111 protein-coding genes and 4 tRNA genes (1 of these 115 running past the window's edge) are annotated in these 110,951 nt (G+C 68.2%); 67 read left to right on the top strand and 48 right to left on the bottom strand.

What is annotated here, in order from left to right; genetic code table 11:
• Positions 1-862 carry the 5' portion of an Hsp33 family molecular chaperone HslO gene (gene hslO, locus F804_RS0100570; RefSeq protein ID WP_022705793.1) on the bottom strand. 167 nt of this gene lie to the left of the window's left edge, so 862 of the gene's 1,029 nt are visible here — the first part of the coding sequence; its start codon is at positions 860-862; its stop codon lies off the left edge, out of view.
• Between the two features lie 150 nt (positions 863-1,012).
• Between hslO and F804_RS0100565 the strand changes: the two genes are divergently transcribed.
• Complete coding sequence (locus F804_RS0100565) at positions 1,013-1,450, top strand: NUDIX domain-containing protein (RefSeq protein WP_022705792.1); 438 nt, start codon at positions 1,013-1,015, stop codon at positions 1,448-1,450.
• Here F804_RS0100565 and F804_RS15165 read toward each other — a convergent pair.
• From F804_RS15165 to F804_RS0100550, 3 genes are all read right to left on the bottom strand, one after another.
• Complete coding sequence (locus tag F804_RS15165; RefSeq protein WP_084686350.1) at positions 1,431-2,729, bottom strand: PP2C family protein-serine/threonine phosphatase; 1,299 nt, start codon at positions 2,727-2,729, stop codon at positions 1,431-1,433. The genes F804_RS0100565 and F804_RS15165 overlap by 20 nt on opposite strands.
• Before the next feature lie 107 nt (positions 2,730-2,836).
• A complete protein-coding gene (ilvA, locus tag F804_RS0100555; RefSeq protein WP_022705790.1) occupies positions 2,837-4,078 on the bottom strand; it encodes a threonine ammonia-lyase IlvA in 1,242 nt (413 codons plus the stop codon).
• A gap of 40 nt (positions 4,079-4,118) precedes the next feature.
• The gene (locus F804_RS0100550) at positions 4,119-4,889 is read right to left on the bottom strand and encodes a hypothetical protein (protein WP_022705789.1); all 771 of its coding nucleotides are present in this window, start codon (positions 4,887-4,889) and stop codon (positions 4,119-4,121) included.
• A 106-nt stretch (positions 4,890-4,995) separates the two neighbouring features.
• On the opposite strand from F804_RS0100550, the gene F804_RS0100545 reads away from it, so the two are divergent.
• Both F804_RS0100545 and mog read left to right on the top strand, forming a co-directional pair.
• A complete protein-coding gene (locus tag F804_RS0100545) occupies positions 4,996-6,222 on the top strand; it encodes an argininosuccinate synthase (protein WP_022705788.1) in 1,227 nt (408 codons plus the stop codon).
• Positions 6,223-6,328: 106 nt separating this feature from the next.
• Positions 6,329-6,868: a molybdopterin adenylyltransferase gene (gene mog / locus F804_RS0100540; RefSeq protein ID WP_022705787.1), complete on the top strand. Its 540-nt coding sequence runs from the start codon at positions 6,329-6,331 to the stop codon at positions 6,866-6,868.
• Here the strand turns inward: mog and F804_RS0100535 are convergent.
• From F804_RS0100535 to F804_RS0100525, 3 genes are all read right to left on the bottom strand, one after another.
• Positions 6,849-7,904 (bottom strand): glycosyltransferase 61 family protein, encoded by a 1,056-nt coding sequence (locus tag F804_RS0100535; RefSeq protein WP_169447668.1) that lies wholly within the window; start codon positions 7,902-7,904, stop codon positions 6,849-6,851. The two genes, mog and F804_RS0100535, sit on opposite strands and share 20 nt — an antisense overlap.
• A 123-nt stretch (positions 7,905-8,027) precedes the next feature.
• Positions 8,028-8,729 carry an LrgB family protein gene (locus F804_RS0100530; protein ID WP_040595485.1) on the bottom strand — a complete coding sequence of 234 codons (702 nt, stop codon included), beginning with the start codon at positions 8,727-8,729 and terminating at the stop codon, positions 8,028-8,030.
• Complete coding sequence (locus F804_RS0100525) at positions 8,726-9,109, bottom strand: CidA/LrgA family protein (RefSeq protein ID WP_022705784.1); 384 nt, start codon at positions 9,107-9,109, stop codon at positions 8,726-8,728. Before F804_RS0100525 ends, F804_RS0100530 begins: the two co-directional genes overlap by 4 nt.
• 148 nt (positions 9,110-9,257) lie before the next feature.
• Between F804_RS0100525 and F804_RS0100520 the strand changes: the two genes are divergently transcribed.
• The 4 genes from F804_RS0100520 (at position 9,258) to F804_RS0100505 (ending at position 15,172) form a co-directional block, all read left to right on the top strand.
• Positions 9,258-12,707, top strand: a complete 3,450-nt coding sequence (locus F804_RS0100520; RefSeq protein ID WP_022705783.1) for a chromosome segregation SMC family protein — start codon at positions 9,258-9,260, stop codon at positions 12,705-12,707.
• 47 nt (positions 12,708-12,754) lie between these two features.
• Positions 12,755-13,210: a RidA family protein gene (locus F804_RS0100515; protein ID WP_022705782.1), complete on the top strand. Its 456-nt coding sequence runs from the start codon at positions 12,755-12,757 to the stop codon at positions 13,208-13,210.
• Positions 13,210-13,956 carry a glycerophosphodiester phosphodiesterase family protein gene (locus tag F804_RS0100510; protein ID WP_022705781.1) on the top strand — a complete coding sequence of 249 codons (747 nt, stop codon included), beginning with the start codon at positions 13,210-13,212 and terminating at the stop codon, positions 13,954-13,956. Before F804_RS0100515 ends, F804_RS0100510 begins: the two co-directional genes overlap by 1 nt.
• Before the next feature lie 82 nt (positions 13,957-14,038).
• Positions 14,039-15,172 carry a GNAT family N-acetyltransferase gene (locus F804_RS0100505; RefSeq protein WP_028725446.1) on the top strand — a complete coding sequence of 378 codons (1,134 nt, stop codon included), beginning with the start codon at positions 14,039-14,041 and terminating at the stop codon, positions 15,170-15,172.
• Between the two features lie 31 nt (positions 15,173-15,203).
• Here the strand turns inward: F804_RS0100505 and F804_RS0100500 are convergent, their stop codons facing one another.
• On the bottom strand, positions 15,204-15,689 hold the full coding sequence (locus F804_RS0100500) for a peroxiredoxin (protein WP_022705779.1): 486 nt from the start codon (positions 15,687-15,689) through the stop codon (positions 15,204-15,206).
• A 76-nt stretch (positions 15,690-15,765) separates the two neighbouring features.
• Between F804_RS0100500 and F804_RS0100495 the strand changes: the two genes are divergently transcribed.
• Positions 15,766-16,965, top strand: a complete 1,200-nt coding sequence (locus F804_RS0100495) for an NAD(P)/FAD-dependent oxidoreductase (protein ID WP_022705778.1) — start codon at positions 15,766-15,768, stop codon at positions 16,963-16,965.
• On the top strand, positions 16,962-17,528 hold the full coding sequence (rsmD, locus tag F804_RS0100490; protein ID WP_022705777.1) for a 16S rRNA (guanine(966)-N(2))-methyltransferase RsmD: 567 nt from the start codon (positions 16,962-16,964) through the stop codon (positions 17,526-17,528). Before F804_RS0100495 ends, rsmD begins: the two co-directional genes overlap by 4 nt.
• On the opposite strand, the gene F804_RS0100485 is transcribed toward rsmD, so the two are convergent.
• Complete coding sequence (locus F804_RS0100485) at positions 17,520-18,692, bottom strand: pyridoxal-phosphate-dependent aminotransferase family protein (protein ID WP_022705776.1); 1,173 nt, start codon at positions 18,690-18,692, stop codon at positions 17,520-17,522. The two genes, rsmD and F804_RS0100485, sit on opposite strands and share 9 nt — an antisense overlap.
• A gap of 181 nt (positions 18,693-18,873) precedes the next feature.
• Between F804_RS0100485 and F804_RS0100480 the strand changes: the two genes are divergently transcribed.
• Genes F804_RS0100480 through dinB form a run of 3 tightly spaced genes read left to right on the top strand, consistent with a single transcriptional unit; the run spans position 18,874 to position 22,444 of the window.
• Complete coding sequence (locus F804_RS0100480; protein WP_022705775.1) at positions 18,874-20,643, top strand: ABC transporter ATP-binding protein; 1,770 nt, start codon at positions 18,874-18,876, stop codon at positions 20,641-20,643.
• Positions 20,640-21,359 (top strand): CAF17-like 4Fe-4S cluster assembly/insertion protein YgfZ, encoded by a 720-nt coding sequence (gene ygfZ, locus F804_RS0100475; protein ID WP_022705774.1) that lies wholly within the window; start codon positions 20,640-20,642, stop codon positions 21,357-21,359. Before F804_RS0100480 ends, ygfZ begins: the two co-directional genes overlap by 4 nt.
• Positions 21,356-22,444 (top strand): DNA polymerase IV, encoded by a 1,089-nt coding sequence (gene dinB / locus F804_RS0100470; protein WP_022705773.1) that lies wholly within the window; start codon positions 21,356-21,358, stop codon positions 22,442-22,444. Before ygfZ ends, dinB begins: the two co-directional genes overlap by 4 nt.
• Here the strand turns inward: dinB and F804_RS0100465 are convergent.
• The gene (locus F804_RS0100465) at positions 22,441-22,791 is read right to left on the bottom strand and encodes a DoxX family protein (RefSeq protein WP_022705772.1); all 351 of its coding nucleotides are present in this window, start codon (positions 22,789-22,791) and stop codon (positions 22,441-22,443) included. The two genes, dinB and F804_RS0100465, sit on opposite strands and share 4 nt — an antisense overlap.
• 79 nt (positions 22,792-22,870) lie before the next feature.
• On the opposite strand from F804_RS0100465, the gene pdxY reads away from it, so the two are divergent.
• Both pdxY and F804_RS0100455 read left to right on the top strand, forming a co-directional pair.
• Positions 22,871-23,722: a pyridoxal kinase PdxY gene (gene pdxY, locus F804_RS0100460; RefSeq protein WP_022705771.1), complete on the top strand. Its 852-nt coding sequence runs from the start codon at positions 22,871-22,873 to the stop codon at positions 23,720-23,722.
• Positions 23,719-24,720, top strand: coding sequence for an SGNH/GDSL hydrolase family protein (locus F804_RS0100455; protein WP_028725444.1), 1,002 nt, complete (start codon positions 23,719-23,721; stop codon positions 24,718-24,720). Before pdxY ends, F804_RS0100455 begins: the two co-directional genes overlap by 4 nt.
• A gap of 58 nt (positions 24,721-24,778) precedes the next feature.
• Here the strand turns inward: F804_RS0100455 and efp are convergent, their stop codons facing one another.
• On the bottom strand, positions 24,779-25,342 hold the full coding sequence (efp, locus tag F804_RS0100450) for an elongation factor P (RefSeq protein ID WP_022705769.1): 564 nt from the start codon (positions 25,340-25,342) through the stop codon (positions 24,779-24,781).
• Between the two features lie 359 nt (positions 25,343-25,701).
• On the opposite strand from efp, the gene F804_RS0100445 reads away from it, so the two are divergent.
• Positions 25,702-26,028, top strand: a complete 327-nt coding sequence (locus F804_RS0100445) for a DUF6280 family protein (protein WP_022705768.1) — start codon at positions 25,702-25,704, stop codon at positions 26,026-26,028.
• Between the two features lie 76 nt (positions 26,029-26,104).
• On the opposite strand, the gene F804_RS0100440 is transcribed toward F804_RS0100445, so the two are convergent.
• Together F804_RS0100440 and F804_RS0100435 are read right to left on the bottom strand one after the other, a co-directional pair.
• A complete protein-coding gene (locus F804_RS0100440) occupies positions 26,105-27,061 on the bottom strand; it encodes a 1-phosphofructokinase family hexose kinase (RefSeq protein ID WP_022705767.1) in 957 nt (318 codons plus the stop codon).
• 4 nt (positions 27,062-27,065) lie between these two features.
• Entirely contained in the window at positions 27,066-27,473 is a 408-nt protein-coding gene (locus tag F804_RS0100435) for a metallopeptidase family protein (RefSeq protein ID WP_022705766.1), read from the bottom strand.
• An 84-nt stretch (positions 27,474-27,557) separates the two neighbouring features.
• Between F804_RS0100435 and gltX the strand changes: the two genes are divergently transcribed.
• The 3 genes from gltX (at position 27,558) to F804_RS0100420 (ending at position 31,007) form a co-directional block, all read left to right on the top strand.
• Positions 27,558-28,880 carry a glutamate--tRNA ligase gene (gene gltX / locus F804_RS0100430; RefSeq protein ID WP_022705765.1) on the top strand — a complete coding sequence of 441 codons (1,323 nt, stop codon included), beginning with the start codon at positions 27,558-27,560 and terminating at the stop codon, positions 28,878-28,880.
• Between the two features lie 185 nt (positions 28,881-29,065).
• Positions 29,066-29,142: transfer RNA gene (locus F804_RS0100425), tRNA-Met, on the top strand.
• 377 nt (positions 29,143-29,519) lie between these two features.
• On the top strand, positions 29,520-31,007 hold the full coding sequence (locus tag F804_RS0100420) for a phospholipase D-like domain-containing protein (RefSeq protein ID WP_022705764.1): 1,488 nt from the start codon (positions 29,520-29,522) through the stop codon (positions 31,005-31,007).
• On the opposite strand, the gene F804_RS15160 is transcribed toward F804_RS0100420, so the two are convergent.
• Positions 30,984-31,646: a helix-turn-helix transcriptional regulator gene (locus F804_RS15160; RefSeq protein WP_022705763.1), complete on the bottom strand. Its 663-nt coding sequence runs from the start codon at positions 31,644-31,646 to the stop codon at positions 30,984-30,986. The genes F804_RS0100420 and F804_RS15160 overlap by 24 nt on opposite strands.
• Before the next feature lie 356 nt (positions 31,647-32,002).
• Between F804_RS15160 and F804_RS0100410 the strand changes: the two genes are divergently transcribed.
• Positions 32,003-33,061, top strand: a complete 1,059-nt coding sequence (locus F804_RS0100410) for an aldo/keto reductase (protein ID WP_022705762.1) — start codon at positions 32,003-32,005, stop codon at positions 33,059-33,061.
• A gap of 62 nt (positions 33,062-33,123) precedes the next feature.
• Positions 33,124-34,020 (top strand): DnaJ C-terminal domain-containing protein, encoded by an 897-nt coding sequence (locus F804_RS0100405; RefSeq protein WP_022705761.1) that lies wholly within the window; start codon positions 33,124-33,126, stop codon positions 34,018-34,020.
• Here F804_RS0100405 and F804_RS0100400 read toward each other — a convergent pair.
• From F804_RS0100400 to ccmI, 3 genes are read right to left on the bottom strand one after another with little or no spacing between them, the layout of a single operon-like run.
• Entirely contained in the window at positions 34,002-34,178 is a 177-nt protein-coding gene (locus F804_RS0100400) for a DUF1289 domain-containing protein (protein WP_022705760.1), read from the bottom strand. The genes F804_RS0100405 and F804_RS0100400 overlap by 19 nt on opposite strands.
• Positions 34,175-34,645 (bottom strand): Holliday junction resolvase RuvX, encoded by a 471-nt coding sequence (gene ruvX, locus F804_RS0100395; protein ID WP_022705759.1) that lies wholly within the window; start codon positions 34,643-34,645, stop codon positions 34,175-34,177. Before ruvX ends, F804_RS0100400 begins: the two co-directional genes overlap by 4 nt.
• A complete protein-coding gene (gene ccmI, locus F804_RS15155; RefSeq protein ID WP_022705758.1) occupies positions 34,635-35,858 on the bottom strand; it encodes a c-type cytochrome biogenesis protein CcmI in 1,224 nt (407 codons plus the stop codon). Before ccmI ends, ruvX begins: the two co-directional genes overlap by 11 nt.
• A gap of 172 nt (positions 35,859-36,030) precedes the next feature.
• On the opposite strand from ccmI, the gene F804_RS0100385 reads away from it, so the two are divergent.
• From F804_RS0100385 to der, 9 genes are all read left to right on the top strand, one after another.
• On the top strand, positions 36,031-37,296 hold the full coding sequence (locus F804_RS0100385; protein ID WP_022705757.1) for a sarcosine oxidase subunit beta family protein: 1,266 nt from the start codon (positions 36,031-36,033) through the stop codon (positions 37,294-37,296).
• A 91-nt stretch (positions 37,297-37,387) separates the two neighbouring features.
• Positions 37,388-37,603, top strand: a complete 216-nt coding sequence (locus F804_RS0100380) for a hypothetical protein (protein WP_022705756.1) — start codon at positions 37,388-37,390, stop codon at positions 37,601-37,603.
• Between the two features lie 96 nt (positions 37,604-37,699).
• The gene (locus F804_RS0100375; RefSeq protein ID WP_022705755.1) at positions 37,700-38,038 is read left to right on the top strand and encodes a sarcosine oxidase subunit delta; all 339 of its coding nucleotides are present in this window, start codon (positions 37,700-37,702) and stop codon (positions 38,036-38,038) included.
• Complete coding sequence (locus tag F804_RS0100370) at positions 38,035-40,965, top strand: sarcosine oxidase subunit alpha family protein (RefSeq protein ID WP_022705754.1); 2,931 nt, start codon at positions 38,035-38,037, stop codon at positions 40,963-40,965. The genes F804_RS0100375 and F804_RS0100370 overlap by 4 nt, the downstream gene beginning before the upstream one ends.
• On the top strand, positions 40,958-41,464 hold the full coding sequence (locus tag F804_RS0100365) for a sarcosine oxidase subunit gamma (RefSeq protein WP_022705753.1): 507 nt from the start codon (positions 40,958-40,960) through the stop codon (positions 41,462-41,464). Before F804_RS0100370 ends, F804_RS0100365 begins: the two co-directional genes overlap by 8 nt.
• Before the next feature lie 106 nt (positions 41,465-41,570).
• Positions 41,571-42,170 (top strand): superoxide dismutase, encoded by a 600-nt coding sequence (locus tag F804_RS0100360; RefSeq protein WP_022705752.1) that lies wholly within the window; start codon positions 41,571-41,573, stop codon positions 42,168-42,170.
• Positions 42,171-42,331: 161 nt separating this feature from the next.
• Positions 42,332-43,000, top strand: a complete 669-nt coding sequence (locus F804_RS15150; RefSeq protein WP_022705751.1) for a hypothetical protein — start codon at positions 42,332-42,334, stop codon at positions 42,998-43,000.
• A 43-nt stretch (positions 43,001-43,043) separates the two neighbouring features.
• Positions 43,044-44,366 (top strand): outer membrane protein assembly factor BamB family protein, encoded by a 1,323-nt coding sequence (locus tag F804_RS0100350; protein ID WP_022705750.1) that lies wholly within the window; start codon positions 43,044-43,046, stop codon positions 44,364-44,366.
• Complete coding sequence (gene der, locus F804_RS0100345) at positions 44,363-45,847, top strand: ribosome biogenesis GTPase Der (RefSeq protein WP_022705749.1); 1,485 nt, start codon at positions 44,363-44,365, stop codon at positions 45,845-45,847. Before F804_RS0100350 ends, der begins: the two co-directional genes overlap by 4 nt.
• Here the strand turns inward: der and F804_RS0100340 are convergent, their stop codons facing one another.
• The 4 genes from F804_RS0100340 to F804_RS15145 form a co-directional block, all read right to left on the bottom strand.
• A complete protein-coding gene (locus F804_RS0100340) occupies positions 45,848-46,633 on the bottom strand; it encodes a hypothetical protein (RefSeq protein ID WP_022705748.1) in 786 nt (261 codons plus the stop codon).
• A 52-nt stretch (positions 46,634-46,685) separates the two neighbouring features.
• Positions 46,686-47,978: a serine--tRNA ligase gene (gene serS / locus F804_RS0100335; RefSeq protein WP_022705747.1), complete on the bottom strand. Its 1,293-nt coding sequence runs from the start codon at positions 47,976-47,978 to the stop codon at positions 46,686-46,688.
• A gap of 66 nt (positions 47,979-48,044) precedes the next feature.
• Positions 48,045-48,407 (bottom strand): metalloregulator ArsR/SmtB family transcription factor, encoded by a 363-nt coding sequence (locus tag F804_RS0100330; protein ID WP_022705746.1) that lies wholly within the window; start codon positions 48,405-48,407, stop codon positions 48,045-48,047.
• Positions 48,408-48,421: 14 nt separating this feature from the next.
• Entirely contained in the window at positions 48,422-48,796 is a 375-nt protein-coding gene (locus F804_RS15145; RefSeq protein WP_022705745.1) for a SoxS, read from the bottom strand.
• 73 nt (positions 48,797-48,869) lie between these two features.
• Between F804_RS15145 and meaB the strand changes: the two genes are divergently transcribed.
• The 5 genes from meaB (at position 48,870) to F804_RS0100300 (ending at position 52,435) form a co-directional block, all read left to right on the top strand.
• Entirely contained in the window at positions 48,870-49,907 is a 1,038-nt protein-coding gene (meaB, locus tag F804_RS0100320) for a methylmalonyl Co-A mutase-associated GTPase MeaB (protein ID WP_281166802.1), read from the top strand.
• A 73-nt stretch (positions 49,908-49,980) separates the two neighbouring features.
• Positions 49,981-51,060 (top strand): bifunctional transcriptional activator/DNA repair enzyme AdaA, encoded by a 1,080-nt coding sequence (locus tag F804_RS15140; RefSeq protein WP_022705743.1) that lies wholly within the window; start codon positions 49,981-49,983, stop codon positions 51,058-51,060.
• 104 nt (positions 51,061-51,164) lie between these two features.
• Positions 51,165-51,467: a 50S ribosomal protein L28 gene (gene rpmB, locus F804_RS0100310; protein WP_022705742.1), complete on the top strand. Its 303-nt coding sequence runs from the start codon at positions 51,165-51,167 to the stop codon at positions 51,465-51,467.
• A gap of 130 nt (positions 51,468-51,597) precedes the next feature.
• Positions 51,598-51,933, top strand: a complete 336-nt coding sequence (locus F804_RS15135) for a hypothetical protein (protein WP_040595439.1) — start codon at positions 51,598-51,600, stop codon at positions 51,931-51,933.
• 34 nt (positions 51,934-51,967) lie between these two features.
• Positions 51,968-52,435, top strand: a complete 468-nt coding sequence (locus F804_RS0100300; RefSeq protein ID WP_022705740.1) for a copper chaperone PCu(A)C — start codon at positions 51,968-51,970, stop codon at positions 52,433-52,435.
• Here F804_RS0100300 and F804_RS0100295 read toward each other — a convergent pair whose 3' ends face one another.
• A complete protein-coding gene (locus F804_RS0100295; protein ID WP_022705739.1) occupies positions 52,436-53,089 on the bottom strand; it encodes an arylesterase in 654 nt (217 codons plus the stop codon).
• Positions 53,086-55,461 (bottom strand): heavy metal translocating P-type ATPase, encoded by a 2,376-nt coding sequence (locus tag F804_RS0100290; protein ID WP_022705738.1) that lies wholly within the window; start codon positions 55,459-55,461, stop codon positions 53,086-53,088. The genes F804_RS0100295 and F804_RS0100290 overlap by 4 nt, the downstream gene beginning before the upstream one ends.
• Positions 55,462-55,838: 377 nt before the next feature.
• Here F804_RS0100290 and F804_RS17295 point away from each other — a divergent pair, with 377 nt between their 5' ends.
• Complete coding sequence (locus F804_RS17295) at positions 55,839-56,390, top strand: L,D-transpeptidase (protein WP_022705737.1); 552 nt, start codon at positions 55,839-55,841, stop codon at positions 56,388-56,390.
• Between the two features lie 2 nt (positions 56,391-56,392).
• Complete coding sequence (gene mnmH, locus F804_RS0100280) at positions 56,393-57,442, top strand: tRNA 2-selenouridine(34) synthase MnmH (protein WP_022705736.1); 1,050 nt, start codon at positions 56,393-56,395, stop codon at positions 57,440-57,442.
• Here mnmH and F804_RS0100275 read toward each other — a convergent pair whose 3' ends face one another.
• From F804_RS0100275 to F804_RS0100235, 9 genes are all read right to left on the bottom strand, one after another.
• Positions 57,443-58,246, bottom strand: a complete 804-nt coding sequence (locus F804_RS0100275; RefSeq protein WP_022705735.1) for a purine-nucleoside phosphorylase — start codon at positions 58,244-58,246, stop codon at positions 57,443-57,445. It lies immediately after the preceding gene.
• A complete protein-coding gene (locus F804_RS0100270) occupies positions 58,230-59,264 on the bottom strand; it encodes an ABC transporter permease (RefSeq protein ID WP_022705734.1) in 1,035 nt (344 codons plus the stop codon). The genes F804_RS0100275 and F804_RS0100270 overlap by 17 nt, the downstream gene beginning before the upstream one ends.
• Complete coding sequence (locus F804_RS0100265) at positions 59,261-60,361, bottom strand: ABC transporter permease (protein WP_022705733.1); 1,101 nt, start codon at positions 60,359-60,361, stop codon at positions 59,261-59,263. Before F804_RS0100265 ends, F804_RS0100270 begins: the two co-directional genes overlap by 4 nt.
• Positions 60,361-61,992, bottom strand: coding sequence for an ABC transporter ATP-binding protein (locus tag F804_RS15130; RefSeq protein ID WP_051142260.1), 1,632 nt, complete (start codon positions 61,990-61,992; stop codon positions 60,361-60,363). The genes F804_RS0100265 and F804_RS15130 overlap by 1 nt, the downstream gene beginning before the upstream one ends.
• 17 nt (positions 61,993-62,009) lie before the next feature.
• The gene (locus F804_RS0100255) at positions 62,010-62,999 is read right to left on the bottom strand and encodes a BMP family lipoprotein (protein WP_022705731.1); all 990 of its coding nucleotides are present in this window, start codon (positions 62,997-62,999) and stop codon (positions 62,010-62,012) included.
• Between the two features lie 81 nt (positions 63,000-63,080).
• Entirely contained in the window at positions 63,081-63,503 is a 423-nt protein-coding gene (locus F804_RS0100250) for a GNAT family N-acetyltransferase (RefSeq protein ID WP_022705730.1), read from the bottom strand.
• Positions 63,500-64,117 (bottom strand): tRNA (adenosine(37)-N6)-threonylcarbamoyltransferase complex dimerization subunit type 1 TsaB, encoded by a 618-nt coding sequence (gene tsaB / locus F804_RS0100245; RefSeq protein WP_022705729.1) that lies wholly within the window; start codon positions 64,115-64,117, stop codon positions 63,500-63,502. The genes F804_RS0100250 and tsaB overlap by 4 nt, the downstream gene beginning before the upstream one ends.
• Positions 64,110-64,667, bottom strand: a complete 558-nt coding sequence (locus tag F804_RS0100240; RefSeq protein ID WP_022705728.1) for a NifU family protein — start codon at positions 64,665-64,667, stop codon at positions 64,110-64,112. Before F804_RS0100240 ends, tsaB begins: the two co-directional genes overlap by 8 nt.
• A gap of 62 nt (positions 64,668-64,729) precedes the next feature.
• Positions 64,730-65,185 carry a universal stress protein gene (locus F804_RS0100235; protein ID WP_022705727.1) on the bottom strand — a complete coding sequence of 152 codons (456 nt, stop codon included), beginning with the start codon at positions 65,183-65,185 and terminating at the stop codon, positions 64,730-64,732.
• Positions 65,186-65,350: 165 nt separating this feature from the next.
• Between F804_RS0100235 and F804_RS15125 the strand changes: the two genes are divergently transcribed.
• A complete protein-coding gene (locus tag F804_RS15125; protein WP_022705726.1) occupies positions 65,351-66,166 on the top strand; it encodes a sugar transferase in 816 nt (271 codons plus the stop codon).
• Here the strand turns inward: F804_RS15125 and truA are convergent.
• From truA to tsaD, 9 genes are all read right to left on the bottom strand, one after another.
• A complete protein-coding gene (gene truA, locus F804_RS0100225) occupies positions 66,142-66,918 on the bottom strand; it encodes a tRNA pseudouridine(38-40) synthase TruA (protein ID WP_022705725.1) in 777 nt (258 codons plus the stop codon). The genes F804_RS15125 and truA overlap by 25 nt on opposite strands.
• Positions 66,918-67,922 (bottom strand): 5-bromo-4-chloroindolyl phosphate hydrolysis family protein, encoded by a 1,005-nt coding sequence (locus tag F804_RS15120; RefSeq protein WP_084686380.1) that lies wholly within the window; start codon positions 67,920-67,922, stop codon positions 66,918-66,920. Before F804_RS15120 ends, truA begins: the two co-directional genes overlap by 1 nt.
• Positions 67,923-68,074: 152 nt before the next feature.
• Positions 68,075-69,061 (bottom strand): tetraacyldisaccharide 4'-kinase, encoded by a 987-nt coding sequence (lpxK, locus tag F804_RS0100215; RefSeq protein WP_022705723.1) that lies wholly within the window; start codon positions 69,059-69,061, stop codon positions 68,075-68,077.
• A complete protein-coding gene (locus tag F804_RS15115) occupies positions 69,061-70,290 on the bottom strand; it encodes a 3-deoxy-D-manno-octulosonic acid transferase (protein WP_022705722.1) in 1,230 nt (409 codons plus the stop codon). The genes lpxK and F804_RS15115 overlap by 1 nt, the downstream gene beginning before the upstream one ends.
• Complete coding sequence (locus F804_RS0100205) at positions 70,290-70,535, bottom strand: DUF4170 domain-containing protein (RefSeq protein ID WP_022705721.1); 246 nt, start codon at positions 70,533-70,535, stop codon at positions 70,290-70,292. Before F804_RS0100205 ends, F804_RS15115 begins: the two co-directional genes overlap by 1 nt.
• A gap of 73 nt (positions 70,536-70,608) precedes the next feature.
• Complete coding sequence (locus F804_RS0100200; protein WP_022705720.1) at positions 70,609-71,031, bottom strand: EVE domain-containing protein; 423 nt, start codon at positions 71,029-71,031, stop codon at positions 70,609-70,611.
• Positions 71,031-71,306: a YciI family protein gene (locus F804_RS0100195; protein WP_425413858.1), complete on the bottom strand. Its 276-nt coding sequence runs from the start codon at positions 71,304-71,306 to the stop codon at positions 71,031-71,033. Before F804_RS0100195 ends, F804_RS0100200 begins: the two co-directional genes overlap by 1 nt.
• Positions 71,303-72,241 (bottom strand): NAD(P)H-dependent glycerol-3-phosphate dehydrogenase, encoded by a 939-nt coding sequence (locus F804_RS0100190; RefSeq protein WP_022705718.1) that lies wholly within the window; start codon positions 72,239-72,241, stop codon positions 71,303-71,305. The genes F804_RS0100195 and F804_RS0100190 overlap by 4 nt, the downstream gene beginning before the upstream one ends.
• Positions 72,238-73,308 carry a tRNA (adenosine(37)-N6)-threonylcarbamoyltransferase complex transferase subunit TsaD gene (gene tsaD, locus F804_RS0100185; RefSeq protein ID WP_022705717.1) on the bottom strand — a complete coding sequence of 357 codons (1,071 nt, stop codon included), beginning with the start codon at positions 73,306-73,308 and terminating at the stop codon, positions 72,238-72,240. The genes F804_RS0100190 and tsaD overlap by 4 nt, the downstream gene beginning before the upstream one ends.
• 54 nt (positions 73,309-73,362) lie before the next feature.
• Here tsaD and F804_RS0100180 point away from each other — a divergent pair, with 54 nt between their 5' ends.
• From F804_RS0100180 to F804_RS0100165, 4 genes are all read left to right on the top strand, one after another.
• Positions 73,363-74,028: a uroporphyrinogen-III synthase gene (locus F804_RS0100180; RefSeq protein WP_022705716.1), complete on the top strand. Its 666-nt coding sequence runs from the start codon at positions 73,363-73,365 to the stop codon at positions 74,026-74,028.
• A 95-nt stretch (positions 74,029-74,123) separates the two neighbouring features.
• Entirely contained in the window at positions 74,124-75,374 is a 1,251-nt protein-coding gene (locus tag F804_RS0100175; protein ID WP_022705715.1) for a COG4223 family protein, read from the top strand.
• Positions 75,375-75,384: 10 nt separating this feature from the next.
• Positions 75,385-77,112, top strand: a complete 1,728-nt coding sequence (locus F804_RS0100170) for a heme biosynthesis protein HemY (RefSeq protein WP_022705714.1) — start codon at positions 75,385-75,387, stop codon at positions 77,110-77,112.
• A gap of 99 nt (positions 77,113-77,211) precedes the next feature.
• Positions 77,212-77,287, top strand: a tRNA-Thr gene (locus F804_RS0100165).
• A 41-nt stretch (positions 77,288-77,328) separates the two neighbouring features.
• On the opposite strand, the gene F804_RS0100160 is transcribed toward F804_RS0100165, so the two are convergent.
• From F804_RS0100160 to secG, 3 genes are all read right to left on the bottom strand, one after another.
• On the bottom strand, positions 77,329-77,862 hold the full coding sequence (locus F804_RS0100160; RefSeq protein ID WP_022705713.1) for an MrcB family domain-containing protein: 534 nt from the start codon (positions 77,860-77,862) through the stop codon (positions 77,329-77,331).
• Between the two features lie 41 nt (positions 77,863-77,903).
• A complete protein-coding gene (locus F804_RS0100155) occupies positions 77,904-79,547 on the bottom strand; it encodes a CTP synthase (protein WP_022705712.1) in 1,644 nt (547 codons plus the stop codon).
• A 153-nt stretch (positions 79,548-79,700) separates the two neighbouring features.
• Positions 79,701-80,240, bottom strand: a complete 540-nt coding sequence (gene secG / locus F804_RS15110; RefSeq protein ID WP_022705711.1) for a preprotein translocase subunit SecG — start codon at positions 80,238-80,240, stop codon at positions 79,701-79,703.
• Positions 80,241-80,312: 72 nt separating this feature from the next.
• On the opposite strand from secG, the gene F804_RS0100145 reads away from it, so the two are divergent.
• From F804_RS0100145 to F804_RS0100130, 4 genes are all read left to right on the top strand, one after another.
• Positions 80,313-81,743: a cobyric acid synthase gene (locus F804_RS0100145; RefSeq protein WP_022705710.1), complete on the top strand. Its 1,431-nt coding sequence runs from the start codon at positions 80,313-80,315 to the stop codon at positions 81,741-81,743.
• Positions 81,744-81,843: 100 nt separating this feature from the next.
• The gene (locus tag F804_RS0100140) at positions 81,844-82,449 is read left to right on the top strand and encodes a glutathione S-transferase family protein (RefSeq protein ID WP_022705709.1); all 606 of its coding nucleotides are present in this window, start codon (positions 81,844-81,846) and stop codon (positions 82,447-82,449) included.
• On the top strand, positions 82,442-82,891 hold the full coding sequence (gene rnhA, locus F804_RS0100135; RefSeq protein WP_028725435.1) for a ribonuclease HI: 450 nt from the start codon (positions 82,442-82,444) through the stop codon (positions 82,889-82,891). Before F804_RS0100140 ends, rnhA begins: the two co-directional genes overlap by 8 nt.
• Positions 82,888-83,538, top strand: coding sequence for a trimeric intracellular cation channel family protein (locus F804_RS0100130; protein WP_022705708.1), 651 nt, complete (start codon positions 82,888-82,890; stop codon positions 83,536-83,538). Before rnhA ends, F804_RS0100130 begins: the two co-directional genes overlap by 4 nt.
• On the opposite strand, the gene F804_RS0100125 is transcribed toward F804_RS0100130, so the two are convergent.
• Positions 83,535-83,945, bottom strand: coding sequence for a group III truncated hemoglobin (locus tag F804_RS0100125; RefSeq protein ID WP_022705707.1), 411 nt, complete (start codon positions 83,943-83,945; stop codon positions 83,535-83,537). The two genes, F804_RS0100130 and F804_RS0100125, sit on opposite strands and share 4 nt — an antisense overlap.
• Before the next feature lie 115 nt (positions 83,946-84,060).
• On the opposite strand from F804_RS0100125, the gene queF reads away from it, so the two are divergent.
• Complete coding sequence (queF, locus tag F804_RS0100120) at positions 84,061-84,522, top strand: preQ(1) synthase (protein WP_022705706.1); 462 nt, start codon at positions 84,061-84,063, stop codon at positions 84,520-84,522.
• Here queF and F804_RS0100115 read toward each other — a convergent pair.
• Entirely contained in the window at positions 84,519-85,349 is an 831-nt protein-coding gene (locus F804_RS0100115) for a DUF6635 family protein (RefSeq protein ID WP_022705705.1), read from the bottom strand. The genes queF and F804_RS0100115 overlap by 4 nt on opposite strands.
• Before the next feature lie 191 nt (positions 85,350-85,540).
• Here F804_RS0100115 and ileS point away from each other — a divergent pair, with 191 nt between their 5' ends.
• Genes ileS through mgrA form a run of 3 tightly spaced genes read left to right on the top strand, consistent with a single transcriptional unit; the run spans position 85,541 to position 89,740 of the window.
• Positions 85,541-88,453, top strand: a complete 2,913-nt coding sequence (gene ileS / locus F804_RS0100110) for an isoleucine--tRNA ligase (RefSeq protein WP_022705704.1) — start codon at positions 85,541-85,543, stop codon at positions 88,451-88,453.
• Positions 88,450-88,713: a DUF3253 domain-containing protein gene (locus F804_RS0100105; RefSeq protein ID WP_022705703.1), complete on the top strand. Its 264-nt coding sequence runs from the start codon at positions 88,450-88,452 to the stop codon at positions 88,711-88,713. The genes ileS and F804_RS0100105 overlap by 4 nt, the downstream gene beginning before the upstream one ends.
• Entirely contained in the window at positions 88,706-89,740 is a 1,035-nt protein-coding gene (mgrA, locus tag F804_RS0100100; protein ID WP_022705702.1) for an L-glyceraldehyde 3-phosphate reductase, read from the top strand. The genes F804_RS0100105 and mgrA overlap by 8 nt, the downstream gene beginning before the upstream one ends.
• A 4-nt stretch (positions 89,741-89,744) precedes the next feature.
• On the opposite strand, the gene F804_RS0100095 is transcribed toward mgrA, so the two are convergent.
• Together F804_RS0100095 and F804_RS17290 are read right to left on the bottom strand one after the other, a co-directional pair.
• Positions 89,745-90,749 carry a hypothetical protein gene (locus F804_RS0100095; protein ID WP_022705701.1) on the bottom strand — a complete coding sequence of 335 codons (1,005 nt, stop codon included), beginning with the start codon at positions 90,747-90,749 and terminating at the stop codon, positions 89,745-89,747.
• 97 nt (positions 90,750-90,846) lie between these two features.
• Positions 90,847-90,930, bottom strand: a tRNA-Tyr gene (locus tag F804_RS17290).
• Positions 90,931-91,052: 122 nt separating this feature from the next.
• Between F804_RS17290 and rlmB the strand changes: the two genes are divergently transcribed.
• From rlmB to F804_RS0100005, 18 genes are all read left to right on the top strand, one after another.
• A complete protein-coding gene (gene rlmB / locus F804_RS0100090; RefSeq protein ID WP_022705700.1) occupies positions 91,053-91,859 on the top strand; it encodes a 23S rRNA (guanosine(2251)-2'-O)-methyltransferase RlmB in 807 nt (268 codons plus the stop codon).
• A gap of 69 nt (positions 91,860-91,928) precedes the next feature.
• Positions 91,929-92,363 carry a YHS domain-containing (seleno)protein gene (locus F804_RS0100085; protein WP_156845172.1) on the top strand — a complete coding sequence of 145 codons (435 nt, stop codon included), beginning with the start codon at positions 91,929-91,931 and terminating at the stop codon, positions 92,361-92,363.
• A 203-nt stretch (positions 92,364-92,566) separates the two neighbouring features.
• Positions 92,567-92,998 carry a CoA-binding protein gene (locus F804_RS0100080; protein ID WP_022705698.1) on the top strand — a complete coding sequence of 144 codons (432 nt, stop codon included), beginning with the start codon at positions 92,567-92,569 and terminating at the stop codon, positions 92,996-92,998.
• Between the two features lie 62 nt (positions 92,999-93,060).
• Positions 93,061-93,136: transfer RNA gene (locus F804_RS0100075), tRNA-Trp, on the top strand.
• A gap of 97 nt (positions 93,137-93,233) precedes the next feature.
• Entirely contained in the window at positions 93,234-93,428 is a 195-nt protein-coding gene (secE, locus tag F804_RS0100070; protein ID WP_022705697.1) for a preprotein translocase subunit SecE, read from the top strand.
• Positions 93,429-93,601: 173 nt separating this feature from the next.
• On the top strand, positions 93,602-94,138 hold the full coding sequence (nusG, locus tag F804_RS0100065) for a transcription termination/antitermination protein NusG (RefSeq protein ID WP_022705696.1): 537 nt from the start codon (positions 93,602-93,604) through the stop codon (positions 94,136-94,138).
• 87 nt (positions 94,139-94,225) lie between these two features.
• Positions 94,226-94,678, top strand: a complete 453-nt coding sequence (gene rplK / locus F804_RS0100060; RefSeq protein ID WP_022705695.1) for a 50S ribosomal protein L11 — start codon at positions 94,226-94,228, stop codon at positions 94,676-94,678.
• Between the two features lie 3 nt (positions 94,679-94,681).
• Positions 94,682-95,377 carry a 50S ribosomal protein L1 gene (gene rplA / locus F804_RS0100055; RefSeq protein WP_022705694.1) on the top strand — a complete coding sequence of 232 codons (696 nt, stop codon included), beginning with the start codon at positions 94,682-94,684 and terminating at the stop codon, positions 95,375-95,377.
• Between the two features lie 245 nt (positions 95,378-95,622).
• The gene (gene rplJ, locus F804_RS0100050) at positions 95,623-96,138 is read left to right on the top strand and encodes a 50S ribosomal protein L10 (protein WP_022705693.1); all 516 of its coding nucleotides are present in this window, start codon (positions 95,623-95,625) and stop codon (positions 96,136-96,138) included.
• A gap of 65 nt (positions 96,139-96,203) precedes the next feature.
• Positions 96,204-96,575, top strand: a complete 372-nt coding sequence (rplL, locus tag F804_RS0100045; protein ID WP_022705692.1) for a 50S ribosomal protein L7/L12 — start codon at positions 96,204-96,206, stop codon at positions 96,573-96,575.
• A gap of 228 nt (positions 96,576-96,803) precedes the next feature.
• Positions 96,804-100,949, top strand: a complete 4,146-nt coding sequence (rpoB, locus tag F804_RS0100040) for a DNA-directed RNA polymerase subunit beta (RefSeq protein ID WP_022705691.1) — start codon at positions 96,804-96,806, stop codon at positions 100,947-100,949.
• A gap of 52 nt (positions 100,950-101,001) precedes the next feature.
• Positions 101,002-105,240: a DNA-directed RNA polymerase subunit beta' gene (rpoC, locus tag F804_RS0100035; protein ID WP_022705690.1), complete on the top strand. Its 4,239-nt coding sequence runs from the start codon at positions 101,002-101,004 to the stop codon at positions 105,238-105,240.
• 136 nt (positions 105,241-105,376) lie between these two features.
• The gene (locus F804_RS0100030; protein ID WP_051142252.1) at positions 105,377-106,315 is read left to right on the top strand and encodes a DMT family transporter; all 939 of its coding nucleotides are present in this window, start codon (positions 105,377-105,379) and stop codon (positions 106,313-106,315) included.
• Positions 106,315-107,130 carry a glycosyltransferase gene (locus F804_RS0100025; protein ID WP_022705688.1) on the top strand — a complete coding sequence of 272 codons (816 nt, stop codon included), beginning with the start codon at positions 106,315-106,317 and terminating at the stop codon, positions 107,128-107,130. The genes F804_RS0100030 and F804_RS0100025 overlap by 1 nt, the downstream gene beginning before the upstream one ends.
• Positions 107,131-107,387: 257 nt before the next feature.
• A complete protein-coding gene (rpsL, locus tag F804_RS0100020; RefSeq protein WP_022705687.1) occupies positions 107,388-107,759 on the top strand; it encodes a 30S ribosomal protein S12 in 372 nt (123 codons plus the stop codon).
• A gap of 12 nt (positions 107,760-107,771) precedes the next feature.
• The gene (rpsG, locus tag F804_RS0100015) at positions 107,772-108,242 is read left to right on the top strand and encodes a 30S ribosomal protein S7 (protein ID WP_022705686.1); all 471 of its coding nucleotides are present in this window, start codon (positions 107,772-107,774) and stop codon (positions 108,240-108,242) included.
• 18 nt (positions 108,243-108,260) lie between these two features.
• Positions 108,261-110,384 (top strand): elongation factor G, encoded by a 2,124-nt coding sequence (gene fusA, locus F804_RS0100010; protein ID WP_022705685.1) that lies wholly within the window; start codon positions 108,261-108,263, stop codon positions 110,382-110,384.
• 64 nt (positions 110,385-110,448) lie between these two features.
• On the top strand, positions 110,449-110,951 hold a 503-nt coding region (locus tag F804_RS0100005; protein WP_022705684.1), incomplete at its 3' end, for a GTP-binding protein.

The raw sequence follows: 110,951 nt of genomic DNA, 5'->3' as shown, positions 1-110,951 counted from the left end.
CGGAATAGATCGACAGCGTGCCGCGCACCCGGTCCGAGCTGCACGAGCAGCCGAACTCGACCGGCTGGGGGTCGTAGACGCGCGGGGCCTCTTCGTGGAACAGGCGCACCAGCAGGTCGGTCGGCCCGACCGAGGGGCCGATCAGCTCCAGCGTCTCGACGGTGTCCAGCAGCATGTTGGCGCGGTTCCAGTCCTCGGATTCGCCGCCCTGCAGGATGTCGGCGGCCTCGATCAGGCCGTCCTTGCCGCTGCCGCCCTCGGGGCCGACCTGCGGCTGGGCGGGCAGGGTCTGCAGCATCACGCCGCCCGCGCGCCACTGCGCGTCGCTGCCCGGCAGGTGCGAATGGCCCGAGGCCAGGCTGAAGCGCGTCGGAAGCTGTTCAGACTGCGCGAAATAGGTCTGTGCACAGGCTGACAGCGACCCGCCCGCCAGGGGCGTGATCCCCTGATAGGGCGTGCTGCCCTGGCCCTGGTCGATCAGGATCGCGAAATACCCGTCGCCGATCTGCTCGAAGGGCTGCGAGGCGTCGAGCCGATCCTCGTCGAAGCTGGCCCAGGCGCGGATGCGCGCGGGCTTGCCGTCGGATTCCGGGGCATAGTAATCCGCCGCCAGCGTGCGGATCGCGCCGGTGCCGCGGACCTGCAGGCTCAGCTTCCAGCGCAGCTTCATGGTGGGGCCGATCAGCGCGGTCAGCAGCGCGATCTCGGCCACCAGCGCGGCGACGGGCGCGGGATAGTCGTGGCGGGTGAGGATGTGGTCCAGAACGCCGTCCAGCCGGGCCACGCGGCCGCGGATGTCCGAGCGGTCCAGCTGAAACGGCAGGACCGTATCGTCCCAGGCTATCTGGTTGATCTTGTTCATCAGGCTTCCTTGAAATTCTTGTCCGGGGGGCGAAGCGCCGGGTCGGGGCCCAATATAGGCGATTTTGCGGCGATCCCAAGGGCCCGGCTTTCGCCCGCAGGACATGCGCGGTATCACCGGGGCGCATATCGCCGCCAGGGGGAACAAGCCATGATTCCGCGTTTCGGACCGCCGCCGCTTGCCACGCGCCGCTATCGCAGGCGGGCGGGGGCCTATGCGATCCTGTGGCGCGAGGGGCGGATCCTGCTGACCTTCCAGCGGCAGCCCGAACATGAATTCCAGCTGCCCGGCGGGGGGATCGATCCGGGCGAATCCCCAATCCGCGCGCTGCATCGCGAGGTCTTCGAGGAAACCGGCTGGCGGATCGGGCACGCGCAGCGGATCGGTGCCTATCGCCGGTTCTGCCACATGCCCGAACTTGGCTTCCACGCCGAGAAGCGCTGCGAGATCTGGGCCGCGCGCCCGACGCTGCGCATCGGACCGCCGACCGAACCGGGCCACAGCGCGCATTGGGTCACCCCCCACGAGGCGCTGGACCTGCTGGAGGATGCGGGTTCGCTGGCCGCGCTCAGGGCCTGGCTGGCCTGACGGGCATGGGGGTGACGCGGCTGTCGCCCCGCATCTCGATCAGGACGGCGGACACGTCGTCCAGCCTTTCGCCGCGGCTGTATTCCGACACCGACCAGGCCATCGATTCCAGGAACCCGTGACCCGATAGGAAGGCGTTGGTGCGCAGGATCGCCTCCAGCCCCTCGTCGCCCAGCTGCACGCCGTTCGGGGACGCGGCCTCGGTCACCCCGTCCGAGGTGATCAGAAGGCGGTCCCCCGGTTCCAGCCGCAGCTCCATCTCGTCGAAGATCGGGCGTTCGAAGACGCCGATGGGCATGCCGCCTTGGCCCAGATGCTCGACCCGGCCGTCGGCGCGTTGCAGCACGGGATGGGGGTGGCCCGCCTGCACCATGCGCAGTTGCCCCGTGACGTGGTTCAGTTCGGCATAGATCATCGTGAAGTAGCTGTCGGTGTTCATCTCCTCGAGCATCATGCCGTTGAAGAAATGCGCCAGCGCGCCGGGGCCGCGCGGATCGACCCCGCCCTGCGCGGCGCGCAGCGCGACGTTCAGGTCCGACGATCCCGACAGGTGCACCGACAGCTGCGCGGTCAGCAGCGCGGCCGTGACGCCATGCCCCGACACGTCCAGCGCATAGACCCCGATCCAGTCCCCCGCGATCGGAAAGAACCCGACGAGGTCGCCGCCGATATGGCCCGCCGGACGCAGAAGCAGGCTGATGTCGATCTGGCCGAAGCGGCCCGACCGTTCGCGCACCAGGCCCTGCTGCAGCTTGCGTGCCTCGCGCAGGTCGCGTTCCATCGCGGCCTGGGTTTCCGACAGCTGGGCCATCGCGCTGCGCAGACGGGAGTTGGTGGCGCGCAGGTCGTCCTCGATCCGGCGCATGCGTTCGGCGGCGGCAAGACGCGCGAGCAGTTCGGGGCGCGCGACGGGAAGCGACAGGAAATCGTCCACCCCGGCGGCAAGCCCCGCAGCCATCCCGTCATCGCTGCGGTCGGGCGTCAGCAGCAGGAAATAGCCGTAATGCGGCCCCGGCCGAGAGCGGAAGTCGCGGCACAGGTCCAGCCCCGTCATGTCGGGCAGGGCCGCCGCGGACAGAAGGATGTCGGGCTGGCGGGCATCGACGGATCGCAGGGCATCGGCGCCGGTATCGACCAGCGTGCAATCGACCCCCGCCGCGTCCAGCAGGTCGGCCAGCGCCTTGCGGCAGACCCCGTTCGGCCCCGCAAGCAATGCCTGCCGTCGCAGCGGGGCTGGCGCGGTCGCCTTGGTGCGTGATGAGGGATTCGCGGCTTTCATGGCATCGTCTCTAGCGCGTTCGGCGTAAAGAAGCCGTAAAGCGCGCAACAGACGACCGCTAAACTTGCGCGGATTTCGGCGGCGCGGGTCGCGCCGCCGAGGACGCGTCAGACCAGAAGCTCGGACAGGATGCCGTCATTGGTGATGTCGCGGAAGTTGAACCCGCCCTCGGTCAGGCGCTCCATCAGCGATGTCAGGTTCGCGGGGGCCGTCGTCTCGATCCCGATCAGGACCGAGCCGAAGTTCCGCGCGGATTTCTTTAGGTATTCGAAGCGGGCGATGTCGTCGTCGGGGCCCAGAAGCTGCAACAGGTCGCGCAGCGCACCCGGACGCTGCGGCATGCGCAGGACGAAATATTTCTTCAGCCCCGAGAAGCGCTGCGCGCGTTCCTTGACCTCGGGCAGGCGCTCGAAGTCGAAATTCCCGCCCGAGCAGACTACGACCACGGTCTTGTCGGTCAGATCGCCCATGTCGGCCAGCACGTCCAGCGCCAGCGCGCCCGCGGGTTCCAGCACGATGCCCTCGGCGTTCAGCATCTCCAGCATGGTGCCGCAGATGCGGTCCTCGGGTGCCAGGAAGACCTGATCGGACGAGAAATGCGACAGGTGCTCGTAGGGCAAGGCGCCCAGCTTGGCCACGGCGGCCCCGTCGACGAAGCTGTCGACCGCGTTCAGCGCGACCGGCTTGCCGGTCTGCAGGGCGGCCTGCAGGCTGGCGCCGCCTTCGGGTTCGGCGAATGCGAACTGCGTTTCAGGGCACAGCCCGCGAAGATAGCGGGTGACGCCCGATGCAAGGCCGCCGCCGCCCACGGGCAGCACCACCAGGTCGGGCGCGCAGCCCAGCTGGTCCAGCATCTCCATCCCGACGGTCGCCTGACCCTCGATCACGTCTGGCGCGTCGAAGGGTGACAGGAAGGCCGCGCCCTGTTCGGCGCAGAAGGCCTGGGCCGCCGCCAGCGTCTGGTCGAAATAGTCGCCGGTCAGCACGATCTCGATGGCGTCGCCGCCGAAGACGCGCGTCTTCTGGATCTTCTGCTGGGGGGTGGTGACGGGCATGAAGATCGTGCCCTTGGCGCCGAAATGGCGGCAGGCATAGGCCACGCCCTGCGCGTGGTTGCCCGCGCTGGCGCAGACGAAATGGCCGGGTGCGCCGGGGCGGACCAGCTTGCGCATGGCGTTGAACGCGCCGCGCAGCTTGTAGCTGCGCACCGGTGTCAGATCCTCGCGCTTCAGCCAGATGTCGGCACCGAACTTGGCAGACAGGTGGTCGTTGCGCTGCAGGGGCGTGGGCTCGAACAGGTCGCGAAGCGCGGCCTCGGCTTTCTGGACGGAGGCGACAAAATTTTCCATGGCCAAGGCCATGCCGCGAAAGAGGGCGCTTGGCAAGGGCTCAGCGCAGATCGCGACCTTCGACGAAATGACCCCAGAGCGTGGTCAGCACCGAAAGCGACAGCATGAAGGTGGCCCATGACATCACGCCGAATGCCAGCACGCCCCCGACATTCGGCTGAGTCGGGGACATCACCCGTGCGGAAAGCAGCGCAAGGCCCCCCTGCGCCATCACGTAGACAAGGCCGAGCGCCAGGAAGCTGCGCATGTGACCGCGGGTGGCCCGCCATGCCGTCTTGATCGCCGGGATCTGGCCAAGCGCCGCACCGGGAAAGGCGGTGGCCAACCGAAGGGCGAAGGCGGCGGCCAGCGTGAGGCCCAGCAACATGAACGCCAGCAGGGGGATGCCGGCGGAGAGACTGATGGTGACATCTCCGAACAGCGCGAAAAGCTGCGAGGCCGCAAGCACGCCCATCACCACCGTCATGACCAACAGCAGGCTGAACAGAAGGCCCGTCAGGGCATAGGAAAGCACCTGCCGCCAACGCCCGCGCGCAATCAACCGGGGCGGTTCGCCCAGCAGGACATGCCGGTGCCAGGACACGGCGGTCGGCAGCAGGACCAGCCAGATCAGCAGATCGGCAAACGTCTTTGCGTCCCTCCACTGCGATGCCTCCAGAAGACCGAACTGCGCCTCGACGGCCTGCGTCTTGGCCGTGATGATCTGCGTGGCCGCCACGACGACCAGGTAGGGCAGCCCAATCCGCAGGGTGGCGCGCGGGTCGCGGAACAGCATCGGCACCGAATGGCGCAGAAGGCGGAAGGCCAGCATGAAAATGCCCTTATTGAATGCCGTCCGACCGTAATCCGTGTCGAACCCTTGTGACAACGCGCGGAACGCCGTATTCCCTGCGAAAATTCGATGAAGGGTTAACCGCATGACCGACGCGCCGAAAAAAGTCGTCCTAGCCTATTCGGGCGGATTGGACACCTCGATCATCCTGAAATGGCTGCAGACCGAATACGGCTGCGAGGTCATCACCTTCACTGCCGATCTGGGGCAGGGCGAGGAACTGGAGCCGGCCCGCGCCAAGGCCGAGATGCTGGGCATCGCCCCCGAGAACATCCATATCGAGGATCTGCGCGAGGAATTCGTGCGCGATTTCGTCTTCCCGATGTTCCGCGCCAATGCGCTGTACGAGGGGCTGTACCTGCTGGGCACCTCGATCGCGCGGCCGCTGATCTCGCAGCGCCTGGTCGAGCTGGCGAAGAAGCATGGTGCCGATGCCGTGGCCCATGGCGCGACCGGCAAGGGCAACGATCAGGTCCGGTTCGAGCTGTCGGCCTATGCGCTGGACCCGTCGATCAAGGTCATTGCGCCCTGGCGTGAATGGGACCTGACCAGCCGCACCAAGCTGATCGAGTTCGCCGAACAGAACCAGATCCCGATCGCCAAGGACAAGCGCGGCGAGGCGCCCTTCAGCGTGGACGCGAACCTGCTGCACACCAGCAGCGAGGGCAAGGCGCTGGAGAACCCCGCCGATGCCGCGCCCGAATATGTCTATCAGCGCACCGTCGCCCCCGAGGATGCCCCCGAGACGCCCGAGTTCATCGAGGTGACCTTCGAGAAGGGCGATGCGGTCGCCATCGACGGCGAGGCGATGTCGCCCGCCACGATCCTGACCAAGCTGAACGAGCTGGGCGGCAAGCACGGCATCGGTCGCCTGGACTTCGTGGAAAACCGCTTTGTCGGCATGAAGTCGCGCGGCATCTACGAGACGCCCGGCGGCACCGTCCTGCTGGAGGCCCATCGCGGGATCGAGCAGATCACGCTGGACAGCGGCGCAGGCCACCTCAAGGACAGCCTGATGCCCCGCTATGCCGAGCTGATTTATAACGGTTTCTGGTTCAGCCCCGAGCGCGAGATGCTGCAGGCCGCCATCGACAAGTCGCAGGAACATGTCAGCGGCACCGTCCGCCTGAAACTGTACAAGGGCAGCGCGACCTGCGTGGGCCGCTGGTCGGATCATTCGCTCTATTCCGAGGCGCATGTCACCTTCGAGGATGACGCCGGCGCCTACGACCAGAAGGACGCGGCGGGCTTCATCAAGCTGAACGCCCTGCGCCTGAAGCTGGTCGCGAACCGCAACGCCCGCTTCAAATAAGCGCCGCGAAACGCGTTTGCACGGCCCCGTCGGACCTTCGTCCGGCGGGGTTTCCTTTTGCGCCGCGCCTCGTCAGATTGGCCGCGCATCATCGAAAGGCCGCCCCATGACCCGTCCCGCCCGCATCGCCATCCTGACCGTCAGCGACCGCGCCGCCAGCGGCGAATACGAGGACAAGGGCGGTCCCGGGGCCGAGGCCTGGCTGCGCGGGGTTATCACCTCGGACATGGCAATCGACCGGCATGTCGTCCCCGACGGCCGAGAGATCGTGGCCGCGAAGCTGCGCGAACTTGCGGACGGGGAAGGCGGCGCGGACCTGATCCTTGTGACCGGCGGGACCGGCCCCGCGCCGCGCGACCTGACCCCCGAGGCCGTGTCCGAAGTGGCCGAGCGCGAATATCCGGGCTTTGGCGAGGAAATGCGCCGTGCATCGCTGCGCGAGGTGCCGACCGCGATCCTGTCGCGCCAGACCGCCGTCAGTCGCGGCCGGACGCTGATCATCACCATCCCCGGCAAGCCCTCGGCCATCGCGACCTGTCTGGACGCGGTCTTCGCCGCCGTCCCCTATTGCCTGGACCTGCTGGGCGCTGCCCGTATCGAGACCGACCCCGCCCGGATCGAGGCGTTCAGGCCCAGGGCGAAGTGACCGGCCTCAGGTCGAGGGTCCGGAGGATGTCGTCGCAATCGACGGTGAAATCCTCTCCTTGGCCCTCGGCCACGACGAAGCCGTAATGCATTCCCATCAGGTCGGTGAAATCCTTCCACAGGTTGTTGAACCTGCTGGGGGGCTGGATCGTCAGAAGCATCATGTCGTCTGCGCCCAGCAGCAGCGCATGGGCAAGCGCGCTGCCCTCGACCCCGACAACGGTGGAAGCGTTGGACAGCTTCTGGCGGATGGCGCCCAGGTTGTCGCGTTGCGGGTCGACCACTTCGAATCCCTTTGCGCTAAGCATGTCGACCATTTCGCCTTCGTTGCGCAATCGCCTCGCTTGGCCCGACGATCCGCGCGTGATCACGACGCCTTGGCCGCCGCCCGTATCCAACCGCAGACTGTCCCGCAGCCGCTTCATCCGCTGGCGGCGGTGATCGGTCATACCGTGGTCCTGAAAGACCCAAGCCTCGGCAAGATCGACATCGCCGATCTCGTGGCAGGTCGCGCCCAGGGCCTGCCCATAGGCGCGGACATGAGGCCAGTCCGGTCGCTGGACAGCCTTGGGGCGGCAGACCAGACCGAATTCCGCGGCCATCAGCGCCGTCACATTGTCGTCGACGACGCGGTGCCCGAAATAGAGGTCGCTGACGGGCGTGCCGACAAGCGCGACCGTATCCTCGATCCGTTGCTGGGTGCGGCCCCGGATGCGCGGAGAGTGTCGCCCGACCATCTGGTGCATCGTCCCGGCGGCGAACAGCGTTCCGCCCAGAAGCTGTGCATCGACAAGACGAAAGGCCAGTGTCGGATCGTGAACGACCTCCGAGCAATCGATGCGCAGCAATTCATAGGCAATCGATGTGTCGGCCTGCGCGGCGACAATCCTGTCCAGCTGGCCGGGAAGGTATAACGCCCTGCTGCGCCGCGAAACCTCGGACGGGGCAAGGACCACGACCTCGGCTGCGGCCTCGGCAAGCCCGCGTGATCTTCCGGCGATGCGCTTGACGCGGTGGGTCAGTGGAACAAAAGACATCATGACAGGGAACCGGGAACCGTACCTGCGAACTATACCCCAATTCCCTTGCATGTCACGCATCTTGAGCCGGGTGCGGAAAGGTCGGGGCTGTCTCGGCGTCAAATCGCCGCCGGGGCAAACTCAGCCGAAGACGGCCAGCGCCAGGGGGGCGATGATCGCCGTCAGCACGGCGTTCAGCCCCATCCCGATGCCCGAGAACGCGCCGGCGGTCTGGTTCACCTGGAATGCGCGGGCGGTCCCGATCCCGTGGGCCGCGACGCCGATGGCGAAGCCGCGCGCACGCCAGTCGCGGATGCGCAGCAGGTCCAGAAGCGGCGTGACTACCACCGCGCCGAAGATGCCGGTCAGCAGGACCATCACGGCGGTCAGCGTGGGCTCCCCTCCCAACCGCTCGGCGATGCCGATGGCAACGGGGGCGGTCGTGGATTTCGGCGCAAGCGATGCCAGCACGGTGCCCTCGACGCCCATGGCGCGGGCGATGGCCAGTGCGCTGATCACCGCCGTTCCCGACCCCGCCAGCAGCGCCGCGATCATCGGCAGGGCCGCGCGGCGCAGGCGGTGCAGGTTGTCCAGCAGCGGCAGGCCCAGGGCGACCGTCGCGGGGCCCAGCATGAAATGCACGAACTGCGCGCCCTCGAAATAGGTCGCGTAATCCGTGCCCGTCAGGGACAGCAGCGCCCCCAGCAGGATCACCGCGATCATCACCGGGTTCGCCCAGCTCTGGCCGCCGGTCGCGCGCGAACAGGCGGTCCCGGCAAGATAGGCCAGAAGCGTGGCGGTCAGCCAGATCAGGGGTTCCTGCGTCAGGTAGGACCAGATCATCGCGCCCCCCACCCGGATTTCACGGCGTTCGGGTCGGTCGTGCCGGTCAGTCGCGACACCCATTGAAAGACCAGCGCCCCGATCGCGATGGCCAGCACGGTCGAAACCGCGATCGCCACGGCCAGCGCGACGCCCTGTTCGCGGATCAGCGCCAGATGCGCCACCACCCCCACGCCCGCGGGCACGAAGAACAGCGACAGGTTTGCCAGCAGGCCTTCGGCGACGGGGCGGATGCGGGCGGTCAGCCGTGGCCGCATCGCGCAGGCGGCCACCATCAGGATCATGCCCAGCACGGGGCCGGGCACGGGAAGGCCAAGGGCGCGGGTCGCGATCTCGCCCGCAAGCTGGAAGCAGAGGATGATGGCAAGGCCGGGGATCATGCCGCAGGATACTGCGCCACATTGCCCTGCGCCAGCCCCGTTCATCTTGTGGAGGGGCCGGCGAAACCCCGCCAGATATGGGGTTGCGGTTGACTTGCCGATGCGGGATTGGGACAATTCCCGACCGACCCCGACCAAGGTGGACCCATTGCGCTTCGACAGGCTGCGGCTCAACGGCTTCAAGAGCTTCGTCGACCCCACGGATCTTGTCATCCGCGAGGGGCTGACCGGCGTGGTCGGTCCGAACGGCTGCGGCAAGTCTAACCTGCTTGAGGCCCTGCGCTGGGTCATGGGCGAGAACCGCCCCACCGCCATGCGCGGCGACGGGATGGAGGACGTGATCTTCGCGGGCACCGCGCGCCGCCCCGCCCGCGCCCATGCCGAGGTGTCGCTGTCGGTGGACAACCGCGACCGGCTGGCGCCCGCGGGCTTCAACGAGGATGACGGCTTCGACATCACCCGCCGCATCACCCGCGACGCGGGCAGCGCCTACAAGATCGCGGGCAAGGACGTGCGGGCCCGCGACGTGCAGATGCTGTTCGCAGATGCCTCGACCGGGGCGCACAGCCCGGCGCTGGTGCGGCAGGGCCAGATCAGCGAACTGATCAACGCCAAGCCCAAAAGCCGCCGCCGCATCCTCGAGGAGGCTGCCGGGATCTCGGGGCTCTATGCCCGCCGCCACGAGGCCGAGCTGAAGCTGAACGGGGCCGAGACGAACCTGTCGCGGCTGGATGACACGCTGGACCAGCTGTCCTCGCAGGCGGCGACGCTGGCGCGGCAGGCCCGCGCCGCCGCGAAATACCGAGAGATCGGCGCCGCCCTGCGCCAGGCCGAGGGCGTGCTGCTGTTCCGCCGCTGGTCCGAGGCCGAGGCCGCCCGCCTTGCCGCTTCCGAAGCGCTGTCCGCCGCCATCCGCGCCGCGACCGAGGCCGGCCATGCCGCGACCGAGGCCGAGGAACGCCGCGCCCTGGCCGAGGAATCGCTGCCCCCCCTGCGCGAGGAAGAGCAGATCGCCGCCGCGATCCTGTCGCGCCTGACCGTCGAACGCGACGCGCTGCTGGATGCCGAGACCCGCGCCACCGAGGCCATCGCCGCGCTGGAATCGCGTATCGCCCAGCTGGAGCGCGATATCGACCGCGAGGAATCGCTGAACCGCGACGCGGGCGAGGTGGTCGAGAGGCTGGCCTGGGAACAGGCCGAGCTGGAAAAGGCCGCCGAGGGCCATGACGACCGGCTGGACGCCGCAGCCGAGGCCGCCGAACAGGCCTCGGAGGCGCTGCGCGAGGTCGAGCAGCGGCTGGCCGAGCTGACCGACGAATCCGCCCGTCTTGCCGCGCGCCACCAATCCGCCGAACGCCTGGTCGCGGATCTGCGCGCCATGTCCGACCGCGCGACCCACGCCGCGTCCGAGGCCGAGGAGGCCGTCGCCCGCGCCACCGCGTCCGGCACGGATGCGCAGCAGGCGCTGGAACGGGCCGATGCCGCGCAGGGCCAGGCCCGCGACCGCGTCGAGGCCGCCGAAGAGGCGCTGGCCGCCGCCGAGGAATCCCGCGCCGACCGCGAGGGCATCGAGAGCGCCGCGCGTTCCGCCCGCGCCGAGGCCGAGGGCGAGGCAAGCGCCCTTGCCGCCGAGATGGCCGCCCTGAAGCGGCTGGTCGAGCGGGGCAGCCAGGGGGGAGGCACGCTGCTGGACCGGGTCGAGGTCGCCCGCGGCTACGAGACCGCCTTCGGGGCGGCGCTTGGCGACGATCTGCGCGCGGGCGTCACGGATGACGGCTCGGGGTGGCACATGCTGCCCTTCTGGGATGCCCCGCAGCCCCTGCCCGAAGGGGCTCAGCCCCTGTCGCCGCATGTGCAGGGACCGCGCGAACTGGCCCGCCGCCTGTCGCAGACGGGGCTGGCCGTCGACGCCGACCGCGCCGCGTCGCTGCAGCCTTCGCTGCTGCCGGGCCAGCGCCTGGTGACCCCTGCGGGCGATCTGTTCCGGTGGGACGGGATGCGCGTCATGGCGGGCGAGGCGTCCTCATCCGCCGCGCTGCACCTGCAGAAGGTCAACGAGCTGGCCGAGATCACGCGCCAGTCCGAGACCGCGCAGGCCCGCGCCGAGGCCGCGACCGAGGCGCATGAGGATGCGCGCGGCGCGCTGGCGGCGGCCTCCGAGGCCGAGAAATCCGCCCGCGATGCCCGCCGGGAGGCCGAGCGCCTGCTGTCCGAGGCCGCCCGCGCCGCGACCCGCGCCGAATCCGACCTGGCGATGGCCAGCAGCCGTGCCGAAAGCGCGCGAGGCGAACTGGCCCGTCACCGCGCCGATGCCGCCGACGCCACCGCGCGCCTGTCCGAGGCCGAGGGCCAGCTGGCCGCGCTGCCCGATCGCGGGGCCGCCGCCGATGCCGTCGAACATGCCCGCACGGGCGTCGAGGCCGCGCGCATCGCCACCATGACCCGCCGCGCCGCGCTGGACGAGCTGCGCCGAGAGGCGAATGCCCGCCTGAAGCGCCTGCAGGAGATCGCCAAGGAAGAATCCGGCTGGCGTCTGCGCCTGCAGCAGGCCGGCACCCGCGCCGCCGAACTGATCCAGCGCCGCGACGAGGCCCGCGATCAGCTGGTCGGCGCCCGTGGCCAGCCCGCCATCCTGGCCGAACGCCGCCGTGCCATGGCCGAACGCGAGGCCGAGGCCGAGACCCGCCTGTCCCGCGCCCGCGACGCGCTGGCCGCCGCCGACGATGCCGCCCGCAGCGCCGCCCTTGCCGCCCGCGAGGCCGAGCGCCTTGCCTCGGATGCACGCGAGACCCGCGCCGCCCGCGAGGCCCGCGCCGAGGCCGCCCGCGACCTGGAAGAAGCCGCCCGCCTGCGCATCCACGAGGAGACCGAGAAGACCCCCGCCGAGCTGCGCGACGCGCTTGGCGACATCCCGGACGACGTGGCCGCGGACACGCTCGAGGCGCAGATCGCGAGGCTGCGGTCCAGCCGCGACGCGCTCGGGGCCGTGAACCTGCGCGCCGACGAGGACAAGCAGGAGCTGGAGACCGAGCGCGACCGCCTTGCCGCCGAGAAAACCGACCTGGAAGAGGCCATCCGCAAGCTTCGTGCGGGCATCGGCAGCCTGAACCGCGAGGGTCGCGAACGCCTGCTTGCGGCCTTCGAGACGGTGAACGCCAATTTCGGCACGCTGTTCACCACGCTGTTCGGCGGGGGCGAGGCACGCCTGGTCATGGTCGAATCCGACGATCCGCTGGAGGCGGGGCTGGAGATCATGTGCCAGCCGCCGGGCAAGCGCCTGTCGACGCTGTCGCTTCTGTCGGGGGGCGAGCAGACGCTGACCGCGATGGCGCTGATCTTCGCGGTCTTCCTGGCGAACCCCGCCCCGATCTGCGTTCTGGACGAGGTCGACGCGCCCTTGGACGACGCCAATGTCAGCCGCTTCTGCGATCTGCTGGACGAGATGACACGCCGGACCGAGACGCGATTCCTGATCATCACCCACCATGCGGTGACGATGGCGCGGATGGACCGGCTGTTCGGCGTCACGATGGTCGAACAGGGCGTCAGCCAGCTGGTCAGCGTGGACCTCAAGCGCGCCGAGGCTCTGGTCGCCTGAGGCCGCCCGCGCTAGGGTCGCCCGCGAATCCCAACCGCGAGGACATCATGAGCGTCGAACAGACCCTGGCCGACAAGGGCATCACCCTTCCCGAAGCACCCATGCCCGCCGCGAATTACGTGCCCTTCGTGCAGACCGGCAACCTTGTCTTCATCTCGGGGCAGATCAGCGCCGACGAGAACGGCCTGATCACCGGCAAGGTGGGCGACGGCACCAGCGTCGAGGATGGTGCCGCCGCCGCGCGCCGCTGCGGGCTGGCCCTGATCGCGCAGCTGAAGGCCGCCATCGGCGATCTGGACCGCGTGACACGCGTGGTCAAGCTGACCGGCTTCGTGAACTCGACCCCCGACTTCACGGACCAGCCCAAGGTGATCAACGGCTGTTCGGACCTGATGGTCGAGGTGTTCGGCGATGCCGGGCGCCATTCGCGTGCCGCCGTCTCGGCCCCCTCGCTGCCCTTCGGCGTCGCGGTCGAGATCGAGGCCATCTTCGAGATCGCCTGATGACCCTGCCGCAGGTCTTCCTGACCACGCCCATCGCGCATCGGGGCTTCCATGCCCCGGGCGTCCCGGAAAACAGCCTTGCCGCCGCGCGTGCCGCGATCGAGGCCGGATACGGGATCGAATGCGACATCCAGCCGGCGGCCGACGGCACGCCGATGGTCTTTCACGACTATGACATGGCGCGGCTGACGGGGCAGGCGGGCTTCATCGCCAGGACCTCGCCCGCCGATCTGGCGGCCCTGCCCCTGACCGGCAGCGACGAGAAGATCCCGACCCTGGCCGAGTTCCTGGACCTGGTGGCGGGCCGCGTGCCCCTGCTGATTGAGATCAAAGACCAGGACGGCAGGCTGGGCCCGGATGTGGGCGATCTGCCCGCGCGCGTGGCGCAGGCGCTCGAGGGCTATGACGGGCCGGTCGCGCTGATGTCCTTCAGCCCGGACACGGTCGCGGCCTTCCATGCGGCGGCACCCGCCGTGCCCGTGGGGCTGACGACCTGCGACTATGCCGAGGCCGACTGGCCGCAGGTGCCCGCCGAGCGCCGCGAGGCGCTGTCGCTGATCGTCGATTACGACCGCGTGGGCGCCTGCTTCATCTCGCATGCGCGGGGCGATCTGGGCAATCCGCGCGTCGATGCGCTGCGTGCCGATGGCGCGGCGGTCCTGACATGGACCATCCGGTCCCCGGAACAGGAGGCCGAGGCCCGCAAGGTCGCGCAGAACATCACCTTCGAAGGCTATGCCGCGTAAGTGAACAGGGGCAGGGTGCATGTGGCACCCTGTCCGCCCCGGCCCCCCTGACATCGGCGGCATCGCCCCCTATCTTCGGGCCATGACCGATGCGCTGACGCTGTCCACCCATGATTCGATCCACAAGGTCGCGCCCGAGATCTGGGACGGCCTTGGCGACGGCAACCCCTTCACGACCCACCGCTTTCTGGCCGCGCTGGAGGATTCGCGCTCCGTCGGCACCGGCACGGGCTGGCAGCCGCTGCACCTTACGCTGGAGCGTGGGGGCGAGGTCGTGGCGGCCATGCCGCTCTATGCGAAATCGCACAGCCAGGGCGAATACATCTTCGACCATGCCTGGGCCGACGCATACATGCGCGCGGGCGGGCGGTATTACCCCAAGCTGCAGGCCACCGTGCCCTTCACCCCCGCCACGGGCCAGCGGCTTCTGGCGCGCGACAACCGCGACCGCGCGGCGCTGCTGCAGGCGCTGATGCAGCTGACCGACCGCGCCGAATGTTCGGGCGCGCATGTCACCTTCTGCACCGCGTCCGAGGCCGCTTTGGGTGCCGATGCGGGCTTTCTGCCGCGGGTCACGCAGCAGTATCACTGGCTGAACCGCGGATATGGCAGCTATGACGATTTCCTGGCCGCGCTGTCCTCGCGCAAGCGCAAGGACCTGCGCAAGGAACGCGCGAAGGCGCAGGGCTTCGGCGGCACCATCAGGCACCTGACGGGCGACGATCTGCGGCCCGAACATTGGGACGCGTTCTGGGAATTCTACCAGGATACCGGCGCGCGCAAATGGGGCCAGCCCTACCTGACGCGGGCCTTTTTCGACCGCGTGCAGGAGACGATGCGCGACGACATGCTGCTGGTCATGGCCGAGGATGACGGACGCCCCATCGCCGGGGCGCTGAACTTCCTCGGGCCGGATGCGGTCTATGGCCGATACTGGGGCTGCGTGCAGGACCACGCCTTCCTGCATTTCGAGCTGTGCTATCATCAGGCCATCGACCATGCGATCGCCCACGGGCTGAGCCGGGTCGAGGCCGGGGCGCAGGGCGAACACAAGCTGGCGCGCGGATACGAGGCCGTCCCCATCCATTCGCTGCACTGGGTGCGCGATCCGGGTTTCCTGCGGGCGCTGGAGAACTACCTGGACGAGGAACGCGACGCGATGGGCCGCGAAATTGCGGCGCTGGCGGATTTCACGCCCTTCCGCAAGGGCGGCTGACGGTCGGGGGCTGCCCCCCGACCGGACCGGATCAGGCCTTTTCCAGCAGGCTCTCGCCCGCGCTGACGCTGCAGGTGCCCGGGCTGTCCTCGACCTCGATCGTCTCGACCGTGCCATCCTTGACCAGCGACGCGAAACGCTTGCAGCGGCCGAAGAAGCCGACCGGGGGCGCGTCGAAATCGAGGCCCATCGCCTTGGTCACGCTGCCGTCGGCATCGGCCAGGACCTCGATCCCCGCAGCGGTCGCGCCGGTGGATTCGGCCCATGCGGCGGCCACGAAGGGGTCGTTCACGGTCACGCAGACGATGCGGTCGATGCCCTTGTCGCGGAAGGCGTCGGCGGTGCGCACGAAGCTGGGCATATGCGCGTTGGTGCAGGTGCCGGTATAGGCGCCCGGCAGGCCGAACAGGGCGACGCGGCCCGTGCTCAGCTCGGTCGTGGAAACGGCTTCGGGCCCTTCCGCGCCGATGCGCAGCAGGTTGCCCTCGGGCAGTTTGTCTCCGGCGGCGATGGTCATGTAACGCTCCTGAATTGCAACGGATTCGCAGGGAATATAGGGTGCGTGCCTGACACAGACCAGAAGGCGGGAAGAAATGCGCATCGTCATCTTGGGGGCGGGGCAGGCGGCGGCCTCGATGGCGGCACGTCTGCGGGCGAAGGGCCATGACGGCCCGTTGACCGTGATCGGCGACGAGGCCGCCGCCCCCTATCAGCGGCCACCGCTGTCCAAGGCCTATCTGCTGGGCGAGATGGCGCTGGACCGCCTGACGCTGCGCGGGCCCGAATGGTGGACCGACCAGCGGATCGACCTGCGGACCGGCGAACGCGCGCTGTCCATCGACCGTGCGGCCCGGACCGTCACGACCGATGCGGGGGTGCATGAATACGATGCGCTGGCCTTGGCACTGGGCGCCGCGCCGCGCAGGCTGCCCGCCGCGATGGGGGGCGATCTGCCCGGCACCCATGTCATCCGCAACCTGGCCGACGTGGACGCGCTGGCGCCCGCGATGCAGGCCGGGCGCAACCTCGTGGTGATCGGCGGCGGCTATATCGGGCTGGAGGCTGCGGCGGTGGCGCGCAAGCTGGGCCTGAACGTCACCCTGATCGAGGCCGCGCCCCGCATCCTGGGCCGCGTCGCCGCCCCCGAGACGGCGGACATGATCCGCGACCTGCACCGCGCCCACGGGGTCGAGATCCTGGAGGGCACGGGCATCGCCGCCATCGAGGGGGCCGACCGCGCGACCGGCGTGCACCTGACCGACGGGCGCGGCATCCCCGCCGACATCGTGATCCAGGGCATCGGCGTCCTGCCCGAGACCGCGCTGGCGGGCGCGGCGGGTCTGGCGCTGGATGACGGCATCGCGACCGATGCGCAGGGGCGCACGTCCGATCCGGCCATCTGGGCCGCGGGCGATTGCGCAAGCTTCGCCACCCCCGCGGGCCGGATGCGGCTGGAAAGCGTCGGCAACGCCATCGACATGGCCGAATGCGTGGCCGAGAACATGCTGGGCGCGGATCGCGACTATGCCCCCAAGCCGTGGTTCTGGTCCGACCAGTTCGACGCCAAGCTGCAGATCGCGGGCATCGGCGCGGGCCACGACCGGATCGTGACGCGGGCGGGGCAGGGCGATCACGCGGGCTCGGTCTGGTATTTCCGCGACGGCCGCCTGATCGCGGTCGATGCGCTGAACGACGCCCGCGCCTACATGATCGGCAAGCGCCTGATCGAGGCCGGTCGCAGCCCCGACCCCGACGCGATCCCGTCCGCGCCCGACCTGAAGGTGCTGCTGTGAGGATCGTCGGCGGCAGCCTGCGCGGCCTCAAGCTGGCCGATCTGGGCGAGGGGGACATGGCCGCCCATCTGCGCCCGACGACCGACCGCGTGCGGGAATCGATCTTCAACCTGCTGATCAACGGCACCCACGGAAACCCGCTGCCCGGCGCGCGGGTGCTGGACCTGTTCGCGGGGACGGGGGCACTGGGCCTCGAGGCGCTGTCGCGGGGGGCGTCCCATGTCACCTTCGTCGATGACGGGGTGAAGTCGCGCGCGCTGATCCGGCAGAACGTGGAGAAGGCCCGCGCGCAGGGCACGACCGACCTGTGGCGGCGCGATGCGACCAAGCTGGGAGAGATCCGGGGCAAGCCCTTCGGGATGGTCTTTCTCGATCCGCCCTATGGGCAGGGCAAGGGTGAACTGGCGATCGCATCCGCGCTGGAGGGCGGCTGGCTGGCACCCGGCGCGACCGTCCTGTGGGAAGAGGCCCGCCCGCCGCTGCTGCCCGCCGCGCTGACCCTGCTGGACCAGCGCAGCTATGGCGATACCGTGGTGACGCTGGCGCGGCTGCCCCTAGGCTGAGGCGGCGATGCTGGCGGCCGCGGCCTCCAGCGCGCCCGGCCCGTGGGGGATGTCCAGCGCTATCAGCCCCGCCTGCATCGCGCCCAGCACGCCCATGATCGTTCCCGCGCCGGTATGGCCCATATGGGCGATGCGCAGCGCGTCCTCGGGCGTGTCCGACCCGATGCCCACGCCCAGGGTCACGCCGCATTCCCGCGTCACCCATTCGCGCAGCCGTGCCGCGCCGGGCAGCGTCACCGCCGTGACCGATGCCGCGCGGCGTTCGGGATCCGCGACCGTCAGGCGGATGCCGCTGCCATTCGCGCCCCAGGCATCGACCGCCGCCCAGACGGCGCGGGCCAGCCGCGCATGGCGGTGCCAGACGGCCTCCAGCCCTTCCTCGTCCAGGATCATGGTCAGGGCCTCGGACAGGGCGAAGATGGACTGCACGGGCGGGGTGCCGCCCCAGAACTGCCACAGCGCCCCCGCATTCGCGCGGCCGTGCCAGTCCCACCAGGGCGTCGTCAGGCCCGTCCGCCCCCGCGCCGCCGCCCTGTCCGAGAACCAGACGAAGGACAGGCCCGGCGGCGACATCAGACCCTTCTGGCTGGCCGAGATCAGCACGTCCACGCCCCAGTCGTCCATCCGCATCGGCGCGCATCCGAGGGACGCGATCGCATCGACGACCAGCAGCGCGGGGTGCTCCCCCATCGCCGCGCGGAAGGCCGGGATGTCGGCCATGGTGCCGGTGGCCGTGTCGGTCTGGCAGATCATCACGGCGCGGATGGCGCCGTCCGCATCCTGCGCCAGCCGGTCGCGCAGGCGGTCAGGCTCGGGGGGCAGGTTGCCGGAATCCAGCCGCTCGACCGCGATGCCCGTGCGTTCCAGCATGTCGGCCCAGGACCGGCCGAAATGCCCCGAGGTCACGACCAGCACCGGGTCGCCGCGCTCCAGCAGGTTCGCGGCGACGGCCTCCCATCCCGCATGGCCGTTGCCGATATAGGTCGCAAGGTTCGCCCGCGTCCCCGCCAGCCGCTTCAGCTGCGCCATCAGCGCCAGGTTCACCTGCGCCAGCGGCTCGCCATAGATGTCGGGGGATGCGCGGTGGGCGGCGTTCATGACCCTTGCGGGCAGGGGCGAGGGGCCGGGAATGGCGATCAGCTCGTGGCCGTGGGCAAGGGTCATCTTCGGATCTCGGGCGCGGTGGTTTCTGACCCGCAATCGGTAGGCAGCTTGCCCGCGCCGGTCAACCGCAAGGGGCCGCACTTGTGGCACCCCCGCCAAGGGGGGTAAGCCTGTGGGCGGAAACATCCACCACCGAAGGCACGATCATCACGTGGACCCCAAGACCCAAAGCCCGACCCGCATGATCGCCGAGGCGGGGGCCGCCCAGTCCCGCCCCACCCCCAGGAAGGTGCAGGGCCTGCTTGCGCGATTGTGGCAGGACTATCTGCGTCCGCATCGCGGCGGGATGGCGCTGGCCTTTGCGCTGATGACGGTCGAGGGGTCGACCCTGGCCCTGATCAGCTGGATGCTGAAGCCGCTGTTCGATCTTGTCTTCGTGGGCAAGCAGCAGGGCGCGATCTGGTGGGTCGGCATGGCGATCTTCGGGGTGTTCCTGCTGCGCGCGGTGACGCTGATCGCCAGCCGCGCGCTGCTGACGCGCATCTCGCTGTCGGTGTCCACGCTGATGCAGACGCGGCTTCTGGCGCATATCCTGACGCTGGACCAGCGCTTCTTCCGCGACAATTCCCCCGGTGCCATGATCGAGCGCATCCAGGGCGACACCATCGCGGTGCAGGGCGTGTGGGCCACGCTGATCACCAGCTCGACCCGCGACGTGATCTCGCTGGTGATGCTGTTCGCGGTGGCGCTGACCATCGATCCGGTCTGGACCTTCGGCGCGCTGATCGGTGCGCCGATCCTGATCATGCCCGCCGCGCTGGTGCAGAAATACATCCGCCGCAAGATGCGCCAGAACCGCGCAAATGCCAGCCTGCGCGCCACGCGCCTGGACGAGGTGCTGCACGGCATCCAGGCCATCCGGCTCAACCGCGCCGAGGATGCGCAGACCGCGCGCTTCGCATCCATCGTGGGCCGCATCCGCAAGGCCGAGACCAAGGTCGCGGCCACGGCCAGCGTCATTCCCGCGCTGACCGACATCGTCACGGGCATCGGCTTCGTCGCCGTGCTGGCGCTTGGCGGGAACGAGGTGATGGAGGGGAACCGCAGCGTCGGCGACTTCATGGCCTTCTTCACCGCGCTGGCGCTGGCCTTCCAGCCGATGCGCCGGCTGGGCGGGCTTGCGGGCACGTGGCAGACGGCGGCGGCCAGCCTGGAACGGATCTACCAGGTGTTCGACACCGAACCCTCGGTCCGGTCGGGGCCGCGCAAGGATGCGCCCGACGATGCGGGCATCCGGCTGGACGACGTGTGGCTGTCCTATGACGGGCAGACCGTCCTGCACGGCCTGACCTTCGAGGCCGAGGCGGGCCGCACCACCGCGCTGGTCGGCCCGTCGGGCGCGGGCAAGTCCACCGTCTTCAACCTGCTGACCCGCATGGTCGATCCCGATCGCGGGCAGGTCCTTCTGGGCGGCGTGCCGGTCACGGATTACGATCTGGGCACGCTGCGCGACCAGTTCTCGACCGTGTCGCAGGATGCGGCGCTGTTCGACGAGAGCCTGCGCGACAACATCCTGATGGGCCGCCCCGACGCCCCCGAGGCCGATCTGCAGCAGGCGCTGGACGCCGCGCATGTGCGCAACTTCCTGGACGGACAGCGCGATCTGGACAGCCCGGCGGGCCCGCGCGGATCGTCCCTGTCGGGCGGTCAGCGCCAGCGCGTGGCCATCGCCCGCGCCGTCCTGCGCGACGCCCCGATCCTGCTGCTGGACGAGGCCACCAGCGCGCTGGACACCGCAAGCGAGCGGCTGGTCCAGGACGCGCTGGACCGGCTGTCCAGGGACCGCACCACGCTGGTGATCGCGCATCGCCTGTCCACCATCCGCAATGCCGACAAGATCGTCGTGCTGGAATCCGGGCGGGTTGTGGAACAGGGCACGCATGACCAGTTGATGCAGAAGGGCGGGGCCTATGCCCGCCTTGTCGCATTGCAATTCGGAGAGACTGAATGAGCCGCCAGATCATCCGCGTGACCGGCGAGGACCGGGTCGAGTTCCTGCAGGGGCTGGTCACGAACGACATCCGGCGCGCGCCCTGCTGGACCGCGCTGCTGACGCCGCAGGGCAAGTACCTGGCCGATTTCTTCGTGATCCCCGATGGCGACGCGCTGCTGATCGACGTCGATGCGCGGCTGGCCGAGGACGTGACCCGCCGCCTGTCCATGTACAAGCTGCGATCCAAGGTGGCGCTGGAACCCGTGGAGATGGACGTCGCGCGCGGCACCGGTCCCGCCCCCGAAGGCGCCGTGACCGATCCGCGCGATCCGGCGATGGGCTGGCGCCATTACGGCGCCTCGGGCGATGACGGCAGCGACTGGGACGCGATCCGCGTGGCCCATTGCATCCCCGAGACCCTGGTCGAGCTGGTCCCGAACGAGACCTTCATCCTCGAGGTCGGGTTCGAGCGTCTGAACGGCGTCGATTTCCGCAAGGGCTGCTATGTCGGGCAGGAGGTCACCGCCCGGATGAAGCACAAGACCGAGCTGCGCAAGGGACTACGCACCGTCGCCATCGACGGTCCCGTCGACCCCGGCACGCCCATCACCCGCGACGGCCGAGAGGTCGGGCGCGTCCTCACGCAATCGGGCGGGCGGGCCATCGCCTATCTGCGCTTCGACCGCATGGGCGAGGGGATGGAGGCGGATGGCGTGGCGGTCGCCGCGGAATGACCCCCGGACCGGATGATCCGCCCCCGCGCCGGATCATCCACGTGGACATGGATGCGTTCTTTGCCTCGGTCGAACAGCGCGACAACCCCGAACTGCGCGGCAAGCCGGTGGCGGTCGGCGGCTCCAGCCAGCGGGGCGTCGTGGCCGCCGCCAGCTACGAGGCGCGGGTCTTCGGCGTGCGCTCGGCCATGCCGTCGGTCACGGCGGCGCGGCTGTGCCCCGACCTGATCTTCGTGCGTCACCGCTTCGAGGTCTATCGCGCCGTCAGCCAGCAGATCCGCGAGATCTTCGCCGATTATACCCCCCTGATCGAGCCGCTGTCCCTGGACGAGGCCTATCTGGACGTGACCGACCATCTGCCCGAGGGCGTGACGGCCACCGCCATCGCCAAGCAGATCCGCGCGCGCATCCGGCAGGCGACCGGGCTGACCGCCAGCGCGGGCGTAAGCTACAACAAGTTCCTGGCCAAGCTGGCATCGGACCAGAACAAGCCCGACGGGCTGTGCGTCATCACCCCCGAGCGCGGTCCCGAATTCGTGCTGGGCCTGCCGGTGGGCAAGTTCCACGGCATCGGTCCCGCCACCGCCGCCAAGATGCAGGCGATGGGCATCCATACCGGCGCGGACCTGCGCGCGCAGACGCTGGATTTCCTGACGCGGCGCTTCGGCAAGGCGGGGCGGTATTACTGGAACATCTCTCGCGGGGTGGATCATCGGCGCGTCAGCAACGAACGCGTGCGCAAGTCGGTGGGCGCCGAGAACACCTTTGCCGCCGACCTGATGACGCTGGATCAGGCGGATGAGGCGCTGGTGCCGCTGGCGGCCAAGGTCTGGACCTCGGTCGGGCGGCACGACCTGCACGGGCGGACGGTGACGCTCAAGGTCAAGTTCTCGGACTTCCGGCAGATCACGCGGGCGCGCAGCCTGTCCCATCCCGTCGCGTCCGAGGGCGAACTGCTGTCCATCGCGCGCGAGCTGGCGCGGGGCGTGCTGCCCGATCCGCGCGGGGCGCGGCTTCTGGGCATCACCCTGTCGGGCTTCGACGCGCCGGACAGCGGCCCCGAGCAGCTGGACCTGTTCCCCTAGCGCCCCTTCGGCTGCGAGGCCAGGATCAGCAGCCCGCCGGCAATGGCCCAGTTCTTGACCATGATGCTGACCTGCCAGGGATCGACCCGCAGCTGCCAGTGGAACCAGCTGGTCCCGATGCAATAGATCGCCAGCAGCAGCGCCCATGCCCGCACATAGGGCCCGAAGACCAGGCAGACCGCTGCCAGCGCGTTGAACGCGGCGACCGTCCAGACCAGCCCGCCCGGCAGCCCGATCCCCGCGATCATCCGCGCGACGGGGGCGGGGTCCGCGATCTTCTGCAGGGCGCCGCCCGCGAACAGGATCGCGATCAGCACGCGTCCCGCGATGTTCAGGTATCGGTTCATGCAACCTCTCCGTTCGTGCTTTTCAAAACTTCGCGCGCGCCCTATCGAAGGGCAAGCCGATCATCCGAAGGGGGCCGCCATGAACATCCTGTCGATCCAGTCGCACGTGGCCTACGGCCATGCCGGAAACGCCGCGGCGGTCTTTCCGATGCAGCGCCTGGGCGTCGAGGTCTGGCCCGTCCACACGGTGCAGTTCTCCAACCATACCGGATATGGCGACTGGAAGGGCCGCGTCTTCGACGGTCCCGCCGTCGAGGAGATCGTCGAGGGCATCGCCGATCGCGGCGTGCTGGCGGGCTGCGACGGGGTGATCTCGGGCTATATGGGGTCGTCCGACATCGGCAACGCGGTGATCCACGCGGCCGAGGCCGTGCGCGCGGCGAACCCCAGGGCCATGTGGTGCTGCGATCCGGTGATCGGCGATGTGGGGCGCGGCATCTTCGTGCGTCCCGGCATCCCCGAATTCATGCGCGACATCGCCGTTCCCGCCGCCGACATCGTGACCCCCAACCATTTCGAGCTGGAGTTCCTGACCGGCACCCCCGTCCGCGACCTGGCCGCGCTGCGTCGCGCGCTCGGGGCGCTGCACGCGATGGGGCCGAGCGTCGTTCTGGCGACCTCGGTCCTGCTGGAGGATACGCCCGCCGATGCCATCGACATGGTGGCCAGCACCGCCCAAGGCCAGTGGCGCGTCCGCACCCCCCGGCTGGAGCTGAACGCCAACGGCACGGGCGACATGGTCGCGGCCCTATTCTTCGTCCACCACCTGCGCAGCGGCAACCCGTCCGAGGCCCTGTCCCGCGCCGCGGCCTCGGTCCATGGCGTGCTGTCCGAAACCGCCCGCGCCGGCACCCGAGAGATCCGCCTGATCGCCGCGCAGGAGGAATTCGTGACCCCCACCCGAACCTTCGCCGCCGAGACGCTGGCATGAGCAGGCCCGACACGGTTTATGTCGTGGGCGGCTCGAACTGCCTGATGACCAACGGCTGGGTCGCGCAATGGTCCGAGATCGCGCCCGAACTTGCCGTGACAAACCTCGCGGTCGGGGGATCGACCAGCCTGATGGCGACCTATCGCCTGCTGTCGGGCGAGATCCCCGACGGCGCGACCGTCATCTGGGAATATTCGCTGAACGAGCAGACGCACTGGGCGGTGGGGCAGTCCCTTGAAAGCCTGATGGACAACCTTGCGTGGTTCCTCGAACTGGCCGCCCGGCGCGACATCCGGGTTCTGCCGCTCATCTTCTGGAACCAGCCCGAATTGCGGGCCGATGCAAGGCGGGGTTACCGCGATGCGATGTTCGCCCTCATCGAGGCGCGGGGGCTTCACGCCGTGGACATGCGTCCTGTCCTAGACGAATTCGCCTCGAAACGCGGACGAATGCCGGGTTTCTTCTACTCGGACCCGCAGCATTACAAGCTGGGGACCGGCTTTCCCCGCCGCATCGCGACAGCCGTGAACAACCGCCTTGGACAGGCGCGCGTGCCGGTGTCGGACCCGTGCTTCGACGGATCGACGCTGCACCTTCTCAGGCCCGACCGTGCCCCCGACGAGCGTTTCGAGAACCGCGTCATCAAGGCGGACCTCTATGCCGTCGACGAGGAAACCACGATCCGTGCCGATGGCAAGGTGATCTGCGCCTATGTGATCGCCTCCGAGGGCGGGCAGCCGATGACCATGAGGACGGATGGTCGCAAGGCGGGCCATTTCTCCATGCAGTTCCCCGCCGAGGGGCGTGCGCTGAAGCGGCTCATGAAGCATGTCGTCCTGCTTGGCGGGCGTCGAGAGGATGCCGCGGCTGCGCAGGAATTCTCGGTTCGTCGCAAGCGCGGCTGGGGGCGTGTCGTCGCCCAGACCAGCTTTGCCAGGCACGATGCAGGCAAGACCGGCGAACGCGAGGCGCTGATCGGCATCCTGGTCGAGAGATAGGATGCAAAAAGGGCCGCGCTGGACGCGCGGCCATTTCATCGTCCTGCGGTGCGCGAACTCAGGCGCGTTCGCTGTATTCGAACAGTTCGGTGTTCACGATGATCGCCTCGCCTTCGCCGACGAAGGGGGGGACCATGATGCGCACGCCGTTGTCGAGGATCGCGGGCTTGTAGCTGTTGGCAGCCGTCTGGCCCTTCACAACCGGCTCGGTCTCGGCGATGGTGCAGGTGACCTTCTGGGGCAGGGCGACCGACAGCGGCTCCTCGCCGTAATATTCGATGGTCGCGGTCATGCCGTCCTGCAGGAAGGGGCGACGCTCGCCCAGCAGGTCGGAATCAAGCTCGGTCTGCTCGAAGGTCTCGCTGTCCATGAAGACCAGCTTGCCGTCGGTCTCGTACAGGAACTGCTGGTCCTTCTGGTCCAGGCGCACGCGCTCGACCTTGTCCTCGCTGCGGAAACGCTCGTTCAGCTTGCGGCCGTCGCGCAGGTTCTTCATCTCGACCTGGGCGAAGGCGCCGCCCTTGCCGGGCTTGACGTGGTTGACCTTGACGGCAGCCCACAGGCCCCCGTCATGTTCCAGCACGTTGCCGGGGCGGATTTCGTTGCCGTTGATCTTGGGCATCAGGATTCTCACGATTCTGAGGGGGTGCCGCCGGTTGCATCATTGAACGGCGGGATGGCGCCCCTATATCGGGCTGGAACCCCTCAGGCAACCAAAAGGCAGTTGTGGCGTTGTCAAGTCGACGCTTGTCGGCAACCGCGTTTGACATTTGCGTGATCGGGACGGGATTACCCCACCTTTTGCGTGTCATGCACGGCACGAATGGCTGCCATGCGGTGCAGGGCATATCGAATCGGGGTGCCGGCGGCGTAAGCAGTGCGGCACCGTCGGAGAAACGGAAGTAAGAAACAAGGGAAAGCGTCCAGTTTTCCCGATGGTCCTGCTTTTCGGGCAGTGACCGCAAGTGATGGACAAATAATATGCGCGATTTTGTTGACGGCTCCGCTTTCAATTTCGAACAAGGCCAACGTGCCCGCAAGCTGTTCGCGGCCGTGGTTCTTGCCGCGCTGGATGACGCGATTGCGGATGACAAGAAATACGGCAACGGCCCCGAGCAGATCGCCCGTTGGGCGCGGTCGCGCGACGGTCGCGAGGTGCTGTCCTGCGCCGGGATCGACCCGAACGAGCGCGTGGTGAAAGGCCTCATGGAATTCGTGGCGAAGGGTGTGCGCACCTCGGTCGCGCTGTCGCGCGAAGAGAGCGAGCGCCGCATGGCCGCAGAGGCCGACGAGGCCGAGGCCGCCTGATACCGGTTCATCACGCCGGTTGCCCTAGGGCCGTCCTTCGGGGCGGCCTCTTTTGTTGCGATCGGCAGTGCTGCGATCAGGCGAGGCGGGTGACGACGCGCTGCGAATAGAAGTGGCGCACGTCGTCCGCGCGGCAAAGCTCGGTCGCGGGTGTCATCACGGCAGCCGAGGCCGCGGCGGCGCCAAGGGCCAGCGCCTCTTCGGCGGGCCATCCGCGGGCCATCGCAAGGACGAAGCCCGCCACGAAGCTGTCGCCCGCGCCGACCGCGCTGACGACCTGCACGGGGGCTGCCTCGGCGTGCCATGCGCCGCGTTCGTCGGCGATGACCGATCCGTCGGCGCCACGCGCCACGATCACGGCCCGCGCGGCCCCGTTGCGGACCAGCCCTGCCGCAAATTCCGCGCTGTCTGCGCGGGCAGGCAGGGGGCGGCCCGCAAGGGTCTCGGCCTCGTGGCTGTCCATGCGCAGCACGTCGACCGGGATCGACGACCCCGCCATCGCCATAAGCGCATCGCCCGAGGTGTCGACCATCAGCTTGGCGCGTCCGTCCTTCAGGCGAACCGTCAGCATCTGCTCGAACCCGGGGGCGATGCCGGGCGGGTTCGATCCGGACACGACGACCCAGCCCCCCGCCAGCGCGGCCTCGGCGATCGAGGCCATCGCGGTGCCGACCTGCGCCATGTGCCATTCGGGGCCGGGCATGACGAAGCGGTACTGCCCGCCGGTCGCGCGGTCGGTGACGGCCAGGGACTGGCGGGTCTCGCCGGGGGCGGTCAGGCGCAACACGTCGAGGCCCGCGGCCTTCAGCATCTCGCCCATGCGGATGCCGGTCGCCCCGCCAAGCGCGACCATCGCGCGGGACTGCCCGCCGATCAGCTTGATCGCGCGGCTGACATTGATGCCGCCGCCACCCGGATCGAAGACCGGCTTGTCGCAGCGCAGCTTGAGGTCGGGACGCACCTCGTCCGCGGCGGTGCTGACATCCAGCGCGGGGTTCAGCGTGACGGTCAGGATCGGGGTCTGGCCGCTCATGGCGTCATTCCCACCAGCGGTCGATGGCGGCGATGTCGTCGTCGGACCAGCCGAAATGATGCGCCATCTCGTGGATGACGACATGGTGCACCAGCTCGGCCAGGCCCACATCCCCGCGCGCGGCCCATTCGTCGATGATGGGACGGCGGAACAGCCAGATCGTGTCCGGCAGCGCCATCTGGTCCGACACCGATTTCTGCGTCATCGGGATCCCGTCATAGAGACCCGTCAGTTCGAACGCGTCGTCGATCTGCAATTCGTCCAGCATGTCCTCGTCGGCGAATTCCGCCACGCGGATCGCCACATCCGCCGCCGGCCCCGCGAAGGCCACGGGAAGGTTGGCGATCGCCTTTCGGGCAATGGCCTCGATCTCGGAGACCGCGGGGGCCTCGCATCCGGTCCAGTCGTTCATCGCGTCCGCCCTGCCATGTGATCCGTCCTCGATATGGACAAAAAACGCCCGTTGTGAAAGAGCAAGCCCCGACAGGAGACCGCAATGACCATCACCCGCTTCGCGCCGTCGCCCACCGGCCATATCCATGTGGGCAACCTGCGCACCGCGCTGTTCAACCATCTGATCGCCCGCAAGCATGGCGGCACGTTCATCCTGCGGCTGGACGATACCGATCAGGAACGCAGCAAGCAGGAATACGTGGACGGCATCAAGCGCGACCTCGAATGGCTGGGGCTGACCTGGGACCGCGAGGAACGCCAGTCGCTGCGGCTGGAACGCTATCGCGCCGAGGCCGAGGCGCTGAAGGCGTCGGGCCGGCTCTACGAGGTGTTCGAGACCCCGACCGAGCTGGACCTGAAGCGCAAGAAGCAGCTGAACATGGGCAAGCCGCCGGTCTATGACCGCACCGGCCTGAACCTGAGCGATGCCGACAAGGAACGCCTGCGCGCCGAGGGCCGCCAGGGTTACTGGCGCTTCCGGCTGGACCTGGAACGGATCGAGTGGAACGACGGCATCCTGGGCGACATCTCGATCGACGCGGCGTCGGTCAGCGACCCGGTGCTGATCCGCGCGGACGGGCAGGTGCTGTACACCTTCGCCAGCAGCGTGGACGATACCGACATGGGCGTGACCCATATCGTTCGCGGATCGGACCATGTCACGAACACGGCGACCCAGATCCAGATCATCCAGGCGCTTGGCGGGACGCCGCCGTCCTTCGCGCATCATTCGCTGCTGACCGGCGCCAAGGGCGAGGAGCTGTCCAAGCGCATCGGCGCGCTGTCGCTGAAGGATCTGCGCGAGGCGGGCGTGGCCCCCGAGGCGCTGATCTCGCTGATGGCGCGGCTGGGCTCGGGGCAGCCGGTCGAGCTGTCCTCGCTGGACGAGCTGGCCCAGGCGTTCGACCTGTCGCAGTTCGGCGCATCGCCCACCAAGTTCGATGCCGAGGATCTTTGGCCGCTGACGCGCGAACGCAACCAGGCGCTGCCGCTGGACGCGGTGCGCGACCGGATCGTGGCGCTTGGCGTGCCTGCCGACAAGGTCGAGCGCTTCTGGCGCGTGGCTTCGCAGAACATCACGGTGCTGGACGATCTGGGCCCCTGGTGGGAGATCTTCAGCAAGGGCGCCGAGCCCGATATCGCCCCCGAGGATGCCGATTTCATCGCCCAGGCGATGACCCTGCTGCCGCCGCCGCCCTATGACGAGGCGACCTGGTCCGAATTCACCGCCAAGGTGAAGGAGGCGACCGGCCGCAAGGGCAAGGGGCTGTTCATGCCGCTGCGCAAGGCGCTGACGGGCCAGGCGCACGGTCCCGACATGTCGGATGTCATGCCGCTTCTGGAAGTGGTCAAGGCACGCGGCTGAGCCAGGAAGAACGGTCGCGATTTCTTGCGTCCCGCGGGGGGTGCGGGGGGCTGCCTGCCCCCCGCACCCCCCGGCCGTTTCAAGCCCCGCAGGGGGCGCGCCGGAAAAATGCACCGGGGGCGCAGATTTCGTGCCGAATGCGCTTGACCTTGTTCGCGGCACGCCGTACATCGCCCGCACTCCGTGGCGGAGTAGCTCAGTTGGTTAGAGCAGCGGAATCATAATCCGCGTGTCGGGGGTTCAAGTCCCTCCTCCGCTACCATTTCCCCCAGCATCGTTGATACGCGCCACACGGCTGGTGGCATGCCGCCTGCCGAATATCGTGATCGGGCTATGTGCCATGTCGGTGGGGCAGAACAGCCCGTCGCCCCCCCCCCCCGATCGCGCAGGCAATCGCATTGCGCGCCTTGCGCCGATGCGCTGCGGGGGTTGCTGAACCATCGCCTCGTTCGGTCGCGTTTCCTGTCCGCAAGGCGGCGCGCAGGCCATCATCGCGGATTGCGCCGCGATACCCGCCCAACATCGCGGCTGACGGTCGCGGGAACGACCCTTGCGCGGCAGACGTTGTCACGCCGCGCGGGACGCGGCATCCTGCGCGCGAATTGCACGCACACGGACGAGGGGGCGCAAGACAGCTGCATGGAAGGTTCGACGACCCGCCTTACGCGTCCCGGTCACAATTGCTGGCGGATCGAGCAGTCGAACCGCTTTGCCTTCATCGTCGATGCCGACACCTATTTCACCGCCGTGCGGCAGGCGATGCTGCAGGCGCGCCGCAGCATCCTGATGATAGGCTGGGATTTCGACGCGCGGATCGAACTGGGCAACCCCGAGGATGGCGGCCCCGCGAAGCTGGGCGATTTCGTGCGCTGGCTGGCGGATCGGAACGACGGGTTGCAGATCCGGCTGCTGCGGTGGGACACGGGCGCGCTCAAGGCGATGTTCCGGGGCAACACGCTGCTGACCATCCTGCGCTGGAAGGCGCATCCGCGCATCACGCTGCGGCTGGACGGCAAGCATCCGATCGCCAGTTCGCATCACCACAAGATCGTGGTGATCGACGATTGCCTGGCCTTCTGCGGCGGGATCGACATGACCGAGGGGCGGTGGGACACGCGCGAGCACCGCGACGACGATCCGCGCCGCGTGGCGCCCTCGGGGGCGGCGCTGAAGCCCTGGCACGACGCGACCTCGGCCTTCGACGGACCTGCGGCGCGGGCGCTTGGGGATCTGGCGCGGGACCGTTGGCGGATCGCGACGGGGCAGGACCTTGCGCCCGTGACGGATGCGCAGGGCTGCTGGCCGCAGATCCTGACCCCCGAGTTCCGCGACATGCCGCTTGCCATCGCGCGAACGCGGCCCGACATGCCCGACGTGCATCCCAGCTTCGAGATCGAGCAGATGTACCTGGACCTGATCGCGCGCGCGCGGCGCACGATCTATGCCGAGAGCCAGTATTTCGCGTCCCGCCGCGTGGCGCAGGCCATCGCGCGCCGCCTGATCGAGGACGATCCGCCCGAGATCGTGATCGTGAACCCGGTCTCGGCCCAGGGCTGGTTGGAGCCCATCGCGATGGACAGCGCCCGCGCCAAGTTGTTCGAGGCGCTGAAGCGGCTGGATCACCGCGACCGGCTGCGGCTGTACCATCCGGTGACGGACGGGGGCGAGGACATCTATGTCCATGCCAAGGTGACGGTCGTGGACGATCTGTACCTGCGGGTCGGGTCGTCGAACTTCAACAACCGCTCGATGCGGCTGGATACGGAATGCGACGTCGTGCTGGCGGCGGATCGACCCGGGGCCGAGGGTATCGGCCCGCGCATCACCGCGCTGCGCGACGACCTGCTTGCCGAACATCTGGGCCTGTCCACGGATGAAATGACTGCGGCCATTCGGGATCATGGCGGCCTGATCCCCGCGATCGAGGCGCAGCTGCGTCCGCGCGGGCAGGGGCGCACGCTGGTGCCTTACCAGATCCCGGACCTGAACGGCTTCGTCGAGTGGCTGGCCGATAACGAGATCCTGGACCCCGATGGCCCCGACCAGATATTCGAGGCCCCCGCCAGGCGCGGTCTCAGGCTGGGCTGGTTCCGCAGGCTGCGGTCACTTCGCCGGTCCCGTCGGTAGGCCATGCGCGATGCCGGCGGGGCTGTCGCTGGACAGCAGGCCGGATTCGATTGCCTTCTGGATCGCCTGGCGATTGTCCTGCGCGTCCAGCGCCTCTCGGGCGGCGTTCAGCCGGTATCGCAGGGCGGTGCGCGAGATGCCTAGATGGGCGCAGGCCTGTTCGTGGGTCATGCCGCAGGCGATGGCCTCCAGCGCCTCGATCAGGATGGGGCGCAGATGCAGGTCGCGGCCCACGATCTCGTGGCCCCGACGGACCAGGTCCAGCAGTTCCTCGACCTCGGCGTCGGTGAATTCGCGGCTGCCATGCGCGACGCCGCAGACCGTCCGGGACTGCGGATCGCCCACCCCGATCGATAGGCCGTAGGCGACGCCGAAGCTGCGCGCCATCGCCATGACACCCATCGGATCGTCGCAATGCCGTTCAAGCGTGCTCCAGCGCAGGGCACCGTCGTTCATCATCCCCCAAATCACCGAGGGGTCGGCCACGATCATGTTCCGCCGGGTATATTCCTGCGTCCATTCCGTGGCATAGGTCGTGACCCTGCGCACCGGCCGCGAGAAGCGGATATGGTATCCGCACATGAAGCCGCGCGGGGCCAGCGTGCTGATCCTGTCTTCGATATCCTGAATTTCGTTCATTGAATAAGCGCCTGGAATACACGCGTTTGTTGTAATTGAATGGATCGCCTCCCGCCGCAGGGAAGCCAGAATATACTTTGGAATAGAGCTATCATTCGGTGGGCCCGTGTCCAACAGGCAACATAGCCCCAATGCGCTATGGAAACGACCGTTTTGTCTATTTAATTGACCTGTGCGTCACCGGCGCGGGCGTTGATTGGTTTTGCCGTTTAGGCAGTTTTTGTTGGTTCAGGCATCCCCATCGCGGGGTGCCGGCGTCCGCCCGGTGCCGCCTGCGATCTGCTTGCGCTCCGCGCCGCGATCGCTAGCTTGCCCCCCGAAACGTCGTTCCGACACGGATTTGCGGAGAGAGCAGCATGAAACGCGTGAAACTTGGCGGCAGCGATGTCGAGGTCAGCGAGATCTGCCTGGGCACCATGACCTTCGGCAACCAGACCCCCGAGGCTGAGGCCCATCGCCAGATGGACATCGCGCTGGATGCCGGCATGACCTTCATGGACGTGGCCGAGATGTATCCCGTGAACCCCGTCCGCCGAGAGACGATCGGCGTGTCTGAACAGATCATCGGCAACTGGCTGGCCCGCACCGGCAATCGCGACCGGGTCGAGATCGCGACCAAGATCACCGGCCCCAGCCAGATCCTGCGCGACGGCAGGCCCTATGACGGGGCGACGGTGCGCGAATGCATCGATGCGTCGCTGGCGCGGCTGCAGACGGACCGCATCGACCTGTACCAGCTGCACTGGCCGGTGCGCGGATCCTGGGCGTTCCGCCAGAACTGGCGCTACGATCCCTCGGGGCAGGACAAGGCCCGCACGCTGGACCACATGGCCGATGTGCTGGAGGCCCTGCACGAGGCCGTCCGCGCGGGCAAGCTGCGCGCCATCGGCCTCTCGAACGAGAGCGCCTGGGGCACCGCCCGCTGGTGCGACGTGGCCGACCGCACGGGTGCGCCGCGCATGGCCGCGATCCAGAACGAGTATTCGCCGCTCTATCGTCTGTTCGACACCGATCTGGCCGAGACGGTCGTGAACGAGGACCTGACGCTGCTGTCCTATTCCACGCTGGCGGCGGGGCTGCTGACGGGGAAATATGCCGGCGGCGCCATGCCCGAGGGCAGCCGCGCCTCGGTGGACAAGGCAAGCGGCGGGCAAGGCAACCTGGGCGGTCGCAAGACCGCCGCGGGCATGGCCGCCGCGCAGGATTACGTCGATCTGGCCGCCGAGCATGGCTGGGACGTGGTCCACATGGCGACCGCGTGGCAGCTGACGCGCCCCTTCAAGGTCGTGCCGATCATCGGCGCGACCACGGTGCCGCAGCTGACGCACCTGATCGAGGGTCTGGGCCGCGAGCTGCCCGAGGATCTGGTCCGCGGCATCGACAGGCTTCACCGCGCGCATCCGTTGCCCTATTGATACCCGCCGGGCTGCATCTATCTTGGGTGCAGCCCGGTTGATTGCACAAATGGGGACCATGCATGGCAAGCGATCCATATGCGGCGCTTGGTCTGTCGCGCGGTGCCGGCACCAGCGACATCAAGAGCGCCTATCGCCGTATCGTCAAGACCGACCATCCGGACGTGAATCCGGACCCGGAGGCGACCGCGCGCTTCAAGGCGGCGACCGCCGCCTATGACCTGCTGAAGGACGAGGACCGCCGCCGACGCTTCGACGCCGGAGAGATCGACGCCGACGGCAACGAGAAGATGGCGGGCTGGGGCCGTGGCGGCGGCAACCCCTTCGGCCAGGGGCCGTCGCATGGCGATCCCGACCTGTCGGACATCTTCGCGGACCTGTTCGGGCAGGCGCAGTCGCAGCAGGGGCGTCGTGGCGGCTTCGGGGGCTTCGGCGGTTTCGGGGGCGGCACCCGGCGCGGAGAGGACCTGCGCATGGCCATGCGGGTCGATTTCATGACCGCCGCCACCGGCGGGCGCAAGCGCATCACGCTGCCCGATGGCGGCACGCTGGAGGTGACGATCCCCAAGGGCGTGCGCGACGGTCAGTCCATCCGCCTGCGCGGCAAGGGAGAGCCGGGCATGGGCCGCGGCCCGGCGGGCGACCTGTACCTCGAGGTGTCGGTCGATCCGCATCCGCAGTTCCGCCGCGAGGGCGACGACGTGCACGTGATCCTGCCCATCACCATCGACGAGGCCGTGCTGGGGGCGAAGGTCGCCGCGCCCACCATCGACGGTCCGGTGCGGCTGTCCATTCCGGCGGGCGCGACCTCGGGTCAGAAGATGCGCCTGCGCGGACGCGGCATCAACGGCGGCGACCAGCATGTCGAGCTGCGCGTCGCGATGCCCGAACCCGACGAGGAACTGGCGGCCTTCCTGACCGAATGGCGCAAGACCCGCGGCTACGATCCGCGGGGCTGATCCTTCCGCCGCGCGGGCAGGTCGTCCATCACCGCGCGGCGTTCCGCATCCGACATCCCCGCCCATGACGCGATCTCGGACAGGGTGCGCAGGCATCCCGCGCACAGCTGGCTGTCCGGTTCTATCCGGCAGGTACCGATGCAGGGGCTGCGTGTCATCCGCGCAGATGGCGCAGCCGGTCCAGCGCGCCCTGCAGGATGTACCCCGCCGCGACCTGGTCGATCACCTCGGCGCGCTTCCTGCGCGAGGTGTCGGCCTCGAGCAGGGCGCGTTCGGCGGCGACGGTGGACAGGCGTTCGTCCCAGAACCCGATGGGCAGGTCGGTCAGCCGCGACAGGTTGCGCGCGAAGGCGCGGGTGGACTGGCAGCGCGGGCCTTCGGACCCGTCCATGTTGCGCGGCAGGCCCAGGATCAGGCCCTTGAGGTCGCGGTCGGCCACGATCTCCAGCAGCGCCTGCGCGTCCAGGCCGAACTTCTTGCGGCGGACCACCGTGATCGGCGTCGCGACCGAGCGCAGCCCGTCGCTGACCGCGACCCCGATGGTCTTGGTGCCAAGGTCGAGCCCCGCGATCGCGCCCATCGGCGGCAGGGCGGTCATGAAATCGGCGATGTCGTCATGGACCATCCGGGGTCCCTTTCGTGTCGGGGGCGTCAAGGCCCGCGCGGCTGGCTGCCGCGTTGATGCTGTCCAGCGCGGATGCGCTGTCCTCGAATATCGTGCGGGCCTCGGACAGGACCGCGTTGGCGTCCGCCGTCCGGCCCTGCACGGCCAGCGCGCCGATCAGCCGCGCCCATTCGGCGGGGCTGCCGCCTTCGCGGGCCAGGCGGTCGCGCAGGCCCTCGACCATGCCGTCGATCATCTGCGCGCGTTCCTCGTCGCTCAGATCGCCTGCGGCGGCGATGTCGTCGGCGGTGGGGCCGGGACGGGCGGGCAGCTCGTAATCGGGCTGGCCCGCAAGCCAGGCCAGTTCCGGCAGGGTCGCGCGCAGGAAATCGTTCCAGGGCGCGTCCTCGGGGCCGGTCTCCAGCAGGTCGCGCCAGATCGGAAAGGCGCGGTCGGGACGCCCGTTCTGAACCATCAGCACGCCCTGCAGGTATCGCGCCTGCGGCTGGCCGGGATCGGCGCGCAGGCTGCGGGCCAGCTCGGCCTCGGCCTCGGGGGTGACGATGCCGCCCGCCGCCTCGACCATGACCGAGGCAAGCCGCGCGTGGCTCAAGGCCGAGGGCTGCAGATCGGTCAGCCGCTGCTGCGCCTCGCGCGCGGCGGCGAGGTTGCCCAGGTTCGCCTCGCTCTCGGCCAGAAGGGCAAGGCCCTGCGGGTCGTCGGGACGTTCGGCCACGCGGTCGCGCAACCGGTCGACCAGGTCGCGGTAATCCTGGTCCGCCTGAACCTGCGGGGCGGGGGCCAGCCTTTCGGCCTGCGCCTGCGTCGGGCGGTTGCGATAGGCGTCCTCGGCGGCCTCGAACCGCGCCTGCAGGGGCAGGTCGCGCGCGCCGGGCACGCCCTGCCACAGATACAGCCCGACCCCTGCCGCCATCAGCACGGCCAGCACCGCCACCGCGACGCGCCCGCCCGCCGCGCCGCCCGAGGGCGCGGCCCCCGTCATGCGGCGGTCGGCATCCAGCACCTTGCGGCCGATCTCGCGGCGCAGGCGCTCGGCATCCTCGGGGGCCAGCACGCCGCGTTCCAGGTCGCGCTCCACCTCTCGCAGCTGGTCGCGATAGACGCGCAGGTCATAGGCCGCCGCCGGTTCGGCATGCGCATCCGCACGGCGCAGCGGCATCGCGATTGCGGCTGCGGTCGCGGCGATCATGGCTGTCCCGACGATCCAGAACATGAGGGTCCCCCTTGGCTTCGCTGCCCTGACTATCGCCATTCCCGCCCGATCGAAAGCGGCGGCGTGACGCGCCCATCGGCGGGATGTCGCATTTTGCCGCGATCTGCCGTTCGCCGCCTTGCCCGTGGGGCTGCGCGCCGCCATGCTGCCCCGAAACACCGATGAGGCCCCCATGCCCGATACCGCCCGTTCCGGCCGCTACTCCGTCTTCGCCATCGCCCGCGAGGCGCTGCGCCAGCACAAGGGCTGGAACCGCGCATGGGCCAGCCCCGAACCGCGCGACCGCTACAAGGTGATCGTCGTGGGGGCGGGCGGACACGGGCTGGCCACCGCATACTACCTGGGCAAGAACTTCGGCATCACCGATGTGGCGGTGCTGGACAAGGGCTGGCTGGGCGGCGGCAACACGGGCCGCAACACGACGATCATCCGGTCGAACTATCTGCAGGATCCGTCGGCGGCGATCTATGACAAGGCCCTTAAGCTGTATGAAGGCCTGAGCCAGGACCTGAACTACAACGTCATGTTCAGCCCGCGCGGGTTGATCATGCTGGCCCAGACCGAACACGAGGTGCGCGGCTACAAGCGCACCGTCTATGCCAACAACCTGCAGGGCGTCAGCACCGAATGGATCGACGCGCAGCGCCTGAAGGAGCTGGTGCCGATCATCAATATCGACGGGCCGCGTTATCCCGTGCTGGGCGGGCTGTACCAGGAACGCGGCGGCACCGCGCGGCACGACGCGGTCGCCTGGGGCTATGCCCGCGCCTGTTCCGACATGGGCATGCACATCATCCAGAACTGCGAGGTGACGGGGGTCGAGACCGAGGGCGGGCAGGTCCGCGCCGTCAACACCAGCAAGGGCCGCATCGGCTGCGAGAAGCTGGCGATGGTCGTGGCCGGTCATTCCAGCCAGCTTGCGGAAATGGCGGGCTTCCGCCTGCCCATCGAGAGCGTCGCCCTGCAGGCCCTGGTCAGCGAACCGATCAAGCCCTGCATGGATGTCGTCGTGATGGCCAACACCGTCCACGGATACCTGTCGCAATCCGACAAGGGGGAAATGGTCATCGGCGGCGGCACCGACCATTTCAACAACTTCACCCAACGCGGCAGCTGGCACCATGTCGAGGAAACCGTCCGCGCCCTGGTCGAGACCTTCCCCATGATCGGGCGCCTGAAGATGCTGCGCCAATGGGGCGGGATCGTGGACATGACGGGCGACCGATCACCCATCCTGTCGACGACGCCCGTGGGCGGGGTCTTCGTCAATTGCGGCTGGGGCACGGGGGGCTTCAAGGCCATCCCCGGATCGGGCTGGGCCATGGCCGAACTGGTCGCCAAGGGCCGCCCCGGACCGCTGGCCGCCGATTTCGGGCTGGACCGCTTCCGCGAGGGGCGCTTCATCGACGAATCCGTCGCGGCAGGAGTGGCACATTGAGCACGGTTTCGCCACGTGTCGCGCCCCCGGAAACCCGAGGCGGGGTTTCCGCATTAGCTTTTCGCAACTCCGAACGGAGAAAGGAAAGCCAATGTCCGATCGCAACAACAACGGTCTTTACTTCATCGTCGGCGGCCTCGTGGTCGTCGTGGCACTGCTGTTCTTCTTCCTGGCGGGCGGCGATGCCGAGATGCCCGCAGCCGGTGGCGGCGACAACACCGAGGTCAACGTGGATGCCGGCGGCGGTGAGCCTGCCGAGGCGCCCGACGTCTCGGTCGAGGCCGAATCGCCCGAACCGGCGAACTGATACCGCGCGACCGCGCGTGATTTCGAACGGCACCGCCGGGGTCCCCCCGCGCGGTGCCGTTTCGCGTTCCGACACCCTGCCTGCAAGGACCGCCCCATGCTGATCCTGACCTGCCCGCATTGCGGCATCCAAGCCGAGGAAACCGAACTGCACAACGGCGGCGAGGCGCATCTGAAGCGCGTCGGCCCGGATGGCAGCGACGAGGAATTCGAGGGCTACATGTTCGCCCGCAGGAACCCGCGCGGGGTCCACCTGGAACGCTGGCGTCACGCCTATGGCTGCGGCAAGTGGTTCATCGCCGCCCGCTGCACGGTGACGCTGCAGGTCTTCGGGACCTATGCCGCGCAGACGACGACGCCCCCCGACCATATCGTGCAGGCCGTCCGCGCCGCGCGTCCCGACTGGAACCCGACCGAAGAAGGCGCCTCCGAATGACCCATGTGCCCCCCTTCCGGCTGCCTCGGGGCGGCCGCCTGATCGACCGTTCGGACCAGCTGGGGTTCCGCTTCGACGGTCGCCACCTGCGCGGGCTGCGCGGGGACACGCTGGCATCGGCGCTGCTGGCCAACGGCCAGATGATGATGGGCCGGTCCTTCAAGTATCACCGCCCGCGCGGCCCGGTCGCTTCGGGGGCCGAGGAGCCGAACGCCCTTCTGGGCCTGGGGCAGGGCGGCCGGTTCGAGCCGAACCAGCGCGCGACGACCACCGCGCTGGTGCCCGGCATGGTGACGCGCAGCCAGAACTGCTGGCCGTCGCTGGATGCCGATATCGGGGCGGTGAACGACTGGCTGTCGCCGCTGCTGCCGGCGGGCTTCTACTACAAGACCTTCATCCATCCGCGCCCCTTCTGGAAGCATGTCTTCGAACCCGTGATCCGGCGCAGCGCGGGTCTGGGCAAGGCGCCGACCGATCCCGATCCCGATCTCTATGAACAGGCCTATGGCTTTGCCGACGTGGTGGTCGTCGGCGGCGGCATCGCCGGGCTGCAGGCCGCGCGCGACGCCGCGGCTGGGGGCGGCTCGGTCACCGTGCTGGAACAGTCGCCTCATTGGGGCGGGCGCACGCCCATCGACCATGCGGGCGGGCAGGACGCCATCGACGCGCTGCTGACTGATCTGCGCGCCATGCCCGGCGTTACCCTGCGCCGAAACTGCATGGCGACGGGGCTTTACGATCACGGCTATCTGATCGCACGTGAGGCGCTGGCCGATCACGATCCGAACCAGGGCATCCCGCGCCAGCGCCTGTGGCGGATCCGCGCGGGTCGCGTGATCACCGCGACAGGCGCACTGGAACGCCCGCTGTCCTTCGCCTGCAACGACGTGCCGGGCGTGATGCTGGCCTCGGCCATGCGCGATTTCATCGACCTGCACGGCGTCGCGCCGGGGCAGCGCATCGTGGTGGTGACGAATAACGATGACGCCTATCGCACGGCGCTGATCGCCGCCGATGCCGGGCTGGACGTGGCCGCCATCGTCGATGCCCGCCCGCAGGCGACGGGCGATCTGCCGCAGGCCGTCCGCGACCGCGGGATCGAGGTGCTGACCGGTAGCGCGATCGCCAAGGTGAAGGGCCGCCGCCATGTCGAGGCGGTCGCCATCTGCGATCAGGACGGCGAGGGGAAGATCACCCGCACCGTCGAGTGCGACGCGGTGGCGATGTCGGGCGGCTGGTCGCCGGTCGTCCATCTCTACAGCCACTGCGGCGGCAAGCTGACTTGGGACGATGCGCAGGCCCTGTTCCGCCCCGACCCGGACCGCCCGCCTTTGGGTGCGGACGGGCAGGGGATCGCGCAGGCCGTGGGCGCGGCGAATGGCGATCTGTGCTGCGCGGGCGACCTGGAGCGGCCCGAGGGCGCAACCATGCCGGTCTGGGTCATGCCCGCCCGCGCGCCCCACAAGCTGCGCGCCAAGATGTGGCTGGATTACCAGAATGACGTGAAGGTCACCGATGTCGAACTGGCCGCGCGCGAAGGCTATGCCTCGGTCGAACATACCAAGCGATACACCACCCTTGGGATGGCGACCGATCAAGGCAAGCTGAGCAACATCAACGGGCTGGCCGTCCTGTCGGGCGCGCTGGACCAGCCGATCCCGGCCACGGGGACCACGACCTTCCGCCCGCCCTATACGCCCCTGACGCTTGCGACCATCGCCGCCGACGCGCGGGGCGAGGCGTTCCAGCCGCTGCGCAAGACCCCGATGCATGGCTGGCACGAGGCGAAGGGGGCATCCTGGGAACCTGTCGGCCATTGGCGCAGGCCCTATGCCTATCCGCAGGGCGCCGAGGACCGCGAGGCCGCCGTCGCGCGAGAGATCCTGGCCGTGCGCAAGGGTGTCGGCACACTTGATGCATCCACCCTCGGCAAGATCGTCGTGAAGGGGCCGGATGCGGGTCGCTTCATGGACATGATGTACACGAACATGATGTCCACGCTGAAGGTCGGGCGCTGCCGCTATGGGCTGATGTGCAACGAGAACGGCTTCCTGATGGATGACGGCGTCGTCGCGCGCCTGTCCGACGACACCTGGCTGTGCCACACCACGACCGGCGGGGCCGACCGCATCCATGCCCATATGGAGGATTGGCTGCAATGCGAGTGGTGGGACTGGAAGGTCTTCACCGCCAACCTGACCGAGCAATATGCCCAGATCGCCGTGGCCGGCCCGCAGGCGCGCACCCTGCTGGAGCGTCTGAACGGCAGCATCGACCTGTCGGCGGATGCGCTGCCCTTCATGGCCTGGGCCGAGGGCGACCTTGCGGGCATTCCCGCGCGGATCTTCCGCATCAGCTTCTCGGGGGAACTGAGCTTCGAGATCGCGGTCCCGGCCGCGCGCGGGTTGGAACTGTGGGAGAAGCTGCACGACGCGGGCGCCGATCTGGGGATCACCCCCTATGGCACCGAGGCGATGCATGTCATGCGCGCCGAGAAGGGCTTCATCATGATCGGCGACGAGACGGACGGCACGATCATCCCGCAGGATCTGGGACTGGACTGGGCGATCTCGAAGAAGAAGGCGGATTACATCGGCAAGCGGGCGCAGCGCCGCCTGCACATGGTCGACGGCACCCGCTGGAAGCTGGTCGGCCTTCAAAGCCTCGACGGGCAGGTGCTGCCGGACGGCGCCTATGCCGCGACCGACCAGGTCAACGCCAATGGCCAGCGCGTGACCGAGGGGCGCGTGACCTCCAGCTACCGCTCGCCCACGCTGGACCGCCCCGTCGCGATGGGGCTGGTGCGCCACGGCCCCGCGCGGATGGGGCAGGTGCTGGAATTCCCCATGCCCTCGGGGGCGGTGATGAAGGCGCGGATCGTCGATCCGGTATTCTACGACAAGGAAGGGAGCCGCCTGAATGGCTGAGCATCTGGCCCGCATTTCCCCCGTGACCGATCTCGGCATGATCGCCCTGCGCGGCGACCTGGCCGCGATCGCGGATGCCGCCGGGATGGCCGCGCCCGACCGGACCGGCATCGCGACCGACGGCCCCCGCAGCCTGGCTTGGATGTCCCCCGACGAGGCGCTGCTGATCCTGCCCGCCCCGCAGACACCCGAGGCGGTCGAGGCCCTGACCCTGGCGCTGGACGGCCAGCACGCGCTGGTCGCGGACGTGTCGGATGCGCGCGCGGTCTTCGACGTGATCGGGCCGGGGGCCGCCGACGTGATCGCCAAGCTGGCGCCGGTCGATGCGGCGGCGATGCCGCAGGGCCACCTGCGCCGCACGCGCATGGCGCAGGTCGCCACCGCGATCTGGCGCATCGAGGGCGGCTTCCGCGTGATCGGGTTCCGATCCACCGGCGATTACCTGGGACTGATCCTGCGCAATGCCGCGATCGCCGGCAGCGGGCTGGCGCCGCGGTGATGGGGCGGTGATCGGGCGGGGAACCCCGCCCTGACCCCTTGCGTTGACGGGCCGAATACGGGACTGTGCGCCCGGACTGGTCCAACCTATTCAGAAAGGACGGAAAATGGCCTTCACGCTTCCCGATCTTCCCTATGCACACGACGCGCTTGCCGCAGGTGGCATGTCCAAGGAAACGCTGGAATTCCACCACGACAAGCACCACAACGCCTATGTCACCAAGCTGAACGAGCTGGTCGCCGGCACCGAATGGGAAGGCAAGTCGCTGGAAGAGATCGTCAAGGGCACCTATCAGCCCGACGCGGTTGCCCAGAACGGCATCTTCAACAATGCCAGCCAGCACTGGAACCACAGCCAGTTCTGGGAAATGATGGGCCCGAACCCCGGCCCGATGCCCGCCAACCTGGAAGCCGCGATCACCGAGAGCTTCGGTTCGGTCGACGAGTTCAAGAAGAAGTTCACCGAGAACGGCGTCGGCCAGTTCGGTTCGGGCTGGGTTTGGCTGGTGAAGAACAGCGACGGCAGCCTCGAGGTGACCAAGACCGAGAACGGCGTCAACCCGCTCTGCTTCGGTCAGACCGCGCTTCTGGGCTGCGACGTGTGGGAGCACAGCTACTACATCGACTTCCGCAACGCGCGTCCGAACTACCTGTCGAACTTCCTCGAGAAGCTGGTGAACTGGGACAACGTGGCTTCGCGCCTCTGATCCTCCCACGTCACCCACATGGCAGGGCCCGTCGCATCGCGGCGGGCCCTTCTGCATGGTTGCAACACCGTGAATGGCCTGCAGGCCCGTGCGGCATTGGCTTTTCCGCCCGTCGCGGTATATGACCGGACGGACTGCCACCAGATCGGACAATCGCCGCCATGGCCAACCAGAACGACAGCTTCATCGACGAAGTCACCGACGAACTGCGCCGGGACCGCCTCTATGGTGCATTCCGCCGTTTCGGCTGGATCGGCGGCGTGGTGATCCTTGCCATTGTCGGCGGGGCTGCGTGGCGCGAATACAGCAGCAGCCGCGACAGCGCCTCGGCGCAGGCATTCGGCGATGCGGTCCTTGCTGCCGAGAATGCCGGCCCGGCCCAGATCGCGGAGCTGGACCCCGAGGGCAGCGCCGCGCGCGCCGCCCTGATCCAGCTGCTGGCATCGGGCGCATGGCGTGCCGAGGGCGATGACGAAGCCGCCATCGCCGCGCTGCAAGAGGCCGCGACCGCCGCCCCCGAAGGCGACGTCCTGCGCGATCTGGCGCAGTTGAAGCGCGTCATCGCGGCTGGCAACTCGATGGATGCATCGGAACGCGACCAGATCCTGACGCGCCTGTCGCGCGCGGGCGCCCCGTTCGAGCTGCTGGCCCTGGAACAGAAGGCCGTGGCGCTGGTCGATGCGGGCCGGACCGAGGATGCGATCACGCTGATCCGCCAGATCCAGCAGAAGAACGGGCTCAGCCAGGCCTTGCGCAACCGCCTGACCGAGATGATGATCGCCCTTGGTGCGGACCCCGCGCCGAATGACGACATGGCCTCGGGCAGCTGATCCGCGGCCCTGGCAGCAAGAACGGACGAGGGAGATTCGGGGAATGACCGCGACCTTGCGACTGACGCTGGCGATTGCCACCGCCTTCGGGCTGGCAGCCTGCGACCGCGACGAGAAGCTGCCGGGCCAGCGGCTGGACCCGCTTGCCGTGACCTCGCCCGACGGTCCGGGATACGAGGGCGCGGCCGGGATCACAGGCACGGCCTTGTCGCTGCCGGGCATCAGCGGCAATTCCGAATGGACCCAACGCGCGGGCAATGCCGCGCATGCGCCGGTCCATGCCGCGATCGGGCAGGGCACGAACCGCATCTGGTCGGCCCCCATCGGGCAGGCCCAGTCCAAGCGCCACCGCATCACCGCCGATCCGGTCGTGGCGGGCGGCCTCGTGTTCACGCTGGATGCGCAGGCGCGCGTCACCGCGACCTCGGTCGGGGGCGGGCGTGCCTGGTCGACCGACATCACGCCGGTGCAGGAAAACCCGGCAAGCGCCTCGGGCGGGGGCCTCGCCTATGAAGGCGGGCGCATCTTCGCGACCACGGGCTTCGGCGAACTGGTCGCGCTGGACGCCACCAGCGGCGCGGTGCTGTGGCGCCAGCGCGTGGACAACGCCATCGGCGGCGGGCCCGCCGTCAGCAACGGCATGGTCTATGTCGCCTCGCGCAGCAGCGTGGGCTGGGCCGTGCGCGCCAGCGACGGTCGCGTGATGTGGCAGACCTCGGGTTCGCCCTCGACCTCGGGGGTGATGGGCGTCTCGACCCCGGCGGTCGCGGGCGACACGGTGATCTTCCCGTTCTCGTCGGGGCAGCTGGTGGCCGTGGATGCGGCCAGCGGTCTGACGACCTGGACCTCGCAGATCGCGGGGCAGCGGGCAGGGCGCAGCATCGGCTATATCCGCGACGTGACGGGCGATCCGGTCGTCTCGGGCGGGCGGGTCTTCGGCGGCACGTCCTCGGGGCGGATCGACGCGGTGGACCTGGCCAGCGGCCTGCGCGGCTGGTCCGCCGATGACGGCGCCTCCAGCCCCGTCGTCGTGGCGGGCGGGTCCGTCTTCGCCGTCAACGACCAGGCAGAGCTGATCCGCCTCGACGCCGCGACCGGCGGCGTCATCTGGCGCCAGCCCATGCCCTATTTCACCACCGAGCGTGTTCGCCGCCAGTCCGGCATCCACGCTCATTACGGCCCCGTCCTTGCAGGCGGTCGGCTGTTCGTCGCCTCTTCGGATGGCGTGCTGCGGGTCTTCGACCCGGCGTCCGGCACGCTGACGGGGAAGGCTGAAATTCCCGGCGGGGCCGCCTCTGCTCCTGCGGTCGCCGGACAGACCCTCTATGTCGTCGGACGCGACGGCCAGTTGCACGCATACAGATGACCTTCACACTCGCCATCGTCGGCAGACCCAACGTGGGCAAGTCGACCCTATTCAACCGTCTCGTCGGCAAGAAGCTGGCGCTTGTGGACGACCAGCCGGGGGTGACCCGCGACCTGCGCGAAGGCGCGGGCCGCCTGGGCGATCTCCGCTTTGTCGTGATCGACAGCGCCGGCCTTGAAATGGCCGAGGATGACAGCCTGCAGGGGCGCATGCGCCGCCTGACCGAACGCGCCGTGGACGAGGCCGATATCTGCCTGTTCGTCGTGGATGCCCGTGCGGGCATCACGGCGGCGGACGAATATTTCGCCGACATCCTGCGGCGCCGCGCCAAGCACGTGATCCTGGCCGCCAACAAGGCCGAGGGTCGCGCGGGCGAATCCGGCGCGCTCGAGGCCTATGGCCTGGGCCTGGGCGAACCGCTGCGCATCTCGGCCGAACATGGCGAGGGGATGGACGATCTCTATTCCACGCTGGTTCCGCTGGCCGACGAGGTCGAGGCCGCGCGCCCCGCACCCATCGCCGCCGAGACCGACGTGACCCTGTCCGACGAGGATGCCGAGACCGGCGAGGGCGAGGAGGACTGGCGTCCGAGCGCCGCGCGCCCCCTGCAGCTGGCCGTGATCGGGCGCCCGAATGCGGGCAAGTCCACGCTGATCAACAAGATCATCGGCGAGGATCGCCTGCTGACCGGCCCCGAGGCCGGCATCACCCGCGATTCCATCAGCGTGACCACGCAGTTCATGGATACGCCGATGCGGATCTTCGACACTGCGGGGATGCGCAAGCGCGCCAAGGTCACCGACAAGGTCGAGAAGCTGTCGGTCGCCGACGGTCTCCGCGCCGTCCGCTTTGCCGAGGTGGTGGTCGTCCTTCTGGACGTGGCCATCCCGTTCGAGCAGCAGGACCTGCGCATCGCCGATTTCGCCGAGACCGAGGGCCGTGCCGTCGTCGTCGCCGCGAACAAGTGGGACCTCGAAGACGACAAGCCGCACAAGCTGAACGAGCTGCGCGCCAGCTTCGAAAAGCTGCTGCCGCAGTTGAAGGGTGCGCCGCTGGTCACCGTCTCGGCCCGCACGGGCAAGGGGCTGGACCGCCTGCACAACGCCATCCTGAAGGCGCACGAGGTCTGGAACCGCCGCGTCAGCACCGCCCGCCTGAACCGCTGGCTGGAGGCGATGACCGAGAGCCACCCGCCCCCCGCGCCGGGCGGCCGCCGCATCCGCCTGCGCTACATGACGCAGGTCAAGACGCGCCCGCCGGCCTTCATCGTCAAGGCGACGCATACGGATCACATCCCCGACAGCTATCAGCGGTATCTGATCAACGGGTTGCGGATCGATTTCGACATGCCCGGAACGCCGATCCGGCTGTTCTTCCGCGACCAGGGTCAGGACAACCCGTACAAGGCCAAGGCGCAGAAGATCAATCAGTCGGGCGCGCTGTCCAAGCACAAGAACCGGCAGAAGCCCAAGGGCGGCTGATCAGCTGGCCGCCCGGATCAGCACCGCCGCCATCCCGGAAATCCCCAGGATGGCGGCGAATGCGATGACCGGATCGCTGCCCATCGCGGTCAGCGCGATGGCGCAGAACGCCCAGATCAGCGCCGTGGAATAGCCGATGCTGGGGCCGATCCAGATTTGCGCCGCCATCCCGATGGCCGTGCCCGGCAGGATCGCCAGCGCCGCCACCGCCTGCGTCTGAAGGCTCAGCGCGCCTGTCAGCGCACCGGCCAGCGTGGCCGAGAACAGCGCCGTGGCCCAACCCGCGACGAAGCCCACCGCAGGGCGCTTGCGTCCCGCTGCCCGTCGCGCGGCCCATATCGTCAGGAACATTCCGGCCCCGTTCGCCGCCAGCAGCGCGTCGCGCTGATCCAGCAGGAACCACGGGGCCGCCGACAGCACGACCAGACCCGCGACCAGTTGCGGCCAGATGCGGCAGCGCCCGTTGCGCATGTCGCGGCGATCGCTCGGGAACAACCACTGGCCCGCTGCGTCCATCGCGACCGCGGCCCAGATCGTCAGCAGCAGCCCCCACATCAGGAAATTCGCCGGATCGAGGTACAGAAGCGGGATCGTCATCCCCTCGGCCAGTTCCGGCGCGCCGGGGCTCAGTTCGGCCGAGGTGACGTTGTAGGGGTTCATGAAGCTTGGCAGCGGCAGCAGCGCCGGGGTGAAGACCGGCGGATGCGTGCGCCATGCAAAGACGATGCCCCCGATCACGAAGATCGCGGCGGCAAGGCTTTGTATGATCGCGTTGGCCAGTTTCATCCCGGCCAACGCGCGAAGGCGTCCCCGGTTGCAACCGGGGTGCGACACCGTCTTAGGCCAGCTGGCCGTCGGCGGTCAGGCTGCGCTTGCCGCCCAGATAGGGCCAGAGCACTTCGGGCAGGGCGACCGAACCGTCCGCCTGCTGGCCGTTTTCCAGCACCGCGATCAGCGTGCGGCCCACGGCCAGGCCCGAACCGTTCAGCGTGTGCACGAATTCCGGCTTGCCGCCGCCCTCGGGGCGATAGCGGGCATTCATGCGCCGCGCCTGGTAGTCGCCGCAATAGCTGACGCTGGAAATCTCGCGATAGCGGTCCTGACCCGGCAACCAGACCTCCATGTCATAGGTGACGCGGGCGCCCGCGCCCATGTCGCCCGCACAGAGGATCATCGTGCGATAGGGCAGGCCCAGCTTCTCCAGCACCGTCTCGGCGCAGCGGGTCATGCGCTCGTGTTCGGCCAGGCCGTTCTCGGCATCGGTGATCGAGACCATCTCGACTTTCTCGAACTGGTGCTGGCGCAGCATGCCGCTGGTGTCGCGACCCGCGCTGCCCGCCTCGGAGCGGAAGCACTGGCTGTGGGCCACCATGCGGCGGGGCAGGGCGGAATGGTCGACCAGGTCGCCATGGACGGTGTTCGTCAGCGTTACCTCGGAGGTGGGGATCAGCCAATAGCCCTCGCGGGTCTTGTAGCTGTCCTCGCCGAATTTCGGCAGCTGGCCGGTGCCGGTCATCATGTCCTCGAGGACCAGCACGGGGGTCCAGGTCTCCTGCAGGCCGTGTTCGTCGACGTGGAGGTCGATCATGAACTGCGCCAGCGCGCGATGCACGCGGGCGACCGCGCCCTTAAGCACGACGAAGCGGCTGCCCGACAGCTTGGCGCCGGTCTCGAAATCCATGCCGGGGACGACGCCCGCGATCTCGTAATGCTCGCGCGGCTTGAAATCGAAGGCGCGCGGGGTGCCCCAACGGCGCAGCTCGACATTGTCGTCCTCGTCCTCGCCGTCGGGGACGGTGTCCAGCGGCAGGTTCGGAATGCCCATCAGCAGATCGCGCAGGCGGGCGTCCAGCTCGTCGGCCTCGGACTGCATGCGCGCGATATCGGCCTTCTTCTCGCCCACAAGGGCGCGGAGGCGCTGGAACTCGTCCTCGTCGCCGCGGGCCTTGGCGGCGCCGACTTCCTTGCTGGCCTTGTTCTGTTCGGCCTGCGCGGTCTCGGCTGCGCTGATGCGGGCGCGGCGTTCGGAATCCAGCGACAGGATCTGGTTGCTGAGCCCGCTGAGGCCGCGCCGGTTCAGCGCGCGCTCGAAGGCTTCGGGATTTTCACGGATGGCCCGGATATCATGCATGGCGTCGATCCTGTCGCTTGGGAACGCCGCATGCCTAACCCAAGCCCGCGCAGGACAAAAGCCCGCTTAGCGGTCGGGATCGCAGAACAGCTTGTACATCAGGCCCACCACCTCGGCGGCGCGGGGGTCCGACACGGAATAGAGCCGCGCCTTGCCGTCGCGCCGGCATTCCACCAGCCCCTCCGAGCGCAGGCGCGCAAGCTGCTGGCTGACCGCGGCCTGGCGCAGCCCCAGCAGGTGTTCCAGCTCGCCGACGGTGCGTTCGCCCGAAGACAGGTGACACAGGATCATCAGGCGCCCCTCGTGGGCCAGCGCCTTCATGAAGCTGCTGGCCTCGGCGGCGCGCTTGACCATGTCGGTCCGGGCCATCGCGACGGGCGACGGTTCAGATCCGGGTACGGAACGTTCGATATATGCAATCTGATTCATGGAATTCCCCCCATTCAACCCCCGGCCGCGGCCCGGTCCAGCACATGGCGCAGCCTTGCGTCGAACGAAGCGGGGTCGGAATATCCCTCGAAGCGGTCGATCTCGATGCCGTTCGCAAGCAGCAGGAAGCTGGGCGTCACGCGCGGCGTCCGTCCGATGGCCAGCCCGTCGGGCCAGGGCGCATCCAGCGGCTGCTCGAACATGGGGGCCATGCGCGCGGCCGCGCTGGCACCCGGTGCGTGCATCACCTCGCGGCGGAAGGCCGCGCTTTCGTGGCAGTCGTCCGCAGTGATCACCATCAGCCGCAGATCCGTCGCGGCGCGGGCGGCAAGGGGCAGGAACCCCAGGGCCAGACCGGCAATGACGGCGCGTCGGGATGGCAACTGCATCGGAACAATTCTCCTTCGCGGGATGCCGAATGCTACCCTTTTGATGTATTGTCTGTCTAGGGAACTGCACGGGATGCAGCTATTGCCCGCCGGTCGCGGCTGGTCCAGTCTGGCGCAAAAGCGCGGGGACAGGGCCATGGATCAGCTTCTTCAGCCAGTATTGCAAGGCGATCGGCGTGCGCTGTCGCGTGCGATCACGCTGGTTGAATCGACCCGACCGGATCACCGCGAACGGGCGCAGGAACTGATCGCGGCGCTTCCACCGGCGGAAAACAGCCTACGGATCGGGCTGTCCGGCACGCCCGGCGTGGGCAAATCCACCTTCATCGAGTCGTTCGGCACCGCGCTGACCGATGCGGGACTGCGCGTCGCGGTCCTTGCGGTCGATCCGTCATCGACCCGTTCGGGTGGATCAATCCTTGGCGACAAGACCCGGATGGAGACGCTGTCGCGCAACCCCCGCGCCTTCATCCGGCCCAGCCCCTCCAGCGCGCAGCTGGGCGGCGTCGCCCGCCGCACCCGCGAGGCCCTGCGCCTGTGCGAGGCCGCGGGCCACGACATCGTGCTGATCGAGACCGTCGGCGTCGGCCAGTCCGAGACGCTGGTCGCCGAGATGACGGACCTGTTCGTCCTGCTGCTGGCACCCGCGGGGGGCGACGAATTGCAGGGCGTCAAGCGCGGCATCATGGAGATGGCGGACCTCGTGCTGGTCAACAAGGCCGATGGCGACCTGCTGCCGACGGCCCGCCGGACGGTCGCGGATTACGCGGGCGCGCTGCGCCTGCTGCGCAAGCGGCCCCAGGACCCCGAGGGGTTCCCCAAGGCGCTGCCGGTTTCGGCCGCGACGGGCGACGGCCTGCCCGAGGCGTGGCAGCAGATGCAGGACTTGGCGAAATGGCGGCGCGATCACGGGCATTTCGACACGAACCGAGCGCAGCAGGCGCGTCACTGGTTCATGGCCGAACTGCGCGCGGGGCTTCTGGCGCAGCTGGACACGCCCGATGCGCGGGGGCGGCTGGACCGGCTGGGGCGTGGCGTGGCGGCGGGCGATCTGCCCCCCGGCCAGGCCGCGCGGCAGATGCTGGACTGGCTGGCCGGACGGCAGTCCTGAAATAGCTGCCCGATTTGCGGCCCCGTCGCGGGTCGATCCGTGCGATGATCGCCCCATGACGAAAGGTGGACCCATGCGCGATCTGACGGATGACATGCTCTATCGGGCGCTGCTGGCCCGCGACCCCGCCTACGAGGGGCGGGCGCTGGTCGGCGTGACCTCGACCGGGATCTTCTGCCGCCTGACCTGTCCGGCGCGCAAGCCGCTGGCCCGGAATTGCCGCTGGTTCGCGGATGCGGCCTCGGCGCGGGATGCGGGGTTTCGCCCCTGCCTGCGCTGCCGCCCCGAACAGGTCGCCCTGCCGCCCGTCGTGGCCGATCTGCTGGCAGCCCTCCGCGCCGATCCCGAACGCCGCTGGTCCGAGGGCGACCTGAAGGCGCGGGGGCTTGATCCCTCGACCGTCAGGCGGCAATTCCGGCAGCATATGGGGCGCAGCTTCCTGCAGATGGCGCGGGACGCGCGCCTGCGCCAGGGCATGGGACGTATCGCGATGGGGGACGATGTGATCGAGGCACAGCTTGATGCGGGGTTCGACAGCGCCTCGGGGTTTCGCGCGGCGTTCCGGCGTCTGTTCGGCCATGCGCCGCAGGACCTGCGCGGCGGCGGCGACCTGGCGGCGGACTGGATCGAGACGCCCCTTGGCGGGATGATCGCGATCGTGGACGACAGCTCGCTGCACCTGCTGGAATTCGTGGACCGCAAGGCGCTGCCGCAGGGGCTTGCGCGGCTGTCGCGGATGGTCGGCGGGCGCATCGGGCTGGGGCGCAGGCCCATGACCGACCGGGTCGAGGCCGCCCTTGGGGATTTCTTCGCGGGGCGCGACGGGCGGCTGGACCTGCCGGTGACGCTGCACGGGACCGATTTCCAGCGCGCCGTCTGGACCGCGCTGCGCGACATCGCGCCGGGCGCGACCTGCAGCTATGCCGGGCTGGCCGCGGCCATCGGCAGGCCGAGCGCCGTCCGCGCGGTCGCCTCGGCCAATGCGAACAACCGATTGGCGCTGGTGATTCCCTGCCACCGCGTGATAGGCAGCGACGGTAGGCTTGCCGGCTATGCCGGGGGGCTGTGGCGCAAGGAGCGTCTGATCTCGCTCGAGGCGTCCTATCGCGATCCGGGGGCGAATCGGGTTGACGCAGGGCTTCTGCCGCTGTAATCACCCGCGAACGGAATTCCGGGCGCTGCCTCGCGGCGCCCTTTCACATTGGGACGGACCCACTGCCGGGAACGCCCGCAAAGCTGAGACGAAGGAACAACACCATGTCGCGCGTCTGCGAACTGACCGGCAAAGGCCCGATGACAGGCAACAATGTCAGCCACGCCAACAACAAGACCCGTCGCCGTTTCCTGCCGAACCTGAACGACGTCACGCTGATGTCGGAAAAGCTGGGCCGCGGCTTCTCGCTGCGCATTTCGGCCGCAGCACTGCGTTCGGTCGACCACCGCGGCGGCCTCGATGCCTTCCTGGCCAAAGCCAAGGACACCGAGCTTTCGGATCGTGCGCTGAAGATCAAGCGCGAGATCGCGAAATCGGACGAGGGTGCGGCAGCACTTTCGGCCTGAGGCATGAACGGCAGGGACGCCCTGCCGACACGCCCTGCGCAATGCCCCGCCATCCGGCGGGGTTTTTGCATTTGCGGCTGCGACCGATTGGCTGCTGACCTTGCCGGGACCGGCTGCTAGGGTCCGCGCCATGTTGCGTCCGCTGCCCATCCTTCTGGCCATCGTCATCGCGCTGACCTCGGTCGGTGTGGGTTCGGCGCGCGGGACGGCGCGGATCGGCGGGCAGGTGGTCATCTGCACGGGCGAGGGCGTGACCAGCGTGCCCGACCCGCGCGGCGGACAGGTGCATCTGTGCCCCGACATGGCGCTGGCATTGCTAAGCGCCCCGATGCCCGAGGGCGTGTCGCTGCCCCGTCCCGCCCCGGTTCCCGCAGGCGTCCTGCGCCCCGCGGTCCGTCCTGCGCCGCACGCGGTCGGCGCCCGTGTCTTCCGTGCGCGCGATCCGCCTGTCGTTCCGATTGCCTGAGCACACGCGAAACGACAGACCAAGGACGAACATCATGAAAACCCTCATTTCCGCCAGCCTTCTGGCGATTCTGCCCGTTGCGGCGCTTGCCCATGACGGGATGCACGTGAACGACGCCTATGCGCGCAGTGCGAACCCGGTGACCGGCGCGATCTTCATGCAGCTGGAAAACCACCGCCAGACCGCCTGCACCCTGCAGGGCGTCGCATCCGACGCCGCCGAGAAGGTGGAACTGCACACCCATACCGAAGACAACGGTGTCATGCGCATGGGCGCCATCGAAGGCGGCATCGAGATCCCCGCGGGCGAGACGCACGAGCTGGCGCGCGGTGCGGACCACGTCATGCTGATGGGGCTGGCGCAGCCGCTGAACGACGGCGATCCGGTCGCCCTGACGCTGGATTTCGGCGATTGCGGCACGGTCGAGGTCGAGGCCGTCGTGGACAACGACCGCGAGGCCGATCACGCGGGCCATGGGCATGACGCCCATGCCGGTCACTGATCAGGCGGCCAGCCGTCCGATCAGCTGCGCCGTGACGGGGCCAAGCTCGGCCACGATGCGGCGCACGCCCTCGGCGGATGCATGGATGCCGTCGGGCTGCAGCAGCGGCCCGCGCAGATCGGGCGCGACCGCGGCCAGCGGCGCATAGAGATCGGGCAGCAGCAGCGCGCCATGACGCGCGGCGATGCGGGGCCACATCGCGGCCCAGTCCGCGCGCCAGTCGTCCGGGCCCTTGGGGGCCTGGATCCCCACCAGCAGCAGCGGCCTGCCGCCGCGACCCGCGCGGGTCAGGATGGCATCCAGGTTGGGTTCCGCATCGGCGGCGGTCCAGCCGCGCAGCATGTCGTTGCCGCCCAGCTCGACGATGACGGCATCGGGCTCGTGGCGGGGCATCGCCAGCTCTATCCTGATGCGCCCGCCATAGGTCGTGTCGCCCGACAGCCCGCCGTTGAGCAGCGTCGCGGGCCGGTCCGCGCGCGTCAGCCAGTCCGACAGCTGCGGCACCAGCCCCTGATCCGCGCCCAGCCCATAGCCCGCCGTCAGGCTGTCCCCGAAGCACAGCACGCGCGGCGCGCCCTGTGCCGTGGCGGGCAGGGCGGGCGCAAGCGCGGATGCGGCGGCGATGGACAGCAGGTGGCGGCGGTTCAGCTTCATGCGGCGGACCTCAGGCGAAGGGCGTTGGTGATGACGAAGACCGATGACAGGGCCATCGCGCCAGCCCCCAGCATAGGCGAGAGTTGCGGTCCCCCGAAAGGCACCAGCACCCCCATCGCGACCGGGATTAACGCGACGTTATAGGCGAAGGCCCAGAACAGGTTCTGCCGGATGTTGCGCATCACCGCCCGCGACAGGCGGATGGCGCGGGCCACGCCCTGCGGGTCGCCGGACACGAGCACCGCGTCGGCGGCCTCGATCGCGATGTCGGTGCCCGTGCCGATGGCGATGCCCGTTGGGGCCGCCGCAAGCGCGGGGGCGTCGTTGATGCCGTCGCCGACGAAGACGCCGCCCGCGCCAAGATCGCGGATCAGGCGCAGCTTGTCCTCGGGCAGCAGGCCGCCCTCGACCCGGTCGATCCCCAGGCGTCGGGCAACGGCCTGCGCGGTGGCGGGGCGGTCGCCCGACAGGATCGCGGTGCGGATGCCCATGCGGTGCAGGTCGTCCACCGCGCGGGCCGCGCTTTCGCGTTCGCGGTCGGCAAGGGTCAGGGTCGCTGCGTGGCGAGTGTCGATGGCCAGCAGCACCTCGGTTCCCTCGTCCTGCGATGGCAGGCCGGGGGCGATGCCCGCGTCCAGAAGTGCCGCGCGATTGCCCAGGGTGATGCGCTTCCCCTCGACCGTGGCGGCGATGCCGCGTCCGGGCGTGGCCGTGACGCCATTGGCATCGGGCAGATCGCCGTCATGCGCGGCAAGGATCGCCGCCGCCAGCGGATGTTCGGACCGCGCCTCGACCGCGGCGGCAAGGCGGAGCGCCTGTGCCTCGTCGATGCCATCGGTGCGGATGCCCGTCAGGCGGGGGCGCCCCTCGGTCAGGGTGCCGGTCTTGTCGAAGGCCACGATGCGCGTATCGGCCAGCCGTTGCAGCGCATCGCCGCGCCGGAACAGGATGCCCAGCTGCGCGCCGCGCCCGCTGCCGACCATGATCGCCACGGGAACCGCCAGCCCCATCGCGCAGGGGCAGGCGATGATCAGCACCGCGACGGCGGCGACGACCGCATGGGCAAGCCCCGGCCCGAAGGCCAGCCACAGCGCGAAGGTCGCCAGCGACAGGCCGATCACGGCTGGCACGAAGACCCGCGTCACCCGATCGATCAGCGCCTGCACGGGCAGACGCGCCGACTGCGCATCCTCGACCATCTGCACGATGCGGGCCAGAACCGTATCCTTGCCCGTCGCCGTCACGCGATAGGTCAGGGCGCTTCGCCCGTTCAGCGTGCCGCCCACCAGCCGGTCGCCGGGGGCCTTGGCGACGGGCAGAGGCTCGCCCGTCAGCATGGATTCGTCCAGATCGCCATGCCCCTCGACCAGCTCTCCGTCCAGGGCCACGCGTTCGCCGGGGGCAAGCCGCAGCAGGTCGCCCGGCACCAGCGTCGCGACCGGCACCTGCCGCGGCTGGCCGTCGCGCAGCAGCGTCACGTGGTCGGGCGCAAGGTCGATCAGCTGCCGGATCGCCTGTCCGGCGCGACCTCGTGCGCGGGCCTCGAGCCAGCGGCCGGTCAGGATCAGCGTGACGATGACGGCGGCGGCCTCGAACCAGACGTTTCGGGATGGCTCGGGGACGATCTGCGGGACCAGCACGACCACGACCGAAAAGGCGAAGGCCGTCCCTGCGCCAAGCGCCACGAGGCTGTTCATCTCGGGGGTGCCGCGCAGCAGCGCCGGGATGCCTGCGCGGAAGAAGCGCCGCCCCGGACCGGCAAGCACCGCCAGCGCAAGGATCATCTGGATCGCCCAAAGCTCGCGCGTCGGCACCAGCGCATGCAGCCAGTGGTGAAAGGCCGGGAACAGGTGGCCGCCCATTTCCGTCACGAAGATCGGCAGGGTCAGAAGCGCCGCGATGGCCGCGTCGCGCGCAAGGGGGGCGGCCTCGTCTTCGGGGGGCGCGGCGGCATCGGCACGGGGGCGCGCCTGATAGCCCAGATCGCCCACGATCCGCGCCAGCGCGGCGGGGTCGAGGCTGGGTGCATGGGTGATGCGGGCCTCGTGGGTTGCAAGGTTCACCTGCGCCTCGGCGATCTCGGGGCGGGCCTCCAGCGCGCGGGCGATGCGGCCCGCACAGGACGCGCAGCTCATGCCCTGGATCGCAAGCCGGGTTTCCTGCAGCGCCGCGGGATAGCCCGCCTCGGACAGGGCGTCGCGGATCCGGGCCAGCGATGCGCTGCCCAGTTCGATGCGGGCGATGCGCGTCACGGGGTTCACGGATTGCGCGCCGATGCCCGGCACGGCGTCCAGCGCGCGTCCCACGCGGGATGCGCAACCGGCGCAGCTGATGCCCGGAACGGGCAGGTCGATTTCAGTATGCGATGTCATGTCTTGCCTCATCAGGTTTGCAGGAACGGGCTGCGGCTGATGGGGCAGGGGGGGCCTGGGGCGGCGATGGGGCGCGGGCGGGGGGATCGGTCGCGGGACGGATCACCGCATGCGGCAGGGGCCTGCGCGGGGGGCGGGACGCCTGCCTGCGATCCGCGACATGGCAGCGGCAGGACCGGTCGCCCCGTCCGCGGCAGAGGTGGCGCGGGCGGGCAGGGGCCTTGCGTGCCGTGCAGGTCGGGGCCGTTTCCATGTGCAACAGATGTGGACCTGTTGCGTTATGGTCAAGCCCCGCGTGCCGATGCGCCCGTCTCAGTTGCGGGCAAAGCCGGTTTCGCGCTATTGCAAGGGCCAAGACAGACAGAAGGATACGGACCATGAACCGCCGTCAGATGATCCTTTCGGCCCTGCCGCTGATCGCCATGCCCGCCCTGGCATCCGCGCAGGACGCCCCCGCCGCCGACCCCTATGTCCCGACCGAGGTCGCCATCCGCGACGATTTCGAGGTCGGCAGCATCGTCGTCGTCAGCAAGGACTTCTTCCTCTATCACGTCGTGGCACCGGGTCGCGCGGTCCGTTACGGCGTGGCCGTCGGCACGGCCGAACTGGTCTGGAAGGGCAAGGCCACCATCGGGCGCAAGGTCGAATGGCCCAGCTGGCGTCCGACGCAGGACATGATCAAGCGCAATCCCGACGCCTACGAGAAATATGCCGACGGCATGCCGGGCGGTCCGCAGAACCCGCTCGGGGCGCGCGCGCTGTACCTGTACGACAAGAACGGCAACGACACGGCGATCCGCATCCACGGCACGACCAACCCCGGATCCATCGGGCAGGCCGTGTCGAACGGCTGCCTGCGCATGCGCAACGAGGCCGTGATCGCGCTGTTCGAACAGGTGCCGGTCGGCACGCCCGTCTACGTCTTCTGATCTTGGCACTTCGTCTGGAGGGAATCTCGGGGCCCGCGCTTGCGGGCTTCGACGACGTGATCGACGTGCGCGCCCCGGCCGAATTCGCCGAGGATCACCTGCCCGGCGCGATCAACCTGCCGGTGCTGAGCGATGACGAGCGCGCGCAGGTCGGCACGATCTACAAGCAGGTCTCGCCCTTCGATGCGCGGCGGATGGGGGCGGCGATGGTCGCGGCCAATGCCGCGCGCCATATCGCGGGGCCGCTTGCGGATCGCGACGGGGGATGGAAGCCGCTGGTCTATTGCTGGCGCGGCGGTCAGCGGTCCGGCAGCTTCGAGGTGATCCTGAAGCAGATCGGCTGGCGGGTGAACCGCATCGAGGGCGGATACAAGGCGTGGCGCGGGCTGGTCGTGGACCTTCTGCAGAACGGTCCGATCCCTGCGCCCGTCGTGGTGCTGGACGGCAATACCGGCAGCGCCAAGACCGAGATCCTGCACATCCTTGCCGCGCGCGGGCACCAGGTCATCGACCTCGAAGGGCTTGCTCGGCATCGCGGCAGCCTGTTCGGCGCGGTGGCCGAAGGCCAGCCCGGCCAGAAGCTGTTCGAGGGGCGCCTTGCCGCGCAGATCGAGGCGCTGGACCCCGCGCGCCCCGTCATCGTCGAGGCCGAGAGCAGCCGCATCGGCAACATCACCATCCCCAAGGCCATGTGGCAGGCCATCTGCGCCGCGCCCCGCCTGAGGCTGGAGATCCCGGTCGAGGCCCGCGCGGCCTATACCGCGCTGCGCTACGACGACATGGTGGCCGATCCCGACCGCGTGCAGGCGATCCTGACACGTCTTGCCCCCCAGCACCCGGCCGAGCGGATCGAGACATGGCGCGGCCAGCTGGCACGGCGGGAATGGAAGGAACTGTCGCAGGGGCTTTTGCGCGATCACTATGATCCGCGATACCTCAAGCACCGCCTGCGCTATGCCGAACGCGAACGCGGCGTGCTGGCGGTCAAGGGCTTGGACGACCTGGAAAGGGTGGCGGACCGCGTTCAGGACGCCCTGGCCCGCCTTCCCTGATCACTCGCCCTCGCGCAGGAAGCGGCGCAGCAGCTTCTCCAGCTTGGCGGCCCCGATGGGGGCCATCGCCTTGGTGTGGTCGTGGCTGATGGATTCGTCCGACAGCCCCGCACCCATGTTCGTCACGACCGAGATCGCGGCCGCGCGCAGCCCTAGGAACCGCGCCAGGATGATCTCGGGGACGGTGGACATGCCGACCGCATCCGCGCCCAGCACCCGTGCTGCACGGATCTCGGCGGGGGTCTCGAAGCTGGGCCCCGAGAACCAGCAATAGACGCCCTGCGGCAGCGCGACGCCCTCGGCCTTCGCGGCGGCCAGAAGCCCCTCGCGCATCGTCGCGTCATGGGCCTCGGTCATGGGGACGAAGCGGGCATCCGTGGCCTCGCCGATCAGCGGGTTGGTGCCCGCGAAGGCGATGTGGTCGTTCAGCAGCATCAGCCCGCCGGGCGGGATGTCGGGGCGCAGCGACCCCGCCGCGTTCGTCAGGATCAGCCGCGTGCAGCCAAGCGCCGCCAGCACCTCGAGCGGCAGGCGCATCGCGTCCGCCCGCCCGGATTCGTAGTAATGCGACCGCCCGCCGAAGACCGCGACGCGCCGCCCCTCCAACTCGCCGATGACCAGCTGCGGCACGTGGCCTGACACGCCCGCATGGGGAAAGCCCGGCAGGTCGCTGTAGGGGATGGCGGTGCCCTCGACCTTCTCGGACAGGTGGCCCAGGCCCGATCCCAGGATCAGGGCGTATTCGGGGGCCTCCTCACCCGCGCGGTCGCGGATGAGGGCTGCAAGCTCAGCGCTCCTTGACATAGGGCTCTCCTCCGGCGCGGGGCGGGATCGCGCGGCCGACGAAGCCCGCAAGGATGATCACCGTCAGGATGTAGGGCAGCGCGTTCATGAACATGGACGGCACCACCACGATCCCCAGGTCCAGGTTGGGATAGAGGTTCGCGATCGCCTCGAGCAGGCCGAAAAGGAAGGTCGCGAACAGCGCCTGCCACGGCTTCCACTTGGCGAAGATCAGCGCGGCCAGCGCGATGAAGCCGCGACCGGCCGTCATCTCCTTGACGAAGCCCGCCGACAGGCCCGTGGCAAGGTATGCGCCCGCGATCCCCGTCAGCACGCCGCAGATCGCCACGGCGGCATAGCGCAGCCGCGTGACCGACACGCCCGCCGTATCGACCGAGGCCGGGTTTTCCCCGACCGCGCGCAGGCGCAGGCCGAAGCGGGTGCGGAACAGCACCCACCAGGTCAGCGGCACCATCGCGAAGGCGACATAGACCAGGATCGTCTGCCCCGAGATCAGCCCCGAATAGATCGGCCCGATCACCGGCACGCCCGACAGGGTTTCCGCGAAGGGCAGGTCGATCGGGTTGAACCGGCCCGCCCCGCTGAGCGACGGCGTCCGCCCGCCCAGCCCGAAGGCGTTCTGCCCGACCAGCACCGTCAGCCCCGAGGCCAGGAAGTTGATCGCGACGCCCGCAATCAGCTGGTTGCCCCGGAAGGTGATCGAGGCCAGCCCGTGGACCAGCGACAGCGACAGCGCCAGCGCCCCCGCGATCCCGGCCAGCAGCCCCAGCCAGGCGCTGCCCGTCAGATAGGCGGCGGATGCGGCGGTGAAGGCCGCCATCAGCATCTTGCCTTCCAGCCCGATGTCGAAGACGCCCGCGCGTTCGGAATATAGGCCCGCAAGGCAGGCCAGCAGCAGCGGCGTCATCAGGCGCAGCGCGCTGTCGATGCCCTGCTGGGCCGCGCGTGCATCCACGAAGGCCCAGACCAGGCAGATCGCGACGACGATGATGGCGGTGAGGGAATCCTTGATCCTCATTCCGCGACCTCCTTCCGGCGCAGGCGCAGGAACAGGCGTTCCAGCGGCATCCGCACCATGTTGTCCAGCGCGCCGGTGAACAGGATCACCAGGGCCTGGATGACGATGATCAGTTCCCGCGGGATCGAGGTCCAGAGCGCAAGCTCGCCCCCGCCCTGGTAGAGGAACCCGAAGAGAAGGGCTGCCAGCAGCACGCCGAAGGGGTGGTTGCGCCCCATCAGCGCCACGGCGATGCCGATGAAGCCCGCGCCCTCGACCGCGTTCAGGACAAGGCGCTCGGCCTCGCCCATGACGTTGTTGATGGCCATCATCCCGGCCAGCCCGCCCGAGATCAGCATCGCGATCACGGTGATCCGCACGGGGCTGATACCGGCATAGACGGCGCCCGGTTCGGATTTGCCCAGGGCCCGGATCTCGTAGCCCATGCGCGTGCGCCAGATCAGCAGCCAGACCAGAAGGCAGGCCAGCAGCGCGATGAAGAAGGTGACATTGGCAGGCGTGTTGCGGCCCCACTCGATCCCGATGGATGCGAAGGCGTCGGACAGCGACGGCAGGTTCGTCGCCTCGGGGAAGCGGGCCGATGCGGGGTCCATGCTGCCCACGGGGCGCAGCAGCCGCACCAGCACATAGTTCAGCGCCGCGGCGGCGATGAAGTTGAACATGATCGTCGTGATGACGATATGGCTGCCGCGTTTCGCCTGAAGGATCGCGGGGATGAAGGCCCATGCGGCCCCCAGGATCGCCGCCCCGACCATCGCGACCGGCAGCGCCAGCGCCCAATGCGGCAGGGGGATGTAGAGCAGCGCCAGCGCGACGCCGAGGCCCCCCATCGCGGCCTGACCCTCACCGCCGATATTGAACAGGCTGGCGTGATAGGCGACCATGACGGCCAGCCCGGTGAAGATGAAGTTCGTGGCGTAATACAGCGTGAACCCCCAGCCATAGCTGGATCCGAGCGCACCCTGCACCATGGTCTTCATCGCCTCCCACGGGCTCTCGCCGATGGCGAGGATCACCAGCGCCGAGATCGCCATCGCCAGCACCAGCGAGATCAGCGGGGTCAGGATGACATCGGCCCATTTCGGCATCTTGTCCATCAGCGGGGCTCCTGCGGCAGTCCGTCGACATGGGCGTGTTCGGGCGGGATGCCCTGGTCGTCGGGGGTGTTCTTCGTGTCGGTGACGCCCGCCATCAGCAGGCCCAGTTCGCCCGTGGTGGTCGATGCGGGATCGCGTTCGCCCATGATGCGCCCGTCGAACATGACGGCCACGCGGTCGGACAGGGACAGGATCTCGTCCAGTTCCACGCTGACCAGCAGGATCGCCTTGCCCGCGTCGCGCAACTCGACGATGCGCTTGTGGATGAACTCGATCGCGCCGATATCCACGCCGCGCGTCGGCTGGCCGATCAGCAGCAGGTCGGGATTGCGCTCGATCTCTCGGGCGACGACGATCTTCTGCTGGTTCCCCCCCGAGAAGTTGCGCGCGGCAAGGTTCGGGTTGCGGGGACGCACGTCGAAGCGTTCCATCTTGTCGGCCGCGTCGCTGCGGATGGCGGCATTGTCCATCAGCCAGCCGCGGTTGAATTCGGGGGCGTCCTGCCAGCCGAAGGCGACGTTCTCCCAGGCGGCGAAGTCCATGATCAGCCCCTCGACCTGTCGGTCCTCGGGGATGTGGCCCATGCCCGCGCGACGGCGCGACGCGGCATCGCAGCCGCGGCCCGACAGCGGCAGGGGGGCGCCGTTCATGGTCACGGTCCCCTCGACCTTCGATCCCTTCGGGGGATAGCCGCCGAGGATCTCCAGAAGCTGGGTCTGGCCGTTGCCGGACACGCCCGCAAGGCCCAGGATCTCTCCTGCGCGGATCTGCAGGTCGATGCCGCGCAGGCGCTCGACCCCGTCATCGTCGATCATGCGCAGGCCCTCGACCTGCAGGACCGGCTTGGTGGGGGTGGCGGGGGCCTTCTCGACGTTCAGCAGGACCTTGCGGCCGACCATCAGCTCGGCCAGCTCCTCGGGGTCGGTCTCGGCGGTCTTGACCGATGCGACCATCTCGCCGCGGCGCATGACGCTGACATTGTCGGTGATGTCCATGATCTCGCGCAGCTTGTGCGTGATCAGGATGATCGTCTTGCCCTCGTCGCGCAGCCCTTCGAGGATGCGGAACAGGTGATCGGCCTCGGCGGGGGTCAGCACGCCCGTGGGCTCGTCCAGGATCAGGATGTCGGCCTGGCGGTACAGCGCCTTCAGGATCTCGACCCGCTGCTGGTGGCCGACGGACAGCTCCTCGATGCGTTCGTCGGGATCGACGTTCAGCTGGTATTCCTGCGCCAGCTGCTTCAGCACGCCGCGCGCCTTGGACAGGGACGGGCGCAGCAGCGCGCCGTCCTCGGCCCCGAGGATCACGTTTTCCAGCACGGTGAAGTTCTGGACCAGCTTGAAGTGCTGGAACACCATGCCGATGCCCGCGCGGATCGCGGTCTGGCTGTCGGTGATGGCGATGGGCTGGCCGTTCACCAGGATCTCGCCCGCGTCGGGGCGATAGAAACCGTAGAGGATCGACATCAGGGTCGATTTCCCCGCGCCGTTTTCCCCGATGATGCCGTGGATGGTTCCCTTCGGCACGCGCAGATTGATGTTCCGGTTCGCCTGAACCGGGCCGAATGCCTTCGAGATGCCGCGCAGCTCGATTGCAGCGGGGGCGGCCGCGTCCGACCGCCCCCCCGTCATTTCGCCTGCGGCAGTCATTACGAAGCCGGGCAGCTGTTGTCGGTCATGTAGTCGTGGACCTCGATCTCGCCCGAGGCGATGCCCGCCTTGGCCTCGTCGATGGCGGCCTGCATCTCGGCATCGACCAGCTCGGCATTGGAGTCGTCGATCGCGACGTCGACGCCGCCCGCGGACAGGTCCATGACCTTGATGCCCGCCTCGACATCCGCGCCCGCCGTGAAGGCGTCGAAGACCGCGTTGTCCACGCGCTTGACCATCGAGGTCAGGACCTGGCCCGGATGCAGCGCGTTCTGGTTGCTGTCCACGCCGACCGACAGCACGCCCTCGTCGGCGGCCGCCTGAAGGACGCCGATGCCGGTGCCGCCCGCCGCCGCATAGATCACGTCGGCCCCCTGCGAGATCTGCGCGCGCGCCAGCTCGCCGCCCTTGACGGGGTCGTTCCAGGCCGCCGGGGTGGTGCCGGTGAAGTTCAGGAACACCTCGCCCTCGGGCTGGGTCGCCTTGAAGCCCTGCGCGAAGCCGCAGTGGAACTTGTGGATCAGCGGGATGTCCATGCCGCCGATGAAGCCGGCCTTGCCGCTGTCGGACGACATCGCGGCCATCACGCCGGCAAGATAGCTGCCCTGTTCCTCGGTGAAGACGACGGACTGCACGTTCGGGGCATCGACCACCATGTCGATGATGACGAATTTCGTGTCGGGATAATCGGGCGAGACCTTGGTCAGCACGTCGCCGAAGGCAAAGCCGGTCATCACGATCGGGTTGGACCCCGTCTCGGCCAGGCGACGCAGGGCCTGCTCACGCTGCGCCTCGGACTGCATCTCCAGCTCGCGATAGGAGCCGCCGGTCTCCTCGACCCAACGCTGCGCGCCGACATAGGCCGCCTCGTTGAAGGACTTGTCGAACTTGCCGCCCAGATCGAAGATCAGCGCCGGATCGGCCAGCGCGGCAGCCGAAGACAGAACAGTCAGCGCAGAACCCGCCAGAAGCGTTTTCATGAAAGACATCGAGGAACCTCATCCTGTTGGTGCGGGCGATTCAGATTTGCCCGTCTGATGACGCGATTAGGGCGCATCGTTCGGGGTCGGTCAACCGCCTTGTTGGGCCGCGACGGGGCACGACCGCATCACGATCGCATCCGTCACCGGCCCGTAATAGCGGCGCCTGAGACCCGCTTCCACCCATCCATTTCGCAGGTACAGCGCCCGTGCCGCGACGTTGTCCGACGCCACCTCCAGGAATGCCTTTTCGGCGCCCGTTTCGCCCGCATGGCGGGCAAAATGCGCAAGCAGCCGCTGCCCGTGACCCTGCCTGCGAAGGGAGGGTGAAACCGCAAGGGTCAGCAGCTCGGCCTCTCCGGCAAGGCTGCGGCCCAGGAGGAAGGCGTCGGGATCGCCCAGCAGGAAGGTCCCGCGCGCGGCCAGCAGATCGTCGAACTCGGCTGCGGTCCAGGGACGCGGCGTCACGAAGCAGGCGGCATGGGTCGCGGCCAGCGCGGCGCTGTCGGTCACGGCAGGATGCGGGGGGGCGCGTCGCGGCCCGGCGCGGCATCGGCGGGCCGAAGATAGACGGGCGCGGGGCGGGGCTGGGGTCCGCGATCGGCCAGCATGGCGGCCATGCGCGCCACGCCCTCGGCGATCGCGACCGCCGGCGCAGCCGGCGCGGGGCCGGGCGGCAGCGCGCCGGTCGCAGCCTGCTGCGGCCGGCTGCCCGCCACCGGTTCACCGGCCTGCGGGGGCTCTTGCCCGAAATCCTGCCAGATCACGGTATCCGCGCGAGACGGGATCTGGATGCGGCACGGGCGGGGCAGACCCCATGCCAGCGCATCGGTCGCGCTGACGCCGATCGCGGGCACCCCCATCGCCAGGGACAGCCCGCGCGCCGCCGCGACCGCGACGCGGATGCCGGTGAAGTTGCCCGGCCCGGTGCCCACGCCGATCACGTCGATCTGACGGAAGGTCGCGCCCGCTTCGGACAGCAGCTCCTCGATCATGGGCATCAGCCGCTCGGCCTGGCCCTTGGCCATCTCCTCGTGGCGGCTGGCCAGCAGGCGGTCGCCACGCAGCAAAGCGGCCGCGCAATGCGCGGCCGACGTGTCGAAGCCCAGTGTCAGGCGGTCAGGCAACGGGGCGCACCTCGACCACCTCGGGGATATAGTGGCGCAGCAGGTTCTCGATCCCCATCTTCAGCGTCAGCGTGCTGGACGGGCAGCCGGCGCAGGCGCCCTGCATGTGCAGATAGACCACGCCGCGGTCGAAGCCGTGGAAGGTGATGTCGCCACCGTCCTGCGCCACGGCGGGACGCACGCGGGTGTCCAGCAGTTCCTTGATCTGGCCGACGATCTCTCCGTCGGGGCCGTCATGCTCGGCATGGCCGTCGCTCTGGGCCGAGCCTTCGACCGCCGGGGCGCCCGACTGGAAATGCTCCATGATCGCGCCCAGGATCGAGGGCTTGAGGTGGTCCCAGGGGGCGGTCTCGACCTTGGTGACGGTCACGAAATCGCGGCCCAGGAAGACGCCGGTCACGCCCTCGACCGCGAAGACGCGGCGCGCCAGCGGCGAGGTCGCCGCGCTGTCGGGCGTCGGGAAATCGGCCGTGCCTGCACCCAGCACGGTCTCGCCGGGCAGGAACTTCAGCGTTGCGGGGTTCGGGGTCGTTTCGGTCTGGATGAACATGGGCGGCTCCTTTGAGGCCCGATATGGCGATGCGCGGCCCTTGGGTCAAGCGGGGCTGCCCCTCAGGTGATCGCTTCCAGCCGTTCCTTGGACAGGTCGCCCGGCACGACCGTGATGGGGCAATGCAGCACCCCCGGATCGCGCAGCAGGCGGTTCAGCACCGGGTTCGGCCCCGCCTTCTCGGGGCTGAGCCCCAGCACCACGATGCCGATATCGTCGTCCTCGGCAATCTGGGCGATCAGCTCCTCGGCGGGGTCGCCCTCGCGGATGACCAGCTCGGGCTCGATGCCGGGGCGGGACCGCATCCATTTCGCGAAGACCTCGAAATGCGCCTCGATCCGCTCGCGGGCCTCGGCGCGCATGACATCGGCCACGCCGAAGCCGTGCTGGATCTCGTCGGCGGGAATGACGGACAGGATGACGACCCCGCCCTCGGTCCTGGCGGCGCGCATCGCCGCGAAGCGCATCGCGTTCAGGCATTCCCGGCTGTCATCCAGCAGAACGAGGAACTTGCGCATGTTTTCGCCTATCCTTTGCCCGGAATGGACCATATTGCGCGATGACAGTGGCCGATGCGCCATGCTTGTGCAAGATCTGCTGCCGAATCCTTCGGCAGACGTTCCCATGCCGCGGCAACTGTGTTAGCGGCGAAGGGGCGGCAACATCCATGATTGGACGGTAGCGTGACGATTCACCACGACTGGGACAAGAACGACGCGGCGCGTCTGGCCGGCCTGACCGCCCCCAGGATGGGCTGGTTCATCGGCGAGGCTTCGGCCCCCGGCGTCGAGCCCATGCCCCGTTCCAAGCGGATCTTCGACTTCACCTTCGCGCTGGTCCTGCTGATCCCGCTGTCGGTGGTGATGCTGGTCGTGGGCTGCCTTCTGTTGATCCTGCAGGGGCGTCCGATCTTCTATACCGCCCACCGGATGCGCGGCCCGAACGAGGCGTTCAACCAGTTCAAGTTCCGCACCATGCTGTGCGAGGAACATGATTTCGGCGCGACCGGTGCGCACAAGGCGTGGCGAATCACGCCCATCGGCCGCTTCCTCCGCCGGTCCCGCATCGACGAGCTGCCGCAGCTGTTCAACATCCTGCGCGGCGACATGAGCTTTGTCGGACCCCGCCCGCCGCTGCGCGAATACGTGGAACGCTTTCCCGCGGTCTATGCGCAGGTGCTGCACAGCCGTCCGGGCGTGACGGGTCTTGCCACGCTGATCTATCACCGCCACGAGGACCGCATCCTTGCGCGCTGCAAGTCCGCGCAGGCGACCGAGGCCGCCTATTACCGCCGGTGCCTGCCTGCCAAGCTGAAGATCGACCTGATCTATCAGCGGCATCGCAGCATGCGGATGGACCTGTGGATCCTGTGGCACACGCTGAAGATCGTCGTGTCGCGCAAGGACGAACGCCCGCGCCGTCGCCGGGGCGAACGCGTGTGGCTGCCGGTCGGTCCGGCCAGCCGCCAGCGTCGTCAGGCGAAGGGATCGCGCGGGTAACCCACCCCCGTCAGGTACAGCCCCTGCGGCGGGCAGACCGGCCCGCAGGCCGCACGGTCGGCCGCCTGCAGCGCATCGCGCACGCGATCCGGGGTCCAGGACCCTGCGCCGACCCTCTCCAGCGTGCCCACGATGGACCGGACCTGGTTGTGCAGGAACGACCGCGCGCGCAGGTGGAACCGGTATTCGGTCCCGTGCGGGATGGGCAGGGCCTCGATGGTGATCTCGTCGATGGTCTTGACCGGGCTTTTCGCCTGGCAGATCGAGGATCTGAAGGTGGTGAAGTCGTGCAGCCCGACCAGATGCGCCGCGCCTTCGCGCATCGCGTCCAGGTCCAGCGGGTTCTGCACCTGCCAGATCTGACCCTTCTGCGTCGTCATCGGTGCGCGGCGGCTGACCACCCGGAACAGGTAGCGCCGTTCATGCGCCGAGAAGCGGGCGTGGAATTCGTCCTCCACCCGCGCCGCCGCGAGGATCGCCACCGGTGCGGGCTTCAGATGGAAGTTCAGCGCCTCGGACAGGCGGAAGGGGTCCCAGTCGCGCAGCAGATCGGCATGGGCGACCTGGCCCGTGGCATGGACGCCCGCATCGGTGCGACCGGCCGCCGCGATGCGCGCGCCTGCGGCAAAGCCCGCGTCCAGCCGTGCCAGCGCGGTCTCGATCGCGCCCTGCACCGATGGCTGGTCGGCCTGCGCCTGCCAGCCGGCAAAGGGGGCGCCGTCATATTCGACCTTCAATGCGAAGCGCGGCATCAGTCCTGCCTGTTCCCTGTCTTCTGTCCGGGAAACGATGCCGAGAGCAGCTGGTCCAGCGTCTGGGCCTCGTGGCTTTCCAGCCGGGCGCGGTCGGCGGGGTCAACCTGGGTGGCGGCACCCGTCAGCCCCTCGCGGGCAAGGCGTTCGCGCAGGACCGACATCTCGATGTCCAGGGCCTCGCGGTTGCCGTCAAGAAGGCGGTCGGCGCGCGCGATGAAATCTTTTTCCAGGTCGTCCAGAAAACTCGCATAGGCCTGCCGCGCAGCCTCGTCGCGGGTCTGGGAATAGAGGTCGGCAAAGCGGCTGGTCGCGTCCCGCGCCCCCATCAGGTAGACGCCCATGTAGCGCCGCGCCGATGCCAGCCCCGAGGGGTTGGCGCGCACCCGTTCGAACAGGTGGCGGACGCTGGCCTCGAACATCGACACGCGGGCCTCGATCCGGCGGTCGCCCGCGCGGGCGATGGCGTCGCGCATCTCGCGCAGATAGGTCTCGCCTTCCTCGATCATGCGGTCGGCGCGTTCCTGCTGGAAATCGTCCACGCCCTCGGCACCCTTGTCGCGCCACGGGTCCAGCCCGAAGGCCAGCTGGTGCAGCACCAGCCCCGCCGCGCCGATCAGGCCGGTGCCCGCGATGGCGCCGGGTTCCGCCGCCCCGATGCCCAGGCCCAGTCCCGCCAGCACGCCGCCGAACAGCTTGCGCGGGATGGCGGGGCGCTTGGCCACGCGGCGGGCCTCGAAGGCGGCCTGCGCCTCCAGCCCCTCGCGGGTCATCCACATGCCGCTGGCGATCATCCCGAAGGCCGCAAGATCGGCGACCATGCCGCCCGCGGATTGGAAGAACGCGCCCAGCAGGAAGGGGCTGGCAGCCAGCGTCACCCATTTCGGGCGCCCTTCATGGGGATGGCGCGGCACCTGCGGCAGGTCGGGCCGCGCCGTGCCGTCGGGCAGGTTGTTCCTCAGCATGTCACGGGGCGAGAAGCGCCCCCCGTATTTCCGTGCCATCATGCCCTCCGGGTCAGGCCGCGCCCGCGAATGACGCATAGAGCGTCAGCAGCAGAAGCAGGTAGAAGCTGAGCCTTGTTCTGGCCTTGGACGACATGGGCACCCCTTTCGCGGCGGTTCTCACCCTCTATATCGGCCAAGAGCGGCGGATTTCAAACCGCTTCGGGCCAGATCGCGTCCAGCGCGTCGCGAAGGGGCGCGTCGTCCTGCAGCCACATCCGGACCGGCAGGGCCATCACCTTGGGACGGAAAGCACGGGGCAGGCGGGCCGCATCCTTCTCGGTGGTGACCAGCTGCGCGCCGACCATGCGGGCCTCGGTCTCCAGCCGGGTCAGCAGGGCGGGGGTGAAGGGCTGGTGATCCTCCAGAGCTTCGTGGCGGAGGATGTCGGCGCCAAGATCGCGCAGGGTGGCAAAGAACTTCTCGGGGTGGCCGATGCCCGCGAAGGCAAGGACGCGGTGGCCGCGCCAGTCGAAGCCCGTGCGGATCGGGCGCAGCATGCCGCGCAGATGCGGGGGCGCGCCTTCGGGCGTGGCAAAGCGCGCCTGCGCCGCGTCCGGGCCGACCGACAGCAGCAGGTCCGCGCGCGCAAGCCCCGCCGCGACGGGCTCGCGCAGCGGCCCCGCCGGCAGGCACAGCCCGTTGCCGAAGCCCTTGGCCGCATCGACCACGACGACCGACAGGTCGTGATGCAGCGCCCCGTCCTGGAAGCCGTCGTCCAGGATGATCGCCTGCGCGCCCGCAGCAACCGCGGCCCGCGCACCCGCGACACGGTCCTTGGCGACCCAGGTGGGGCCGAAGGCCGCCATCAGCAGGGGCTCGTCCCCGGTCAGGGCGGCGTCGTGTTGGCCGTCCAGCACGCGCAGCGGGCCGGTCGCACTGCCGCCATAGCCCCGTGACACGACATGCGCCGCGATCCCCCGCGCGGCCAGTTCCATCTGCAGGTGGATCACGGTGGGCGTCTTGCCCGTTCCGCCCGCATTCACGTTGCCGACGCAGATCACGGGCACGCCGACGCGCGCCCTTGCGCCGCCCGCCAGCCTGCGCGCCGTCGCGCGGGCATATATCGCGCCAAGCGGGGCCAGAAGCCGCGCCTTCGGGGTGGGGGGCGTGACGAACCAGAAACCGGGGGTGCGCATCAGCCTGCCTTCGATGTTGCGACGGGTGGGGGCGGGGCGGGAAATCCGCGTGCGGGGGGCGTGCCGTCCACGAAGGCCAGCACGCGGTCGGCGATGCGGATCGCGACATCGGCCCCGCCGGTGCTGACGCGCCAGGCATTCGCGGCCAGGGTGGCGGCGAACTCGGCCTGGGTCAGCTCGACCAGCGCCGCGGCAAGCCCTTCGGGACCGGTGACGCGCCGGGCCGCGTGGGCGCCGTCAAGCTGCTGCCATTCGGTCTGGAAGCCGCCGGTCTCGGGGCCGTGGACGATGGCCGAGCCCAGCGCCGCAGGCTCGAACGGGTGGCGCATGTCCTCGGTGCCGCTCAGCGTGCCGCCCATGAAGCTGACGGGCGCAAGGCGGTACCACAGCCCCATCTCGGTCAGGCCGTCGGTCAGCATCACCTGCACTTCTTCCGAGGGCTCCTCATCCTCGTCCCGGCGGGCAAGGATCAGGCCCGCATCCTCGATCTTGGCGGCAAGCTGCGGGATGCGGCCGGCGTCGGCGGGGGCGATGAACAGCAGGGCGCGGTGGGAATGCTGCGTCACCTCCTGGTGGGCGGCGATGACGGCGTCCTCCTCGGCCTCGGGCAGGGCGGCGGCGAACCAGGCATGGCGGCCCGTGATCAGCTGGGCCAGCGCCTGGCGCTCGGGCTCGGTGCAGTGCAGCGGCTCGCGGATTTCGGATACGGGGCCGGTCATGTGCAGGCGCCACGCGGGCAGCCCCATGCGGCGGGCGGCGGCGTGGCTGGCCGCGTCGGTCAGCTGCAGCGCCGAGGCCTTGGCCAGCAGGCTGCGACGGATGCCCGCCTGCATCCCCCATGCCAGGTCGCGCGGTTCCAGCCGCAACTCGGCCAGGATGACGGGAATGTCGTGCCGTGCCGCCACCGCGATCAGCGCGGGGGGCAGGGCGTTGCCCAGGGCCAGCACGGCCACGGGGCGGGCGCGGTCGATCAGCGCCTCGATCAACGAGGGGTCGCCCGCGGGATCGGGCTGGTCGTCCTCGGGGGACAGATCGACGATGCGCAGTTCGGGGCGGGCCTGCGTCAGCCTGCGCCGGACCTGCGCTTCCGCCTGTCGGGCGTCGGGGGCCACGTGCATCAGCAGCACGGGGCCCGCGCCCTGCGGGATGCGGGGCAGGGCCTGCGCATTGTCGCGGCCCTGGCGCAGATGCCACCAGAGCCCCAGCCTGCCCAGCCCCGACCCTGCCATCAGCCGCCCAGTTCCTCGGTCGGGCTGACTTCGCGTTCCTCGTCGCGCAGGCGGTGCAGATGCGCGATGAAGTAGCGGGTATGGGCGCTGTCCACGGTGCGCTGCGCCTCGGCCTTCCATGCGGCATAGGCGGCGTCGTAGCTGGGGAAGACGCCCACGACGTGGATGTCGTCCGTGTTGCGGAACTTGGTCCCTTGCGGGTCGATCAGCTCGCCTCCGAAGACGAGATGCAGGCGCTGGCTCATGTTGGCTCCTGTTGGTCTGGGGTGACGGCGGGCTGCAGGGAACCCGCCGCGAAGGATGGGGGCGCGGGGCCGATCAGTCCTGATCGGCGCCCGACAGCTCCATGATGACCGCCCATTCGGCATCCGTCACCGGCTGCACCGAAAGGCGGGTATTGTTCACGAGGACCATCTCGGCCAGGCGCGGCTCGGACTTGGCCTCGTCCAGGCTGACGGGGCGGGGCAGCTTGCGCACTGCGCGCACGTCCACGCATTCCCACTTGGGATCGTCGGCGGTGCTGTCGGGATGCGCCTCGGCGATCACCTCGCAGATGCCGACGGCCTCCTTGCCGATATTGGAATGGTAGAACAGCCCGAGGTCGCCCTTCTTCATGGCCCGCATCATGTTGCGCGCCTGATAGTTGCGGACCCCGTCCCATTCCTCGCCCGCGTCGCCCTTGGCGATCAGGTCGTCCCAGCCGAAGACGTCGGGTTCGGACTTGAACAGCCAATAGGCCATCAGCCGATCACCTTCTTCCACTCGATCACCTCGACCGAGGCGAAGAGACCGGCCTTGCCATAGGGATCGTTGTCGGCCCAGTCCTGCGCGGTCGCAAGGTCGGGCGCTTCCAGGATCACGATGGATCCGCGCATCTCGCCTTCCTCGATCAGGGGGCCGGCGACGAAGACGAGGCCGCTGTCGCGCAGATGCGCCAGGTGGGCGTCGCGGTTGTCCAGGCGGGTCTGCAGGGCGCCGGGCTTGTCCCGGCAGATCACGGCGTAATGGGGCATCATTCCTCCTTCAAGGGGCGGCTGAGCAGGTGGTCCATCGCCTTTTCCACGGAAACGCCGCCTTGGGCAAGCCGCGCGACCATCGTGGCGATGGGCAGGTCAAGGCCGTCGCGCAGCGCCATGCGGGCCAGCGCCTGCGCGGTCGCGGCACCCTCGACCGTGGTGGCGCTGTCGAATTCGGCCCCCGCGCCAAGCGCCTGCCCGAAGCGGAAGTTGCGCGACTGCGCGGATGTGCAGGTCAGCGTCAGGTCGCCCAGGCCCGACAGGCCGGTCAGCGTCTCGGGGCGGGCGCCCAGATGGGTGGCAAGGCGCGTCATCTCGGCAAAGCCGCGGGTGATGATGGCGGCGCGCGCGCTGTCGCCAAGACCCGCGCCGATCACCGCGCCCGCCGCGATGGCGGCCACGTTCTTCAGCGCGCCGCCCAGCTCGGCCCCGGTCACGTCGGTGGTCCTGTACAGCCGCAGCACCGGCGTCGACAGCCGCGCCTGAAGCGCCGCCCCGGCATCGGGGTCGGTGCAGGCCAAGGTCAGCGCGGTGGGCAGGCCGCGCGCGATGTCGGCGGCGAAGGACGGCCCCGTCAGCAGCGCGACCGTCGCGCCGGGGCAGGCATCCGCGATCAGCGCCGATGGTCCCGTCAGGCGCTGCATGTCGATGCCCTTGGCGGTATTCACCAGGCGCTTGCCCGCAAGGGCCGCGCCATGCTGCGCCAGGAACCCGCCAAGCGCCTGCGCGGGCAGGGCCAGCAGGATCGTGTCGGCCTGCACGGCGCGGCCAAGATCGTCGGTGGGGGTCACGCTGCCCGGAACGGTCACGCCCGGCAGGCGCGGGTTCGCGGGCCACCACGCGATGTCGCGGCCCCACAGCGTGACGGGACCCCGCGCGCCCAGTGCCACGGCCAGCGCGGTCCCGAAGGCACCTGCGCCCAGGACCGAGATCACGCCTTGGCCCCCTTCTTGCCGCTGCCCAGCATGGGCGCCGCCTTGCGGTCCAGCGGCCAGCGGGGGCGGGCGGACAGGTCCATCCCGTCGCGCTGACCGGCCAGGAAACGCTCGATCCCCGCCCAGGCGATCATTGCGCCATTGTCGGTGCACAGCCGCAGGGGCGGCGCAAGAAAGCGCGCGCCCGCATCCTCGGCCACCTTGGCCAGCGCGGCGCGGATCTGCGTGTTGGCGGCCACGCCCCCCGCCACGGCCAGCACCGGCACGGGGCTTGCGGCCAGCGCGCGGCGCGACTTCTCGGCCAAAACCTCGGCCACGGCGGTCTGGAACGCGGCGCAAAGATCGCGGCGGTCCTGCTGGCGCAGCCCGCCCTGTTCGGCGATCAGCTGGTCGCGCAGGCGCAGCGCGGCGGTCTTCAGCCCCGAGAAGCTCATGTCGCAGCCGGGGCGGTCCAGCAGAGGGCGGGGAAGGGTGAAGCGGGTATCGTCGCCAAGCGCGGCCTCGGCCTCGACACTGGGGCCGCCGGGCTGGGGCAGGGCCAGCAGCTTGGCGATCTTGTCGAAGGCCTCGCCGGGGGCATCGTCGATCGTGCCGCCCAGCCGCGTGAAATCGTCCGAGCCGTCGACGCGCAGGAACTGGCAATGCCCGCCCGACACCAGCAGCATGACGTAGGGACAGTCGATCCCGTTGGTCAGCCGCGGCGTCAGCGCATGGCCCGCAAGGTGGTTCACGCCCACCAGCGGCAGGCCGGTCCCGGCGGCGATGCCCTTGGCGCACATCACGCCCGCCATCACGCCCCCGATCAGCCCCGGTCCCGCCGTCACGGCGATCCCGTCCAGGTCCGCCAGCGACAGGCCCGCATCGGTCAGCGCCTGCTCGACCGCGATGTCCAGGCGTTCGGCATGGGCGCGGGCCGCGATCTCGGGGACGACGCCGCCGAAATCGGCATGCAGCTCGGTCTGGCTGCTGACGACATTCGCCAGCACGCGGCGGTCGCCCGTCACGATGGCCGCGGCGGTGTCGTCGCAGCTGCTCTCGATGCCCAGAAAGATCAGATCCTTGCCCATGGCACGCCCCATGCTTACCCCTGAGGGCACTAGCACCGGCGCGAAAGGATGCCAATGCCGACAAGGAAGCGCCCGACCCTGCTGCTGACCCGCCCGCACGAGGATGCGCGGCGGTTCCTGGCGACAATGGGGGATTGGCCCGCCGTCATCTCGCCCGTGATGCGGATAGAGCCGGTGGCCCATGACGGCGCGATGCTGCGCGATGCGGCGGGGCTGGTCTTCACCTCGGGGCATGCGGTGGCGTCGGCGGGGCCGGGGCGCGGCAGGCCCGCGATCTGCGTGGGCGGGCGCACCGCCGATATCGCGCGGGCCGCGGGCTTCGACGTGGCCGAGGGGGCGGGCAGGGCGGACAGCCTGCTGCCCCTGATCCGCGCGGCGGCGGTTCCGCTGGTCCATCCGCATGGGCGCCATGTCGCGCGGGCACTGCCGGTGCCGGGGATCGTCGTCTACGACCAGGTGCCCCAGCCGCTGAACGCGACGGCGCGGGCGCTGCTGGCGGGGGATGCGCCGGTGATCGCGCCGGTCTTCTCGCCGCGTTCGGCGGATTTGTTGTCGCAGGCGGTCGCGGATGCGCGGGCGCCCCTGTGGCTGGTCGCGATCAGCGACGCGGCGCGCGCGGCCTTTCATTCGCGGGCCGCGCGGGTCGAAACCGCGTGCCGCCCCGACGGGCAGGCGATGCGCGATGCCATCCGGCGGATCGCCCGTCAGGAACAAAGCTGAAAGCGGCGGGTTGAGCGAAGGCTTTTCGCTAAGTAGGCTGCGGCAGACGCGCCACAGCGGCCATCAGGCGCATGGCATGAAGACGGGGACAGCACGTGACAAAGCCGACAGACAAGAACGCGGACAAGAACGAGGCGACCGGGAAGGCCGAAACCGGCAGGGGTCGCAAGGCGGCGGCGGCACCGGGCGTGATCGCCTCGACCGATATCGGGCAGGGCAAGCCCGCGCAGGCCGGACAACCCGGTGAACTGCGCCCCATCGAATCGCAGCTTCTGGGCGACGGCACCGATGGCCGTCCCGCAGCCGCGAAGAAGGCCGAACCCAAGCCCGAAGCCGCTGCGGCACAGCCCGCGCCGAAGCCTGCCTCGCAGCCCGCCCCCGCGGCGGCGCCCGTGAAGAAGACCGGCTTCTGGCCCGTCGTCCTGGGCGGTGTCGTTGCGGCGGGCCTTGGCGCGGGTGCCACGATCCTTGCGCTGCCGCACCTGCCCGCAGGCATGCTGCCGCCCGGTCCCGACGCGGCCCAGCCCGCCCCCGCCGAATTCGACAGCCAGGCCGTGATCGACGAGGCCGTCGCCGCTGCGCGCGAGGCTGTCGCCAACATGCCCGCCGCGCCCGCCTCGTTGCCCGACGATCTGGCCGCGCGTCTGGATGCGCTGGAACAGTCGCCCGACCTTGCGGCGGAACTTGCGGCCCTGCGGCAAGAGCTGGAGGACCAGAAGGCGCAGATCGCCGCGATCCCATCGCAATCGGCGTCCAGCGATGCGACCGACCGCATCGAGGCCGCCGCCGCCGAGGCCGAGGCCCGCCTGCAGGCCGCCCGCGACGAGGCCGAGGCCCTGCAGCAGGCCGCCGCCGAGACGACCCGCCGCGCCGAGGCCGTCGCCGCCGTCGCCTCGCTTCAGGCGGCGCTGGATCGTGGCGTGACCGCCGACGAGGCGAAATCCACGCTGGAAGGCGCGGGCATCGACGCGCCCGACGCGTTCAGCCAGGACATCCCCAGCCTGGGCGATTTGCAGGACGCCTTCCCCGAGGCCGCACGTGCGGCCCTGCGCGCGGACCTGTCCAGCAGCAGCGCCAGCGGCGAAGGCAATGTGTTGACGAATTTCCTGCGCGCGCAGACGGGCGCGCGTTCGGTCGCGCCGCGTGAAGGCGACGATACCGACGCCATCCTGTCGCGGGCCGAGGCCACGCTGAACGGCGGCGATGTCGCGGCCACCGTGGCCGAGCTGGAGGCCCTGCCGCAGCCCGCCGCAGAAGCGCCCGCGATGGCCGATTGGCTGACCCGCGCGAAAACCCATTCCGAGGCGCAGTCGGCCCTGTCCGATCTGTCGTCGACCCAAGACTGAGGGCCGCCCGATGCTGTTGTCTCTGATTAAGATCATCGCGTTCTTCGCCGTCGTTCTGGCGATCGCACTGGGTGCGCAGCACCTGTCCGAAACCGCGCAGATGCTGCAGATCCGCTATGGCGGGACCGAGATCGCGCTGACCCCGGTCAAGGCGGTCGCGGCGCTTCTGGTGCTGATGGTCCTGGCCTGGCTGATCTTCAAGATCCTGGGCCTGATCGTCGCCGTCCTGCGCTTCCTTGCCGGCGACGAGACGGCGGTGAACCGCTACTTCTCTCGTGCGCGGGAACGCAAGGGCTATGCCGCCTTCGCCGAGGGCATGCTGGCCGTCGCCTCGGGCGAGGGGAAGCTGGCGCAGGACAAGGCCGCCCGCGCGGGCCGCTACCTGAACCAGCCGCATCTGACGAACCTGCTGGCGGCGCAGGCCGCCGAAACGGCGGGCGATTCGAAGCAGGCCGTCGGCATCTATCGCCAGCTGCTCGAGGATGACCGCACCCGCTTCGTGGGGATTCGCGGCCTGATGCGCCAGAAGCTGGCCGAGGGCGACACGCAGAAGGCGCTTCTGCTGGCGCAGAAGGCCTATGCACTGAAGCCCCGCCATGCCGAGGTGCAGGACACCCTACTGGACCTGCAGACCCGCGAGCACGACTGGAAAGGCGCCCGCAAGACCCTGAAGGACAAGCGCAACCAGGGCCAGTTGCCCAAGGCCGTGGCCCTGCGCCGCGATGCGGTCCTGGCCCTGAAGGAGGCCAGCGACGTTCTGGCCGAGGGTCAGTCCGCCAGCGCGCGCGAGGCCGCGATCTCGGCGGCGAAGGCGTCGCCGGACCTGATCCCCGCGGCCGTTCTGGCCGCCCGCAGCTATATCGGGCAGAAGGATTTCCGGAACGCCTCGCGCATCTTGGAAAAGACCTGGTCGGTGCGTCCGCATCCCGATGTCGCCGGCGCCTATGCCGAGATCGTCCCCGACGAGAAGCCCGCAGCCCGCCTGCGCCGCTTCGAGCGTCTGATCGCCAAGAACCCGCAGCACGAGGAATCGCGCCTGCTGAAGGCCGAGCTGCTTCTGGCCGCCGAGGACTTTCCGGGCGCGCGCCGTGCCCTGGGCGATCTGGCCGAGACGCATCCCACCGTGCGCACGCTGTCGATCATGGCCGCGATCGAGCGCGGCGCGGGTGCAGACGATGCCGTCGTGCGCGGCTGGCTGACCAAGGCGCTGACCGCCTCGCGCGGGCCGCAATGGGTCTGCGACAAGTGCCACAACGTCATGGCCGAATGGTCGCCCGTCTGCGACAGCTGCGGCGGCTTCGACACGCTGACCTGGCGCGAACCGGATGCCGCTCGCCAGGCCGCGACGGCCTCGGCCACCGGCGCCGAGATGCTGCCTCTGCTGGTCGGCAGCCCGCGCAAGGATGCCGAGGATGCGCCCGACCTGTCCGAGCCGGTGCAGCCGCACCCGCCGGGTCCAGCCGAACCCGAAGGGCAGCGCCGCGAATCCGCGACGCCCAATGTCGCGCCCGGCATGGTCCCGCGCGAAGAGGATTACGTGAGCGCAAGCGACCCCTCGGCCACGGTGACCGACCCTGAACCCAAGCCCGAACCGAAGCCCGAGCCCGAGGTGATCGCGCCCGAACCAACCGCTGAACCGGCGCCCGAACCGGTCGCCGAGGAAGAGCCGCAGATGGTGCGCCCCGATGCGCAGCCCGCGGACGAGGACGACTGGTCGCAGCCAGGCAAGGGCAAGTAAGGTCGGGTCCGATGAAAAAAGACGGGGGCGGGCGAAAAAATGCGCGTCCCCTCTTTTCCCCGCCAGTGAAGGGTGCTAATTCGCGCGGCACGATCTGATGCCGGTGTAGCTCAGCTGGTAGAGCACGTCATTCGTAATGATGGGGTCGGGGGTTCGAGTCCCTTCACCGGCACCAGATCGCGGAACAGGCCGTCCTTCGGGGCGGCCTTTCGCGTTTCAGAACATCCCCGCATCGACCATGGACGCATATCGCGCGGTCAGCGCCGAGAAGGCGTCGGCGGCCCCTGTGGGGGCCAAGTCGCGATACCAGATCGTCCCCGCCTGATACCCGCGCGGAAGGGGCGCCACGGCCCCCAGATCGGACGGTCCGGGCCGCATGTCGGGAAGGGGCCCCGTGATGGCGCGCAGCCGTTCCGCCCGCTGCGACAGCGCGCTGAGCCCGCCTTGCAGGCCGTGCCGGTCCAGCAGGTCCTCGGCCCCGTGCTGCAGGGCGAGGGTGACCAGGCCGGGGATGGGCCTGATGAACAGCGCGACATAGACGCCGCGCTTCATGCTGCGGGTGATGCGCGGGGCGAAGCAGGCCAGCCAGGGCACGGCGGCCCAGCCGCGTGCTCCGGGGCTGGCGCGGCACAGAAGCGATGTGTCGGGGGGAAGAAGCGCCGCTGCCGCAAGGGGCAGGTCGCGCCGGAACCGTGCGGCATAGGGGCTGGCGCCGATCGGCCCGCGGATGGCCGCGGCGTGGTGGGACACGGCCCAGTGAAGGGCCGCGTCCAGATCCTGCGGGGGCTGGCTCAGACCAGGCGCCCTTCCTCCATCGCGGCGCGGATGAAGCCCGCGAACAGGGGCGCCGGATCGAAGGGCTTGGATTTCAGCTCGGGGTGGGCCTGAACGCCGATGAACCACGGATGGTCGGGATATTCGATCACCTCGGGCAGCTTGCCGTCGGGCGACATCCCCGAGAAGCTGAGGCCAGCCTTCTCCAGCTGCTCGCGATAGGTGGCGTCCACCTCGTAGCGGTGGCGGTGACGATCCTCGATCTCCAGCGCGCCGCCATAGATCTCGGAGATGCGCGAGCCTTCGTTCAGCACGGCGGTATAGGAACCCAGGCGCATCGTGCCGCCCTTGTCGTCGCCGACCTTGCGCTTGACGGTATAGTTGCCCTGCACCCATTCCTTGAGGTGATAGACGACCGGCGTGAAGCGGGTCTTGCCGGCCTCGTGGTCGAATTCCTCGGAACCCGCATCGGGCATGTCGGCCAGATTGCGCGCGGCCTCGATCACGGCCATCTGCATCCCCAGGCAGATCCCCAGATAGGGGACCTTCTTCTCGCGCGCGTATTTCGCCGCGGCGACCATGCCCTCGGTGCCACGCTCGCCGAAGCCGCCCGGAACGATGATCCCGTGGTATCCGTCAAGCAGATGCGCGCCTTCGCCCTCCAGCTTCTCGCTGTCGACCCAGTTCGCCTTGACGCGGACGCGGTTGGCCATGCCGCCATGGGTCATGGCCTCGGCGATGGATTTGTAGGCGTCCTCCAGCTGCGTGTACTTGCCCACGACCGCGATGCGGACCTCGCCCTCGGCATGGTCCAGGCGGTCCATGACGTCTTCCCACCGTGCCAGGTCGGGACGCGGCGCGGGGCTGATGGCAAAGGCGTCCAGCACGGCACGGTCCAGGCCCGCGCGGTGATAGGCCAGCGGCGCCTCGTAGATGGTCTTGAGGTCGTATGCAGGGATCACCGCATCGGGGCGCACGTTGCAGAACAGCGCGATCTTGGCGCGTTCCTTTTCGGGGATCGGTTGTTCGGAGCGGCAGACCAGCACGTCGGGCGCAAGGCCGATCGACTGCAGTTCCTTGACGCTGTGCTGGGTCGGCTTGGTCTTCAGCTCGCCCGAGGCCGCAAGATAGGGCAGCAGCGTCAGGTGCATCAGGATGCACTGGCCGCGCGGACGCTCGTGGATGAACTGGCGGATCGCCTCGAAGAAGGGCAGGCCCTCGATGTCGCCGACCGTGCCGCCGATCTCGCAGAGCATGAAATCGACCTCGTCCTCGCCCACGGCAAGGAAGTCCTTGATCTCGTTGGTGACGTGCGGAATGACCTGGATGGTCTTGCCCAGGTATTCGCCCCGGCGTTCCTTTTCCAGCACGTTGGAATAGACCCTGCCCGAGCTGATGCTGTCGGTGCGGCGCGCAGCCACGCCCGTGAAGCGTTCGTAATGGCCCAGGTCCAGGTCGGTCTCGGCGCCGTCATCGGTGACGAAGACCTCGCCATGCTCGAACGGGCTCATGGTGCCGGGATCGACGTTCAGATAGGGGTCCAGCTTGCGCAGGCGGACGGTGAAGCCGCGGGCCTGCAACAGCGCGCCCAACGCGGCCGATGCCAGGCCCTTGCCCAGGCTCGAGACCACGCCGCCGGTGATGAAGATGTAACGCGCCATTAAGGCCCCCGTGATGTGCAATTCGAACGATCTGCGGGCCGCCGAAACGACAAGACCACGGGATTCGGACAATAGTCGATTCGCCCCGTGGCCGCAACGGACCGCAAGTGGATGTGGGGCGGTCGGATGCCGCCCCCAGCTGTGGTGGAAGTCTTAGTTCGCCGGTGCCTCGACCGGCTGGGTCGTCTCGGGCGCGGTATCGGCACCTGCCTCGGCCTCCGGGGCGGGCGGGGTCAGCGCGTCGGCCGCCGGTGCTTCGGGTGCCTCGGCAGCGGGTGCTTCGGTCGCCGGTGCTTCGGTTGCGGGCGCCTCGGTTTCCGGTGCCTCGGGGGCGTCGGGCGCGGGCGGGGTCAGCGGGTTGCCGCTGGTCGCGGGCGGGGGCGTGTAGGCCGGTGCCGCGGGCATCCCGTCGGTCGCGGGCTGGCTGTCGGATGCGCCGAACTGGTCCATGATCGACCCGTTCGAGGCTTCGCGCGCGGCAAGGATCGTCAGCGCGATCGAGGTGACGAACAGGGCGACGCCCAGCATCCAAGTCACGCGGGTCATGGCGTTAGCCGCCTGGCGTCCGCTCATGACGCCGCCACCGCTGCCGCCGCCCATGCCAAGTCCGCCCCCTTCGGAGCGTTGCAGCAGCACGGCCCCGGCCAGAAGCACGGCAAGGATCAGATGGACGGTCAGAATGACGTTTTCCACGGCTTTCGGCCTTTCATTTGCGGACGCGCCTATCTAGTCACCCTGACAGGTGATGGCAAGCAAGAGTAACCCATGCGCGCACTGATGATTCAGGGGACGGGCTCGAACGTGGGAAAATCCCTGCTGGTCGCGGGGCTTTGCCGCGCCGCGCGGGCCCGTGGCCTGTCGGTCGCGCCCTTCAAGCCGCAGAACATGTCGAACAACGCCGCCGTCACCCCCGAGGGCGCCGAGATCGGCCGCGCGCAGGCGCTGCAGGCGCGGGCCTGCGGGATCGCGCCCCATGCCGACATGAACCCCGTCCTGCTGAAGCCGGAAACGGATACCGGTGCGCAGGTCGTCGTGCAGGGCCGTGCGATCGCGCGGGCCGAGGCGCGCGACTATGCCGCGCTGAAGCCGCGCCTGATGGTTGCCGTGCAGGACAGCTTCGCGCGGTTGCGCGCGGCCCACGACCTGGTGATCGTCGAGGGCGCGGGCAGCCCCGCCGAGGTGAACCTGCGCCCCCGCGACATCGCCAATATGGGTTTTGCCCGCGCGGCGGACGTGCCCGTCATTCTGGCGGGCGATATCGACCGGGGCGGGGTGATCGCGCAGATCGTGGGGACGCAGGCCGTGATCGACCCTGACGATGCCGCCATGATCGCGGGCTTCATGGTCAACAAGTTCCGCGGCGACGTGCGGCTGTTCGACGACGGCTATCGCGTGATCCAGGATCGGACCGGCTGGCGCGGCTTCGGCGTGCTGCCCTGGTTCGCGGACGCCCACCGCCTGCCCGCCGAGGATGCGGTCGATCTGCGCCATGGACGGGGCGAGGGGCTGCATGTCGTCTGCCTGACCCTGTCGCGGATCGCGAATTTCGACGATCTGGACCCGCTGGCCGCCGAGCCCGGCGTGCGGCTGACGATGCTGCGTGCGGGGCAGGCCATTCCGGGCGATGCGGACCTGGTGATCCTGCCGGGATCGAAATCCACCATCGGCGACCTGGCATTCCTGCGCGCGCAGGGCTGGGACATCGACCTTGCGGCCCATCACCGGCGCGGCGGGCATGTGCTGGGCATCTGCGGCGGATACCAGATGCTGGGCCGCAGCATCGACGACCCGCATGGTGCGGATGGCAGGGCGGGGCAGGTGCCGGGCCTCGGGCTGCTGGACGTCCATACGGTCATGTCGCGCGACAAGCGCGTGACGCCCGCCTCGGGGCGGGCCCTGGGGCAGGACGTCACCGGGTACGAGATCCACATGGGCCGCAGCACCGGTCCCGATTGCGCGCGTCCCTTCGCGCATCTGCCCGAACCCGACGGCGCGATCGCGGCCGATGGGCGGGTCATGGGCAGCTATCTTCACGGGCTGTTTTCCGATGACGGCTTTCGCGCCGAGTTCCTGCGCCGCCTGGGCACGCCCTCGCAGCCGGGCTACGAGGCGGGCGTGGATGCCGCGCTGGACGATCTTGCCGCCCATATGGAGCGTCACCTGGACGTGGACGGCATCCTGGCCGTCGCGCGCTGAACTGGACGAACGCGGCCGCAGCAATTACTCCGAAAGGGCTCATGCCCGCCATCGCGATGCGACCCCGGCGGCGAAACGCGCAGCCAGTGAAGGGAATGTCATGCGGCTCTATTCCATGCCCTCGTCGGGGAACAGCTACAAGGTGCGGCTGCTTCTGGCGCTGACCGGGCGCGCCTGCGAGATCGTCGATGTCGAGGACGCGTCCGAGGCGCTGATCGCGGCCAAGACCGCGGGCGCGCTGCCCTTCGGCAAGGCGCCGGTCCTGCATCTGGACGACGGGCGCGTGCTGCCCGAATCGAACGCGATCCTGTGCTGGCTGGGCGAAAATACCGCCTTCTGGCCCGCCGACCCCTTCGACCGCGCCACGATGATGTCGTGGATGTTCTGGGAACAGAACCAGCATGAAGGCGTGATCGCGGTGCGCGGCGCTCTGAACTTCTATCCCTCGCGCGCCAGCCTTGCGACGCCCGAGCGGATGGAGGATCTGCTGATCCGTGGCCACGCGCTGCTGTCGGTGATGGAGCGCAGGCTGCAGGATGCGGACTGGCTGGCGGGGGATGCGGCGACGCTGGCCGACATCTCGCTTTATGCCTATACGCATACCGCCGGCAGCCGGGGCGGGTTCGAGATGGACCGCTTTGCTGCCGTGAACGCGTGGCTGGCGCGGATTGCCGCGCTGCCGGGATATGTTGGACTGGATGACTGAACTTTACGCATGGACCGACGGCGCGTGCAGCGGCAATCCCGGCCCCGGTGGCTGGGGCGTGCTGATGCGCGCCATGGAAGGCGAAGCGATCCTGAAGGAACGCGAATTGCAGGGCGGCGAGGCCCAGACCACGAACAACCGGATGGAGCTGATGGCCGCGATCAGCGCGCTGGAGACGCTGACCCGCCCCAGCCGCATCACCATCACCACCGACAGCGCCTATGTGAAGAACGGCGTGACCCAGTGGATCCACGGCTGGAAGCGGAACGGCTGGAAGACCGCCTCGCGCCAGCCGGTCAAGAATGTCGAGCTGTGGCAGCGGCTGGATGACGCCCAGAAGACCCACGAGGTCACCTGGAAATGGATCAAGGGCCATGCCGGCCACGCCGAGAACGAGCGTGCGGACGAACTGGCCCGCGCAGGCATGGCGCCCTTCAAATGAGCATCGCCGAGGGGCTGCCGACCCTGCTGTGGGCGCTGGATTACCTGTCGGTGCTGGTCTTCGCGCTGACCGGCGCGCTGGTGGCCAGCCGCGGCCAGCTGGACCCGGTGGGCTTCGTCTTCATGGCCGCGATGACGGCGGTGGGGGGCGGCACGCTGCGCGACCTGCTGCTGGACCGCCCGCAGGTCTTCTGGATCGCCCGCCCATCCCTGATCCTGGTGGCAGCGACAGCGGCGATGGTGGTCTTCTGGACCGCCCACCGCTTCGAGAGCAGGTACCGCCTGCTTTTGTGGCTGGATGCGCTGGCCCTTGCCATCGCCGTGCCCGCCGGGGTCGGCATCGCCGTCGAGGGCGGCTTCAGCCCCGTCATCGTCGTCATCATGGGGGTCGTCACCGGCACCTTCGGCGGGCTGATCCGCGATGTCGTCGGCAACGAGGTTCCGCTGGTCCTGAAGCAGGGCGAGCTGTACCTGACGGCGGCCTTCGGCGGGGCGCTGATCGCGGTGCTGGCCATGTGGCCGGGGCTTGGCCGGTCCGAGGCGCTGTTCCTGTGCGGGCTCGTGACCTTCGGGTTGCGCGCGGGCAGCATCGTCTGGGGCTGGGCTCTGCCGGTCTACAGGCCGCGCCCGCCGCGAACGCGCGGTTAACGCAGGACGGGCGGCCCGCTGCGGCCCGCATCCATGTTCTGCACCCCCGCCCGCAGGCCCTGTCCGATCCGGTGCGCCATCTGCGACCAGGCGCGGGCGGTCCAGGGGGGCAGGGTCTTCTCCAGCGCCTGGTCGAACAGCTGCAGCCAGATGTCGAAATGCTCGGGGCGGACATTGCCCGCCGACTGATGCGCCCGCATCGGGCTGCCGTTATAGCCCGCGCGATGCAGGATCGCGCCGCGCCAGAAGGCCGCGATGCGATCTTCGTGGGCGGACCAGTCGCCGACATGTTCCGTGAAGACGGGCGCCAGCACGGGGTGGCGGCGCACGGCGGCATAGAAGGTCGCGACCACGCGGGCGATTTCGGCTTCGGTCACGTCGAAGCGTGCAGGGGCGATGCTGTCCATGCCGCAGCATCTGGCGGCTGGGGGCGCGTTTCGCAAGGGGTTTGATCCGCCGCGCGGGCGGTGCTATGGCGCGGGCTTCCGGTCGCAGCCCACCCGGTCAAAACAGGAGCATCCGATGACCCATTACACCGACGCGCTGACCCAGCTTGGCGCCGACACCCCCCTGCCGCAATCGCCCGAAGAGGCCGTGTTGGAACGCGTCCCGAACCCGCAGGCGGGCACGGGATATGTCGTGCGCTTCACCCAGCCCGAATTCACCAGCCTCTGCCCGCTGACGGGCCAGCCCGATTTCGCGCATCTGGTGATCGACTATGTTCCCGGGGACTGGCTGGTCGAATCGAAATCGCTCAAGCTGTTCCTCGGCAGCTTTCGCAACCACGGCGCCTTCCACGAGGATTGCACCATCGGCATCGCCAAGCGGATCGTGGACCTGCTGGACCCGCAATGGCTGCGCATCGGCGGATACTGGTATCCGCGCGGCGGCATGCCGATCGACGTGTTCTGGCAGACGGGCGCGGCACCCGAGGGCGTCTGGATCCCCGAGCAGGGCGTGCCGGGATATCGCGGGCGGGGCTAACCCCGCAGCGACCGCCACAGCATCGAGGCGACATCCGCGATGTCGCCCCCGCGGGCCAGGAACTGTTCGGGTTCCGGCCCGTCCTCGGCCATCGCGTCCAGCCGGTCCAGCATCCGCATCAGGCGGCGGCGGTGGATGCCGGTCCACAGCTGCACCGGATCCGCGATCAGCCCCGCGAAGGTCGTGACCAGCGACCCGATCAGCGCCAGCACGACGCCCGTCCCCAGCACATAGAGCGGCGAGAGTTCCACCGGGAACGCCCAGTACCACGCCCGCCCGAGCGTGTCGCCAAGCGCGAAATCCCGCACAGCCGCGCCATGCGCCCGCATCTGCGCCATCGGCCCCGCAAGCGAGATCAGCCCCGGCGTCGCGCGGTTGAACAGCACCAGCCCCAGCATCAGCACGAACAGCGATGTCGTGATCTCGGCCACGGCGTTGCGGGTCTCGGCATGGGCGCGGATCGCGGCGGCGCGGCGCTCGGGCGACACGGCGGGGGCAAGGCCCGCCTCGTCCAGCCGTTCCATCAGGCGGGTCAGGTCGCCCTCGATCCGGGTCGCGATGTCGGACCGCAGGAAGATCCGCCGCGACGCCAGCCACCCGCCCGCGCGCCTCGCGCCCGCGCGGCGCAGGCCCGCCGCCAGCAGTTGCGCGATCAGCGCGACCGGCGCCAGCGCCACGTTCAGGGGCGCGCGCAGAAGATCGGCCCCAAGCGCATGGCGATGCAGCGCCAGCGTGCCGCGGATGCCGTATCTGCGGGCGGCGAAACGCGCGATCTCGGCCTCTCGGCGGGACCGGGTCGTCGAAAGGGGGGCGGGCGCGTGATCCATCGCCGCGCAGGTTATACCGCCCGCCGCGATCCGCCAAGGTTTGGGCGCTTGCAGCCCCATGCCGCGCTTCCTATAGATGGCGCATGAGATTTCTGGCGTTCGGCATTCGAATTAGCTGCCCGGTGGCGTGACCCTCGCGCTGCCGGGTTTTCTGCTGCCTGCCTGCGAACGACCGACAAAGGACCGCCCCGATGAGCGACGCGACCCCCGACTACCGCGATACCGTCTTCCTGCCCCAGACCGACTTTCCGATGCGCGCGGGCCTTCCCGCCCGAGAGCCCGAGTGGCTGGCCCGTTGGGAACGCATCGGCATCTACGACCGCCTGCGCGAACGCGCCGCCGCCGCCGATGGGGCGCGCGCGCCCTTCATCCTGCATGACGGCCCCCCCTATGCGAACGGGCATCTGCATATCGGTCACGCGCTGAACAAGACGATCAAGGACATCATCGTGCGCAGTCACCAGATGATGGGCCGCGATGCGCGCTATGTTCCGGGCTGGGACTGCCACGGCCTGCCGATCGAATGGAAGATCGAGGAGAAGTACCGCGCCGAGGGCCGCGACAAGGACGCCGTGGACGTGGTCGAGTTCCGCCAGGAATGCCGTCGCTTCGCCGACGAGTGGATCGACATCCAGCGCGAGGAGTTCAAGCGCCTGGGCATCACCGGCGCATGGGACCGTCCCTATGTCACGATGGACTACCACGCCGAGGCCGTGATCGCGGCCGAGTTCATGAAGCTTCTGATGAACGGCAGCCTCTATCAGGGCAGCAAGCCGGTCATGTGGTCGCCCGTGGAGAAGACCGCCCTGGCCGAGGCCGAGGTCGAATACAAGGACCATACCAGCCACACGATCTGGGTGCGCTTCGCCGTGCTGGGCGGGCAGGGGCAGCTGGCCGACGCCAAGGTCGTGATCTGGACCACGACGCCCTGGACGATCCCGCAGAACCGCGCGGTCGCGTTCAATCCCGACATCTCGTACGGGCTGTATCGCGTGGGCGAGGTGGCCGAGAAGGCGACGGCCCAGCCGGGCGAGCTGCTGGTCCTGGCCGACGCGCTGGCCGAGGGCGTGATGGCATCGGCCAAGGTCGAGAGCCACGAGCGTCTGGGCGATGTTGCCGCCGCCGACCTTCAGGGGCTGACCCTTGCCCACCCGCTGCGCGGGGTCGAGGGCTCGGAGGGCGAATGGGACTTCGACGTGCCGCTGCTGCCGGGCGATCACGTGACCGACGATGCGGGCACGGGCTTCGTGCATACCGCGCCCAGCCATGGCGACGACGACTATCAGCTGGGGCTGCGCTTCAAGCTGCCGATGACCTACAACGTGGAACCTGACGGCAGCTATCGCGCCGATCTGCCGCTGTTCGGCGGGCAGGCGATCATCGATGCCGAGGGCAAGGACGGCCCCGCCAATGTCAGCGTGATCAAGCAGCTGGCATGGGCCGGCGCGCTGCTGGCCAAGGGCAAGATCAAGCACAGCTATCCCCACAGCTGGCGGTCCAAGGCGCCGCTGATCTATCGCAACACCGCGCAATGGTTCGCGGCGGTCGACAAGCCGCTGGACGACGGCATGGGCGAACATGGCGACACGATCCGCACCCGCGCGCTGAACAGCATCGACAAGCTGGTCAAGTGGTGGCCGCAATCGGGCCGCAACCGCATCCATTCCATGGTCGAGAACCGCCCCGACTGGGTGCTGTCGCGCCAGCGCGCCTGGGGCGTGCCGCTGACCTGCTTCGTGCGCCGTGGCGCCAAGCCGACCGATGCCGATTTCCTGCTGCGCGACGCGCGGCTGAACGACCGCATCGTCGCCGCCTTCGAGAAGGACGGCGCCGACATCTGGTATCGCGACGGCTTCAAGGAACAGATGCTGGAGGGCATCGCCGATCCCGACGCCTATGACCAGGTGATGGATGTGCTGGACGTATGGTTCGACAGCGGATCGACCCATGCCTTCGTGCTGCGCGACCGCGCCGACGGCACGCCCGACGGCATCGCGGATCTGTACCTGGAAGGCACCGACCAGCATCGCGGCTGGTTCCAGTCCTCGCTGCTGCAAGCGTCCGCGACCAAGGGGCGCGCGCCCTATCGCAACGTGGTGACGCATGGCTTCACGCTGGACGAGAAGGGCATGAAGATGTCCAAGTCGCTCGGCAATACCATCGTCCCCGCCGAGGTGATCAAGCAATACGGCGCCGACATCCTGCGCCTGTGGGTCGCGCAGGCCGACTACAGCGCCGACCAGCGCATCGGCCCCGAGATCCTGAAGGGCACGGCCGACAGCTATCGCCGCCTGCGCAACACCCTGCGCTTCCTGCTGGGCGCGCTGGACGGGTTCTCGAACGCCGAGAAGCTGGAGCCCGCGCAGATGCCCGAGCTGGAGCAGTGGGTCCTGCACCGCCTGGCGCAGCTGGATCACCAGGTCCGCCGCGGCTATGACGGGTTCGACTTCCAGGGCGTGTTCCAGACGCTGTTCCAGTTCTGCACCGTGGACCTGTCGGCCTTCTATTTCGACGTCCGCAAGGATGCGCTGTATTGCGATGCGCACGACAGCACGCGCCGCCGCGCGGTGCGCACGGTGCTGGACATCCTGTTCCACCGCCTGGTGACCTGGCTGGCCCCGATCCTGCCCTTCACCATGGAAGATGTCTGGCTGTCGCGCTTCCCGTCCGAGGATGACAGCGTGCACCTGCACGATTTCGCGCCGACCCCCGCCGACTGGCTGAACGAGCCGCTGGCCGCCAAGTGGGACCATGTCCGCCGCGCCCGCCGCGTGGTCACCGCCGCGCTGGAGGTGAAGCGGACCGACAAGACCATCGGTGCCAGCCTCGAGGCCGCGCCGGTCGTCCATGTCGAGGATGCCGACATGCTGGCCGCGCTGAAGACGGTGGCCTTCGCGGATCTGTGCATCACCTCGGACCTGCAGCTGACGGCGGACCCGGTTCCGTCGGATGCCTTCCGCATGGCCGAGGCGCCGGGACTGGGCGTCGTGTTCGAAAAGGCCGACGGGCAGAAATGCCAGCGCTGCTGGAAGATCCTGCCCGATGTCGGCACCCATTCGCATCCGGGCGTCTGCGCCCGCTGCGACGACGTGCTGTCGGCATGAACGATCCGTCCGACCTGCGCGGGGCCATCCTTGCGCGGGTCGGGCATTTGCGACCGGGCACGACATGCTGCCCCAGCCAGGTCGCACGGGACATCGGCCGCGACTGGCGCCCGCTGATGGCGCCCCTGCGGGCCGAGGCGTTCCGCCTTGCGGCCGAGGGTCGCATCGCGATCACGCAGAAGGGCCGGCCGGTTCTCGGCCCCGAAACCCGCGGTCCCATCCGGCTGGGCCCGCCCCTGGGGGAGGAAACCCATGTATAAGCCAGCAGACGACCGCTATTCCAAGATGCGCTACAACCGGGTCGGGCGCTCGGGGCTGAAGCTGCCCGCGATCAGCCTGGGCCTGTGGCACAATTTCGGCCATGACACGCCCCACCAGACCAAGCGCGACATCTGCCGCCAGGCCTTCGACCTGGGCATCACGCATTTCGACCTGGCCAACAATTACGGCCCCCCCGCAGGCAGCGCCGAGGAAGCCTTCGGCGAGCTGATGCGCACCGATTTCGCCCATCTGCGCGACGAGCTGATCGTCAGCAGCAAGGCCGGCTATCACATGTGGGACGGCCCCTATGGCGAATGGGGCAGCCGCAAGTACCTGATCGCCAGCTGCGACCAGTCGCTGAAGCGGATGGGGCTGGATTACGTCGACATCTTCTACAGCCACCGCTTCGATCCCGAAACGCCCCTGGAGGAAACGATGGGCGCGCTGGATCACATCGTCCGGTCGGGCCGCGCGCTCTATGCCGGGATCAGCAGCTACAACAGCCAGCGCACCGCCGAGGCGGTGGCGATCCTGCGCGATCTGGGCACGCCCTGCATCATCCACCAGCCTAGCTACAACATGCTGAACCGGTGGGTAGAAAACGACGGGTTGCTGGACACGCTGGACGATCTGGGCGTCGGCAGCATCGTCTTCACGCCGCTGGCGCAGGGGATGCTGACCAAGAAATACCTGGGCGGGATTCCGAAGGACAGCCGCGCCGCGCAGGGCAAGTCCCTGAACGAGGATTGGCTGACGCAGGACATGATCGACCGGCTGAACCAGCTGAACGACATGGCCGAGGGCCGCGGCCAGTCGCTGGCGCAGATGGCGATCGCATGGACGCTGCGCGGCGGTCGGGTGACCAGCGCGCTGATCGGTGCCTCGCGTCCCGAACAGGTTGTCGATTGCGTGGGCGCGCTGGACAATACCGATTTCACGGATGCCGAACTGGCGCGGATCGACGAACTGACCGCATCGGGCGACGTGAACATCTGGGCGCGGTCCTCGGAAGGCGCGGGGGAATAACCCCTCAGACCAGCCACCATCCGCGGCTTTTGATCTGGTTGCGGATGGCGCGCTCGGGCCGTTGGACCCTGTCCTCGGCGAAGATGGGTCGCACCTTGGTGCGGCCCTTCTGCTGATAGATCAGCTTGCGCGCGGGCTCCCATTCCTTCAGCACGCGCTTGATATGCTTGGGGGCCACGGCCTCTTCGCAGATGGCGATCGCGTGTTCGTCATGCTGGGCATAGAGAAGCGGCAGCTTGCGGTAATGGCAGGTCGTGTCGCCATCCATCCCCGACAGCGCCTTGCCGGGACGCCCGCCGCCAAGGCTGTGGATCACCACCGGCAGCACTGCCTGGTCCAGCCAGGGGTCCATCGCCTGGCAGGCCAGCTCGTCATGCGGATCGTCGCGCAGGGCCAGCGCCCATTCCAGGTAGCGCCGTCCGAATTCCGCGGGATCCGCCCCGAAGAACCAGCCCGCGTTGAAATAGAGGAACCGCTCCCAATGCTCCTTCGGCTGGGCGGGGTCGATCGAATCGTCGAAGGGCACCCCGAATCGGTCATAGATCGAGCGCCAGATCTGCTCGTATCCCGGACCATAGAGCGGCGGCTGCGGCCAGGTGTTCGTTCGCGCCATCGAGGCCGAGGGTTTCTTGAAGTTGAAGCGCAGCCTGTCCAGCGGCCCCGTGATCAGCGTGTCGGTATCGAGAAAGAGGAACGGCTCGTTCGCAGGCAGAAGGGCCAGCGCCTCGATCTTGTTGCCCTGCGGATAGGAGGCGCCGAAATGCCGTGCGGTGAAGGGCAGGATCTCGGCCCCGAAATCGGTCAGCAGGCCGCGCACCGGATCCGAGATCTGCGTGCTGCGGCCCTGCCATGCGCCCTCGGGCAGGGGCTCGGCCACGATCACCCGACCCGACCAGTCGGGCGCGGCGTGACGCAGGCTGGCCAGCAGGATGATGGCCTCGTATTCCAGCCGCCCCGCCTGGGCCACGATCAGAAGATTCGGTTTCGCGCTTGTCCTGGAACCCGCCATGCCACCAGCCATCAGTTGAATCGGTGTCAACCTAGCGTTGTGCAGGTAAATCCGTAACCCGCAAAAGGGGTTCGATTGATTGTCATGTCGGGGGAAGTGGTGGGCGACCCTGGAATCGAACCAGGCGTGGGTCTCCCCGGCGGAGTTACAGTCCGCTGCCGCACCTTGCAGCTCGTCGCCCGCCGTCGCTTTCGGCGTGGGGCGGTGATTAGCTGCCCTTGTCGGGGGCGTCAAGCGCATTTCCGGGTCTTGCGCGAAAGCTTTCTTGGCAGCAGAGAGAATGCCAACGAAAGGAGGCCCGGTATGGCCGCAGACAATCCCAAGGGGAAGAAGCCCACCTGGGTGATCGAGAAGGAGCGCGCGCGCCGTGCCGCCGCCGCCGAGACCGTCTGGCTGTTCGGCCTGCACGCCGTGCGCGACGCGCTGGCCAATCCCGAGCGGCAGAAGCTGCGGCTGGTCGTCACGCGCAATGCGCTGGCGCGGCTGGGCGACGACCTGCACGGGATGGAGCCCGAGATCACCGATCCGCGCGTCTTCGACAAGACCGTGCCGCTGGCCGGCGAGAGCGTCCACCAGGGTGCCGCGCTGGAGGTGAAGCCGCTGAAATGGGGCAGCCTGTCCGAGGTCGCGCTGCGCGAGGCCCCGGGCGAGGGGCGCCCGCTGCTGGTGGCGCTGGACCGCGTGACGGACCCGCACAATATCGGCGCGATCCTGCGTTCGGCCGAGGTGTTCGGCGCCCGCGCCGTCATCGCGCCCGCGCGCCACTCGGCCCCCGAAACGGGCGCGCTGGCCAAGACCGCCTCGGGCGCGCTGGAACGCCAGCCCTATCTGCGCGTGCCGAACCTGGCCGAGGCGCTGAACCAGCTGAAGCTGATGGGCTTCATCCTGATCGGGCTGGACGGCACCGGCGAGGTCGAGCTGCCGACGGTCCTGGAGAAGTTGCCGGGCCGCGCGATCTGCCTTGTCATGGGCGCCGAGGGGCCGGGCATGCGCGATCTGACCCTGAAGACCTGCGATCACGTCGCGCGGATTCCCTTCGCGGCCGATTTCGGATCGCTCAACGTGTCGAACGCGGCGGCGGTCGCGCTCTACGCCGCGAATCGTGCGTGAATGTCACATGGCTGCGACCTTTGTGTCGCAGCCGTTGAGAATCGGGGGGCAGGGGGCACATAGAAGGGCATGACCGCATCAGCCGAAAGCCCGCCAATGCGCCGCATCCTGTGCCAGATCGCCTTGCCCTGCCTGATCGCCCTTCCCGCGCAAGCCGAGGAATGGGCCTTTGGCGGCTTCGATCCCGTGGGCATGGTGCAGGCCGGGCATCCGGTCGCGGGGCGCAGCGACGTGGCCACGATGTGGCGCGGCAAGCTGTGGCATTTCGCGACCGAGGAGAACCGCGCCAGCTTCGAGGCGAATCCCCGCAGCTTCCTGCCGCAGTTCGACGGCTTCTGCCCCGTCTCGGTCGCCGAGGGGCATCCGATCAAGGGCGATCCGCGCAATGCCGTTCTGATCCGCGGCAAGCTGTACATGACCCGTTCGCCCAGTGCCGCCCGCGAGCTGCGCCGCCATCCGGCCGAGATTCTCGGCAGGGCAGGGCGCAACTGGTCGGGGCGCTGACGCCGCGAATCACGAAACCGCGACCAGGCTGGAACTTTTGGGCGGTGATGCCCATTTGTCATACTGAACATGACCTCGGAACGGTCATGTTCGGATCACTGTCCCTCGTTCCGCGACTTGCGCCCGGCCACCAGGTGGACCGGGCGCCTTTTCTGTGAGAGTGTCGGGGGCGCCCGAAACGCAACCAGAAGGGGAGGTCGCGGATGCAGTTCGGTCTTCAGGAAGATCAGGATATCGAGCGTATCGCACGCGACACGCGGACGATCGCCATTGTCGGGCTGTCCCCGCGCGAGGATCGTCCCTCGTGGGGCGTCGCGCGTTATCTCCAGTCGCAGGGCTTCCGCATCGTGCCCGTCAATCCCGGCCATGCAGGCCGCACGATCCTGGGCGAACATGTCCATGCCTCGTTGGGCGACATCCCCGCCGAGACGCGGATCGACATGGTGGACATCTTCCGCCGCTCCGAGGCCGTGCCGGGCATCGTCGACGAGGCGCTGTGCGAACTGCCGGGCCTCTCGACGATCTGGATGCAGCTGGGCATCGCCCATCCCGATGCGGCGGCCAAGGCGCGGGCGCGCGGGGTGACCGTCATCGAGGATCGCTGCCCCAAGATCGAGTTTCCGCGATATCTTTGAGCCGAAAGCCCCGGATACCTGCTTGACGCCGCCGCGCGGCAGGATTAGTCAGGCCCGACCTCAGGGGTATAGCTCAGTTGGTAGAGCATCGGTCTCCAAAACCGAGGGTCGTGGGTTCGAGTCCCCCTGCCCCTGCCAGGTCCTTCCGATACAGCCGCAATGGAACGCCTGCGATCTTGAAACGGTCGCGGCTTGCGGTTAGATCGGGCCGGTATTTCCGAAGGAGGCTGAAAGCGTGGCCAATCCCGTGCAGTTCATCAACCAGGTCCGCGCCGAGGCCGCCAAGATCACCTGGCCCACCCGCCGCGAGGTGATCACGACCACCATCATGGTCCTGATCTTCGCGTCCATCACCAGCCTGTTCTTCTTCCTGGTCGACCTGGTCATCCGCACCGGCCTGACCGAGGGGCTGCGCCTCATCAGCGGCTGATGGGGGTTGCATTTGCCGGCATGCGGGGGTAAACGCCGCGAACTGTCCGGCAAACGGCGTGCATCGAATCCGCATGCGCGCCGGTTTTTACTTTGTCGGAAGCGTATGAATTCAAGGGGTTTGGCGTCCGCAGGACGTGATTCCCCGCGAGATGAGCAGGGGTCGATCGAGACATGGCAAAGCGTTGGTATTCGGTCAGCGTCCTGTCGAACTTCGAGAAGAAGGTCGCCGAGGCGATTCGTCAGGCAGTGGCCGAAAAAGGTCTCGAAGAGCAGATCGACGAGGTGCTGGTCCCGACCGAGGAAGTGATCGAGATCCGTCGTGGCAAGAAGGTCACCTCGGAGCGTCGCTTCATGCCGGGCTATGTGCTGGTGCACATGGACATGTCGGATCGCACCTACCACCTGGTCAACTCGACGAACCGCGTCACCGGTTTCCTGGGCGCGCAGGGCAAGCCGATGCCGATGCGCGACGAGGAAGTGAACGCGATGCTGAACCGCTCGGGTTCGGGCGAGCAGGCTGCCCCGCGCAACCTGATCCGCTTCGACGTGGGCGAGCAGGTCAACGTGACCGATGGTCCCTTCGAGGGGTTCTCGGGGATGGTCGAGGAGGTCGACGAGGTCTCTTCGCGCATCAAGGTCACGGTGTCGATCTTCGGCCGGCCGACGCCGGTCGAGCTGGAATTCACGCAGGTTTCCAAGACCGCGTGATTGGTCGCGGGAGGTTTCGGCCCACGGGTCGTGCCGAACCGCTAAATCGGCCCGCTTGCCGGGCTTGATGATGAAGGAGAGGGCCAAATGGCCAAGAAAGTCGTCGGGCAGTTGAAGCTGCAGATCAAGGCGGGTCAGGCGAACCCGTCGCCCCCCGTTGGCCCCGCACTGGGTCAGCGCGGCATCAACATCATGGAATTCTGCAAGGCGTTCAACGCCAAGACGCAGGAAATGGAACAGGGCGCCCCCGTTCCGGTCGTGATCACCTACTATGCCGACAAGTCGTTCACCTTCGTGACGAAGACGCCGCCGGCATCGTTCCTGCTGAAGAAGGCCGCTGGCCTGAAGCCGGTCGGCAAGCGCAACCGCGCCAAGGGTTCGGAAAAGCCGGGCCGTGCGACCGCCGGTTCCGTGACCGTCAAGCAGGTCCGCGAGATCGCCGAAGCCAAGATGGCCGACCTGTCGGCCAACGACGTGGAAGCCGCGATGAAGATCATCGTCGGTTCGGCCCGTTCGATCGGCCTCGAGGTGAAAGGCTAAGTCATGGCGAAGATTTCCAAGAAGAAAGCCGCCGCGCGCGCTGCATTCGAAGGCAAGGCGAACCTCTCGGTCGAGGAAGCCGTCAAGCTGGTGAAGTCGGCCGCTTCGGCGAAGTTCGACGAGACCGTCGAGATCGCGCTGAACCTGGGCGTCGACCCGCGTCACGCAGACCAGATGGTCCGCGGCGTTGTGACCCTGCCCGCAGGTACCGGCAAGGACGTTCGCGTCGCCGTGTTCGCACGTGGCCCCAAGGCTGACGAGGCCAAGGCCGCAGGCGCGGACATCGTCGGTGCGGAAGACCTGATGGAGACCATCCAGTCGGGCAAGATCGAATTCGATCGCTGCATCGCCACCCCGGACATGATGCCGCTGGTCGGCCGTCTGGGCAAGATCCTGGGCCCGCGCAACCTGATGCCGAACCCCAAGGTCGGCACGGTGACGATGGACGTGAAATCGGCCGTCGAAGCTGCCAAGGGCGGTGAAGTCCAGTTCAAGGCCGAGAAGGCCGGCGTCGTGCACGCAGGCATCGGCAAGGTGTCGTTCGACGAGGACAAGCTGGCGCAGAACCTGCGCGCCTTCGTCGACGCCGTGAACAAGGCGAAGCCCTCGGGCGCGAAGGGGACCTACATGAAGAAGGTCTCGATCAGCTCGACCATGGGCCCGGGCGTTTCGGTCGACGTGACCGGCGCCGACGCCTGATCAGTTTCCCGGCAGAAATGCCGGGATGGCGGGGCCGCCACCATGGCCCCGTCCTGTCCGAGACGGAGGGTGCCGGGAAACCGGCTTAATTTCCTTCCTGAGATGGGGAAGCATTTTTCCGAAGGCGCCCTTCGCGGGGATATCTTCGGGTGATCTTGCCCTAGACGGACCCGACCCGGTCCCGCATCCGCGGAGCATCGGGAAAAGTGAGAGCCGGGGGGAAACCCCCAATTTGGAGTGAAACCGTGGATAGAGCACAAAAGGAACAGCTGGTCGACGAACTCGGCCAGATCTTTGAAAGCTCTGGCGTCGTGGTGGTTGCCCACTACGAGGGGATGACGGTTGCACAGATGCAGGACCTCCGCTCGCGCATGCGCGAAGCCGGTGGTTCGGTTCGCGTCGCCAAGAACAGGCTCGCCAAGATCGCCCTGGAAGGTAAGCCTTGCGAAAGCATCGCCGAATACCTGACGGGCATGACCGTGCTCACCTACTCGGAAGATCCCGTGGCTGCTGCCCGGATCGCCGACAAGTACGCCAAGGACAACGAGAAATTCGTGATCCTGGGCGGTGCGATGGGTGACACGGCGCTTGATACGGCCGGTGTGAAAGCCGTCGCCTCGATGCCGTCGCGTGAAGAGCTCATCGCTCAGATCGTGTCCTGCATCGGTGCGCCTGCCTCGAACATCGCCGGTGCGATCGGTGCGCCTGCTTCGAACATCGCGGGCATCCTCAGCACTCTGGAAGAGCGCGAGGCTGCATAAGCAACCCCTTTCCCTCGTGTGGTTGAACACACGCAGTCGGAACCATAAAGTGAAAGAACGGAAAAATGGCTGATCTGAAGAAACTCGCCGAAGAAATCGTGGGCCTGACCCTGCTGGAAGCCCAGGAACTGAAGACCATCCTGAAGGATGAGTACGGCATCGAGCCCGCAGCTGGCGGCGCTGTCATGATGGCTGGCCCGGCTGCTGCTGCCGAAGCCGCCGAAGAGAAGACCGAATTCGACGTCGTCCTGACCGACGCCGGCGCGAACAAGATCAACGTGATCAAGGAAGTTCGCGGCATCACCGGTCTGGGCCTGAAAGAAGCCAAGGACCTGGTCGAAGCCGGTGGCAAGGTCAAGGAAGGCGCTGCCAAGGCAGAAGCCGAAGAGATCAAGAAGAAGCTCGAAGACGCTGGCGCGAAAGTCGAGCTGAAGTAATCGGCCTCACGGCTGACGAATGAAGAGGCAGGGTCCGGGATTTCCCGGTCCCTGCCGAACCTGTCTTGAAGGGCGGTCGACGCGCGACCTTCCTTCAGGGCATGTTCGAGGCTCGGGAGCCGTGCGGTGGGACGCATGGCACGAATGGAGCCTCACCCCTACATTCGTAGGCCCGTTCCGGGGGCCCCGACCCGGAACGCGCGCGAAGACGAAAGGTGACAAGACCCCATGGCGCATTCCTATGTCGGTCAGAAGCGCGTCCGGCGCTATTACGGCAATATCCGTGAAGTCCTCGAGATGCCGAACCTCATCGAGGTTCAGAAGTCCTCCTACGACCTGTTCCTGAGCTCGGGCGACGGTTCCGCCCATCAGGACGGCGAGGGCATCCAGGGCGTTTTCCAGTCCGTCTTCCCGATCAAGGACTTCAATGAGACCGCGGTCCTCGAATTCGTCAAGTACGAGCTCGAGCGTCCGAAATACGACGTCGAGGAGTGCCAGCAGCGCGACATGACCTTCGCCGCGCCGCTGAAGGTCACCCTGCGCCTGATCGTGTTCGATGTCGACGAGAACACCGGCGCCAAGTCGGTCAAGGACATCAAGGAGCAGGACGTCTTCATGGGCGACATGCCCCTGATGACCCCGCACGGCACCTTCATCGTCAACGGCACCGAGCGCGTCGTCGTCAGCCAGATGCACCGTTCGCCCGGGGTGTTCTTCGACCACGACCGCGGCAAGACGCATTCCTCGGGCAAGCTGCTTTTCGCATGCCGCATCATCCCGTATCGCGGCAGCTGGCTGGACTTCGAATTCGACGCCAAGGACCTGGTGTTCGCGCGCATCGACCGTCGCCGCAAGCTGCCGGTGACCACGCTGCTCTATGCGCTCGGCATGGACCAGGAAGGCATCATGGACGCCTTCTACCAGACCGTGAACTACAGCCTGCGTCGCGAGGGGCGCGAGCAGGGCTGGGTCACGCGCTTCTTCCCCGAGCGCGTGCGCGGCACCCGTCCGGCCTATGACCTGGTGAACGCCGATACCGGCGAGGTCATCACCAAGGCGGGCGAGAAGGTCACGCCGCGCCTGGTCAAGAAGCTGCTGGATTCGGGCGAGCAGGTGAACCTGCTGCTGCCGTTCGAGCGCATCGTGGGCCGCTTCGTCGCCAAGGACATCATCAACGAGGAAACCGGCTTCATCTATGCCGAGGCCGGCGACGAGATCACCGCGGAATACGACCGCGACGGCGAACTGAACGGCGGCCTGCTGAAGGTGCTGCTGGACAACGGCGTTGCCGAGATCCCGGTTCTGGACATCGATCACGTCAATGTCGGTCCCTACATCCGCAACACGATGGCGGCCGACAAGAACATGAACCGCGAACAGGCGCTGATGGACATCTATCGCGTCATGCGTCCGGGCGAGCCCCCCACGGTCGAGGCCGCGCAGACGCTGTTCAACAGCCTGTTCTTCGATGCCGAGCGTTACGACCTGTCCGCCGTCGGCCGCGTGAAGATGAACATGCGCCTGAACCTGGACGCGCCGGACACGCAGCGCACGCTGCGCCACGAGGATATCGTGGCCTGTATCCGCGGCCTCGTGGAACTGCGCGACGGCAAGGGCGAGATCGACGACATCGACCACCTAGGCAACCGTCGCGTCCGCTCCGTCGGCGAGCTGATGGAGAACCAGTACCGCGTCGGCCTGCTGCGCATGGAGCGCGCGATCCGCGAGCGCATGTCCGGCGTCGAGATCGACACCGTCATGCCGCAGGACCTGATCAACGCGAAACCGGCGGCTGCGGCTGTTCGTGAATTCTTTGGCTCGAGCCAGCTGTCGCAGTTCATGGACCAGACCAACCCGCTGTCGGAAGTGACGCACAAGCGTCGTCTCTCGGCGCTTGGGCCGGGCGGTCTGACGCGCGAACGCGCGGGCTTCGAGGTTCGCGACGTTCACCCGACCCACTATGGCCGGATGTGCCCCATCGAGACGCCGGAAGGTCAGAACATCGGTCTGATCAACAGCCTCGCGACCTTCGCGCGGGTGAACAAGTACGGCTTCATCGAGACCCCCTACCGCAAGGTCGTGGAAGGCAAGGTCACCGATGACGTGGTCTACATGTCCGCCACCGAGGAAATGCGTCACACGGTCGCCCAGGCGAACGCGACGCTGGACGACGAGGGCAACTTCGTCGACGAGCTGATCAGCACCCGCCAGGCCGGCGACTTCATGCTGAACCCGGTCGATGCCGTCGATCTGATCGACGTCTCGCCCAAGCAGCTGGTCTCGGTCGCCGCCGCACTGATCCCGTTCCTTGAAAACGACGACGCGAACCGCGCCCTGATGGGCTCGAACATGCAGCGTCAGGCCGTGCCGCTTCTGCGCGCCGAGGCTCCCTTCGTGGGCACCGGCATGGAAGCGACCGTGGCGCGCGATTCCGGCGCCGCGATCATGGCGCGTCGTGGCGGCATCATCGACCAGGTCGATGCGCAGCGTATCGTCATCCGCGTGACCGAAGGCCTGGAAGCGGGCGATGCGGGTGTGGACATCTACCGCCTGCGCAAGTTCAAGCGTTCCAACCAGTCCTCGACCATCAACCAGCGTCCGCTGGTGAAGGTGGGCGAGCGCGTCGTGACCAACCAGGTCATCGCCGACGGTCCCTCGACCGATCAGGGTGAACTGGCCATCGGCCGCAACGTGGTCGTCGCGTTCATGCCGTGGAACGGCTACAACTACGAGGACTCGATCCTGATCAGCGAGCGGATCCACCGCGACGACGTGTTCACCTCGATCCATATCGACGAATACGAAGTGGCGGCCCGCGACACCAAGCTGGGGCCGGAAGAGATCACCCGCGACATCCCGAACGTGGGCGAGGAAGCGCTGCGCAATCTGGACGAGGCCGGTATCGTCTATATCGGTGCCGAAGTGGGGCCGGGCGACATTCTTGTGGGCAAGATCACCCCCAAGGGCGAAAGCCCGATGACGCCGGAAGAAAAGCTTCTGCGCGCCATTTTCGGCGAGAAGGCTTCGGATGTCCGCGACACCTCGCTGCGTCTGCCGCCGGGTGCCTATGGCACGATCGTCGAGGTGCGGGTCTTCAACCGCCACGGCGTCGACAAGGACGAACGCGCGCTGCAGATCGAGCGCGAGGAAGTCGAGCGTCTGGCACGTGACCGCGATGACGAGCAGGCGATCCTGGATCGCAACATCTATGCCCGTCTGAAGACGCTGATCATGGGCAAGACCGCCGTGAAGGGTCCCAAGGGCGTCAAGGCGAACAGCGAGATCAACGAGGATCTGCTGGGCACCCTGTCGCGCGGCCAGTGGTGGCAGCTTGCCGTCAGCGAGGAAGAGGTCGCCAAGGAAGTCGAGGCGCTGAACCATCAGTACGATGCGCAGCGCAAGGCCCTGGAAGCCCGCTTCGAGGACAAGGTCGAGAAGGTCCGCCAGGGCGACGACCTGCCGCCGGGCGTGATGAAGATGGTCAAGGTCTTCGTCGCCGTGAAGCGCAAGCTGCAGGCAGGCGACAAGATGGCCGGTCGTCACGGCAACAAGGGTGTCGTGTCCAAGGTCGTCCCGATGGAGGACATGCCGTTCCTTGCGGACGGGACTCCGGTCGACCTGGTGCTGAACCCCCTGGGCGTGCCGTCGCGCATGAACGTCGGTCAGATCCTCGAAACCCACATGGGCTGGGCTTCGCGCGGTCTGGGCATCAAGATCGACGAGGCGCTGGAAGATTATCGCCGCAACGGCGACATGACCCCGGTCCGCGAGGCGATGCGCATCGGCTATGGCGACGAGCTGTATGCCGAGGCCTTCGAAGGTCTGGATGACGAGACCCTGCGCGAGCATGCGGGCACCGTCCGCACCGGCGTTCCGATCGCCACGCCCGTCTTCGACGGCGCGAAAGAGGCGGACGTGAACGACGCGCTGGCGCGTGCGGGCTTCGACAGCTCGGGTCAGTCGGTGGTGTTCGATGGCCGCACGGGCGAACAGTTCGCCCGCAAGGTCACCGTCGGGATGAAGTACATCCTGAAGCTGCACCACCTTGTCGACGACAAGATGCACGCCCGTTCGACCGGTCCGTACAGCCTGGTCACGCAGCAGCCCCTGGGTGGTAAGGCCCAGTTCGGCGGCCAGCGTCTGGGCGAGATGGAGGTCTGGGCACTGGAAGCCTATGGCGCCGCCTACACCCTGCAGGAAATGCTGACGGTGAAGTCGGACGACGTGGCAGGCCGGACCAAGGTCTACGAGTCGATCGTCAAGGGCGAGGACAACTTCGAGGCCGGCGTGCCGGAATCGTTCAACGTGCTGGTCAAGGAGGTCCGGGGTCTGGGCCTCAACATGGAACTCCTGGATGCGGAGGAAGAGGAGTGAGGGCTTCGGCCCTCGCTTCCGCCACTCCCGCGCCCTTCATCAGGATTGAAAAATGAACCAGGAACTTGCCACCAATCCGCTGAACCCGCTGGCACAGCCGCGGCAGTTCGACGAAATCAAGATCTCGCTGGCCTCGCCCGAAGAAATTCTGGCCTGGTCCTTCGGCGAGGTGAAGAAGCCCGAAACCATCAACTACCGCACGTTCAAGCCGGAACGTGACGGCCTGTTCTGCGCGCGCATCTTCGGTCCGATCAAGGACTACGAATGCCTGTGCGGCAAGTACAAGCGCATGAAGTATCGCGGCCTCGTCTGCGAGAAATGCGGCGTGGAAGTCACGCTGCAGAAGGTCCGCCGCGAGCGCATGGGCCATATCGAGCTGGCCGCGCCCGTCGCGCATATCTGGTTCCTCAAGTCGCTGCCCTCGCGCATCGGCCTGATGCTGGACATGACCCTGCGCGACCTGGAGCGCATCCTGTACTTCGAGAACTACGTGGTGATCGAACCCGGTCTGACGGACCTGACCTATGGTCAGCTGATGACCGAGGAAGAGTACCTGGACGCGCAGGACAACTTCGGCGCCGACGCCTTCACCGCCGATATCGGCGCCGAGGCGATCCGCGCCATGCTGGCCAATATCGATCTGGCCGCGACTGCCGAGCAGCTGCGCGAGGATCTGAAGGAAGCCACGGGCGAACTGAAGCCGAAGAAGATCATCAAGCGCCTGAAGATCGTCGAAAGCTTCCTCGAATCGGGCAACCGTCCCGAGTGGATGATCATGACCGTGATCCCGGTCATCCCGCCGGAACTGCGTCCGCTGGTTCCGCTGGATGGCGGCCGCTTCGCGACCTCGGATCTGAACGATCTGTATCGCCGCGTGATCAACCGGAACAACCGTCTGAAGCGCCTGATCGAGCTGCGCGCGCCCGACATCATCGTCCGCAACGAAAAGCGGATGCTGCAGGAATCGGTCGATGCTCTGTTCGACAACGGCCGTCGCGGCCGCGTCATCACGGGCAACAACCGTCGCCCGCTGAAGTCGCTGTCGGACATGCTGAAGGGCAAGCAGGGCCGCTTCCGCCAGAACCTTCTGGGCAAGCGGGTCGACTTCTCGGGTCGTTCGGTCATCGTGACCGGCCCGGAACTGAAGCTGCACCAGTGCGGCCTGCCGAAGAAGATGGCGCTCGAGCTGTTCAAGCCGTTCATCTATTCGCGACTTGAAGCCAAGGGCCTGTCCAGCACCGTCAAGCAGGCGAAGAAGCTGGTCGAGAAGGAGCGCCCCGAGGTCTGGGACATCCTGGACGAGGTGATCCGCGAGCATCCGGTCCTGCTGAACCGTGCGCCGACGCTGCACCGTCTGGGCATCCAGGCGTTCGAGCCGGTCCTGATCGAGGGCAAGGCGATCCAGCTGCACCCGCTGGTCTGCTCGGCCTTCAACGCCGACTTCGACGGCGACCAGATGGCCGTGCACGTTCCGCTGTCGCTGGAAGCGCAGCTGGAAGCGCGCGTCCTGATGATGTCGACGAACAACGTCCTGTCGCCCGCCAACGGCGCGCCGATCATCGTTCCCTCGCAGGACATGGTCCTGGGCCTCTACTACACCTCGATGCAGCGTGAAGGCATGAAGGGCGAGGGCATGGCCTTCGCCAATATCGAGGAAGTCGAGCACGCGCTGGCCTCGGGCGAGGTGCATCTGCACGCCAAGATCACCGCGCGGATCAAGCAGATCGACGAGAACGGCAACGAGGTGCTGATGCGCTTCGAGACCACGCCGGGCCGTCTGCGCCTTGGCGCGCTGCTGCCGCTGAACGCGAAGGCTCCGTTCGAGCTGGTGAACCGCCTGCTGCGCAAGAAGGACATCCAGAACGTCATCGACACCGTCTACCGCTATTGCGGTCAGAAGGAATCGGTCATCTTCTGCGACCAGATCATGGGTCTGGGCTTCCGCGAGGCATTCCGCGCCGGCATCAGCTTCGGCAAGAACGACATGGTGGTTCCCGACAACAAGTGGACCATCGTCGAGGAAGTCCAGGAGCAGGTGAAGGAGTTCGAGCAGCAGTATCTCGACGGTCTGATCACCCAGGGCGAGAAGTACAACAAGGTCGTGGACGCCTGGTCGAAATGCAACGACCGCGTGACCGAGGCCATGATGTCGACCATCTCGGCCACCAAGTTCGACGAATCCGGCGCCGAGCAGGAACCGAACAGCGTCTACATGATGGCGCATTCGGGTGCTCGTGGTTCGACCAACCAGATGAAGCAGCTGGGCGGGATGCGCGGCCTGATGGCCAAGCCGAACGGCGAGATCATCGAGACGCCGATCATCTCGAACTTCAAGGAAGGTCTGACCGTTCTCGAGTACTTCAACTCGACCCACGGCGCGCGGAAGGGTCTGTCGGACACGGCACTGAAGACGGCGAACTCGGGTTACCTGACCCGTCGTCTGGTCGACGTGGCCCAGGACTGCATCATCCGCGAGCATGATTGCGGCACCGAGAACTCGATCACCGCTTCGGCGGCCGTCAACGACGGCGAGGTCATCGCGCCGCTGTCCGAGCGTGTTCTGGGCCGTACCGCGGCCGAGGACGTGCTGGTTCCGGGTTCGGACGAGATCATCATCCGTGCGGGCGAGGTCGTCGACGAACGTCGAGCCGACGAGATCGAGAAGGCGGGCGTGCAGTCCATGCGCATCCGTTCGGCCCTGACCTGCGAATCCGAGGATGGGATCTGTGCGCTGTGCTACGGTCGCGACCTGGCTCGCGGCACGCTGGTCAACATCGGCGAGGCTGTCGGCATCATCGCCGCGCAGTCGATCGGTGAACCCGGCACGCAGCTGACGATGCGGACCTTCCACATCGGCGGCATCGCGCAGGGTGGTCAGCAGTCCTTCCAGGCGGCCTCGCACGAGGGCACGATCCAGTTCCGCAACGAGAGCATCCTGGAAAATGCCAATGGCGAGCAGGTCGTGATGTCGCGCAACATGCAGCTGATCGTCCTGGACGACCAGGGGCAGGAACGCGCCAGCCACAAGCTGTTCTACGGCTCGAAGCTGTTCGTGAAGGAAGGCGACCGTGTCATCCGTGGCGCCAAGCTGTTCGAATGGGATCCCTATACCCTGCCGATCATCGCCGAGAAGGCCGGTACCGCCAAGTTCGTCGACCTCCTGGGCGGCATCTCGGTGCGTGACGAGACCGACGACGCGACGGGCATGACCCAGAAGATCGTGACCGACTGGCGTTCGGCGCCGAAGGGCAACGACCTCAAGCCCGAGATCATCATCATGGATGCCAACGGCGAGCCGGTGCGCAACGACCAGGGCAACCCGGTCAGCTATCCGATGTCGGTGGACGCCATTCTCTCGGTCGAGGAAGGCCAGGAGATCAAGGCAGGCGACGTGGTTGCCCGTATTCCGCGCGAAGGCGCCAAGACCAAGGACATCACCGGGGGTCTTCCCCGCGTGGCGGAACTGTTCGAGGCCCGTCGCCCGAAGGATCACGCCATCATCGCGGAAATCGATGGTTACGTGCGCTTCGGCAAGGACTACAAGAACAAGCGCCGCATCGCGATCGAGCCTTCGGAAGAGGGTGGCAGCCCGGTCGAGTACATGGTGCCGAAAGGCAAGCACATCCCGGTGCAGGAAGGCGACTTCGTGCAGCGTGGCGACTACATCATGGACGGCAACCCGGCGCCGCACGACATCCTGCGCATCATGGGGATCGAGGCCCTGGCCGACTACCTCATCGACGAGGTGCAGGACGTCTATCGACTGCAGGGCGTGAAGATCAACGACAAGCACATCGAGGTGATCGTTCGCCAGATGCTGCAGAAGATCGAGATCCTCGACAGCGGCGACACCACGCTGCTGAAGGGCGAGCACGTGGAGCGCGACGAGTTCCAGGAAGAGAACGCCAAGATCGAAGCCAAGGGTGGCCGTCCGGCCACGGGCGAGCCGGTGCTGCTGGGCATCACCAAGGCATCGCTGCAGACCCGCAGCTTCATTTCGGCCGCATCGTTCCAGGAAACGACCCGCGTCCTGACCGAGGCTTCGGTCCAGGGCAAGCGCGACAAGCTGGTCGGCCTGAAGGAGAACGTCATCGTGGGTCGCCTGATCCCGGCAGGCACGGGTGGTGCCACCGCCCGCGTCAAGCGCATCGCGACCGAGCGCGACAATGTCGTGATCGAGGCGCGCCGCGCCGAGGCCGAGGCCGCCGCCGCGCTGAGCGCTCCGGCCGAGACCGAGATGCAGCCCACGGGCTTTGCCGCCGAGGCACCCGAGAACAACCGCGACGAGTGATCGTTTCGGCATGAGACGCGCGAAGGCCCGGCATCCCAGCCGGGCCTTCGTCATTTCTGCACGCCGTGCAAGCGGGCGCTTGCCGCCGGGGCACGTCATCGCCTAAGCCTGCGGGGAACAACCCGAAGGTGCCCCCATGAGAACCCCGCTGATGTCCCCGATCCGGCGTGTCCGGCCTGCCTCGGTCAGGCCCGAACCGTTGCAGCCGGGCGACAACCTGCGCGGGGCAGGGCTGATGACCCTGTCGATGATGGGCTTCACCTGCAACGACACCATCATCAAGTTCGTGACCGAGGACATACCCCTGTACCAGGCGATGACCATGCGCGGGCTGTGCGTGATGCTGTTCCTGCTGATCGTGACGCGTGCGCAGGGCGGGTTGCAGCTGCGGCTGCCGCGCGACGCGCGCTGGCCCATGGTGCTGCGCCTGATCGGCGAGATCGGCTCGACCATGCTGTTCCTCAATGCGCTGACCCGCATGGCGATCGCGGACCTGACGGCGGTGATGCAGTCGCTGCCGCTGGTCGTGATGCTGGGGGCGGCGCTGTTCTTCAACGAGACGCTTGGCTGGCGGCGGCTGTCCGCGGTGGGCGTCGGGCTTCTGGGGGTGCTGATCATCCTGCGGCCCGGCAGCGGGACCTTCGGCGTCTGGGCGCTGGTCGCGCTTGGGGCGATGCTGCTGGTCGCGCTGCGCGACCTTTCGACCCGGCGCTTCGCGCGCGGGATCGCGTCGGGGACCATCGCCTTCTATGCCGCGCTCAGCGTGACGATCACGGGGTTCGTGCTCAGCATGGGGCAGGGCTGGGTGATGCCCCAGCTGTGGCAGGTCGCGCTGATCCTGGTCGGCGCGGGCTTCCTGACCATCGGCTACATGTGCGGGGTGGGCGCGATGCGCGTGGGCGAGATCGCGGCCGTGACGCCCTTCCGCTATACCTCGTTGCTGATGGCGATCGTGCTGGGGCTGGCGATCTTCGGTGACTGGCCGGACCTGTGGACATGGGTCGGATCGGCGCTTGTCGTGGGCGCCGGGATCTATACCATCTGGCGAGAGGCGAAACTGGGACGGCGGCGCTGATGCGGCTTCAGATGCTTGGCCTGTGCCGCTTCTCCTATCTGGGGATGCGGGGCTACCAGGTCGAACATGACAGTATCGAGGCGCGTCGGGCCTATCTCTATGATCCCGACCGGCTGGCGCGTCGCTGGCGCTGGTTCACCGAGATCGCGCTGCCGGGGTGGCGCGCGCAGACGGATCCCGAGTTCACGCTGGTCGTGATGACCGGGCCGGACCTGCCCGAGCCCTACCTGTCGCGCCTGCGTGCCCTGTGCGACGAGATCCCGCAGTTGCGCCTGTCGCTGGTCCCGCCGATGGAATATCACCTTCCGGCCTGCCGCCAGGCGATCGCGCCCCATCTCGATCCGCAGGCCGAGGTGATCGGCCATTTCCGCCACGATGACGATGACGCGGTCGCCATCGACTATGTCGCGAGCACCCGCCGGGATTTTGCGCGCCTTGCCGATCTGTGGCGGGCCGAGGGCAGGCTGTCGCTGGATTACGGGCGCGGGCTGATGCTGCATGCCGAGGCGGGCGGCGCCCGGTTCGAGCCGCGCATCTGCCACAACATGGGCGTGGCGCTGACGATATTCCTGCCGCCGGACGCGCCGGAGACGGCGCTGAGCTTCGATCACTCGAAGCTGGCGCGCTGGATGTCGGGCGTGTCGCTGAACCGGGATGCGATGTTCCTGCGATCTATCCACGGCGACAGCGACAGCGGATCGGTCGGGCCGGGCCAGCCATGGGAGGTCGGGGATGACGGCCTGAACCGCCTGCTGCGGACCCGCTTCGGGCTGCAGCGGGGCCGGATCGACCGCTTGGTCCGCGGTCTGAGCTGAGGCGGGGCAGGGCTGGCCATGTTGACAGCATGGCGCTTTGCCCCTATAGCCCCGTCACCCGGCAGGCTTCCATGTCGGGAACCAGAACCATCACGGTCACGATCCGGGCCCGAAAATGCCCCGATCCTCTGGAATTATGCCCGTCAGCCCTTTATGGGCCGGACGGGCTTGGTATTTTGCGATTCGCGCAAGGTACCGTCGAGAAGTGGCGCAGCCGGTCCGGTTGCGAGTATTGACAGAGCAAGACGGGGAACCGAATGCCTACGATCCAACAGCTGATCCGCAAGCCGCGGCAGCCGAAGGTGCAGCGCTCGAAGTCGCAGCACCTGCAGGGATGCCCGCAGAAGCGCGGCGTCTGCACGCGCGTCTACACCACGACGCCGAAGAAACCGAACTCCGCTATGCGTAAGGTCGCCAAGGTGCGCCTGACGAATGGCTTCGAGGTCATCTCCTACATCCCGGGCGAAAAGCACAACCTGCAGGAACACAGCGTCGTGCTGATCCGCGGCGGCCGTGTAAAAGACCTTCCGGGTGTCCGTTACCACATCCTGCGCGGTGTGCTGGATACCCAGGGCGTCAAGGATCGTCGTCAGCGTCGTTCGAAATACGGCGCGAAGCGTCCGAAGTAAGGAGAGGCATCAATGTCCCGTCGTCACGCCGCTGAAAAGCGCGAAGTCCTGCCCGACGCCAAATTTGGCGATCGCGTGCTGACCAAATTCATGAACAACCTGATGGTTGACGGCAAGAAATCGACCGCCGAGCGGATCGTCTACAACGCGCTGGACCGCGTCGAGACCCGCCTCAAGCGCGAGCCGATCGAAGTCTTCCACGAAGCCCTCGACAACGTGAAGCCTTCGGTCGAAGTGCGTTCGCGTCGCGTCGGTGGTGCGACCTACCAGGTTCCGGTCGAGGTTCGCCCGACCCGCCGCGAGGCGCTGGCGATCCGCTGGCTGATTACGGCTGCGAAGAACCGCAACGAGAACACGATGGAAGAGCGTCTTGCGGGCGAGCTGGCCGATGCGGTCAACGGCCGCGGCACTGCCGTCAAGAAGCGCGAAGACACGCACAAGATGGCCGACGCCAACAAAGCGTTCAGCCACTACCGCTGGTAAGGTAAAAGGATCCAGACCATGGCACGCGATTATCCGCTGCAGCGTTACCGTAACTTCGGCATCATGGCCCACATCGATGCCGGCAAGACGACGACGACCGAGCGTATCCTCTTCTACACCGGCAAGTCGCACAAGATCGGCGAAGTCCACGACGGCGCCGCGACCATGGACTGGATGGAGCAGGAGCAGGAGCGCGGCATCACGATCACGTCTGCCGCGACCACCACTTTCTGGCAGCGCCAGGAAGATCCGACCGCCGATGGCACGTCGGACACGAAGTACCGCTTCAACATCATCGACACCCCGGGTCACGTGGACTTCACCATCGAGGTGGAACGTTCGCTGGCCGTTCTGGACGGCGCGATCTGCCTTCTGGACGCCAACGCCGGTGTCGAGCCGCAGACCGAGACCGTCTGGCGCCAGGCCGACCGCTACCAGGTTCCGCGGATCGTGTTCGTCAACAAGATGGACAAGATCGGCGCCGACTTCTTCAACTGCGTGAAGATGATCAAGGACCGCACCGGCGGCACCCCGTGCCCGATCGCATTCCCGATCGGTGCCGAGGACAAGCTGGAAGGCATCGTCGACCTGATCAAGATGGAAGAGTGGGTCTGGATCGGTGAGGATCTGGGCGCAAGCTGGGTTCGCCAGCCCATCCGCGACGAGCTGAAGGACCTGGCCGACGAATGGCGCGCCAACATGGTCGAGCTTGCCGTCGAGCAGGACGACGAGGCCATGGAAGCCTATCTGGAGGGCAACGAGCCCGACGAGGCGACCCTGCGCCAGCTGATCCGCAAGGGCACCCTGTCGCTGTCGTTCTTCCCGGTCACCGCCGGTTCCGCGTTCAAGAACAAGGGCGTCCAGCCCCTGCTGAACTCGGTCATCGACTTCCTGCCCGCGCCGATCGACGTCCCCGTCCTGAAGGGCTTCGCCCCCGACGACGAGACCGAGACCCGCAACATCGAGCGTCCGGCCGACGACGCGGCGCCCTTCTCGGCGCTGGCGTTCAAGATCATGAACGACCCGTTCGTGGGTTCGCTGACCTTCAGCCGCATCTACTCGGGCGTGCTGCGCAAGGGCGACTCGATCATCAACTCGACCAAGGGCAAGCGCGAGCGCATCGGCCGCATGATGATGATGCACTCGATCAGCCGCGAGGAGATCGAGGAAGCGTTCGCAGGCGACATCATCGCGCTGGCAGGTCTGAAAGAGACCACCACCGGTGACACGCTGTGCGACGCCTCGAAGCAGGTCGTTCTGGAAACCATGACCTTCCCGGATCCGGTGATCGAGATCGCCGTGGAACCGAAGTCGAAGGCCGACCAGGAAAAGATGGGCCTCGCCCTTCAGCGCCTGGCAGCCGAGGACCCCTCGTTCCGCGTCGAGACCGATCTGGAATCGGGTCAGACGATCATGAAGGGCATGGGCGAACTTCACCTCGACATCCTGGTCGACCGCATGAAGCGCGAGTTCAAGGTCGAGGCGAATATCGGTGCGCCGCAGGTGGCCTATCGCGAAACCATCTCGACCGAGGCCGAGATCGACTACACGCACAAGAAGCAGACCGGTGGTACCGGCCAGTTCGCGCGCGTGAAGATGGTCATCACGCCCACCGAGCCGGGCGAAGGCTACTCGTTCGAATCGAAGATCGTCGGCGGTGCTGTTCCGAAGGAATACATCCCGGGCGTCGAGAAGGGCATCAAGTCGGTCATGGACTCGGGTCCGCTGGCAGGCTTCCCGGTGATCGACTTCAAGGTCGCGCTGATCGACGGTGCGTTCCACGACGTCGACTCGTCGGTCCTGGCCTTCGAGATCGCCTCGCGCGCCGCAATGCGTGAAGGTCTGCGCAAGGCCGGTGCGAAGCTGCTGGAACCGATCATGAAGGTCGAAGTCGTGACGCCGGAAGAATACACCGGTTCGATCATCGGCGACCTGACCAGCCGTCGCGGCATGGTTCGTGGCCAGGACAGCCGCGGCAACGCGAACGTCATCGACGCCTTCGTGCCGCTGGCGAACATGTTCGGCTACATCAACAACCTTCGCTCGATGTCTTCGGGTCGCGCGGTGTTCTCGATGCAGTTCGATCACTACGAAGCTGTTCCGCAGAACATCTCGGACGAAATCCAGAAGAAATACGCCTGATATGGCGTGGCGGGGCATGATCGCCCCGCCCGTCCTGCATCATTTGACTTGAGGAGCCCTGCACATGGCAAAGGCAAAGTTTGAACGGACGAAACCGCACGTCAACATCGGGACCATCGGTCACGTTGACCACGGCAAGACGACGCTGACGGCTGCGATCACGAAGTACTTCGGCGACTTCCGCGCCTACGACCAGATCGACGGCGCGCCGGAAGAGAAGGCCCGCGGGATCACGATCTCGACGGCGCACGTGGAATACGAGTCCGAGACGCGCCACTACGCGCACGTGGACTGCCCGGGCCACGCCGACTACGTGAAGAACATGATCACGGGTGCGGCGCAGATGGACGGCGCGATCCTGGTCGTGAACGCCGCCGACGGCCCGATGCCGCAGACGCGCGAGCACATCCTGCTGGGCCGCCAGGTCGGCATCCCCTACATGGTCGTGTACCTGAACAAGGTCGACCAGGTGGATGACGAAGAGCTGCTGGAACTGGTCGAGATGGAAGTGCGCGAGCTGCTGTCCAGCTACGACTTCCCGGGCGACGACATTCCGATCATCAAGGG

It is taken from the genome of Paracoccus zeaxanthinifaciens ATCC 21588, from assembly GCF_000420145.1.
GTDB lineage: Bacteria > Pseudomonadota > Alphaproteobacteria > Rhodobacterales > Rhodobacteraceae > Paracoccus > Paracoccus zeaxanthinifaciens.
This window is presented reverse-complemented; position numbering and strand designations above follow the sequence as displayed.

Bases quoted from the DNA above. Each gene is read 5' to 3' on its own strand.
- F804_RS0100565 (WP_022705792.1), top strand. From the start codon at position 1,013: ATGATTCCGCGTTTCGGACCGCCGCCGCTTGCCACGCGCCGCTATCGC.
- F804_RS15165 (WP_084686350.1), bottom strand. From the start codon at position 2,729: ATGAAAGCCGCGAATCCCTCATCACGCACCAAGGCGACCGCGCCAGCC.
- ilvA (WP_022705790.1), bottom strand. From the start codon at position 4,078: ATGGAAAATTTTGTCGCCTCCGTCCAGAAAGCCGAGGCCGCGCTTCGC.
- F804_RS0100550 (WP_022705789.1), bottom strand. From the start codon at position 4,889: ATGCTGGCCTTCCGCCTTCTGCGCCATTCGGTGCCGATGCTGTTCCGC.
- F804_RS0100545 (WP_022705788.1), top strand. From the start codon at position 4,996: ATGACCGACGCGCCGAAAAAAGTCGTCCTAGCCTATTCGGGCGGATTG.
- mog (WP_022705787.1), top strand. From the start codon at position 6,329: ATGACCCGTCCCGCCCGCATCGCCATCCTGACCGTCAGCGACCGCGCC.
- F804_RS0100535 (WP_169447668.1), bottom strand. From the start codon at position 7,904: ATGTCTTTTGTTCCACTGACCCACCGCGTCAAGCGCATCGCCGGAAGA.
- F804_RS0100530 (WP_040595485.1), bottom strand. From the start codon at position 8,729: ATGATCTGGTCCTACCTGACGCAGGAACCCCTGATCTGGCTGACCGCC.
- F804_RS0100525 (WP_022705784.1), bottom strand. From the start codon at position 9,109: ATGATCCCCGGCCTTGCCATCATCCTCTGCTTCCAGCTTGCGGGCGAG.
- F804_RS0100515 (WP_022705782.1), top strand. From the start codon at position 12,755: ATGAGCGTCGAACAGACCCTGGCCGACAAGGGCATCACCCTTCCCGAA.
- F804_RS0100510 (WP_022705781.1), top strand. From the start codon at position 13,210: ATGACCCTGCCGCAGGTCTTCCTGACCACGCCCATCGCGCATCGGGGC.
- F804_RS0100505 (WP_028725446.1), top strand. From the start codon at position 14,039: ATGACCGATGCGCTGACGCTGTCCACCCATGATTCGATCCACAAGGTC.
- F804_RS0100500 (WP_022705779.1), bottom strand. From the start codon at position 15,689: ATGACCATCGCCGCCGGAGACAAACTGCCCGAGGGCAACCTGCTGCGC.
- F804_RS0100495 (WP_022705778.1), top strand. From the start codon at position 15,766: ATGCGCATCGTCATCTTGGGGGCGGGGCAGGCGGCGGCCTCGATGGCG.
- F804_RS0100485 (WP_022705776.1), bottom strand. From the start codon at position 18,692: ATGACCCTTGCCCACGGCCACGAGCTGATCGCCATTCCCGGCCCCTCG.
- F804_RS0100480 (WP_022705775.1), top strand. From the start codon at position 18,874: ATGATCGCCGAGGCGGGGGCCGCCCAGTCCCGCCCCACCCCCAGGAAG.
- ygfZ (WP_022705774.1), top strand. From the start codon at position 20,640: ATGAGCCGCCAGATCATCCGCGTGACCGGCGAGGACCGGGTCGAGTTC.
- dinB (WP_022705773.1), top strand. From the start codon at position 21,356: ATGACCCCCGGACCGGATGATCCGCCCCCGCGCCGGATCATCCACGTG.
- F804_RS0100465 (WP_022705772.1), bottom strand. From the start codon at position 22,791: ATGAACCGATACCTGAACATCGCGGGACGCGTGCTGATCGCGATCCTG.
- pdxY (WP_022705771.1), top strand. From the start codon at position 22,871: ATGAACATCCTGTCGATCCAGTCGCACGTGGCCTACGGCCATGCCGGA.
- F804_RS0100455 (WP_028725444.1), top strand. From the start codon at position 23,719: ATGAGCAGGCCCGACACGGTTTATGTCGTGGGCGGCTCGAACTGCCTG.
- efp (WP_022705769.1), bottom strand. From the start codon at position 25,342: ATGCCCAAGATCAACGGCAACGAAATCCGCCCCGGCAACGTGCTGGAA.
- F804_RS0100445 (WP_022705768.1), top strand. From the start codon at position 25,702: ATGCGCGATTTTGTTGACGGCTCCGCTTTCAATTTCGAACAAGGCCAA.
- F804_RS0100440 (WP_022705767.1), bottom strand. From the start codon at position 27,061: ATGAGCGGCCAGACCCCGATCCTGACCGTCACGCTGAACCCCGCGCTG.
- F804_RS0100435 (WP_022705766.1), bottom strand. From the start codon at position 27,473: ATGAACGACTGGACCGGATGCGAGGCCCCCGCGGTCTCCGAGATCGAG.
- gltX (WP_022705765.1), top strand. From the start codon at position 27,558: ATGACCATCACCCGCTTCGCGCCGTCGCCCACCGGCCATATCCATGTG.
- F804_RS0100420 (WP_022705764.1), top strand. From the start codon at position 29,520: ATGGAAGGTTCGACGACCCGCCTTACGCGTCCCGGTCACAATTGCTGG.
- F804_RS15160 (WP_022705763.1), bottom strand. From the start codon at position 31,646: ATGAACGAAATTCAGGATATCGAAGACAGGATCAGCACGCTGGCCCCG.
- F804_RS0100410 (WP_022705762.1), top strand. From the start codon at position 32,003: ATGAAACGCGTGAAACTTGGCGGCAGCGATGTCGAGGTCAGCGAGATC.
- F804_RS0100405 (WP_022705761.1), top strand. From the start codon at position 33,124: ATGGCAAGCGATCCATATGCGGCGCTTGGTCTGTCGCGCGGTGCCGGC.
- F804_RS0100400 (WP_022705760.1), bottom strand. From the start codon at position 34,178: ATGACACGCAGCCCCTGCATCGGTACCTGCCGGATAGAACCGGACAGC.
- ruvX (WP_022705759.1), bottom strand. From the start codon at position 34,645: ATGGTCCATGACGACATCGCCGATTTCATGACCGCCCTGCCGCCGATG.
- ccmI (WP_022705758.1), bottom strand. From the start codon at position 35,858: ATGTTCTGGATCGTCGGGACAGCCATGATCGCCGCGACCGCAGCCGCA.
- F804_RS0100385 (WP_022705757.1), top strand. From the start codon at position 36,031: ATGCCCGATACCGCCCGTTCCGGCCGCTACTCCGTCTTCGCCATCGCC.
- F804_RS0100380 (WP_022705756.1), top strand. From the start codon at position 37,388: ATGTCCGATCGCAACAACAACGGTCTTTACTTCATCGTCGGCGGCCTC.
- F804_RS0100375 (WP_022705755.1), top strand. From the start codon at position 37,700: ATGCTGATCCTGACCTGCCCGCATTGCGGCATCCAAGCCGAGGAAACC.
- F804_RS0100370 (WP_022705754.1), top strand. From the start codon at position 38,035: ATGACCCATGTGCCCCCCTTCCGGCTGCCTCGGGGCGGCCGCCTGATC.
- F804_RS0100365 (WP_022705753.1), top strand. From the start codon at position 40,958: ATGGCTGAGCATCTGGCCCGCATTTCCCCCGTGACCGATCTCGGCATG.
- F804_RS0100360 (WP_022705752.1), top strand. From the start codon at position 41,571: ATGGCCTTCACGCTTCCCGATCTTCCCTATGCACACGACGCGCTTGCC.
- F804_RS15150 (WP_022705751.1), top strand. From the start codon at position 42,332: ATGGCCAACCAGAACGACAGCTTCATCGACGAAGTCACCGACGAACTG.
- F804_RS0100350 (WP_022705750.1), top strand. From the start codon at position 43,044: ATGACCGCGACCTTGCGACTGACGCTGGCGATTGCCACCGCCTTCGGG.
- der (WP_022705749.1), top strand. From the start codon at position 44,363: ATGACCTTCACACTCGCCATCGTCGGCAGACCCAACGTGGGCAAGTCG.
- F804_RS0100340 (WP_022705748.1), bottom strand. From the start codon at position 46,633: ATGAAACTGGCCAACGCGATCATACAAAGCCTTGCCGCCGCGATCTTC.
- serS (WP_022705747.1), bottom strand. From the start codon at position 47,978: ATGCATGATATCCGGGCCATCCGTGAAAATCCCGAAGCCTTCGAGCGC.
- F804_RS0100330 (WP_022705746.1), bottom strand. From the start codon at position 48,407: ATGAATCAGATTGCATATATCGAACGTTCCGTACCCGGATCTGAACCG.
- F804_RS15145 (WP_022705745.1), bottom strand. From the start codon at position 48,796: ATGCAGTTGCCATCCCGACGCGCCGTCATTGCCGGTCTGGCCCTGGGG.
- meaB (WP_281166802.1), top strand. From the start codon at position 48,870: ATGCAGCTATTGCCCGCCGGTCGCGGCTGGTCCAGTCTGGCGCAAAAG.
- F804_RS15140 (WP_022705743.1), top strand. From the start codon at position 49,981: ATGCGCGATCTGACGGATGACATGCTCTATCGGGCGCTGCTGGCCCGC.
- rpmB (WP_022705742.1), top strand. From the start codon at position 51,165: ATGTCGCGCGTCTGCGAACTGACCGGCAAAGGCCCGATGACAGGCAAC.
- F804_RS15135 (WP_040595439.1), top strand. From the start codon at position 51,598: ATGTTGCGTCCGCTGCCCATCCTTCTGGCCATCGTCATCGCGCTGACC.
- F804_RS0100300 (WP_022705740.1), top strand. From the start codon at position 51,968: ATGAAAACCCTCATTTCCGCCAGCCTTCTGGCGATTCTGCCCGTTGCG.
- F804_RS0100295 (WP_022705739.1), bottom strand. From the start codon at position 53,089: ATGAAGCTGAACCGCCGCCACCTGCTGTCCATCGCCGCCGCATCCGCG.
- F804_RS0100290 (WP_022705738.1), bottom strand. From the start codon at position 55,461: ATGACATCGCATACTGAAATCGACCTGCCCGTTCCGGGCATCAGCTGC.
- F804_RS17295 (WP_022705737.1), top strand. From the start codon at position 55,839: ATGAACCGCCGTCAGATGATCCTTTCGGCCCTGCCGCTGATCGCCATG.
- F804_RS0100275 (WP_022705735.1), bottom strand. From the start codon at position 58,246: ATGTCAAGGAGCGCTGAGCTTGCAGCCCTCATCCGCGACCGCGCGGGT.
- F804_RS0100270 (WP_022705734.1), bottom strand. From the start codon at position 59,264: ATGAGGATCAAGGATTCCCTCACCGCCATCATCGTCGTCGCGATCTGC.
- F804_RS0100265 (WP_022705733.1), bottom strand. From the start codon at position 60,361: ATGGACAAGATGCCGAAATGGGCCGATGTCATCCTGACCCCGCTGATC.
- F804_RS15130 (WP_051142260.1), bottom strand. From the start codon at position 61,992: ATGACGGGGGGGCGGTCGGACGCGGCCGCCCCCGCTGCAATCGAGCTG.
- F804_RS0100255 (WP_022705731.1), bottom strand. From the start codon at position 62,999: ATGTCTTTCATGAAAACGCTTCTGGCGGGTTCTGCGCTGACTGTTCTG.
- F804_RS0100240 (WP_022705728.1), bottom strand. From the start codon at position 64,667: ATGTTCATCCAGACCGAAACGACCCCGAACCCCGCAACGCTGAAGTTC.
- F804_RS0100235 (WP_022705727.1), bottom strand. From the start codon at position 65,185: ATGCGCAAGTTCCTCGTTCTGCTGGATGACAGCCGGGAATGCCTGAAC.
- truA (WP_022705725.1), bottom strand. From the start codon at position 66,918: ATGCCGCGCTTCGCATTGAAGGTCGAATATGACGGCGCCCCCTTTGCC.
- F804_RS15120 (WP_084686380.1), bottom strand. From the start codon at position 67,922: ATGGCACGGAAATACGGGGGGCGCTTCTCGCCCCGTGACATGCTGAGG.
- lpxK (WP_022705723.1), bottom strand. From the start codon at position 69,061: ATGCGCACCCCCGGTTTCTGGTTCGTCACGCCCCCCACCCCGAAGGCG.
- F804_RS15115 (WP_022705722.1), bottom strand. From the start codon at position 70,290: ATGGCAGGGTCGGGGCTGGGCAGGCTGGGGCTCTGGTGGCATCTGCGC.
- F804_RS0100205 (WP_022705721.1), bottom strand. From the start codon at position 70,535: ATGAGCCAGCGCCTGCATCTCGTCTTCGGAGGCGAGCTGATCGACCCG.
- F804_RS0100200 (WP_022705720.1), bottom strand. From the start codon at position 71,031: ATGGCCTATTGGCTGTTCAAGTCCGAACCCGACGTCTTCGGCTGGGAC.
- F804_RS0100195 (WP_425413858.1), bottom strand. From the start codon at position 71,306: ATGATGCCCCATTACGCCGTGATCTGCCGGGACAAGCCCGGCGCCCTG.
- tsaD (WP_022705717.1), bottom strand. From the start codon at position 73,308: ATGGGCAAGGATCTGATCTTTCTGGGCATCGAGAGCAGCTGCGACGAC.
- F804_RS0100180 (WP_022705716.1), top strand. From the start codon at position 73,363: ATGCCGACAAGGAAGCGCCCGACCCTGCTGCTGACCCGCCCGCACGAG.
- F804_RS0100170 (WP_022705714.1), top strand. From the start codon at position 75,385: ATGCTGTTGTCTCTGATTAAGATCATCGCGTTCTTCGCCGTCGTTCTG.
- F804_RS0100155 (WP_022705712.1), bottom strand. From the start codon at position 79,547: ATGGCGCGTTACATCTTCATCACCGGCGGCGTGGTCTCGAGCCTGGGC.
- F804_RS0100145 (WP_022705710.1), top strand. From the start codon at position 80,313: ATGCGCGCACTGATGATTCAGGGGACGGGCTCGAACGTGGGAAAATCC.
- F804_RS0100140 (WP_022705709.1), top strand. From the start codon at position 81,844: ATGCGGCTCTATTCCATGCCCTCGTCGGGGAACAGCTACAAGGTGCGG.
- rnhA (WP_028725435.1), top strand. From the start codon at position 82,442: ATGACTGAACTTTACGCATGGACCGACGGCGCGTGCAGCGGCAATCCC.
- F804_RS0100130 (WP_022705708.1), top strand. From the start codon at position 82,888: ATGAGCATCGCCGAGGGGCTGCCGACCCTGCTGTGGGCGCTGGATTAC.
- F804_RS0100125 (WP_022705707.1), bottom strand. From the start codon at position 83,945: ATGGACAGCATCGCCCCTGCACGCTTCGACGTGACCGAAGCCGAAATC.
- queF (WP_022705706.1), top strand. From the start codon at position 84,061: ATGACCCATTACACCGACGCGCTGACCCAGCTTGGCGCCGACACCCCC.
- F804_RS0100115 (WP_022705705.1), bottom strand. From the start codon at position 85,349: ATGGATCACGCGCCCGCCCCCCTTTCGACGACCCGGTCCCGCCGAGAG.
- ileS (WP_022705704.1), top strand. From the start codon at position 85,541: ATGAGCGACGCGACCCCCGACTACCGCGATACCGTCTTCCTGCCCCAG.
- F804_RS0100105 (WP_022705703.1), top strand. From the start codon at position 88,450: ATGAACGATCCGTCCGACCTGCGCGGGGCCATCCTTGCGCGGGTCGGG.
- mgrA (WP_022705702.1), top strand. From the start codon at position 88,706: ATGTATAAGCCAGCAGACGACCGCTATTCCAAGATGCGCTACAACCGG.
- F804_RS0100095 (WP_022705701.1), bottom strand. From the start codon at position 90,749: ATGGCGGGTTCCAGGACAAGCGCGAAACCGAATCTTCTGATCGTGGCC.
- rlmB (WP_022705700.1), top strand. From the start codon at position 91,053: ATGGCCGCAGACAATCCCAAGGGGAAGAAGCCCACCTGGGTGATCGAG.
- F804_RS0100085 (WP_156845172.1), top strand. From the start codon at position 91,929: ATGACCGCATCAGCCGAAAGCCCGCCAATGCGCCGCATCCTGTGCCAG.
- F804_RS0100080 (WP_022705698.1), top strand. From the start codon at position 92,567: ATGCAGTTCGGTCTTCAGGAAGATCAGGATATCGAGCGTATCGCACGC.
- nusG (WP_022705696.1), top strand. From the start codon at position 93,602: ATGGCAAAGCGTTGGTATTCGGTCAGCGTCCTGTCGAACTTCGAGAAG.
- rplK (WP_022705695.1), top strand. From the start codon at position 94,226: ATGGCCAAGAAAGTCGTCGGGCAGTTGAAGCTGCAGATCAAGGCGGGT.
- rplA (WP_022705694.1), top strand. From the start codon at position 94,682: ATGGCGAAGATTTCCAAGAAGAAAGCCGCCGCGCGCGCTGCATTCGAA.
- rplL (WP_022705692.1), top strand. From the start codon at position 96,204: ATGGCTGATCTGAAGAAACTCGCCGAAGAAATCGTGGGCCTGACCCTG.
- rpoB (WP_022705691.1), top strand. From the start codon at position 96,804: ATGGCGCATTCCTATGTCGGTCAGAAGCGCGTCCGGCGCTATTACGGC.
- rpoC (WP_022705690.1), top strand. From the start codon at position 101,002: ATGAACCAGGAACTTGCCACCAATCCGCTGAACCCGCTGGCACAGCCG.
- F804_RS0100030 (WP_051142252.1), top strand. From the start codon at position 105,377: ATGAGAACCCCGCTGATGTCCCCGATCCGGCGTGTCCGGCCTGCCTCG.
- F804_RS0100025 (WP_022705688.1), top strand. From the start codon at position 106,315: ATGCGGCTTCAGATGCTTGGCCTGTGCCGCTTCTCCTATCTGGGGATG.
- rpsL (WP_022705687.1), top strand. From the start codon at position 107,388: ATGCCTACGATCCAACAGCTGATCCGCAAGCCGCGGCAGCCGAAGGTG.
- rpsG (WP_022705686.1), top strand. From the start codon at position 107,772: ATGTCCCGTCGTCACGCCGCTGAAAAGCGCGAAGTCCTGCCCGACGCC.
- fusA (WP_022705685.1), top strand. From the start codon at position 108,261: ATGGCACGCGATTATCCGCTGCAGCGTTACCGTAACTTCGGCATCATG.